General features: G+C 65.2%; 101 protein-coding genes and 4 pseudogenes (1 of these 105 running past the window's edge). 32 read left to right on the plus strand and 73 right to left on the minus strand.

Features of this window, described 5'->3' with window-relative positions:
• The coding region (locus ACPCUW_RS25215) for a hypothetical protein (RefSeq protein ID WP_423427481.1) at positions 1-1,163 on the minus strand (1,163 nt) is incomplete at its 3' end.
• A 91-nt stretch (positions 1,164-1,254) separates the two neighbouring features.
• On the opposite strand from ACPCUW_RS25215, the gene ACPCUW_RS25220 reads away from it, so the two are divergent.
• On the plus strand, positions 1,255-2,553 hold the full coding sequence (locus ACPCUW_RS25220) for a cytochrome P450 (RefSeq protein WP_423427483.1): 1,299 nt from the start codon (positions 1,255-1,257) through the stop codon (positions 2,551-2,553).
• A 100-nt stretch (positions 2,554-2,653) separates the two neighbouring features.
• Here ACPCUW_RS25220 and ACPCUW_RS25225 read toward each other — a convergent pair whose 3' ends face one another.
• The 18 genes from ACPCUW_RS25225 to ACPCUW_RS25310 all read right to left on the minus strand — a co-directional run bounded on the left by ACPCUW_RS25225 (position 2,654) and on the right by ACPCUW_RS25310 (position 20,804).
• On the minus strand, positions 2,654-3,079 hold the full coding sequence (locus tag ACPCUW_RS25225) for a hypothetical protein (protein WP_423427485.1): 426 nt from the start codon (positions 3,077-3,079) through the stop codon (positions 2,654-2,656).
• 21 nt (positions 3,080-3,100) lie between these two features.
• Positions 3,101-4,153 carry a phosphotransferase family protein gene (locus tag ACPCUW_RS25230; RefSeq protein ID WP_423427487.1) on the minus strand — a complete coding sequence of 351 codons (1,053 nt, stop codon included), beginning with the start codon at positions 4,151-4,153 and terminating at the stop codon, positions 3,101-3,103.
• Positions 4,147-4,923 (minus strand): enoyl-CoA hydratase/isomerase family protein, encoded by a 777-nt coding sequence (locus ACPCUW_RS25235; RefSeq protein ID WP_423427489.1) that lies wholly within the window; start codon positions 4,921-4,923, stop codon positions 4,147-4,149. Before ACPCUW_RS25235 ends, ACPCUW_RS25230 begins: the two co-directional genes overlap by 7 nt.
• Positions 4,916-6,043 carry an acyl-CoA dehydrogenase family protein gene (locus ACPCUW_RS25240; protein WP_423427491.1) on the minus strand — a complete coding sequence of 376 codons (1,128 nt, stop codon included), beginning with the start codon at positions 6,041-6,043 and terminating at the stop codon, positions 4,916-4,918. The genes ACPCUW_RS25235 and ACPCUW_RS25240 overlap by 8 nt, the downstream gene beginning before the upstream one ends.
• Positions 6,044-6,054: 11 nt before the next feature.
• The gene (locus tag ACPCUW_RS25245) at positions 6,055-7,266 is read right to left on the minus strand and encodes an FAS1-like dehydratase domain-containing protein (RefSeq protein WP_423427492.1); all 1,212 of its coding nucleotides are present in this window, start codon (positions 7,264-7,266) and stop codon (positions 6,055-6,057) included.
• The gene (locus tag ACPCUW_RS25250) at positions 7,263-8,183 is read right to left on the minus strand and encodes an SDR family oxidoreductase (RefSeq protein ID WP_423427494.1); all 921 of its coding nucleotides are present in this window, start codon (positions 8,181-8,183) and stop codon (positions 7,263-7,265) included. Before ACPCUW_RS25250 ends, ACPCUW_RS25245 begins: the two co-directional genes overlap by 4 nt.
• 76 nt (positions 8,184-8,259) lie before the next feature.
• Positions 8,260-9,462, minus strand: coding sequence for an acyl-CoA dehydrogenase family protein (locus tag ACPCUW_RS25255; protein WP_423427496.1), 1,203 nt, complete (start codon positions 9,460-9,462; stop codon positions 8,260-8,262).
• A gap of 201 nt (positions 9,463-9,663) precedes the next feature.
• Complete coding sequence (locus ACPCUW_RS25260; RefSeq protein WP_423427498.1) at positions 9,664-10,053, minus strand: hypothetical protein; 390 nt, start codon at positions 10,051-10,053, stop codon at positions 9,664-9,666.
• Positions 10,050-11,066: a phosphotransferase family protein gene (locus ACPCUW_RS25265; RefSeq protein ID WP_423427500.1), complete on the minus strand. Its 1,017-nt coding sequence runs from the start codon at positions 11,064-11,066 to the stop codon at positions 10,050-10,052. The genes ACPCUW_RS25260 and ACPCUW_RS25265 overlap by 4 nt, the downstream gene beginning before the upstream one ends.
• Positions 11,067-11,072: 6 nt before the next feature.
• Entirely contained in the window at positions 11,073-12,200 is a 1,128-nt protein-coding gene (locus tag ACPCUW_RS25270; protein ID WP_423427502.1) for a hypothetical protein, read from the minus strand.
• 2 nt (positions 12,201-12,202) lie between these two features.
• The gene (locus tag ACPCUW_RS25275) at positions 12,203-13,810 is read right to left on the minus strand and encodes a class I adenylate-forming enzyme family protein (RefSeq protein WP_423427504.1); all 1,608 of its coding nucleotides are present in this window, start codon (positions 13,808-13,810) and stop codon (positions 12,203-12,205) included.
• Positions 13,807-14,595 carry an enoyl-CoA hydratase/isomerase family protein gene (locus ACPCUW_RS25280; protein WP_423427506.1) on the minus strand — a complete coding sequence of 263 codons (789 nt, stop codon included), beginning with the start codon at positions 14,593-14,595 and terminating at the stop codon, positions 13,807-13,809. The genes ACPCUW_RS25275 and ACPCUW_RS25280 overlap by 4 nt, the downstream gene beginning before the upstream one ends.
• 32 nt (positions 14,596-14,627) lie before the next feature.
• The gene (locus ACPCUW_RS25285; RefSeq protein WP_423427507.1) at positions 14,628-15,842 is read right to left on the minus strand and encodes an acetyl-CoA C-acetyltransferase; all 1,215 of its coding nucleotides are present in this window, start codon (positions 15,840-15,842) and stop codon (positions 14,628-14,630) included.
• Positions 15,835-16,857, minus strand: coding sequence for an acyl-CoA dehydrogenase family protein (locus ACPCUW_RS25290; RefSeq protein WP_423427509.1), 1,023 nt, complete (start codon positions 16,855-16,857; stop codon positions 15,835-15,837). The genes ACPCUW_RS25285 and ACPCUW_RS25290 overlap by 8 nt, the downstream gene beginning before the upstream one ends.
• Before the next feature lie 19 nt (positions 16,858-16,876).
• Entirely contained in the window at positions 16,877-18,010 is a 1,134-nt protein-coding gene (locus ACPCUW_RS25295; protein WP_423427511.1) for an acyl-CoA dehydrogenase family protein, read from the minus strand.
• A gap of 11 nt (positions 18,011-18,021) precedes the next feature.
• Positions 18,022-19,191, minus strand: coding sequence for a CaiB/BaiF CoA transferase family protein (locus ACPCUW_RS25300; RefSeq protein WP_423427513.1), 1,170 nt, complete (start codon positions 19,189-19,191; stop codon positions 18,022-18,024).
• Positions 19,192-19,204: 13 nt separating this feature from the next.
• On the minus strand, positions 19,205-20,410 hold the full coding sequence (locus ACPCUW_RS25305; RefSeq protein ID WP_423427515.1) for a thiolase family protein: 1,206 nt from the start codon (positions 20,408-20,410) through the stop codon (positions 19,205-19,207).
• 1 nt (position 20,411) lies between these two features.
• The gene (locus ACPCUW_RS25310) at positions 20,412-20,804 is read right to left on the minus strand and encodes a Zn-ribbon domain-containing OB-fold protein (RefSeq protein WP_423427516.1); all 393 of its coding nucleotides are present in this window, start codon (positions 20,802-20,804) and stop codon (positions 20,412-20,414) included.
• A 125-nt stretch (positions 20,805-20,929) separates the two neighbouring features.
• On the opposite strand from ACPCUW_RS25310, the gene ACPCUW_RS25315 reads away from it, so the two are divergent.
• From ACPCUW_RS25315 to ACPCUW_RS25330, 4 genes are read left to right on the plus strand one after another with little or no spacing between them, the layout of a single operon-like run.
• The gene (locus tag ACPCUW_RS25315; protein ID WP_423427517.1) at positions 20,930-21,778 is read left to right on the plus strand and encodes a MaoC/PaaZ C-terminal domain-containing protein; all 849 of its coding nucleotides are present in this window, start codon (positions 20,930-20,932) and stop codon (positions 21,776-21,778) included.
• Positions 21,779-21,781: 3 nt separating this feature from the next.
• The gene (locus tag ACPCUW_RS25320; RefSeq protein ID WP_423427518.1) at positions 21,782-22,339 is read left to right on the plus strand and encodes a nuclear transport factor 2 family protein; all 558 of its coding nucleotides are present in this window, start codon (positions 21,782-21,784) and stop codon (positions 22,337-22,339) included.
• Positions 22,336-23,094 carry a histidine phosphatase family protein gene (locus ACPCUW_RS25325; protein ID WP_423427519.1) on the plus strand — a complete coding sequence of 253 codons (759 nt, stop codon included), beginning with the start codon at positions 22,336-22,338 and terminating at the stop codon, positions 23,092-23,094. Before ACPCUW_RS25320 ends, ACPCUW_RS25325 begins: the two co-directional genes overlap by 4 nt.
• An 8-nt stretch (positions 23,095-23,102) precedes the next feature.
• Positions 23,103-23,507, plus strand: coding sequence for a nuclear transport factor 2 family protein (locus ACPCUW_RS25330; RefSeq protein WP_423427520.1), 405 nt, complete (start codon positions 23,103-23,105; stop codon positions 23,505-23,507).
• 66 nt (positions 23,508-23,573) lie between these two features.
• On the opposite strand, the gene ACPCUW_RS25335 is transcribed toward ACPCUW_RS25330, so the two are convergent.
• The 7 genes from ACPCUW_RS25335 to ACPCUW_RS25365 all read right to left on the minus strand — a co-directional run bounded on the left by ACPCUW_RS25335 (position 23,574) and on the right by ACPCUW_RS25365 (position 29,417).
• Positions 23,574-24,557: an NAD(P)H-dependent flavin oxidoreductase gene (locus ACPCUW_RS25335; protein ID WP_423427521.1), complete on the minus strand. Its 984-nt coding sequence runs from the start codon at positions 24,555-24,557 to the stop codon at positions 23,574-23,576.
• Positions 24,558-24,578: 21 nt separating this feature from the next.
• Positions 24,579-24,797: a hypothetical protein gene (locus tag ACPCUW_RS25340; protein WP_423427522.1), complete on the minus strand. Its 219-nt coding sequence runs from the start codon at positions 24,795-24,797 to the stop codon at positions 24,579-24,581.
• Positions 24,794-26,143: an aromatic ring-hydroxylating oxygenase subunit alpha gene (locus ACPCUW_RS25345; RefSeq protein ID WP_423427523.1), complete on the minus strand. Its 1,350-nt coding sequence runs from the start codon at positions 26,141-26,143 to the stop codon at positions 24,794-24,796. Before ACPCUW_RS25345 ends, ACPCUW_RS25340 begins: the two co-directional genes overlap by 4 nt.
• Positions 26,144-26,168: 25 nt before the next feature.
• On the minus strand, positions 26,169-27,215 hold the full coding sequence (locus tag ACPCUW_RS25350) for an alpha-ketoacid dehydrogenase subunit beta (protein ID WP_423427524.1): 1,047 nt from the start codon (positions 27,213-27,215) through the stop codon (positions 26,169-26,171).
• Complete coding sequence (locus ACPCUW_RS25355; protein WP_423427525.1) at positions 27,208-28,236, minus strand: thiamine pyrophosphate-dependent dehydrogenase E1 component subunit alpha; 1,029 nt, start codon at positions 28,234-28,236, stop codon at positions 27,208-27,210. The genes ACPCUW_RS25350 and ACPCUW_RS25355 overlap by 8 nt, the downstream gene beginning before the upstream one ends.
• Positions 28,237-28,333: 97 nt before the next feature.
• Complete coding sequence (locus ACPCUW_RS25360) at positions 28,334-28,777, minus strand: hypothetical protein (protein ID WP_423427526.1); 444 nt, start codon at positions 28,775-28,777, stop codon at positions 28,334-28,336.
• A 58-nt stretch (positions 28,778-28,835) separates the two neighbouring features.
• Positions 28,836-29,417 (minus strand): histidine phosphatase family protein, encoded by a 582-nt coding sequence (locus ACPCUW_RS25365; RefSeq protein WP_423427527.1) that lies wholly within the window; start codon positions 29,415-29,417, stop codon positions 28,836-28,838.
• A 118-nt stretch (positions 29,418-29,535) separates the two neighbouring features.
• Between ACPCUW_RS25365 and ACPCUW_RS25370 the strand changes: the two genes are divergently transcribed.
• The 4 genes from ACPCUW_RS25370 to ACPCUW_RS25385 are packed head-to-tail and all read left to right on the plus strand — an operon-like array spanning position 29,536 to position 33,887.
• Complete coding sequence (locus tag ACPCUW_RS25370) at positions 29,536-30,144, plus strand: hypothetical protein (RefSeq protein WP_423427528.1); 609 nt, start codon at positions 29,536-29,538, stop codon at positions 30,142-30,144.
• 13 nt (positions 30,145-30,157) lie between these two features.
• A complete protein-coding gene (locus tag ACPCUW_RS25375; protein ID WP_423427529.1) occupies positions 30,158-31,591 on the plus strand; it encodes a pyruvate, phosphate dikinase in 1,434 nt (477 codons plus the stop codon).
• Entirely contained in the window at positions 31,588-33,132 is a 1,545-nt protein-coding gene (locus ACPCUW_RS25380) for an AMP-binding protein (RefSeq protein WP_423427530.1), read from the plus strand. Before ACPCUW_RS25375 ends, ACPCUW_RS25380 begins: the two co-directional genes overlap by 4 nt.
• A gap of 23 nt (positions 33,133-33,155) precedes the next feature.
• Positions 33,156-33,887, plus strand: coding sequence for an SDR family NAD(P)-dependent oxidoreductase (locus ACPCUW_RS25385; RefSeq protein WP_423427532.1), 732 nt, complete (start codon positions 33,156-33,158; stop codon positions 33,885-33,887).
• A gap of 97 nt (positions 33,888-33,984) precedes the next feature.
• Here the strand turns inward: ACPCUW_RS25385 and ACPCUW_RS25390 are convergent, their stop codons facing one another.
• Positions 33,985-35,700 carry a PEP-utilizing enzyme gene (locus tag ACPCUW_RS25390; RefSeq protein ID WP_423427533.1) on the minus strand — a complete coding sequence of 572 codons (1,716 nt, stop codon included), beginning with the start codon at positions 35,698-35,700 and terminating at the stop codon, positions 33,985-33,987.
• A gap of 245 nt (positions 35,701-35,945) precedes the next feature.
• Between ACPCUW_RS25390 and ACPCUW_RS25395 the strand changes: the two genes are divergently transcribed.
• Both ACPCUW_RS25395 and ACPCUW_RS25400 read left to right on the plus strand, forming a co-directional pair.
• Positions 35,946-36,461, plus strand: coding sequence for a MarR family winged helix-turn-helix transcriptional regulator (locus tag ACPCUW_RS25395; RefSeq protein ID WP_396931184.1), 516 nt, complete (start codon positions 35,946-35,948; stop codon positions 36,459-36,461).
• Positions 36,462-36,799: 338 nt separating this feature from the next.
• Positions 36,800-37,858 carry a porin PorA family protein gene (locus tag ACPCUW_RS25400; RefSeq protein WP_423427535.1) on the plus strand — a complete coding sequence of 353 codons (1,059 nt, stop codon included), beginning with the start codon at positions 36,800-36,802 and terminating at the stop codon, positions 37,856-37,858.
• Positions 37,859-37,964: 106 nt separating this feature from the next.
• Here the strand turns inward: ACPCUW_RS25400 and ACPCUW_RS25405 are convergent.
• A pseudogene (locus ACPCUW_RS25405) lies at positions 37,965-39,492 on the minus strand (ISL3 family transposase).
• Positions 39,493-39,605: 113 nt separating this feature from the next.
• Positions 39,606-40,184, minus strand: a complete 579-nt coding sequence (locus ACPCUW_RS25410; protein WP_423427536.1) for a TetR/AcrR family transcriptional regulator — start codon at positions 40,182-40,184, stop codon at positions 39,606-39,608.
• Between the two features lie 100 nt (positions 40,185-40,284).
• On the opposite strand from ACPCUW_RS25410, the gene ACPCUW_RS25415 reads away from it, so the two are divergent.
• Positions 40,285-41,301: a hypothetical protein gene (locus ACPCUW_RS25415; RefSeq protein WP_423427538.1), complete on the plus strand. Its 1,017-nt coding sequence runs from the start codon at positions 40,285-40,287 to the stop codon at positions 41,299-41,301.
• Between the two features lie 212 nt (positions 41,302-41,513).
• On the plus strand, positions 41,514-43,118 hold the full coding sequence (locus tag ACPCUW_RS25420; protein ID WP_423427540.1) for a PEP-utilizing enzyme: 1,605 nt from the start codon (positions 41,514-41,516) through the stop codon (positions 43,116-43,118).
• 228 nt (positions 43,119-43,346) lie between these two features.
• Here the strand turns inward: ACPCUW_RS25420 and ACPCUW_RS25425 are convergent, their stop codons facing one another.
• Positions 43,347-45,083 carry a PEP-utilizing enzyme gene (locus ACPCUW_RS25425; RefSeq protein WP_423427541.1) on the minus strand — a complete coding sequence of 579 codons (1,737 nt, stop codon included), beginning with the start codon at positions 45,081-45,083 and terminating at the stop codon, positions 43,347-43,349.
• Positions 45,084-45,174: 91 nt separating this feature from the next.
• Here ACPCUW_RS25425 and ACPCUW_RS25430 point away from each other — a divergent pair, with 91 nt between their 5' ends.
• Entirely contained in the window at positions 45,175-46,011 is an 837-nt protein-coding gene (locus tag ACPCUW_RS25430; protein ID WP_423427543.1) for an SDR family NAD(P)-dependent oxidoreductase, read from the plus strand.
• 78 nt (positions 46,012-46,089) lie between these two features.
• On the opposite strand, the gene ACPCUW_RS25435 is transcribed toward ACPCUW_RS25430, so the two are convergent.
• Both ACPCUW_RS25435 and ACPCUW_RS25440 read right to left on the minus strand, forming a co-directional pair.
• Positions 46,090-47,199, minus strand: a complete 1,110-nt coding sequence (locus ACPCUW_RS25435; RefSeq protein ID WP_423427545.1) for a hypothetical protein — start codon at positions 47,197-47,199, stop codon at positions 46,090-46,092.
• Positions 47,196-48,614 carry a phosphotransferase gene (locus ACPCUW_RS25440; protein WP_423427546.1) on the minus strand — a complete coding sequence of 473 codons (1,419 nt, stop codon included), beginning with the start codon at positions 48,612-48,614 and terminating at the stop codon, positions 47,196-47,198. Before ACPCUW_RS25440 ends, ACPCUW_RS25435 begins: the two co-directional genes overlap by 4 nt.
• A gap of 347 nt (positions 48,615-48,961) precedes the next feature.
• Between ACPCUW_RS25440 and ACPCUW_RS25445 the strand changes: the two genes are divergently transcribed.
• From ACPCUW_RS25445 to ACPCUW_RS25470, 6 genes are all read left to right on the plus strand, one after another.
• Positions 48,962-51,211 (plus strand): nitrate- and nitrite sensing domain-containing protein, encoded by a 2,250-nt coding sequence (locus tag ACPCUW_RS25445; protein WP_423427548.1) that lies wholly within the window; start codon positions 48,962-48,964, stop codon positions 51,209-51,211.
• Positions 51,204-51,644, plus strand: a complete 441-nt coding sequence (locus tag ACPCUW_RS25450; protein ID WP_423427549.1) for a roadblock/LC7 domain-containing protein — start codon at positions 51,204-51,206, stop codon at positions 51,642-51,644. The genes ACPCUW_RS25445 and ACPCUW_RS25450 overlap by 8 nt, the downstream gene beginning before the upstream one ends.
• 86 nt (positions 51,645-51,730) lie before the next feature.
• Entirely contained in the window at positions 51,731-52,012 is a 282-nt protein-coding gene (locus ACPCUW_RS25455; protein ID WP_423427550.1) for a DUF742 domain-containing protein, read from the plus strand.
• 31 nt (positions 52,013-52,043) lie between these two features.
• Positions 52,044-52,589 carry a GTP-binding protein gene (locus tag ACPCUW_RS25460; RefSeq protein ID WP_423427551.1) on the plus strand — a complete coding sequence of 182 codons (546 nt, stop codon included), beginning with the start codon at positions 52,044-52,046 and terminating at the stop codon, positions 52,587-52,589.
• A gap of 45 nt (positions 52,590-52,634) precedes the next feature.
• Complete coding sequence (locus ACPCUW_RS25465) at positions 52,635-53,369, plus strand: histidine phosphatase family protein (RefSeq protein ID WP_423427552.1); 735 nt, start codon at positions 52,635-52,637, stop codon at positions 53,367-53,369.
• A gap of 267 nt (positions 53,370-53,636) precedes the next feature.
• A complete protein-coding gene (locus ACPCUW_RS25470; RefSeq protein WP_423427553.1) occupies positions 53,637-54,239 on the plus strand; it encodes a MarR family winged helix-turn-helix transcriptional regulator in 603 nt (200 codons plus the stop codon).
• A gap of 665 nt (positions 54,240-54,904) precedes the next feature.
• Here the strand turns inward: ACPCUW_RS25470 and ACPCUW_RS25475 are convergent.
• From ACPCUW_RS25475 to ACPCUW_RS25485, 3 genes are all read right to left on the minus strand, one after another.
• The gene (locus tag ACPCUW_RS25475; protein WP_423427554.1) at positions 54,905-55,684 is read right to left on the minus strand and encodes a tyrosine-protein phosphatase; all 780 of its coding nucleotides are present in this window, start codon (positions 55,682-55,684) and stop codon (positions 54,905-54,907) included.
• A gap of 412 nt (positions 55,685-56,096) precedes the next feature.
• On the minus strand, positions 56,097-57,455 hold the full coding sequence (locus ACPCUW_RS25480; RefSeq protein WP_423427555.1) for a cytochrome P450: 1,359 nt from the start codon (positions 57,453-57,455) through the stop codon (positions 56,097-56,099).
• Positions 57,456-57,556: 101 nt separating this feature from the next.
• Entirely contained in the window at positions 57,557-58,153 is a 597-nt protein-coding gene (locus ACPCUW_RS25485) for a TetR/AcrR family transcriptional regulator (protein ID WP_423427556.1), read from the minus strand.
• A gap of 198 nt (positions 58,154-58,351) precedes the next feature.
• On the opposite strand from ACPCUW_RS25485, the pseudogene ACPCUW_RS25490 reads away from it, so the two are divergent.
• Positions 58,352-58,402 (plus strand): annotated as a pseudogene (locus tag ACPCUW_RS25490) (hypothetical protein); the annotation flags it as partial.
• 151 nt (positions 58,403-58,553) lie between these two features.
• Positions 58,554-58,835: pseudogene (locus ACPCUW_RS25495) on the plus strand (thiolase C-terminal domain-containing protein); the annotation flags it as partial.
• A 496-nt stretch (positions 58,836-59,331) separates the two neighbouring features.
• On the opposite strand, the gene ACPCUW_RS25500 reads toward ACPCUW_RS25495, so the two are convergent.
• From ACPCUW_RS25500 to ACPCUW_RS25515, 4 genes are all read right to left on the minus strand, one after another.
• A complete protein-coding gene (locus ACPCUW_RS25500; RefSeq protein WP_423427558.1) occupies positions 59,332-60,282 on the minus strand; it encodes a lactate/malate family dehydrogenase in 951 nt (316 codons plus the stop codon).
• Positions 60,283-60,365: 83 nt separating this feature from the next.
• Positions 60,366-60,938 (minus strand): NADPH-dependent FMN reductase, encoded by a 573-nt coding sequence (locus tag ACPCUW_RS25505; RefSeq protein WP_423427559.1) that lies wholly within the window; start codon positions 60,936-60,938, stop codon positions 60,366-60,368.
• 172 nt (positions 60,939-61,110) lie between these two features.
• Positions 61,111-64,428, minus strand: a complete 3,318-nt coding sequence (locus ACPCUW_RS25510; RefSeq protein ID WP_423427560.1) for a protein kinase domain-containing protein — start codon at positions 64,426-64,428, stop codon at positions 61,111-61,113.
• A gap of 149 nt (positions 64,429-64,577) precedes the next feature.
• Entirely contained in the window at positions 64,578-65,057 is a 480-nt protein-coding gene (locus ACPCUW_RS25515; protein ID WP_423427562.1) for an NAD(P)-binding domain-containing protein, read from the minus strand.
• A 297-nt stretch (positions 65,058-65,354) separates the two neighbouring features.
• Here ACPCUW_RS25515 and ACPCUW_RS25520 point away from each other — a divergent pair, with 297 nt between their 5' ends.
• Positions 65,355-66,041: an SPW repeat protein gene (locus tag ACPCUW_RS25520; RefSeq protein WP_423427564.1), complete on the plus strand. Its 687-nt coding sequence runs from the start codon at positions 65,355-65,357 to the stop codon at positions 66,039-66,041.
• A 176-nt stretch (positions 66,042-66,217) separates the two neighbouring features.
• Here ACPCUW_RS25520 and ACPCUW_RS25525 read toward each other — a convergent pair whose 3' ends face one another.
• The 3 genes and pseudogenes from ACPCUW_RS25525 to ACPCUW_RS25535 form a co-directional block, all read right to left on the minus strand.
• A complete protein-coding gene (locus ACPCUW_RS25525) occupies positions 66,218-68,569 on the minus strand; it encodes a glycoside hydrolase family 65 protein (RefSeq protein ID WP_423427664.1) in 2,352 nt (783 codons plus the stop codon).
• Positions 68,569-69,312 (minus strand): HAD family hydrolase, encoded by a 744-nt coding sequence (locus tag ACPCUW_RS25530; protein ID WP_423427565.1) that lies wholly within the window; start codon positions 69,310-69,312, stop codon positions 68,569-68,571. The genes ACPCUW_RS25525 and ACPCUW_RS25530 overlap by 1 nt, the downstream gene beginning before the upstream one ends.
• A gap of 104 nt (positions 69,313-69,416) precedes the next feature.
• Positions 69,417-70,322 (minus strand): annotated as a pseudogene (locus tag ACPCUW_RS25535) (class I SAM-dependent methyltransferase).
• A 937-nt stretch (positions 70,323-71,259) separates the two neighbouring features.
• Here ACPCUW_RS25535 and ACPCUW_RS25540 point away from each other — a divergent pair.
• Both ACPCUW_RS25540 and ACPCUW_RS25545 read left to right on the plus strand, forming a co-directional pair.
• Positions 71,260-72,258 carry an MBL fold metallo-hydrolase gene (locus ACPCUW_RS25540; protein WP_423427567.1) on the plus strand — a complete coding sequence of 333 codons (999 nt, stop codon included), beginning with the start codon at positions 71,260-71,262 and terminating at the stop codon, positions 72,256-72,258.
• Positions 72,259-72,865: 607 nt separating this feature from the next.
• Complete coding sequence (locus ACPCUW_RS25545; RefSeq protein WP_423427667.1) at positions 72,866-74,050, plus strand: serine hydrolase domain-containing protein; 1,185 nt, start codon at positions 72,866-72,868, stop codon at positions 74,048-74,050.
• Between the two features lie 649 nt (positions 74,051-74,699).
• Here the strand turns inward: ACPCUW_RS25545 and ACPCUW_RS25550 are convergent.
• The 4 genes from ACPCUW_RS25550 to ACPCUW_RS25565 form a co-directional block, all read right to left on the minus strand.
• Complete coding sequence (locus tag ACPCUW_RS25550) at positions 74,700-75,569, minus strand: enoyl-CoA hydratase-related protein (RefSeq protein ID WP_423427568.1); 870 nt, start codon at positions 75,567-75,569, stop codon at positions 74,700-74,702.
• A complete protein-coding gene (locus ACPCUW_RS25555; RefSeq protein ID WP_423427569.1) occupies positions 75,566-77,083 on the minus strand; it encodes a class I adenylate-forming enzyme family protein in 1,518 nt (505 codons plus the stop codon). Before ACPCUW_RS25555 ends, ACPCUW_RS25550 begins: the two co-directional genes overlap by 4 nt.
• A gap of 238 nt (positions 77,084-77,321) precedes the next feature.
• A complete protein-coding gene (locus tag ACPCUW_RS25560; RefSeq protein ID WP_423427570.1) occupies positions 77,322-78,119 on the minus strand; it encodes an enoyl-CoA hydratase-related protein in 798 nt (265 codons plus the stop codon).
• Positions 78,120-78,156: 37 nt separating this feature from the next.
• Positions 78,157-79,110, minus strand: a complete 954-nt coding sequence (locus tag ACPCUW_RS25565; protein ID WP_423427572.1) for a PDR/VanB family oxidoreductase — start codon at positions 79,108-79,110, stop codon at positions 78,157-78,159.
• A 154-nt stretch (positions 79,111-79,264) separates the two neighbouring features.
• Between ACPCUW_RS25565 and ACPCUW_RS25570 the strand changes: the two genes are divergently transcribed.
• From ACPCUW_RS25570 to ACPCUW_RS25580, 3 genes are read left to right on the plus strand one after another with little or no spacing between them, the layout of a single operon-like run.
• Positions 79,265-80,050 carry an SDR family NAD(P)-dependent oxidoreductase gene (locus ACPCUW_RS25570; protein WP_423427573.1) on the plus strand — a complete coding sequence of 262 codons (786 nt, stop codon included), beginning with the start codon at positions 79,265-79,267 and terminating at the stop codon, positions 80,048-80,050.
• A gap of 36 nt (positions 80,051-80,086) precedes the next feature.
• Positions 80,087-80,983: an alpha/beta fold hydrolase gene (locus ACPCUW_RS25575; RefSeq protein WP_423427574.1), complete on the plus strand. Its 897-nt coding sequence runs from the start codon at positions 80,087-80,089 to the stop codon at positions 80,981-80,983.
• 47 nt (positions 80,984-81,030) lie between these two features.
• A complete protein-coding gene (locus tag ACPCUW_RS25580; protein ID WP_423427575.1) occupies positions 81,031-81,693 on the plus strand; it encodes a TetR family transcriptional regulator in 663 nt (220 codons plus the stop codon).
• A 79-nt stretch (positions 81,694-81,772) separates the two neighbouring features.
• On the opposite strand, the gene ACPCUW_RS25585 is transcribed toward ACPCUW_RS25580, so the two are convergent.
• The 16 genes from ACPCUW_RS25585 to ACPCUW_RS25660 form a co-directional block, all read right to left on the minus strand.
• Entirely contained in the window at positions 81,773-83,266 is a 1,494-nt protein-coding gene (locus ACPCUW_RS25585; protein ID WP_423427576.1) for an aldehyde dehydrogenase, read from the minus strand.
• Between the two features lie 13 nt (positions 83,267-83,279).
• On the minus strand, positions 83,280-84,104 hold the full coding sequence (locus ACPCUW_RS25590) for a mycofactocin-coupled SDR family oxidoreductase (RefSeq protein WP_423427577.1): 825 nt from the start codon (positions 84,102-84,104) through the stop codon (positions 83,280-83,282).
• Between the two features lie 324 nt (positions 84,105-84,428).
• On the minus strand, positions 84,429-86,834 hold the full coding sequence (locus ACPCUW_RS25595; RefSeq protein ID WP_423427578.1) for a CaiB/BaiF CoA transferase family protein: 2,406 nt from the start codon (positions 86,832-86,834) through the stop codon (positions 84,429-84,431).
• Positions 86,831-88,300 carry an aldehyde dehydrogenase gene (locus ACPCUW_RS25600; protein ID WP_423427580.1) on the minus strand — a complete coding sequence of 490 codons (1,470 nt, stop codon included), beginning with the start codon at positions 88,298-88,300 and terminating at the stop codon, positions 86,831-86,833. The genes ACPCUW_RS25595 and ACPCUW_RS25600 overlap by 4 nt, the downstream gene beginning before the upstream one ends.
• An 18-nt stretch (positions 88,301-88,318) precedes the next feature.
• Positions 88,319-89,503 carry a thiolase C-terminal domain-containing protein gene (locus tag ACPCUW_RS25605; RefSeq protein ID WP_423427582.1) on the minus strand — a complete coding sequence of 395 codons (1,185 nt, stop codon included), beginning with the start codon at positions 89,501-89,503 and terminating at the stop codon, positions 88,319-88,321.
• On the minus strand, positions 89,500-89,949 hold the full coding sequence (locus tag ACPCUW_RS25610) for a Zn-ribbon domain-containing OB-fold protein (protein WP_423427584.1): 450 nt from the start codon (positions 89,947-89,949) through the stop codon (positions 89,500-89,502). Before ACPCUW_RS25610 ends, ACPCUW_RS25605 begins: the two co-directional genes overlap by 4 nt.
• The gene (locus ACPCUW_RS25615) at positions 89,946-90,260 is read right to left on the minus strand and encodes a hypothetical protein (protein WP_423427585.1); all 315 of its coding nucleotides are present in this window, start codon (positions 90,258-90,260) and stop codon (positions 89,946-89,948) included. The genes ACPCUW_RS25610 and ACPCUW_RS25615 overlap by 4 nt, the downstream gene beginning before the upstream one ends.
• 125 nt (positions 90,261-90,385) lie before the next feature.
• On the minus strand, positions 90,386-91,873 hold the full coding sequence (locus tag ACPCUW_RS25620; RefSeq protein ID WP_423427587.1) for an acetyl-CoA acetyltransferase: 1,488 nt from the start codon (positions 91,871-91,873) through the stop codon (positions 90,386-90,388).
• A complete protein-coding gene (locus tag ACPCUW_RS25625; RefSeq protein WP_423427589.1) occupies positions 91,870-92,907 on the minus strand; it encodes an LLM class F420-dependent oxidoreductase in 1,038 nt (345 codons plus the stop codon). The genes ACPCUW_RS25620 and ACPCUW_RS25625 overlap by 4 nt, the downstream gene beginning before the upstream one ends.
• A gap of 45 nt (positions 92,908-92,952) precedes the next feature.
• Entirely contained in the window at positions 92,953-93,762 is an 810-nt protein-coding gene (locus ACPCUW_RS25630; RefSeq protein WP_423427591.1) for an enoyl-CoA hydratase/isomerase family protein, read from the minus strand.
• 173 nt (positions 93,763-93,935) lie between these two features.
• Complete coding sequence (locus ACPCUW_RS25635) at positions 93,936-94,682, minus strand: SDR family oxidoreductase (RefSeq protein ID WP_423427593.1); 747 nt, start codon at positions 94,680-94,682, stop codon at positions 93,936-93,938.
• The gene (locus tag ACPCUW_RS25640) at positions 94,679-96,220 is read right to left on the minus strand and encodes a class I adenylate-forming enzyme family protein (protein WP_423427594.1); all 1,542 of its coding nucleotides are present in this window, start codon (positions 96,218-96,220) and stop codon (positions 94,679-94,681) included. Before ACPCUW_RS25640 ends, ACPCUW_RS25635 begins: the two co-directional genes overlap by 4 nt.
• 197 nt (positions 96,221-96,417) lie before the next feature.
• A complete protein-coding gene (locus ACPCUW_RS25645) occupies positions 96,418-97,668 on the minus strand; it encodes a CaiB/BaiF CoA transferase family protein (RefSeq protein WP_423427596.1) in 1,251 nt (416 codons plus the stop codon).
• Complete coding sequence (locus tag ACPCUW_RS25650; protein ID WP_423427598.1) at positions 97,665-98,309, minus strand: PaaI family thioesterase; 645 nt, start codon at positions 98,307-98,309, stop codon at positions 97,665-97,667. The genes ACPCUW_RS25645 and ACPCUW_RS25650 overlap by 4 nt, the downstream gene beginning before the upstream one ends.
• On the minus strand, positions 98,306-99,082 hold the full coding sequence (locus tag ACPCUW_RS25655; RefSeq protein ID WP_423427599.1) for an enoyl-CoA hydratase/isomerase family protein: 777 nt from the start codon (positions 99,080-99,082) through the stop codon (positions 98,306-98,308). Before ACPCUW_RS25655 ends, ACPCUW_RS25650 begins: the two co-directional genes overlap by 4 nt.
• Positions 99,083-99,089: 7 nt before the next feature.
• Positions 99,090-100,274, minus strand: coding sequence for an aromatic ring-hydroxylating oxygenase subunit alpha (locus ACPCUW_RS25660; RefSeq protein WP_423427601.1), 1,185 nt, complete (start codon positions 100,272-100,274; stop codon positions 99,090-99,092).
• Positions 100,275-100,361: 87 nt separating this feature from the next.
• On the opposite strand from ACPCUW_RS25660, the gene ACPCUW_RS25665 reads away from it, so the two are divergent.
• Complete coding sequence (locus tag ACPCUW_RS25665) at positions 100,362-101,000, plus strand: TetR/AcrR family transcriptional regulator (RefSeq protein ID WP_423427603.1); 639 nt, start codon at positions 100,362-100,364, stop codon at positions 100,998-101,000.
• Between the two features lie 75 nt (positions 101,001-101,075).
• Here the strand turns inward: ACPCUW_RS25665 and ACPCUW_RS25670 are convergent, their stop codons facing one another.
• The 10 genes from ACPCUW_RS25670 to ACPCUW_RS25715 form a co-directional block, all read right to left on the minus strand.
• Complete coding sequence (locus ACPCUW_RS25670) at positions 101,076-101,741, minus strand: hypothetical protein (RefSeq protein WP_423427604.1); 666 nt, start codon at positions 101,739-101,741, stop codon at positions 101,076-101,078.
• Between the two features lie 58 nt (positions 101,742-101,799).
• A complete protein-coding gene (locus tag ACPCUW_RS25675) occupies positions 101,800-102,756 on the minus strand; it encodes an MlaD family protein (protein ID WP_423427605.1) in 957 nt (318 codons plus the stop codon).
• The gene (locus tag ACPCUW_RS25680) at positions 102,753-103,754 is read right to left on the minus strand and encodes an MlaD family protein (RefSeq protein WP_423427607.1); all 1,002 of its coding nucleotides are present in this window, start codon (positions 103,752-103,754) and stop codon (positions 102,753-102,755) included. The genes ACPCUW_RS25675 and ACPCUW_RS25680 overlap by 4 nt, the downstream gene beginning before the upstream one ends.
• Entirely contained in the window at positions 103,751-104,848 is a 1,098-nt protein-coding gene (locus ACPCUW_RS25685; RefSeq protein WP_423427609.1) for an MlaD family protein, read from the minus strand. Before ACPCUW_RS25685 ends, ACPCUW_RS25680 begins: the two co-directional genes overlap by 4 nt.
• A 1-nt stretch (position 104,849) precedes the next feature.
• Entirely contained in the window at positions 104,850-105,833 is a 984-nt protein-coding gene (locus ACPCUW_RS25690; RefSeq protein ID WP_423427611.1) for an MlaD family protein, read from the minus strand.
• Positions 105,821-106,831 carry an MlaD family protein gene (locus ACPCUW_RS25695; RefSeq protein ID WP_423427613.1) on the minus strand — a complete coding sequence of 337 codons (1,011 nt, stop codon included), beginning with the start codon at positions 106,829-106,831 and terminating at the stop codon, positions 105,821-105,823. Before ACPCUW_RS25695 ends, ACPCUW_RS25690 begins: the two co-directional genes overlap by 13 nt.
• Positions 106,828-107,916, minus strand: a complete 1,089-nt coding sequence (locus ACPCUW_RS25700; protein ID WP_423427615.1) for an Mce family protein — start codon at positions 107,914-107,916, stop codon at positions 106,828-106,830. Before ACPCUW_RS25700 ends, ACPCUW_RS25695 begins: the two co-directional genes overlap by 4 nt.
• A gap of 4 nt (positions 107,917-107,920) precedes the next feature.
• Positions 107,921-108,793, minus strand: a complete 873-nt coding sequence (locus tag ACPCUW_RS25705; protein WP_423427617.1) for an MlaE family ABC transporter permease — start codon at positions 108,791-108,793, stop codon at positions 107,921-107,923.
• A 2-nt stretch (positions 108,794-108,795) separates the two neighbouring features.
• Positions 108,796-109,707 carry an MlaE family ABC transporter permease gene (locus tag ACPCUW_RS25710; RefSeq protein ID WP_423427619.1) on the minus strand — a complete coding sequence of 304 codons (912 nt, stop codon included), beginning with the start codon at positions 109,705-109,707 and terminating at the stop codon, positions 108,796-108,798.
• Positions 109,708-110,351: 644 nt separating this feature from the next.
• Positions 110,352-111,356 (minus strand): ABC transporter ATP-binding protein, encoded by a 1,005-nt coding sequence (locus ACPCUW_RS25715; protein WP_423427621.1) that lies wholly within the window; start codon positions 111,354-111,356, stop codon positions 110,352-110,354.
• 460 nt (positions 111,357-111,816) lie between these two features.
• Here ACPCUW_RS25715 and ACPCUW_RS25720 point away from each other — a divergent pair, with 460 nt between their 5' ends.
• Positions 111,817-112,641 carry a lytic transglycosylase domain-containing protein gene (locus tag ACPCUW_RS25720; protein WP_423427623.1) on the plus strand — a complete coding sequence of 275 codons (825 nt, stop codon included), beginning with the start codon at positions 111,817-111,819 and terminating at the stop codon, positions 112,639-112,641.
• Positions 112,642-112,683: 42 nt separating this feature from the next.
• Here the strand turns inward: ACPCUW_RS25720 and ACPCUW_RS25725 are convergent, their stop codons facing one another.
• Entirely contained in the window at positions 112,684-113,679 is a 996-nt protein-coding gene (locus ACPCUW_RS25725; protein WP_423427625.1) for a GNAT family N-acetyltransferase, read from the minus strand.
• Between the two features lie 141 nt (positions 113,680-113,820).
• Between ACPCUW_RS25725 and ACPCUW_RS25730 the strand changes: the two genes are divergently transcribed.
• Both ACPCUW_RS25730 and ACPCUW_RS25735 read left to right on the plus strand, forming a co-directional pair.
• Positions 113,821-114,990 (plus strand): aromatic ring-hydroxylating oxygenase subunit alpha, encoded by a 1,170-nt coding sequence (locus tag ACPCUW_RS25730; RefSeq protein ID WP_423427627.1) that lies wholly within the window; start codon positions 113,821-113,823, stop codon positions 114,988-114,990.
• A gap of 43 nt (positions 114,991-115,033) precedes the next feature.
• On the plus strand, positions 115,034-115,343 hold the beginning of the coding sequence (locus ACPCUW_RS25735) for an acyl-CoA dehydrogenase family protein (protein ID WP_423427629.1). Its footprint extends 842 nt past the window's final position; 310 of the gene's 1,152 nt are visible here — the first part of the coding sequence; it begins with the start codon at positions 115,034-115,036; its stop codon lies off the right edge, out of view.

A 115,343-nucleotide genomic window follows, 5' to 3' on the forward strand; every position in this document is an offset into this window, starting at 1 on the left:
AAGCCCAGCGGCGCGAATGGACCGTCCAGGAACAACTCCGTCTGCCCGGCGCCGATCCATTCCCGGCCGTCGGGTGCTGTGGTTCGCGTCTGTACCAGGTACTCCTTGCCGATCAGATCCCGCTGCACCGTGCCGTCGTGTTGGGTGTGGTCGAAAGGCTGTGTGCTGACGTCGATTTCGTCCCACTCGACGCTGATTCCCGGACCGTGATAGGTCCGCATCGATCCGCCGTCGCGCCAGGAACCCGCCTGGTACCCGATCGTGGAAGTCACCCACGGAAGACCTGCCGGTTCCACCTCCTGGATCCATTCGCCACCCGCGGAATCGGTCAGCACCACCCGTCCGGAGCGCAGCAGCCGCGTGCCCTCCACCAGCTCGATCTCACAACGCCCCGCGACGAGTTCGTAGACCTCCTTGTCCCACCCCACGGTCAGGCGGCCTTCGAATGGCGTGCCGAAGGTATCGTTCATCGGCACCTGGCGGCCGTGAGCATCCTCGTGGATGGCGTAGAAGCCGGACAGGTCGCCGGAACCGAACAGCGTCCAGAAGCGCATGGCGCGGCCGACGCCTTCCGGCTGCCGGGGCGGCAGCAAATCCGGCGCCGGCGCCAATGGGGCCCGCTCGAAGTACACGCCCCAGGAGTGGTCGCGACTGCCGTACCAGTGTGGCGGACCGACGGAGATTCGGTCGCCGTCGATGTCGATCCATCCCTCCACCGTGCCGGGCTGGGAGTACCGCGACTGATCGGTGGTGGGCCGGCCACGATTGGTGGCGAGGTGGTGCGCCTCGAGGTATGCCGGTGCGCTGCCGTACCAGTTCAGCTCGCACGTCAGACCCGAGTCGTTGGGCGCCAGTTCCAGCCGGATGTGCCGATAGGGTTCGATCACGCTGATCCGATAGGGGCCCACCTCGGTGGCGCAGTTGTCGCGCCATGTTCGGCTGAACCGCACGGTGCGCTGCCGGCCGTTGCGCTGCAGGCCCACGTAACCGCCGATCAGATCGGTGTTGGGCGAGATTCGCAGTCCCTGGAAGCAGAACGTTCGCTCCACCGCCGAGAAGGCCCCGAAATAGTAGCCGTCGTCGAATCCGGTACTGGTGTCCGCGACCACCGACAGTGGCCGGGACGTCTGGTGGACCGGGTATTCGTCATATGGACTGAGCACGGTAGCTCCTCCTGTGCTGGTGGACACATCTGCGGCACCGATATACTCTACACATAGATGTTTTAGTACTCACCTATTTTGAGGAGACACGGTGGCCGAGACAGCGCGGGCCGGAACCTGCCCGGTAGCCACATTCGATGACCTGCTGGCGTTGCGCGAAGACGTGGTCCGCTGTCCGTACGGCGCGTACGAGACCCAACGCACTACCGAACCCGTCGCCTACAGCGAACGCCTCGGTGGTTGGGTGGTCACCCGTCACAACGACATCCTGGCCGTCCTCCGCGATACGGAGAACTTCTCCAACCGCCTGGCCAGCGGGCCCAGTTCCGTGTCGGGACTCGCTCAGCGTGTCGTCGAGGACGACCAGCTGCCCGAACGCACCCGCAAGGCCGCGGCCCGCCGCATGGAGTTGAGCAAGGCGCGCATCCTGCTGTTCTCCGACCCGCCGCTGCACAAACGGCAGCGTTCCCTCGTCAACGCGGGGTTCACCCCCAAACGTGTCGCCGAACTGGACGACTCGGTGGAGGAGCTGACGAACGAGCTGATCGACAACTTTCCCGTCGATGGGCCGGTCGACATCGTGCCCGCGTTCAGCCACCCGATCCCGATGACGATCATCGCGCGCATGCTCGGCGTCCCGATCTCGAAGTTGCGGACCTTCAAAGGCTGGTCCGATGCGTTCACCCGCGGTGTGGGCGCGCTCGACCACGACAACAACGCGGTCATCGATATGTTCGACAAGGTAGACGCGTTCTACGACTACTTCACCGACGAGCTGAACAAGCGCCGGGCCGAGCCTGTCGATGATCTGCTCAGCGATCTGCTCGCAGCCCGGCTGGACGGTGAGGAACCGCTGAGTGAGGCCGAACTGCTCCAGATGCTGGTGCAATTCCTCGTGGCCGGCAACGAGACGACTACCAACCTTCTGACCTCCTGCGTCTGGAAGCTCGCTACCGACCACGAGCTGCAGCAGCAATTGCGCGAGCATCCCGAGCAGATCCCGAACTTCGTCGACGAGGTGCTCCGCCTCGAACCCCCGGTACAAGGAATCTGGCGGGTCACCGAGACCGAGGTCGAGATCGGTGGCGTCACCATTCCGGCGGACAACTTGATCTATCTGGTCACCGGTTCGGCCAATCGTGATCCCGAGGTGTATCACGAGCCGGACGAATTGGATATCGATACGACCCGCGCCCGCCACCTGTCGTTCGGCCGAGGCGAACATGCCTGCCTGGGCATGAACCTCGCCAAGCTCGAGGCGAAGGTCGCACTCGGAGTGCTGCTCGCCCGGTGTCCGGACATCAAGCTGGCCCAATCCGACGACGACCTCGTCTTCCACCGCAGCTTCGTCCTGCACGGAATCGGATCCCTGCTCGTCACGGTGAAATGAACGTCAGGCCGGGAGCCGCCATCATCCCGGCCCGCCGAAACGACGGGAGGGGCGCTGATGATCAGCGCCCCTCCCGTCATTTTCCCTATGTACGAACCGCTCAGCGACGAGGACCTGTATACGCGTCGCGTTCCCAGCTCAGGCGGCCACGCAAGTGACGCTCCACGTAACCGCGCGCCGCCGCGCGCACCGCCGACTCACCCTCGAGATCCGACGCGACCGCTTCGGCCAGCTGCCGCTCCAGCGCCGCGACATCCGCCCGCGCACTGTCGATATCCGGCCATCGCGGTGTGGGTGGCTCACCGACCTGGTGGCCGAGTTCCACCAGAACGGCGCGCAGATCCGCGGCTTCCCGCACCAGTACCGGAAGTTCCTCGCGCAATCGGACGTCGAGCTGGCGCAGCATCTGTGCCGCCGTTCGGCAGAGACTGCCCGCGTAGTCGTCGTCGATCGCTGGTTCTATGTCGTTTTCCAGCGCTCCGATCACGGCTGCGATCAGCGTGTGCGGGTCAGGTGCGGTGCTCATACCCCTCCTCGCTTCTGCATGTCATGCCACCTGTTCGGTGAGGAGATTTCCGGTGTACTCGGCAGCCAGCCGGAGCTCGCTTCGGAATGCCACCTCCGTTGCGGTCCAGACGAACCGGAGCGGCGGGACGGCGTGCCGACGCACGACCCACGCGGCGTGCTGGGTGTACACGTGCTGCAAAAGCGCCATCACCTCGCGGTAATACGCAACCCGTTCGAGCGTCACCGTAGAACCGGTCAGTTCCCCGTAGTACGCCAAGGCTTCGGGCATGCCCCATATCCGACGGTTGTCGACGACGATGTCGGCGACCAACTCCTGGCACTGCGCGAAGTCGAAGGCCGGGTCGCCGATAGCGGCCAGTTCCCAATCGCTCATGGCGACGATCCGGCCGTCTCGCCACACTTCTTCGCCGTGTCCGTTGGTTCCCTTGCAGAACGCCAGGCGGTCCAGATCACGCGGCGCCCGCGCTCGCAACGTCGCGATGGCTTCGGCGGCCGCCACGCTGGGGGCGCCCTGGTAGCGCCGCAACTGGTCGAGCAGTCCGTCGACGACAGTCGCCGCCGCGTCCTGCGGTGACTCCGGCGCGCCCAGTATCCGGTCCAGGCCCACACCGCGCCAATCCACCGCGTGAACCTGCGCGAGCCGGCGAATGTGCTCACGCGCCAAGTCGATTCGCCGGTCCGCGACCTCTGCCGGATCCATGGATAGCTCCGGAAGCCGCCAGTCGCCCTCGATGCTTTCGCGGATGTAGGCGGGCCGCCCGTCCGGCATCCAGGCCGGATCGTTCTCCCACCACAACGCGCGCGCGTGCGGCACGCCGGTGCCGGCCAGGGCCGAATACACCGCGTACTCGGTCTCGAGCGAGGTCGGGATCACGCTGCCGACCTCGTGGTCGCGACGCACCATCAGCGGGTGCTCGCCGGAATCGTCATCGACCAGTACCGACCAGGTCTGCCGAGACACCCCGCGGGACATCGGCCGGACGTCACGCACCGACAGCGAAGCGGAATCGAGGCCCAGAACGTCGGAGCGATGAACCAGCCACTGCCGAACGAACTCGTTGTCTGTCAACATGATCGGAAATCCGGCGTACGTTTCTCGAAGAAGGCTCGTGCGCCTTCCCGGGACTCCTTGGAACGAAACGCCAGCGACTGCCCCATCACCTCCGCCTCGATGGCGTCGGCGAACGACCGCTCGAAGGAGGCGTTGAGCTGCCGTTTGATCACCGACAAGGCGCGTCGGGGACCGTCGGCCAACCGTGTCGCCCACTCCACGGTGGCTTGGTCCAGTTCAGTGTCGGGCACGCAGCGGTTCACCAGGCCCATCTCGCCGGCCTCACGCCCGGAAATCCGGGATGCCAGGAACATGATTTCCTTCGCCCGGCCGAGCCCGACCAGCCGCGGGACGAGCCACGACCCTCCGCCGTCGACCGACAGCCCGCGTTCGGCGAAGATCTCACCGAAAACAGCTGTGTCCGAAGCGATTACCAAGTCAGCGCACAGGGCGAGGTTGGCGCCGTAGCCGACAGCGCCACCCCGCACCTTCGAAATGACCGGCAACGGCAGATCGTGGATCAAGGTGCACAGATGCCCCACCCGGCGCATGAAGGTCACTTCGTCGGGTTCGATGCGCTCGGACAGATCCATCCCGGAACAGAACGACGAGCCGGCACCGGTGAGGACGACGACGCGGCACGCGTCGTCGGCCCCGATGCGCTCCAAGGCGGCGATGCCCTCGTCGACCATCGCCTTGTTGAGCCCGTTCTTCCGCTCCGGACGGTTCCAGGTGACCGTCGCGATCCCCGCGTCGCTGAGCTCGGTGACCACAGCGGGCGTGTCAGCCATTCGCGGCCTCCTCGAGCAGCGTGCTCGCGAAACGAGCGCGATGCGCGGCCGGCGAACCGAACAACGTCTCCAATACCTTCGCGCGTCGAAGGTACAGGTGCGCGTCGTGCTCCCAGGTGAAGCCGATACCGCCGAAGATGTGCAGCGATTCGTCCGCGACCCGGACCGCGGCGTCACCGCAACGCGCTGCGGCCGCGCTGGCCGCGACACCGAGTGCGCGAGCGGCACTCTCGGAAGGAGCGGCCAAGTAGGCGTCGGCCGCGGCGACCGCGACATCGTGACTCGAACGCGCGAGTTCCACCGCCATCAACAGATCCACCAACTGGTGCTTGATCGCCTGGAATTGCCCGATCGGACGATCGAACTGGATACGCTCCTTCGCCCAGGCGACCGCGGCATCATGGCAGTGTTGTGCGATGCCGACCTGTTCGGCCGAGATCAGCACCTGCGTGACATCGAGTGCGGCTTGCAGGTTCACATCGCCCAGCACAGTGGCCGAAGCGTTGTCCAAGGAGACCGATGCCAGGCCTCGAGTCAGATCGAGGCCTGGCATGGCCTCACGCCGGACGGACGGTACCGATGTGGACACCGAGACGACGACATCGGAGTCGCCGTATCGGGCCGGGAACAAGATCACATCGGCATCCGCACCGTCCAGCACGAATTCGGCACGACCGCTGACCGTCACCTCGGCTCCCTCTCCTGGCTGCCCATCGGCAGCGAGCAGGGGTGCCGCGATGTGCGACGAAGGATCGGCCCACGCCACGGTGGCGCAAAGCCCCTCCGAGGCAAGGTGATTCGCCAAGGCCGTGGCTGTCGGCGTACCGGTCAGGTGAAGCAGACTCGCTGCCGCGCCGAGGGACGACAGCGCGGGCACCACGGCCAGCGCACGGGCGAGCTGCTCCAGCACCACCGACAGCTCGGCGATGCCCGCCCCCGCTCCGCCGTCTTCTTCCGGAATCAGCAGACCGGCCAAGCCCATCTGCTCGGTGAGCACTTTCCACAGCCGGACGTCGCGGGCCGGGTTGCCGCGATCGTCGAGAAATTCACGCGGACCCGACGACGCTGCTTCGCGAACCGCCTCGGCCAACGCATCGCGCTCCTGCGCGTCGATGCCCATGATGGTTTCTCCTATTCGGACCGCGCGCGCAGCGCCACCGGCGACGGGTTGTCACGCGTCGGCAGGGCGATGGTCGCGGTACCCGGCATGACGTCGGCACCGCGCTGGTTGCGCGAGAATGTCGTCACCTCGACCACGTGCTCACCGGCCTCGTTCACGGACTTACCGGTCACCTGCCCGCCGAGGGTCACCACGTCGGACAGGTACACGAAACCGCGGTATTGAGCGCTGCAGTCCACCACCCACCCCGCGTCGCCGCACCAGTTGGTCAACAGCTGGATCTGCCAGCACTGCCGTTGGAACCCGACGTCGTATTGGAATGCGACACCCATCGCGTTGGCGGCCGCCTTGTTGTAGTGAACCGCGTAGATGGGTTCGCTCGAACCCATGACCGGGTCGCGGAACGACCACGCAGGATGCAATTGGTAGTCCGACAACGCGGCGGCGTGAGCTTTCAGCCGGGGAATCGGTGTGCCGCCACCGGCGATGAAGGCGACCTCATCGGTGAGACCGATCGGCCCCTTGGTCAGCGGATCGATCGGGTCGCCGACCTCGACGTCCTCCCAGAACCGCCGCTCTGTGCCCCGGGGCTTCTCCGACAGCACCTGCTCCTCGATCGCCTGGATCTGGTTCTCGGTCCACGGATGCGGCAGAACCAATTCCGGCTTGTTCGAGTCCTTGGCCCTCGACTTCGCCGAGCCACGTTCGAAATTGACTACCTGCCAGTTGATTTCGGCGACAAGCTCGTCATTCTGGTTGCGGTAGCTGTTGACGAAATGGTCGGTGACCATCCGACCGGCGAAGTTGCTCGGCCGCGGACCGGTGAATCCGTCATAGCGGCAGGTGGCGGTGATCGTGTCACCCCAGTACACCGGCTTGTGGAAGTGCGCCTGAGTCGCGTTGTGGAAGGCACCCAAACCGGGCCAGCCGAACTGGATTCCGGAGAAACAGCCGATCACGAAGGACGGCGGCGCGACGGGAGCGCCGTAGTCGGATGCGGTGGCCCGCTCGGGGTCGGTCCACAGCGTGTTGATGTCGCCGACGCCGCCGACGAACTTCGTCACGGCGATGCGCGTGGCTTCCTCGTTGTTCACCGAATGGTCGATGCGCAATTCGATGCCGGCGCGCGCTTGCATGGAGGCGACCATCTCATCGGTGATGACGGCTTCGGGCATCTTCGCTTCGGTGGTCTTGTCCACCGACTGCTGTTCGGTCGTCGTCACTTGGCCCCCTTACCCGGGTTGGCGGTCCAGTTGTTTCCGCCGGACGGCACACCGGCGTCGGCAACAGCCTTCTCGAGCGCATCCAGGGTCCACCGGCCCTCTGTCATCAACTTCCAGCCGGAGTCCTTCTGCCACGGCTGGATTCGCTGCACCCGCGATCCGCCGACCAGGAAGACCTCACCGCTGAGGACGCAGTTCGGGGAGAGGAGATAGCCGACGAACGGCGAGACGTTGGCCGGATCGAATCGGTCGAATTCGCCCTCTTTACCGCTGAGCGCATCACCGAAGGCGCCTTCGGTCAGGCGGGTGCGAGCCTGCGGCAGGATCGCGTTGACACGCACACCGTAGCGCTGCAACTCCTTGCTGGCGACCTGGGTGAGCGAGGCGACGCCGGCCTTGGCCGCCGCGTAGTTGGCCTGCCCCGGGTTGCCGAAGACGCCCGATTCGCTGCTGGTGTTGACCACCGAGCCGGATACCTCGTTGCCTGCCTTGCTCTGTTCACGCCAGTAGCGACCCACCTCACGTGTCATCAGGAACGTTCCGCGCAGATTCACCTTCAGGACCAGATCCCAGTCCTCGGGGTCGATATTGACCAGCACGCGGTCGCGCAGAATGCCGGCATTGTTCACCAGCCCGTGAACACCACCGAAGGTGTCGATCGCGGTGGCCACGATGCGCTCGACGCCGGCGGGATCGGCGACGTCGTCGCCGTTCGCCACGGCCTTGCCGCCGGCGGTGGTGATCTCGTCGACCACGTCCTGAGCCGGTCCGGCCGCCGCGCCGCTGCCGTCCTGGGCCCCGCCGAGGTCGTTGACGACCACGTTGGCGCCTTCTTTGGCGAACAAGAGCGCATGCTCACGGCCGATCCCCCGGCCCGCGCCGGTCACAATGATCGTCCTACCGTCCAGATGTCCCATCGAATTCTCTTCCTGTCTTGTGGTTGTCGTATCCCGCCGCGGCGGGTGCGGTATGCGCCGAACGCAACTCCGCGTGTCACACCGCTGCCGGCTTGTCCTTCGGCAATCCGAGCGAGCGTTCGGCGACGGTGTTGCGGTGAATTTCGTCGGTTCCGCCACCGATGCGCATCCCGGGCACACTCAGCACGAACTCGGCCCAGGCGAACGACTGCGGCCGGCCCGAGTCCGCCGCCAGGTTCGGACCGAGCGCGAGGCTCACCAAATCGCTGAGAGCGCGCAGGTTTTCGGTCAATGCCAACTTGCCCAGCGACATCTCCGGCCCCGGGACGCCGCCTGCCTTCACCTTCGCGTCGGCGCGGGCCCGCATCGCCTTGGCGGCGGTCACCCCGGAGTACACCCGCGCGTACGCCTGGACGACGGCCGGATCCTCATGCCTGCCGAGCCCGACGATCCACGCCGCGAGATCGTCCATGCGGAACAGTCCGCTTCCGCCACTGGAGGATCCGCCGATGGCGCCGCGCTCGTGCATCAGCATGGCGATGGCGACCGACCAGCCCTGCCCGACCTCGCCGAGCCGCCAGCCGTCGGGTATCCGCACGTCGGTCAGGAAGACCTCGTTGAAGTCCGCTTCGCCGGTCATTTGACGAAGCGGCCGGACCTCGACGCCCGGCGCGTGCATATCGACAGCGAAAGCGGTCAAATTGCGGTGGCGCGGCCCGTCCGCCGTGCGAGTGAGAATGATGCCGACATCTGCGTAATGGGCACCGGTGGTCCACACCTTCTGACCGGTCAGCCGCCATTCGCCGCCGTCCGAGTCCTGCGTTGCCTTGGTGCGGACTGCCGCCAGATCGGATCCGGCCGCCGGTTCGCTGAACAGCTGGCATCCGATGACGTCCGCGCGACGCAGACCACGCAACCACCGCTGCTTGGCCTCATCCGTCCCGAATTGCGCCAGCGTCGGGGCGACCATGCCGAGACTGACCGACAGCGGTCCCTTGGAAGGGATCGCATACCCGCGCTCGACGGTGGCGAAAGCCTTCTCGTACCGGGTCGGCAATCCCGCGCCGCCGTATTCCACCGGCCCGCTGATCCAGCCGTATCCCGCATCGAACGCCGCCCGCTGATATGCGATCGCTGCGTCGATCTCCTCCTGCGTCGAACCGGAGAAGAGTGCGTAGCGGGATTTACCTTCCCCCGGCTGCACGCGCACGCGATCCGCGGACACGGATTCCAGGAAAACCCGTGCGCCGTCCACGAACTCCTCGAGTGTCGGAGTCACCGGACCACCCACCTTAATAGTCTAGTAGTCGACTTTCTGAGTATAGAGTATTGATCTAGCGAGCACCATGCAACCCCGCTGGCTGGGGTTTCCCAGCAGCTCGAGGTTGCGGCGCCCCAGGCTCGAACGCACCATGTTCCGGGCATGACAAAGCCCGCCCGGCGCCTTCTCTCGAAGTCGCCGGGCGGGCTCCGATGAGAATCAGACGGCGGCGAGCAGCCCGCGGTAGGTGTGACGAACTGGCTCGTCGTCCGGTCGCGCGTGCAGCTGTGCTCGAAGCCGATCCAGGACCTGTACAGCCAGCTCGGCGAGTTCCTCGTAGTGATGCTCGAATGCCACGTAACTCGCGGTCTCCGGCGGGGCCGGTACGACGACCTCGCCGACGTGCTCACCCGCTCGCTCGAGCCATCGCGCGAGTTCGGCCGATCGCGCTGCCAGAGCGAAACCGACGTTGTCCCAATCGATTTGCGCCAGTACCGCTCGGATTTCCGCGAGCCGGGACCGGGCGTGCTCGCTCGTGAGCTCCGGACCGATCGTATCCGCCAATATGGAACGAATTCCGGCGACTACTTCCGACGGACGAGGTCTCATTTCGCACTCCTGTCCACTGTGGCCGCAGCGTCGAGCAGCCCGGTCTCCAGCAGGGCCAGCTTCTCGACCCTGTCGGTGGGCCCCGCGGGACGGTCGGTGGCTCCGTCGCAGAATGCCCGGACGCCGGTCAACGCGATGACCGCGAGCCGGAAGGTCGACATGACCTGCCAGAAATGCAGGCGGTCCGGCTCGACTTCCATGCCGGATTCGGCAGACCAGCGCGCCAGGAAGTCGTGGAGCTCCCAGCGTCCCTCGAGGAAGTGCTCCCGGCGATACACCGAACACGTGTACCAGCCGAGATCGTCGTGCGGGTCGCCGAGGTGGGCCAGTTCCCAGTCCAGCAGCGCCGTTACGCGACCGCCGTCGACGAGCACATTCGCCGGCCGGAAATCCCCGTGCACCAGCCGGCACGGCACCGGCGAGGGAAGATGATCCGCCAACCACGCGATGACCTCGCGAAGGCCCGGATGTGGTTCGAGTTCGACACGATCGAGCTCGGCGATCCAGTGGTCGAGCTCGGCTCGTGCGGGGTCGGCCGGGGCGGTCAGGACTTGCGAAAGGCCCGTCTCGTCGACGTCGAGACAGTGCACTCGCGCGAGCAGCGCGGCCAGCCGCTCGGCGACGTCCAGCCGCGCGGGTTCGCCGATGGCCAAGGGGTCGGTGTCGCGAAGTACACCGCGATGTGCGCGACCGGGCAGCCGGTCCACGACCATGCCACTGCGACCGAGCCGGCGTCCATCGTCGAGCGCGTAGACCCGCGCCACCGGAAGATCGGTTTGCCCCAGCTGACGCAGCAACGCGAATTCCACATCGCGCGGGGTGTCCACGACGCCGGACTCGGGCTCGCGCCGCATCAGCAGCGGCAGTCGGATCGGCCCATGCGGGCCGTCGATCATCGCGTCGAAGGCCCAGTTCTCTTGAGAACTGCCGCCGCCGAGCCGCGCGGGAACGCTCACCTCTCGAACACCGATGTCGGCCAACATATCCAAAAGGGCAGCCTGCAGATCACTCATGACGGATCAGCTCTGCTTCCGGCGTGGCGGCGGCAGCGCCTCTTCGTACCGGCCGTAGCCAGGCAGCACCATGTACTCGATCACTCCGTAGCCGATCTTGCCGTCACATCGCACTTCGACCAGATGGTCCGAACCCGCCTTGGCATAGCGATAGAACGTCTCACGATCGGTGAGATCCCATTCGTCGTGCTCGGCGGTCGAGTCTCCGCGCCAGAAGCCCTGCTTCCACCCGTTCCATCCCTCGTATCCGCCACCGCGAAGATGAGCACGCCCCGGCTTGGCCGTGAGCTCGAGGACGATCCGGTCACCGCCGTAGAGCAGCAGCGTCACGGTGCCACCGACGAGAGTTGGTGCGGCAGCACCCTTTTCCCATTCGAGATCGTGGTCCACGCCGACGATGACCGGCGCTTCCCGATCGGCGCCCGGAGCTCCGACGATCCCCGCCGAGAGGTGCACCGGAAGTCCCGGCTGCGACTCCTGCACGTACAGATGAACCGCGAAATCCGGTAGCTGCAACGGGGCGAACATGAGCATCCGCCACTCCGGACGCTCCCCCGGCGGTTGACCTTCGGCTCGGGGCAGGGGCCGGGTACCCCAGGAGTGGTCGCGCTCGGCCCACCAACGCTGCGGATCGAGCTCGAGCGTCTCACCGTCGGGCGTCCGAATCCAGCCGGTACCGCGGCCGTGCTGCACATAACGAATGGCGTCGTAGGTGGTCCGGGCGCGGCTGATCTGAAAGAACTTACCCTCGAGCAGCGGCTCGAACGTCGCGTCGAAGCCGACATCGAAGCTGAGCCCGGAATCGTTGTCCGACAAGGTGAATCGAAGTTCCTGCAGGGGGCGGCGCACATCGCACGCGAAGGGCCCCACCCGCATCGCATGGCTGTCCGGAAGCAGGGACCGAGACAATCGCAGGTTCGTCTGTCGGCCTGCCCGGGACAGACATGCGAATGCCTCCATGACGTCCTGATTCGGGTACCTGCCCAATCCCAAGGTGAGGACGGTGTCACCGGCCTCGGTGTCCTGGAAACTCACCCAATACCGTTCACGCCACGAGGGATCGCTGGTGTCGACCATCGCGTGCGTGAGCGCGGTCTGATGGGTGAAGTACTCGTCAGCGGCGCTGAGATGCATGCTCATCCTTCCCGCGGCGACTCGAGCAGGGCGGCCTTGATCGCCTTCTTGTTCAGTTTCTCGCCGGCCAGAGTCGGAAGGGCCGTATCGCCGATCCGCCATACCGAGGGCACCTCGAAGTACGCGAGGGTGCCCTTGCAGAAGGCGCGCAACTCGTCCTCATCGACCGGTTCGCCCGGCCGGTAGGTGATCGCTGCCGCGAGCTCTTCGCCCAGGTCCTCGTGTGGCAGTCCGACAACGGCGGCCTCGACCACTGCCGGGTGGCTCAGCAGCACGCGTTCCACGTGCGCGCAGGCGATGTTCTCGCCACCGCGGATCACGATGTCCTTGCTGCGGCCGTCCAAGTACAGATATCCGGCGTCGTCGAGATGACCCAAATCGCCGGTATGCAGCCATCCTTCGGCGTCGACCGTTCCGTCATCGATGCCGAGATAGCCCAGCATGATGGTTGGCGCACGGACGAGCACCTCACCCGAACCCGTCGCATCCGGATCATCGATCCGCAACTCGACCACCGGATACGGGCGCCCGACCGTTCCGGGCCTGGCCTCGAGATCGGCATTACCGGCCACGGTCATGAAGCCGCCAGTCTCGGTCATACCCCAGGTATTGGCCAGCCCCCGCTTTTCGAGCTGCGGCAACTTGGCCGTGAGTCGTTGCAACAACGTCCGCGGCAACGGCGCGCCGCCGAGCGGGAACGACCGCAGGCTCGACAGGTCGTAGGACTCGAACTTCGGATGCTCGAGCACACGAACGGCCATGGTCGGAACGCCGCCCCACGCGCCTACTCGCTCGGTCTCGATCAGCTGCAGGATTTCACCGGCATCGAATCGGCCCGCGGTCAGGACCAATCGGCCGCCGGTGATCAGATTGGTGAGTGCATTCGAGATCCCGCCGATATGAAACAAAGGAGTACAAACCAAGCCGACGGGCTGCGGCGCCTCCGGGTCCAGATTCTGCGGCAATCTCCGTGAACGCGTCAGCAGGTTGTGCTGATTGACGATCACCGAACGGGCCGACAGTGCCACGGCTTTCGGTGCACCCGAGCTACCGGAGGTGAACAGCACTACTGCCGGATCATCGAGATCGATGACCACGGGCTCCAACGGCTCGGTGGCCTGCTCGTCGAACGCTCGCGCCAGTTCGCTGATCCGCACGACACGCGTGCCAGCGCCGATCAGGACGGGCGGGAACAGCTCCGGTGCATCGGTCAGGACCAGAACGGGCGAGGTGATGCCGACACCGTGCTCGAGTTCGTGGCCGCTCCACCACCGGTTCGCATAAACAGGGACCGCACCCAGCCACCATGCCGCCCAGGTCGCCAGAACGAATTCCGGGCAGTTGTAGCATTGGATCAGAACACGATCCCCACGACCCACACCGGCCTGGGCCAGTTGCCTCGCCGCAGCGGGTATGGCCGCTCGGAATGCCGGATGCGAAATCCGGCGTTCGCCCTGCACGATGTAGTCGCGACCGTCCCATTGCCGGGCGGAGCGAAGCATCGCGGGAAGAGAGGCCGGAGACGGTTCGTAGAGAAGTCCCCGATGCCCCGCGTAGACGCCTTCGACAACGTCTTCACCCCAGATCACCGCAGCGTCACCGTCGTTCATGCGCCTGTCCATCGTCCCTCTCGTTTCTCCTTGAATGCTTCGACCGCCTCGACGGCATCCGCGCTGCGATTCGACAGTGCCTCGAGGTAGAAGCTGGTATCGAGCACCTGGTCGGTCGCTCCCGACAGCACCTTGTTCAACGAGCGCTTCGTCAACTGCGTCGCGAGAGGCGGAATATTCGATACCCGCCGGGCCAGCTCGAACGCCGTATCCCGCACACCGTCGGGATCATCGGCCAGATCGGTCACAAGTCCGAGTTCGAACGCCTCCTGGCCGGTGAGGGGCTCTCCCCAGAGAAGTTTGCGTTTGGCCCGTATCAATCCGGCGCTCAACGGCCACGCCACGCAACCGCCGTCACCGGCGACCAGTCCCATGTGCACGTGTGGATCCGACAACCGGACTGTGGGGGTCGCGACGATCGCATCGGAGGTGAATATGAGGCTGGTGGCGACGCCGAAGCTGTGGCCGTGCACCGCCGTAACCAATGGTTTGGGGAAATCGGCGAACGCGCGGAAGAGCCGGCGCCCGTCGTCGACACCGCGGAGGAGAACGTTCAGATCCCGGTGGCCGGCGAGAATCGTCTCCATATCGCCACCTGCCGAGAAATGCTTGCCGGTCGAAGTCCACACCACAGCGCGAACATCCCCGTCTCGGGCGAGGTCGATCAGTACGCCCGGTAGTTCGTTGACCAGTACGTCATCGAAAGCGTTCAACGTCTCGGGGCGACTCAGGCGCAGTTCGGCGATATGGTCGTCGGTGTGGACTTCCACTGCCCGGCGGGTCATGGGTTCTCCTCGCGGTGGATTGGTGGCCGCTGTCAGATTCGCTCGATGATGGTCGCGGTGGCCATACCACCACCGGTACACATCGTGACCAGGCCGGTAGTCAGGTCGCGGCGTTCGAGTTCGTCTATGAGAGTTTGGAAGAGCATCGCTCCGGTAGCACCGATCGGGTGCCCCAGAGCGATGGCTCCTCCATTGACGTTGACCCGATCGGGGTCGAGCGCCAAGTCCTTGATGACCTTCAGCGGCACCGCCGCGAAAGCCTCGTTGATCTCCCACAAATCGATATCCGCCGCCGTCATGCCGGCTTTGGCGAGGCACGCTTCGGCAGCGGGCCCCGGCGCGGTGAGCATGATGACCGGTTCGGCGCCGCGCACCGCCCCGGTGACGATCCGCGCACGCGGGGCCAGTCCGTGTGATCGGGCATACGAATCCGATGCGACGACCACCGCGGCCGCGCCGTCCACCACGCCCGACGAGTTACCGGCATGGTGGACGTGCTGGATCGGTCCGGCGTCGGGGTAGGTGTCGCGGCACATGTCGTCATAGGATCGCCCGTCCGAGCGCGGCTTGGCGCCGGATCGCTCGAACGAGGCGGGCAACTGCGCCAGCGACTCCAGCGTCGTTCCCGGGCGTGGGTGCTCGTCCTGTTCCAGCAGTACCGCACCCGACTCGGAACGAACCGGGACGATGCTGCGGGCGAAACGCCCTTCCTTGATCGCTGTCGCCGCCCGTTCTTGACTCTGTACCGCGAACCGATCGACGGTCTCACGGTCGAACCCTTCGAGGGTGGCGATCAGATCCGCGGCGATCCCCTGGGGAACGAGTGGGTACCGGGCCCGGAGCGCCGCATTGCCCGCGTCGAGTGGCTGGCCGTAGCTGTGCCGCGACATCGACTCGACGCCACCGGCGACGACAACGTCCTGCCACCCGGCAAGGATGCCGGTAGCGGCCGCCATCACCGCCTGCTGGCCACCGCCGCAGAAGCGATTCAGGGTCAAGCCTGGCACGGTGACCGGCCAACCTGCCGTGAGCACCGCTGAACGCGCGATGTCGTTGGCATGGTCGCCGGCGTGCTCACCGTTGCCCATCACCACGTCGTCGACGTCGGCGGCATCGAGTCCGCGTTCGACAAGGGCACGCAGCAGGCCACCGAGTAGTTCCTGCGGGTGCACGTCGTGCAACGCTCCGGACGCCTTGCCCTTTCCACGGGGCGTGCGGACGCCGTCGATGATCCATGCCTCAGACATGTTGTTCCTCCTGTCGTGCTGATTCGCGCCCCGGGGAACCGTTGCCCGGTCCTCCGAGGGCGATCAGTGAGTCGCTGATCGAGCCGGCACGCAGCGCGCCACCGATCTCGTTGTGCAGATCCGCTTGCCCGCCGAGCAGCGGTTCCAGCGTGAGCGCCCGCCGCAGATAGCGATGGAAGTCGTGCTCCCAGGTGAATCCCATGCCACCGAGCAATTGCTGGCATACCGCTCGCGCCGTCTTCGAGAACCGGACCGCCGCGGCCTTCGCCAGCGCGGCGCTCTCGTATCCACCGTCTTCCCAGGCGGCATCGGTGGAAAGCTGAGCAACCTCACGCCACAGATGAACATCGGCGAGTTGATGCTTGACCGCCTGAAACGCTCCGAGCGCCTGCCCGAATTGGCGGCGACCGCGGACGTGGTCGACGGTCATCGTCTCCATCGCGGTGGCCACCGCAACCAGCTCATAGGCCAATGCTCGCCGGCCCGCGGCGACCATCTCGGACCACAGCTGCGCCGGATCCGAGCCCAGTTCCGCTGTGCCGAGAACAGAATCCGCGAGTGCCGTTCCGGCGACGCGGCCCCACCCCGCGGTGGGATCCAGCGGGTCCCCGTCGATGACAGCGGCGGCTTCGATGACAGCGAAGATCGTCGCGCCGTCCGGATCGACGCACGGCACCAGCACCGGCCCCGAATTCGCTTGCGCGACACCGTCATAATGCACCGTGCACGCACCGTCGTACCGGCCAGGTGGCCGATGCCCGCCCAGCGCCGGCAACACGACGCCGGTGCTGCTCGCCGCCGCACCGGCGGTGGCGAGCAGCACCCGGTCCAGTGCGGAACCCGGAGTGAGCAGTTCGCCGCACAGCGGGAACAGAGCGGCTACCGCGACCTGCGGTTCGTCATCGAGCAGATCATTCCAGCCGAAACCGGACAACACTTCGGCGATGCCGGCCGGGTTGGCCGTCAACGCCTGTCGCAGGCTGTCGACCACTTGGGCGACGTCGGCGGCGTCCATTTCCTCAGCTCCTCAGCAGTCAGCGTGGCAGACCGAGCAACCGCTCGGCAATGATGTTTCGTTGGATCTCGGCTGCTCCGCCGTAGATGGAGGAGGCCCGGCTGTACAGGTAGTCGTTTCGCCACGCCTCGGCCGACGCGCTGCCACCGAAAACGATGTCGCTGTCGAGGCCGGCGAGTGCCGCGTCGAACAGAAACTTCTCAGCAGTCGACATCGCGAGCTTGTCCAGAGACGTGGTCGCACCGACGGGCCTCCCGTCCGACAGGGCCGCAACGGTGCGTCGCGACAGCAGGCGAAGCGCCGTGAGCAGTTCGAACGCCTCACCGACCACGCCGTCGTCGACTACCGCCGGTTCTCTCGTCGCCAGCTCGGTCAACCGGGAACGCAGCCAGATCTGTCGCTGCCAGGCCGCCGCGCCCCGCTCGCCGGCCAGGACGTACATGGCCACGGCCCAGCCGCCGTCGACCGATCCCAGCAGCCGATCCTCGGGGATCAAGACATCGTCGAAATACAGCGAACAGAATTCGTCGTCGCCATTCATACTCCGCAACGGGCTCACCTGGATCCCAGGGGTGTCCATGTCGAGCAGGAACGCGGAGATGCCACGGTGTGCCGATTCGACGGGTCCCGTGCGGGCGAGCAGCACACATCGATCGGCGAACTGCGCCCAGCTGGTCCAGATCTTCTCGCCGGAGACGCGCCAACCGCCCTCGGCCGCAACGGCTTTGAGCCGCAGCGAAGCGAGATCGCTTCCCGCGCCGGGCTCGGAGAAACCCTGACACCAGGTTTCGTCTCCGCGCAACAGACGCGGAAGGACCTCGGCGGCGAATTCCGGACGAGCGAATTCTGCCACGGCCGGGCCCAGGACCTCTTGAGTGGCGAACGAGAACGGGGGCGGATATCCCGCCGCCGCCAGTTCTTCGCTCACGATGCTCCGCAGGATCGGACGACCGCCCAGACCACCGATCGACTCCGGCCAGCCCAGCCGAATCCAGCCCGCGTCGTAGAGCATGCGCTGCAGGAGCCGCAATCGCTCAAAAATCGCGGTGACCTCACCTCCGGTTTCACGGAATTGCTCCAGCTCGGCCTGGTGGGAAACCAGCCACGACCGGAACCCCTCCCGCGCCTCGGCCACGGTCGAGGGAACAGCCATCGTCTGAACGGTCACAGGGCAACCACCCTTTCTTCGCCACCGGCCCCCACCGCAGCCGGTTCCGCCAGCGCGATTTCGGGGAGAGAGACTTTCCAGTCGGCGAGCACCGTCGCGGTGTCCTCGCCGGGCAGACGCGGTGGCGTCGGCACGTCGGCCGGCGTGCGGCTGAACCGCGGAGCCGGCGCGGGCTGAGAGACTCCACCGACGTCGACGAATCCCGCTCGCTCACGGGTGTGTTCGGCGTCGGCGACCTCCCACGGCGCCAGCACCGGTGAGACGCAGGCATCCAGGTCGGCGAACACCGCGGTCCATTCCTCGCGGCTGCGAGTTGCGAAGACCTGACCGAAGCGGGCCCGCAGTTCGGGCCACCGGGTTCGATCCATCTGAGCGGGCAGATCGGGCTCCGCGTCGAGTCCGAGGCCGACCAGCAGCTGCTGATAGAACCGGCGCTCCAAAGCCCCCACGGCCATATGCCCACCGTCGGAGGTGGCGTAGGTGTCATAGAAAGGCGCGCCGCTGTCGAGCAGATTGGTGCCACGGTTCTCCGACCAGTTGCCTTCCGCACGCACGCCGTGCACGAATGCGGTGAGCAGCGCCGCACCGTCGACCATAGCCGCGTCGACGACTTGGCCCTTCCCCGACAGTTCGCGTTCGTACAAGGCCGCCAGTACTCCGACCGCGAGCAGCATTCCGCCGCCGCCGAAATCGCCGACCAGATTCAACGGCGGCAGTGGCCGTTCGCCGGCGCGCCCGATCGGATCCAACGCTCCGGCAACCGCGATGTAGTTGATGTCGTGACCTGCTCGAGCCGACATCGGCCCCTCTTGCCCATACCCCGTCATCCGGGCATACACCAGGCCGTGGTTGAGTGCGAACAAATCGTCCGGCCCCAGGCCGAGCCGTTCCATCACGCCCGGCCGGAAACCTTCCACCAGGACGTCGGCTCGCGCCGCGAGTGCCCGCACCAACTCCACGCCCTCGGGAGATTTCAGATCCGCGACAACGGAACGACGACCGCGGGAAAGAGGCGACTTCGGCCGTCTCACTTCGCGATCCGGGCGGGGCGCGCGGTCCACAGTGACCACATCCGCACCCAGATCGGCGAAGATCATGCACCCGAACGGGGCCGGCGCCGCGCTGGCGATCTCCAGTACCCGAACACCTTGTAGCGGGCCTGCCATCAGTGCACCGTCCTCACCGGTTCGCCGGGGCTTCCAGAATGTGCACTGCACACGCCGATGCCAGCCCGATCACGTGGGTCAGCCCCACCTTTGCGCCCTCGATCTGCCGATCCCCGGCCTCTCCGCGCAGATGAGTCGCGACCTCGTAGAGGTTGGCGATGCCGGTCGCACCGATCGGATGCCCCTTCGACAGCAGACCGCCGGACACGTTGACGGGAATCCTGCCGTCGCGCATCGGGGCACCGGAGTCGATGAACTCGCCGGCGGCGCCGGGCTCGCACAGCCGCAGATTGTCGTAGTGGATGAGTTCGGCGGTGGCGAAGCAGTCGTGCAGCTCGACCAGGTCGAGATCGGCCGGGCCTATGCCGGCGTCCTCGTACGCCTGGTCGGCCGCGATGCGCGTCAGCGTATTGACGTCGGGCTGTACCTGGCCCGCTTCGGTCCACGGATCGGACGTCATCACCGAGGCCGACACCTTGACCGCGCGCCTGCGCACATCGGGATCGAGCGTCGCGAGTTTGGAGTCGGAGACCAGAACGACCGCCGCCGCCCCGTCACCGGTCGGGCAACACATCGGCAGGGTGTTCGGGTAACTGATGACCTCGGCGCCCATCACCTCTTCGAGGGAGAACTCCTTCTGATACTGCGCAAGGGGGTTCAGCGTCGAGTGCAGGTGGTTCTTCACCGCGACCTTGGCGAACTGCTCGGCAGTAACGCCGTTCGCGAGCGCGTATTCGGTGCCGGCCTGAGCGAACACTCCAGGCATCAAACCGGTCCCCAGCAATCCCTCGGTCTTCACTACCGCGCCGTACCGGCCCTTCGGCGTATAGACCTTGCGGTCACCGGCCTTCTTCGCGGCGCCGCCGAGCATGCCCATCTTGCCCATCTTCTCGACACCGACTGCCAGGGCGATGTCGCATTCGCCCGACTTGATGCCCATCATCGCCACGCGGACCGCGGTCGCGCCGGTCGCACATGCGTTGACCACGTTGTAGACCGGGATCCCGGTCTGGCCGATCTGTTTCTGCAACCGCTGACCGTTGTGCGAATTCGCCTCGTACACATTGCCCAACGCCAGCAGGCCGACGTTGGCCATCGACTGACCGGAGTCGGCGAGCGCGTCCAACGTCGCGGTGGCGGCCAAATCCAGCAGATCTTGGTCGGGAAACCGACCGAACTTCGTCATCGACGTTCCGATGATCCAGACGTTCTCGCTCAACTCATGCTCCGATCGGTTCGTATCCGAATGCGACCGCCACGGTTCCGTCGTCGTCGGCACCGACGTCGAAGGTCACCAGCCGCACCTTGGTCTCGGGTGCGATGGAGTCGGGATCGGTGACTCCACGGAGGTTCGCCTTCACCGCGCCGCCGCCGTCGAGTTCGACCACCACCGAGGTGAACGGGCCGGATTTCGCGCCGCGTTGCACGATCGTGTAGGCACGTACCACCCCTTCGTTCGACAGTCGGCGCCGAGTGAACGACGTCGTCGAGCACTTCGCGCAGGCGTTTCGCCGGTCGAAATACAGCGCCCCACACTGCACGCACTCGTGCGCCACCAGGTGCGGGTCATCACCCAGCACCAGGTAGTCGACAGCGGGAATGGTCTGCGACATCGAAACCTCCGACCGGTTCGTGGCAACCCTTAAGGTCGCGTTCAAAATGCTAGAGTACTAGAGTATTTACATCGCGACAATCTACCGGCGCTACATCGCGCCTTGTCAACCACCGAGGAGGCACAGTGGCCGAGTCAGCGCCCTTCGATCCCAGCGCCGTGGGAGCACGATCAACGCCCAAACACGTCTCATGGACGGCCCGAGACTGCATGCTCTACGCCCTGGGCGTGGGAGCGGGGGTGGACGATCTGGCCTTCACCACCAACAACACCAAGGGCGTGACCCAACGCATGGTTCCGACCATGCCGGTGACGCTGGGTGTCGATTTCAGCGTGCTCAAACGTGCCGGGAAGTTCGACTGGGCCAACCTGCTGCACGCCGAGCAGCGTGTCGAGATCCTCGCCGATATCCCGGTCGAAGGTGAGGCCGACGCGGTCACCGAGATCACCGAGATGTGGGACAAGGGCAAGGCCGCACTGATCGTCGCCCGGACTACCGGCACCTCCTCCGGTGGCACCCCGCTGTGGCGCAGCTCCGCCGGACTGTTCATCAAGGGGGTCGGCGGCTGGGGCGGCGAGCGCGGTCCGAGGGCCAAACCGGAAGTCGACGAGATACCGGCCGGCACCGCGAAGACGATCACCTACGAAACACGCCCCGAGCAGGCTCTCATCTACCGACTCTCCGGCGACTACAACCCGCTGCATTCCGACCCCGCCTTCGCGGCCAGAGCAGGCATGGATCGCCCGATTCTGCACGGCCTGTGCACCTTCGGCTTCGCCGGTCGAGCGGTACTCGAGGTCGCCGGCGACGGTGCATCGCTGGCCTCGATGTCGGCTCGCTTCGCCGGTCCAGTCTGGCCCGGCGACCGCCTCGATGTCGATCTCTGGACGTCCGACCAGCAAACCGTGCGCTTCGCCGTCCGCGGCCGTGAAGGTAAACAGGTGCTGACCGATGGCGTAGCGAAAGTACGGTGAGTCATGACGACTCGCACCCCAGGCTGGCAGTTGCTTCTCGATCGGATCGCCGCGGAAACCGATCCCGCCTGCAAGGCGAATCTGGAAATCGTCGCGCGCCACGTCGTCGAAGAAGTCGCGGGAAATCTTCCGGCCCTCATGGCCACGCTGGTTCCGGAGCCCCAGTACACCGTCTGGGGCGCTTCGGACAGTGTCGGCCCATCCGGCTACGACGCGGTGGTCGGTTGGTATGAGCGTCTGCAGCAGGCCGGGCGCAACCGCTTGGACTACCTCATCCATCGAGTGGTGGCCGATCGGCACTGCGTGGTGACCGAGGGAGACTTCCAGTACGCGATCGCCGGTCGCGATCTCGGCACCGTGGCCTCGACCGAAGCCGGCGAAGACATTTCGCCCGACGACTACTACCTGGTCAGCCATCGAGCAACAGTGCTGTGGCCGATCGACGACTCCGGGCTCATCAAGGGTGAGCACATCTATTCGGGAGAACGCCATCGGGTCGTCCGTCGCCTGGCCGACGGCGAACTTCCCCATCTGGGACCGATCGAAAGGGAACGCCGATGACGTCGACGCCGGACCTGACACCACTGCCGGACTCGGTATCGATCGCCGAATCCGCAGAGCCCGACGAGTTGACGCCTACCCGCTACGCAATGGAACGTGGACTGCTCGTCATCGGTGAGCGCACCGAACTCATCCTGGTCCGACATGGCCAGCAGGTGCGGACCCACACCGAGGCGTACCGGCCGGGTGGGCCCGGGCTGTCGGAATTAGGGCAGATTCAAGCCCGGCTCACCGGCGAGTACCTGGCGGACGTCGCGGCCGACACGCCAATCACAGCGGTCTATTGCAGCGATCTCAACCGGGCCGTCGAAACCGCCGCCATCGTCGCCGCGGCAGCCGCGCCCGGGCTCGAGCCGATGCCGGACACAGCGCTGCGCGAAGTGGACATGTACAGCCGCGATCGGGGCGGCGCGGATGTCTCACTCGATATCCAGGATCGGGCCGGCGAGGAGTTTCGGCGAACGCTGCGCTGGGATGCGTTCCCCAATACCGAAACGAGCGACGATTTTCGGCGGCGCATCCATCAGGCCTTGACGACCATCGCCGAACGCCACCCGAATGAGCGTGTTCTGGTGGTGAGCCATGCGGGAGCGATCAGCTCCTTTGTCGCAGGGCTCGTCGGCGCCGACCCCGACATGTTCTACTTCGCCGGCCACGCGTCGGTGAACCGGGTGTACTACGGGGACGATCGATTCGTCCCGCACTCACTGAACGAAACCGGCCACCTTCGTGTCCGTGCTGCGCTGACATTCTAGGAGAATTCATGACGACAATCGGCGAGTTGCCCGCCCCGATCGCCAGGTTCCTCGAGGCGATCAACAACCGCGATGCCGAGGCGGCAGGGCGATACTGCACCGACGACGTCTCCTATCACCTTTTGATGCCGCTTCCCCCGGTGGTCGGGCGACCTGCCGTAATCGCCGCCCTCGGGTCGGCGATCACCGAGGCGGAACGGGTGCAGTGGGATGTGGTGACCGTGCTGTCCACAGACGACACCGCCTTCGTCGAACGCATCGATCGCTTCTGGTTCAACGGCAACGAGGCGGCGATCGAGTGCACGGGCGTTTTCGAATTGCGCGACGGCAGAATTGCCGCGATACGTGACTATGCCGACAAGGACACCTGGCACGATCGAAAGCGTTCGGCGCTGAACCCGAGCTCCGAGTAAAAAAGGCCTCGGGACACCGTGTGCGGTGTCCCGAGGTCTTATTCGTGGCGCGAAGTTTCCATGCCGTCAACCGCGCTGGCGCATGTCGGTCAGACGCTTATCGATGATCGCCTCGGCATCGGCGACGATGCTCTCGACAACCTCCCGGCAAGGCAGCACCTCGTCGATCAATCCCTGCGTCTGGCCCGCCCACCACAAGCCTCCGTCCATGTCGCCGTTGCCGAGCACCTCACGCCGCCCACGCTCTCCCGAAGCGAGGTGCGCCACGTCCTCGAAGGTCGCACCGACCTGACGGGAAATTTCCGCGATTTCTTCCGACACGGCATTGCGAGCAACGCGCGCGGTATTGCGGAATTCGCGGAAAACCAGTTTCGTCGACCGCTCGTCGTTCGCGACGATCTGTCGTTTCACATTCTCGTGAACCGGAGCCTCGGTCGTCGCGACGAAACGGGTCCCCATATTGATCGCATCGGCGCCGAGTGCCAAGGCCGCAACCAATCCGGCACCGTCGGCGAAACCACCCGAGGCGATGATCGGAAGGCTCAGCTTACGGGCTGCCGCGTTCACCAGCACCAAGCTCGGAACGTCGTCCTCACCGGGGTGACCTGCGCATTCGAAGCCGTCGATGCTGATCGCATCCACGCCGAGCCGCTCCGCCTTGAGTGCGTGCCGGACCGCCACAGCCTTGTGCACGACCTTGACTCCGGCGGCTTTGAAGGCCGGCAGGTGGGGTTCCGGATTGGCGCCGGCGGTCTCGACGATCTTGACCCCGCCCTCGATGATCGCGTCGCGGTACTCGTCGTACGGAACCGGGTTCACCGTCGGCAGGATCGTCAAGTTCACACCGAACGGCTTATCGGTCAGAGAGCGAACCTTCGCGATTTCTTTCGCCAGGTCGGCAGGCGTGGGCTGGGTCAAAGCGGTCAGAAATCCCAGGGCGCCCGCTTCGGCCACGGCCGCGATGAGTTCGGCTTTGCCGACGGCGGTCATCCCGCCACAGACGATCGGGTGTTCGACCCCGAACTCCTCGGTGAAACGCGTCTTCAGCACGCGGTCGTTCTCCTCTTCTGCTCAGTGCGACGCCGGATCGACGACGAGTCGATGCGCGTGGCGTGGGGACATGATCCAGCCGCACAGATGTTTGTCGGCTTCGAATCGAGCGCCGTCCAGCCAACGACCGTTCGCGGCGAAGTAGCCGATTTCCCCGTCGCCGCGGGTCACCTTCACTCGCTCCTCCGCCTCGTCGCGCTCGTAGAGGTCCTTGGTGTAGGGATGGACGATTCCGTTCATTTCTCCGCCGTTTCGATGTAGCGGTCCATCAGCCGGTGCATCCATTTCAGGTTGTTCTCCTGGTAGGACGCGAAAGTCACCGTCTTCTTCCGGGCGCTTTCCAAGCCCTGCTGGACCTTCTCCATGTTGCCGCAGTCCTGGTCCAGAACGTTGCCGAGGATCCCGAGGGGAGAGCTGCTGAACGGGGTGTCGGCGTCGAGGGCTATTTCACGCGCGGGCGCGGGCCGCTCGCCGACCACCGGAGCGATCATGAAGACCTCCATGATGCAACTGCGGTGGTCATCTCCGTTGGGCCGGAATCGGTAGACGATCTTGTGTACGCCTCCCCACGGCATCAGGTTGGGAAAGACCGTGTAGGTGAAGTTGTCGACCAGCTCCGCGTCCGACCACTCCTCCACCTGCTCACCGATCAGTGCGCGCCACTTCTCGCGGGTCGTCCGCACGACATAGTCCCGGGCCGTCTCACCGCGCTCGGGTGTGATCGGAAGTTGCTCGTCGACACGGACATCCATTGTCGACCGCAGCATCTCCTCCGTGCTGGGATCCCACGGCATCATGGGTCCCACCACCTCGGAGGGGGTGATGAAGCGGGCGAAATTCTCGTAGACGTCCACTTGACAGGCCCCGAAGGCGGCGTAGGGCACGGTCTGCGGGTGGGTGGCCGGCGCGTGCCAGCACTCCATGAACGCCTCCTGCGCCACCTTCCAATTCGCGCGGATGACCTTCGAGACGTGGGTCTCGACATACCGGTCGTGGCCGTACCACAACGAAAACTGCTCGGTGAATTCGCCGAGATAGCTCTCGAGCGGCTCCGCGTCCGGATCCGGATTGATGAAGACGAAACCCGCCCAGACCCCGACACTGCACTGCGGCAGCTTGAAGTTTTCCGGATCGACGTGCTCGAACTCCCACGGCGCGGGAATGCGCTTCAAATCGCCTTCGAGGGTCCAGGCGATGCCGTGGAACGGGCAACGAATCTCGCTGCATCGTCCCGCGTACTCCTTCAGTGCCCGGCCGCGGTGCAGGCAGGCATTCGGATAGGCCCGAATCGAGTCGGGCGCCGTGCGAATGACGATGTACGACGAACCCGCGATCTCGTAGACGATGTGGTCCCCGACCTCCGGAATGTGCTCCTCCCGGCACGCGAATTGCCACACCCGGCTCCAGAGCTGCTTCTTCTCGGTTTCATGCCATTCGCGCGAGATATACCGATCGATAGAAGCCTCGTGAAAATCGAAACTTCCCGGCGACTGACGGAGGAGATGCTTGGGTACCGGCCGGCTGTCCAGCGCAAGCACATCCTGATACGTGATGCGGCGATCGCCGACATCGAGCCGTTCGCCCACTATGACCTCCTGATTTCACACGGTTTCAACGTTCGACGGGCCGAACGCCCGCAGCACTTTGCAATCCCAGCAGGCCTCGCACTTTGGCGACGACGCGGTCGACTGTCGGGTATCCGGACAACGACTTGGAGAACGGCACCGGCGTGTACGCCGCGCCGACGCGCACCGCGGGTGCGAGCAGCTCGTTGAACAACCTCTCGTTCAGCCTCGCCGCGATTTCGGCGCCAGGGCCGACGAACTCGGTCGCCTCGTGTACGACGACAGCTCGACGGGTGCGTTCGACCGATTCCTCGACGGTGGCGAAATCGAGCGGCACCAGCGTGCGCAGGTCGATGACCTCGGCCTCAACTCCCGACTGGGCGAGCGCTTCGGCGGCCTGCATGCAGACCGAGACCTGCGTGCCGTAGGTGATGAGGCTGACATCCGAACCGGGGCGGAGAATCCTCGCCTTACCCAACGGCACCCGGTGTATCCCTGCGGGCACGGGTTCCTTCACGCTGTACAACAGCCCTGAATGCTGAATCAGCAGACTCGGGTCGGGCGATTCCAGCGCCGTCGTGATCAGTCCCTTGGCGTCCGACGGCGTCGACGGATACAGCACATTGATGCCGGGCGTATGCATGAACCAGGCTTCCAGCGACTGCGCGTGCTGGGCGCCGAAATGGCTGCTGCCGATGGTCGTCGTCACCGTGATCGGCGCGGGTGTCGTTCCTCCGGTCATGTACCGGAACTTGGCGGCGTGATTGAGGATTTGGTCCATCGCCAGGGTGATGAAGTCGAAGAACATGATCTCCGCGATCGGCCGGTATCCACCGAGCGCCAGTCCCACCGCCGCCCCGGCAATGGCCTGCTCCGAGATCGGGGTGGAGCGAACCCGCAGCTCACCGAATTTGGTGGACAGCCCCTTGCTGGTCTTGAACACCCCGCCGATCGGGTCAGCGACGTCTTCGCCGAGCACCACGATCTTGTCGTTGTTCTCCATGGCCAGATGGAATGCGGAATTCAGTGCCGCAGCCATGGTCATCGTCGGAGCAGCCTCCTCGCGGACTGCGTCGGTCGTGGCGTCAGTCATTGTGCAGGCTCCTCACCCAGGTGTCATCGGCGAAAACATCGGTGTAGATATCGGACGGGGCCGGCAATTCGCAGCCCGCCGCGTAATCGAAGGCGTCGTCGACCGTCAATCGGGCCTGCTTTTCGATGTCGTCGACCTGCTGCTCGTTCAGGCGCCCTTGCTCGAGCAGCCACCGCCGGAACGCCGGCGCGGGATCGCGCTCCATCGCCGCTTTCAATTCGTCCGCCGGAACGTAGCTGTAGTCGGCGGTGCCGGTGTGACCGGTCAACCGGTAATGGATGAATTCCAGGAAGATCGGTCCCTCGCCGGCCCGCACTCGCGCCACCGCACGACGTAGTGCGTCCAGCGCCGCGAGCGGGTCGAAACCATCCACCTTCTCCGCGGGGATGGAATAGGCGCCCGCACGCTCCGCGAGGTTGGTGTTCGCCGCATACTTTGCCAACGGGGTGTGCTCGCCCCATTGGTTGTTCTGGCACACGAAGACCAACGGAAGCTGCCACAGCCCGGCGAAGTTCATCGCTTCGTGCCAGGCGCCGATCGATGTGGCGCCGTCGCCAAAGGTCACCACGGTCGCGGTGTGATCATCGTCGAGCTGTGCGGCCATCGCCAAGCCGACAGCGATCGGGAGCCCGGAGCCGACGATGCCCGTCGTGGCGGTGAACCCGATCGCCGGGTCCTGCAGATGCATCGGACCGCCCTTGCCTCGCGACAACCCCGCCCGGCGGCCGTACAACTCCGCCATGATCGACCGCAGCGACGCGCCCTTCGCCAGCGCGTCGCCCAGGTTCCGATACGTGGAGACCAGCCGGTCTCGCGGGGTGAGCACCTCGCCCAGCGCCGCGCATACCGCCTCCATCCCACGAATCGGGTAGAACGCGGCCTGCAACCGCCCCGCCTTGGACTCGGCCACCGACTTCTGGTCGGCCAGCGCCGTGGTACACATCAACCGATACATCCGGCTCAAAGCCTCGGCATCCGGGATCTCCCCCGCGGATGTCTTCGCCCCAACAGCACTGGTCATGCGTCGGCCTCCTCTCGTGTCGTGGCCGGCACGAATTCACGAGCGGCCGATGCCGAACAAGGTTCGGAATCGCCGACGCCGGCGACATCGAAGTCGGTCATGAGGTGTGAACATCCTCTCGGGGTAGGGCATCGGCGGCCGCAATGGCCAGATGAAGCGTGTCGTTGAGACAGATGACGCTTCGCACGCCGGTGCGACTGATACGGAAGCGGGTGAGCGAACCGGACTCGGGCACTGGCACAACTCCGAGGTCGACGTCGTAGATCTCCGCCGCGAGCTCCCGCACCGCCTGTGGGCTGGACACGGCGAGCACTCGTCCACCGGCATGGGCTGCGATCAGGTCGTTCAGGTGGCTCGTCGGTGCGGCTACCGGCTCTGCGTCCACGAGACGCCGCAGCGCCGGCAGGAAGCCGAGCGAGCGATCCGGAAGATAGGCCGCGGTCCACGGTAGGTCGCCGAGGCGTGCGGCAAGGGCTTCGATCATCGCGTGCGGATCCAGCCCGCGACTGTCGGCGCCGTGGCTCAGCACCACCAACTCCATAGCGACTCCTTAGGACTGTCACGCACCGGTGACGTGACACTTTTACTCTATTACTGGACTATTTGCGTGTCGAGGGCTGGAGTCGCGGAATCTCGTTCAGGCTCAGCACCCGCCAACCCTCGGAAGCGTGCTCGTACCGATGCAGGGACGCATATCCCGGCTCCATGACCCGAATCCGCTCCGGAACCCCCAAGACCTGACATGTCCACGCGTTGATCACCCCGCCGTGGCATACGGCCAGGACTCGCCGATCGGTACGACCTTCGGCCATCCGGCTGACCACATCGGAGACGCGCGCATGAAATTCCGCGCTGGTGAGTCCCCACGGTGACAGATCACCGGCGAAATAGTGCGCCCAGACGTCCGCTTCGCCGTTGTCGTAGTGGACATAGGGGGCGCCATGATCGAATTCGACGAGGCCGTCGTCGAGGACGACGGGCAACCCGAGCCGATCGGCGACGATGTCCGCCGTCTCACGCGCTCGAAGCTGGGGCGAACTGTAGATGACATCGAACGCTTCATGCGCCAAGTAGGGCAATGCCGCGGACGCCTGCGCCACCCCGCCACTCGACAAGCCCGGATCCCTAGGATCAGCGCCGTCGCGGACAGGTTCGCCGTGGCGCATCAGGACCAGGTGCATGCCAGCTCACTCCCTCGGTGGACATGTGATCGACCTCTCAGCTAAGCTCGAATTAGTCTATCACTAGATGATCGGACGTTAGATCAAGTTACGACGACAGAGAGAACAGGGGAATTCCGTGGCTCACGAGTTCGCCATCCTGCAAGCGGCACGTCTGAAAGGACGGCTGTCCCCCGCCCTCGCTGCCGACTCCTGCGGCATCGACGCCGACACCGCATTGTCGGAATTCGACACGCTTCGCGACGCCGGATACGTCAAGGGAGAGCCGAGCGTGCGCCTGACCCCGGAAGGCCGCGAGCGGCTCGCAGCGCTCGTCGCCGCCGAGCGCACCGGCGTAGACCAGGCCGAACTGGCCGCCCTGTACGAGGAGTTCGATCACCACAACACCGACCTCAAGCAGGTCATCAACGCCTGGCAACTCAAGGCGGGCGCACCGAACGACCACAGCGACAGCGCGTACGATCGGTCCGTCATCGAGCGGCTCGTCAGCCTGCACGCCGGATTCGCGCCCCTTGTCAGCCGGATCGCGGCGGTCGCCCCGAGGTTGGCGGCCTATTCGCGCCGGTTCGAGCATGCTGTGGAGCAGATCGAGACCGGCGACATCAGCTTCATCGCTCGCCCGATAGCAGACAGCTATCACACCGTGTGGTTCGAATTCCACGAGGAGCTCATCGGCCTGCTCGGCCTGACTCGCGCGGAAGAAGCGGCCGCGGGCCGCGCCGTCTAGGAGGAACTTGTTCATGAGTCTGATCTGGCTGGGAGATACCCCCGACCTCGACCCGACGCTCGTCGGTGGAAAGGCCCGCAGCATCAACCGGATGCGTGCCCTCGGAATGCCGGTTCCCCCGGCGTTCGTGCTGTCCACGGAATTTTGCGCCGCGGTGAACGACAACAGCGGCCGACTGACCGAGACGGCGTTGAGCTGTCTGCGAGAGGGACTGTCCCGACTCGAAACCACACTCGAACGCCGACTCGGTGGCTCGGACCGCCCGCTGCTCGTCGCGGTTCGTTCCGGCGGCGCCCGGAGTATGCCGGGAATGATGGATACCGTGCTCAATCTGGGCATGAACGACTCCGTCGAGGCGCGTCTGGCGGAGATCACCGGGGATTCGGCGTTCGCGGCTGACACCCACCGTCGCTTCCGCGAGCAGTTCGAGCGCGTCGTCGGCGCCCAAGCCACCGGTGATCCCTGGAAGGACCTGGTACTGGCCGCGGAGGCCGTCTTCGCCTCGTGGAATTCACCGCGCGCACGCGCCTATCGCAGCCACCACCAGATCAGCCACGACGGTGGCACGGCGGTCACGGTCCAGGCCATGGTTTTCGGCAATTTCGACGACAAGTCCGGCACCGGCGTTCTCTTCACTCGCAATCCACTGAGCGGAGATCCGGAACCCTACGGCGAGTGGCTTGCGCGCGGGCAGGGCGAAGACGTGGTGTCCGGGCGCTTCAACGCCATGCATCTCGATGAGCTCGAAGTGCGGATGCCGCAGGTACACACCCAGCTGCTCGATCTGGCTCGCACACTGGAAAAGCACGGCGGAGACGCGCAGGACATCGAATTCACTGTGGAGGCCGGTCGACTGTGGCTGCTGCAGACGCGGGCGGCCAAGCGGTCCCCGCAGGCCGCGGTCCGTATCGCGGTGCAGCTGGCCGACGAGGGCATCATCGAACGACACGAAGCGGTCCAGTTGGTCACCGATGCTCAGATCGCCGCGGCGACCGCACCGCACGTGGATCCGGTCGCTCGGGAGAAGGCGACCGTGCTTGCCTCCGGGGTTCCGGCGTGTCCGGGCGTCGCGACCGGCCGCGTGGTGGGCAGCTGTGAGGAGGCCGAAGATCTGTCCGATGCCGGGGTGCCGGTCATCCTGGCCAGACCGACGACCGATCCCGATGATGTCGGTGGCATGGTGGTTTCCGTCGCGATCGTCACCGAGATCGGCGGATCGACGAGCCATGCCGCGGTAGTCAGCCGGGAGCTGGGCACGCCCTGTGTGGTCGGGTGCGGACAGGGCGTCATGGAGGCACTGATCGGCAAGACCGTGACCGTTGACGGGACGAACGGCGAGGTGCTCGAGGGTGAGCTACCGCGCGCCGACGGACACGGTGACGAGCATGAATCGGCCGCCCGCTTACGCGAATGGTCGCAAGCCCACGCGGTTCAGGTGGCGCCGTGACCTTCGCGGCCCGAATCGCTGAACAGCGGCCGAACGAGACAGCCCTGCGAGACCGCGACCAGGCATTGACCTGGCAGCAAGTCGACCAGCGGCTGCGCCCGGCCGTCAACGCGCTGCTGGCAACCGACCTCGGCCCGGCCCGGCGGGTGGCGATCATCGCCGCGAACTCGGCCGATACGCTGCTCGCCTATGTGGCGTGCACATTGGCCGGCGTCTCGGCGGTCGCCGTCAATTCACATCTCACCGCCGCCGAAGCCGCCTACATCCTGACCGACTCCGAATCACGCGTCGTGCTCTGCGACACCGGGACTGCACAGGTTGCGGTCGAAGCGGCCCGGTTGGCAGGTATCGAAAGCGTCGTCGCATGGGGCGACGGACCCTTACCACCGGGGGTGATGGGGTGGCACGAGTGCTGTCGCGACCAGGACGAGCCACGCACCGACATCGAACCGCGGCGGACCCTCGTGTACACCTCCGGAACAACCGGCCGGCCCAAGGGTGTCGAGCTGCCGCCCACCTCGTGGGTCGGCGGTGAGGACATCGATGTCCACCTCGAACGACTCGCTCAGAATCGGATGGTCGACTACGGACGTCACCTCGTCGTCGGACCGATGTATCACTCGGGTCCGCTCACGTCGACACGGCTGTTCGCCGGCGGTGTGCCCGTCACGGTGCTCGGTAAGTTCGACGCGGACCGGCTGCTGGACGTGATCGAGCACGATCGCATCGGCTCCTCGATCATGGTGCCGACACATTTCCAGCGCCTGCTGGCGCTACCGGAATCGAGGCGTGCGGCCGCGGACATCTCGTCGTTGCAGTACGTCCTGCAGGTGGGCGCGAAATGTCCCGCTCCGGTCAAGCAGGCGATGATCGACTGGTTCGGGCCGATCGTGTGGGAGAGCTACGGCGCCAGTGAGGTCGGGACCACCTGCATGATCAGCGCGGCCGAATGGCTGGAACGACCGGGCTCCGTGGGCCGGGCGATTCCGCCGTTCGAAGCGTTCGTCAAGGATGACAACGGCGAGCCCGCGCCACCCGGCACCGAAGGACCACTCTGGTTCCGCGACACGACCGGCAACGGCATCACCTATATCACCGGAACCCGGAGCGGCGCGGAATTCACCCTCGGCGAAGTCGGCCGCATGGACGACGTGGGGTATGTCTGGATCACCGACCGCCACACCGACATGGTGGTTTCGGGCGGAGTCAATATCTATCCCGCCGAGGTCGAGCAGGCCCTGATCCAGCATCCGGCGATCGCCGACATCGCCTGCTTCGGCCTGCCCGACCACGATTTCGGTGAAATTCTCGTCGCGCTGGTCGTGCCCACCGACAGCACGCGGCCACCGACCCACACCGAAATCGACCAGTACGCACGAAAGATGCTGGCCGGCTACAAGATTCCGAAACGGGTCTATGCGATCGATGCACTACCGCGAACACCTGTCGGCAAGCTCGACAAGAGAACCATGCGATCGCTGCCGTCCAGCGACACAGCCGATCTCGTCCTCCTGGACAAGGAAGTGAGTGCAACACAATGACTTTCGACGCTCCCGTAGCCGTTGTGACCGGCGCCGGTCGCGGCATAGGTGCCGCAATTTCACGACGACTCGCTAAGGACGGTTTCCGAGTCGTCGCCGTCGATCGCGATGGTGCGGCCGCAGTACACATCGCCCGCGAGATCGACGGAATTCCAGCACCGTTGGACATCACCGACAGTTCGGCCGCCGCCGAGTTGTCGGCGTCCCTCCCTCGCGTGGATGCGTTGATCAACAATGCCGGAATCTTCCCGCCCGCGCCGATCGCTTCCGTGTCGGTCGACGAATTCCGGAAAGTGATGGATGTCAACGTCATCGGAACGCTGGTGATGACCCAGGCATTCCTCCCGCAACTGACATCTGCCTCGCCCGCGGCGGTCGTCAACATCGCGTCGATCGCCGCCAAGGCGGTGACGCCGGGTACCGCCGCCTACTCCCCCTCCAAGGCGGCGGTGGTATCGCTCACGAAGTTGTGCGCGGTCGAATTGGCGGACCGAGGGATTCGGGTGAATGCCATCGCACCGGGGGGCGTTGCGACGGAGGGCACCGCAGGGGTCTCCGCTGACGAGGAGCGGGAGGCACGTTTCAATGCGCTCGTCCCACTCGGTCGTCGCGCACGACCGGAGGACATCGCTGACGCCGTCCCCTTCTTTCTGAGCGACGACGCACGCTACATCACCGGACAGATTTTGTATGTGGACGGTGGGTTGACCGAAGCGACCATCAATTTCCTTCGGGCGGCTCAGTCCGCGGGCTGAGCAGAGCTACTCCACGCGATCGCGAAAATGCATGTGCAGTAACGAAACCGGCTCGAACATGGGTAGTGTTCGAGCCGGTTTCGTTTGTCCGGCAAGCTCAGGCAGACCGGGCGGCGTCGGCCCGCTCCAGCACCTTGACGAGATTTTTCGCGCCATCGACGAGAATTCGGTCGCCCTCACCGATAGCCCGAGTCCCGTTCTCGGTGCCGATCACGTATGGAATGCCGAGTTCACGAGCGACGACCGCACCATGGCTGGCCGAGCCACCGATGTCGATCACCAAGGCCTCGGACAAAGCCATCAAAGGCGCCCAGCTGGGATCGGTGAACCGGCAGACGAGGATATCGCCGGGGTCGAGATCCACTTCCTGTTCGGGATCGGTGACGACGCGAGCGCGGCCCTCGACGGTGCCGCCGCCCCCGGCGGCGCCGGTCACCTCCGTCACGGTGCGACCACCCAGTTCCGCTTCGATCGTGATCGGTTCGGGCATGCCATGGAACGCGAGAGGCAAGACCATCGACTTGTATTCGACCCGCGTCGCCCGCCGCACATCGACGATCTCCTGGGGATTGGCGAGCGTTCCCGCAGCGAGTTCCTGGCATTCCTCGATAGTGAAGAAGAAGATGTCGTCGACCTGCTGCAATGCGCCGAGCGCGACTTGCTGCGCCCCGAATTCACGTGCAGCCCAACGGCACTCATCGATGGCCATCAGATACGCAGCCTTACCTACCTGCAAGGTGCGCACGATATTGCGCATCCGGCGCAGCAGCCACCGCATCGCCGGCCGCTTCGCCGCGGGCGTGGCCGCGAGCAGCCGTTTCTCCGCCTCAGCGCCGGCCGCCTGCGCGCGGGCAGCCCGATCCGCGGGCCGTTCCCGCTGTGCCGTGGCAGCGGCCAATGCACGAATCGGCGCAGGGTTCTCCCGCCACACAGTCGTGAAGGCGTTGCCTTCGTTCGGACCGTGATATCCCCACGCCCGCAGGAATTCGCCCTCGGTGAGCTCGCCCCGCCCCAAGCGCCAGAGATCGTCTGCCATGCGCGTCTCGTTCACGTCGCCCACGCCGGAGAGCAACTCCACCGCCAATCCGGAGTCGCCGGCCTGCTCCGCAGCCCCGGTCACAGCACTCTGGCCGCCTTGGAACATGAAGCGAATAACGCAGTGCTGGGAGAAGATCTTGACGAAGTCCTCGCGTGCCGCCACCAACCGATCAATTGGTGGGATCTCGGACCATTGCGCTGAAGACCCGGATTCGTACACCGTACCCAGCCACTTCGCATACATCTCGTCGTGCATGCGGCGCAGGCGCTTACCGGTACGCAGCAGCGTGATCGGCGCCTTGAACATGAGCACCGGCACGCGCCGGAGAGTGCCGTCGAACTTCGGGGCATCCGCCCGCACACTGCCCATCAGATCGCGTTCGAAGTCGTCCCCGTCCACTCCCGGCAGGGCGGACATGATCTTCTTGATCGCATCCACGTTGAGGGCCTGCCGCCCGTAGAAGCACGACAGCCCTCGATCGTTGACATCCGGCGAGACCAGCACCTTTTTCTTCGGTACGACGCCGAATGCCGACATCGAGTACAACCAGCCCAGCTCGGCCGACCCCTCCCAGACGCTCCAGCACATCGGGGTCATCACATCGGGACATGCTTCGCCGAGATTGGTGCTGGTCCAGTACCGATCCGGCTCAGAGGTGCCACGAATCGGGTCAGTGACGCTAGTGGACACGAACGTTCTCCTTGCTCCGGTGCGGCGCGTCTTCGGCAGGGCTGCGCATTCCTGGCAACCGCAGCGACGTATGGCGCGCGACACGACTAGGTCTGCTTGTGATGGACAGCACAATTACACTCTATTAATAGACTATTTTGCAATAGACAACACCGGGTTTCCGGACGTAACTACTCGGCTCGGCGTCGCGGCGCCGTCGAACCACCTCCGTTACCCATCCGGTTAGGTCGAATGCACGAGTGTGACGGGTCCACAAGACAGTCGTGTAGACGACCAAATAACTTTGCTAGTAGACTTTTAGTGGTCCTGCCGAATCAGAGGAGGCCAGCGTGACGCGAACACAGAGGATGCCCGACACCGCATCCGATCCGGTCGATTGGGCCCGGCACTACTGGGAACAGCAGCGATTGGACGGCGATGAGCAGAGGTTCCTCGCATTGACTTCACTGCTGCGCTATCAGCGGATCGTCACCGACGCCGTCGACACCGAACTTCGATCGCACGGCCTCAACATGACCGACTACCTGTTGCTCATGACGCTGCAGTTGTCGGAAACCGGCACACGCTTGATCTCCAGCTTGGCGCGCAACCTTCTGGTGCATGCCACGACGGCGACGCTGGCGACCGACCGGCTGGAGCAGCGAGGGATGCTACGGCGCAGCCCGCACCCCACCGACCGTCGCGCAACCTGCGTCACCATCAGCAAACACGGCCGCGAAATCGTCGAGAACGCAACACGTGGACTGACAACGATCGACTTCGGAATGCAGGGCAGCAGCACCGAGGACATCAACCGCCTGCGCGAAGTACTCACCGCCATGCGGCATTCACTGGGCGACGCATAGGTTCCACCAAGGCGGAACTGGCCGGAACAAGCAGGGACGCGGGCATCGCCCGCGTCCCTGCTTGTTTTCTGCACCCCTCGAAAACGCCCTCACCAGGAACTCCCGACGCAGGACCACAACCAACAGATTCGGTCGAATCCAAAATAATCTATCCATCAATAGTCGAGAATGCTATAAAGTGACTCAGGTCATACGACCTGTCCGGCGCTCATGGAGCAGCGGTCTGGCTATCTACGCCGTCCGCTGGCGTCGCGGCTGATCACTTACACAGAATCACCGGCCATACCCGACGCATACCCGAAGCGTGCGGGGGTCGGCTCGACATGAGGGAGTCAACGATGACCGTCCGAAAGTCCGCAGTGGTGTGGCTTGCGCTGGGGGTCGTGCTGATAGCAGCCGCAGCGATCATCAGATTCGTCGCGCTGCCGGCCTTGACGAAGCTTCCTGCCGATCTCGATCAATCGCAGAAGTACGAGGGCACGATGCAGACGATCGACCCGAAAGCGTTCGCCGCTAACGATCTTGCACACCTGCTGACTCCGGAAATGCCGATCACAGCCGATCGCTCGCTCAAGGTCGATACGGTGAGCGGCGATACGGCAATCGTCACGAGCAAAGCCTTGCTGAGTCTGCCTGACGGGTCGACGCAACCGGACGTGCACACCTACGCGGTGAGCCGGGTCGACTACTCGCCGGTCGCGATCAGCGAGACGCAGGAGAAGTCTTTGGTACCCAACAACGACCAGTCGTCCTTCGAAGCCCACAAGGGCCTGGCGTTCAGCTGGCCCATGGATCCGCCGAAGGACGGCACCGCGCTCTACGACCCGGTCACCCGCACCGCGCAACCGGCAACGTTCCAGAACGAAAGCACCCTCGAAGGCCGCGACGTCTACAACTACAAGATCGATGCGGCCGGACCTATTGCCAGCCCCTCCGTTCTCAGCCAGTTCAAGGACTTCCCCAAGCAGTTGCCGAAAGCCGCGGTCGCCGGCCTGCTGCAGGCGGGGATCGTTCCCGAGCAGTCCCGGGCCACACTCACCGCGGCGCTGCCGGCCATGCCCGACCTTGTCACCATCGGTTTCGGTAGCACCAACCTGATCAACGCCGCCGTCGACAGCCAGTTCGGGGCGCCGTTGAAGGTGAACCAGACACAGGGAATGTATGTGACCGTGCCGGTCGACGGGAAGGACGTCCCCACGATCCCGTTGTCGATCGTGAAGCTGCACACCGCCGATTCGGCGGTCACCGACACCGCCCACACCCTGTCGAAGAACGCCACCATGCTGTCTCTGCTCGGCGTGTGGCTGCCGATCGTCCTCCTGGTCGTCGGTATCGTCCTCGCCGCGGTGGCGGTGCTACGCTGGCGCAAGCCTGCGCCGGCCGCGGCGACTCGGTAAAACTCTCGAACAATCACTCGGATCGATCAGACCCGGCTCGGCAAAGTACTCGCTGAGCCGGGTCTGTCGACTGTTCGGCTCTGGCTCACTTTCGGTGGTGGCCGGGCTATGCCAGCAGGATGCGGTGTCGGAGTAGCTGAAAACTGGCCCTGCCATACATTTGTCGCTTGATCAGCTTGGTTTTCGTGTTGACGCACTCGATCGGACCGTTGCTGAAAGGCACGGTCAGGCCAGCGATCGCTGCGTCGTGGTCTTGGTCGAGACCGCGTAGAAACGGACCGAGTTCGGTCAGCCCGGCCTCGCGGCCCTGCTTCATCCAGGCGTCTAGCTCGTTGCCGCGGCGTTCGGTCAGGATCGCAGCGAACTCAGCGACCAGCCGGGCAAGGTCGGTCATCTCGGGGCAAGCAGCGACGAGCTCCTCCAAGTGAGTTCGGCGTCCAACAGGAAGATCGGTGGGCCGGCTCATGATCCATGAGGTCAGCCGCCGTGGGGAGGGAGTGATGCGGTCGCTCTCGGCGCGGCCCTGGTTGAGGTATTTGTGCAGCAGGTTCGCCGCTGCCGGTGTAGCCGAGAGTTGTGATCTCGTGGAACAGGTGCGGGACCGGAACACCGGGCTGCTCGATGCGGCGGCGGCGCAGATGGTCGCGATAGGGGTCGACCAGGCAGGCCCGGTAGTATGGTGGGCGGCGCAATTGATCTGGTTCGGGTGCGCGGGCATAGCGTTTCACCGTGTTCAACGCCAGGCCGAGGCGGCGGGCGCAGTCCGGCAATCCGACGCCCTGATTCAGCAGGTCGTGCACCGCATGCCAGCGTTCCAGCGTGGTGGTCTCGCGGGTGAGGGTCTGTCGTTTCGGGCCGGCCGCGGCCCAGCATCGGCCATGGGCGGCGACGACCTCTCGCACCGATCGGGCCAGACCGTGCCAGAGGTGCCAGCGATCGCTGACCTGCAGTGCACCGGGTCGCGCGCGGCGGATCGCTTCGGCGTAGGTGGCCGATCCGTCGCGGACGACGACCTCGACGTCAGGATGGCCGCGAAGCCATTTTTCGAGGGTTTCAGATTTGCGGTCGGCCAGGACGTCAATTCGTTCATGAGTCACGGCATCGATAACCGCTGTGCCGTAACGGTTTCGGCGTCGCAGGGCGAAGTCGTCCACGCTGATCACCCGGGGAACCGGGCGGCGCGGCAGCGGGATCGCCAGTAGCACCCGCACCGCGGTGTGTCGGGAGAGTCGAACCGGCAACGCGGCCAGCACGCGGACCGCAGCCCGACCGGCCAGTTCCTTCACGATCGCCCGCACCTGACCAGTCAGCCGGGTCGTTCGCCGTTGGTAGCGTTCGAGCAGCCCAGGAACCTGTTCACGAAAGGTCCTGCAGCACTGCGGCGTCGGGCAAACCAGCCGACGCACCCGCACCCACACGACCACCAAGCGGCCGTCGACCGGCAGATCCGCCACGGTCCGGTGATGGTAGCTGTGGACCTTCGACGACTCCGCCCCGCACCGCGAGCACACCGCCGGGACCAGCGCCGTCCTGGCCCGCACCACGACCCGTGGGCCCTCATCGACAACATCGTCCACGATCAGCGTCGACAAACCCGAGAACACCAGCCCCACAGCAACATTCGCCACACACACCAAGGCATCGTGCCGTCACGGTGTATCGACTACCACCGAAAGTGAGCCAGAGCCGACTGTTCGATGAACCGTTGCGCCGCCAAAGAGCGATTCGCCGCCACACAGACGCTGCCTTAAGTTCTCTTGTTTGCCTGCAACACCGGCGGGATGACGAAGTCCGCAAACCAGTCCGCCGGATCGCCCGGATACATCTCCGGCAGCGCAACAAGACAGAAGTTGCTGGACATGAACCACCGGATGATTCGGCTGTCGTCCAGATCTTCCTTCAGCTCGCCTCGCTCTCTCCCCAGCCGCAGAATCGGCTCCCAATACTCCTGCTGAGTAGCGAGCAGATCCTCATCGTTGGATACGAGAAACGAAGTGATCTGCTCACTGTCGCGACTCAGTTCAACAGAGAGGAAACCGTCCTCCCGGATGAGTTGGGCACCGGATACCAGCGATGCGAGAATCAGGTCTTGTACCTCCCCTTCAACCGGCAGTCGTTGCCGGCGAAGCTGGTTCACCGCACGCACCTCTCGGAGAATCACCTCTTTGACCAGGTCCTGTTTGCGACCGAAGTAGCGGTACACGTTCGGCCGTGCGATGCCGACACGCGCGGCGATGGTGTCCATCCGCGTGGAACCGATTCCGGCCCTGAGGAACTCGTTCTTAGCGACCGCGACGATGTGATCGCGGGTAGACATATCGACCATAGACAGATCCTCGCTCTATCGATTGTTCATCTCTAGACATAACTGCCGCAGAGTGGTTACCATCACATTACAAAATCAAGTTTTGTCATAGGAGGCAAGCATGGCGACGAGCTGGAAGCTCGGAGACTTCGCTACCCGACCGGTCGTAGGTGCTTTCGAGACCGACCCGGACGAGATGGACCTGCTCGCAGCGAAACATGGTCTCGGACTGCAGAAGTCGTGGCTGTATGGGTTCTTCCGCGATGGCGAAGGACTGACCTACTGCATGGAGCGCAACTTCGTCGGTTCCCTCACCTCAGGGTTGTTCGTCATGACTCAAGACGGCAATCTGGAGAACGAGCTGAACGTCCACCCCGACTCGGGTCGCAGTGCCCGCGGTGAACTCAAGCGAGTGCTGACCGGCAAAACCCGGCGTTGGCACGAGCCTGTGTTCCAGCGCCTCCCCCAAGGCTGCTTTCCGGAAGGTGAGCAGCCGATGGATCTCGAGTTCAGTCAGGATCGGCTCGTCTACAGCGAGGGCGACATTCTCGACATGGAGGGAGAATCGGCCGGCCTCGGTATGCAATTCTTCATTCCCTCGCTCGAGCGGCCCCTGCTGTACACCAGCACCTGCTTCTGGATGACCGGAACGTTCCAGGGCAAGGAAGTGTCGGGTCCAATCTGGTTCGACAACTCCTTCTGGAAGCACGGAGTCGAGTGGAAAGAATACGGATACTTTCTGGACTACCAGATCATGTGGCATGTCTTCTGCAACAAGTTCGACGATGGTTCGTACGAGTGGGGCCACCTGGTGTCCGGCCGCAACGGCTTCTCGCCCGGCGTCGTCATCCAGAGTTCCGGGGAGGTGGAGCTCACCTCGGACACCGATGCATGGTTCGACCTGGACGACGATAGGTGGCCGGTCGAAGCGACGTTCAAGGTGGGCGACGCTACCTACCGGATGGACGGCCCCAAGAACGGCCGCATGACACAGTTTTCCGAGTCACGATGGGCCGGATACCGGGCCCAGCTCGGCAAGTCCCGGCGCGACGGAGACACTCGCACGCTTGTCGACGGCCTGACCTGGAACGAAGGGTTCCCCGTCGACCGGGTCGGCCCTGACGGCAAGCCGGCCTGACACTGATCAACAAGTGACTGGTCGCGCCCGCATCTCGGCAATTCAGGGCGCGACCGGTTACATCTCGTCCGCGGTGCACCAACCCCAATACTGCGCTCCTTCGATCACATCGGGCGCGGCCCACTCGGGCGCGAGGTGGATGGCTGTCTGCGGCCATGCTCACCCCTCCTGGCACCCATATCCGACTCAGACAGATCGAAGGGATTCTCCGAATGTCAGTGCTGACTCCAGCGACACCCACGCTGTTCGACCCGGTGCACGTCACCTCCGAGCCCGACCGGTTCTGGACCCTCGCCAATACCGGCGAGGTCACCCCGGGAATTCTCGCGGCCCTGGACTGGAGTGTTTGGGACAATTTCGAGCTCGCGGTGCGCCGCGCCTGGTGCGACCTCGGGATCATGCGCCCTCGCGACGTCTATCTTCCCGACGATCCGAATTTGCGCCAGACCTCACCGTTCTACGGGCGGCACGCGCTCAATGTCGACTACGTTCGAAACTTCATGGGATCTGTGCCCGGAGCCTCACCGAATGACTTCGAGCGCGATATCTGCGGGACGGTGCGCAGCGGAATGCCGGACGAAAAGGGCAGTTATCGTCGAGTGCCGGCCATGCTTCGGAAACTGCCGGGAACCTACCGCCGCACGAACCGCGACTTGCAGCAGCTTCACGACGAAACCCTCGTGTGGTGGCGAGCAGAGGTGCTGCACGGCAATGGCTCGAGTGACCCGCTATCGGATTTGCGAGCGGCCGGAGAGCGCTTCCGCGAGACGATGAGCTTGCACATCAGGGTGCGCACATTTCTGCAAGGTGTCCAAGGTGCCCTGGTCGGGCAGGCGGAGACGGCGGGACGACCAGATCTCGCGCTCGCGTTGTTCGCCGGGTTCGGCGAAGTGGCCGAAGCTGCTCTGGCCGAAGATATCTGGGCGTTGGGCGCGGGGAAAATCGACATGCCCGAATTCATCGAACGTCACGGGTTCTACGGCCCGAACGAAGGGATGGTGTGGACCTGCTCATGGCGCGAAGATCAGCAACCGCTTCACAATCTCCTTCGCTCGATGTCCGGTCGTGGCTCCGATGGCGGCGCCGCGCGAAGCAAGGCGGCGTTCGCGGCTCGTGAGCAGGCCGAGCGGGACCTCATGGCCGAGATGTCGCCGATCAAGCGGAGATTGACGCGTTTCCTGCTCGACCAGGCGGCCACGCAAGTGCGTAACCTCGAACTCGGCAAGGCGAGCTACCACATCGCGCTCGACGGCTGCCGGGCCGCAGCGCGCCGCGTCGGAAGCGATCTGGAGCGTCGCGGAGTGCTGACCTCTGCCGAAGACGTCTTCTTTCTCACGATCGACGAACTCACCGCTACCCCCGACAATGTGCGGGAACTCGTCGCATTCCGGCGGCAGCGCCGAAAGGAATACCAGGCCGTCCAACTCCCGATGACTTTTTACGGTGTGCCCGAGCCAGTGCAGACCACGGGGAGCGACGACGGTGTTCGAGAACTGATCGGCATCGCAGCCAGCAACGGTGTCGCAGAGGGACGTGCACGAATTATCGGATCCGCCGAGGAGGACGAAGACCTGTTCGTCGAAGGCGACATACTGGTTTGCTACAGCACGAACCCGAGCTGGACACCGTTGTTCACCCTCGTCGACGCCGTTGTCATCGACATTGGGAGTACCGCCAGCCACGGCGCCATCGTCGCCCGAGAGCTGGGCATTCCGTGTGTCATCAATACCGGTAACGGTTCGCAGGTCATCCACAACGGAGATACGATCCGCGTCGACGGCACTCGGGGCATCGTCACAATTCTCGAACGAGTCTGAGAGACGGGCCTCGGTGCCTCAGCCTGACCCATGCGAAGATCACCATCCCGGGCACCGAAGTCCGCCGGCAAACGTAACCACCGCATCCTTCGCGGTAGCCTGCGGTGCAGCCGAAAGTTTCGACTACGCAATACAAGTCGTAAGGCTGGGCCCAACACGGTGCCTCTCGTTCGCGAGGATGAGAGGCACCGTGCCGCAGAGAGCTTCAGTTCTTCCGCTCTTACACGATCAGTGCACCGTGACTGTTCCGGCCCCACCGTCGACCGTCAGACGGGTCCCGGTTCGGATGCGCTTGGTCGCGTCCTTCACTCCTAGAACACACGGAATGCCCAGCTCTCGGCTGACGATCGCGGCATGGCTCATTACCGCGCCGACATTCACAACCACAGCTTCCGCGGACGTGAACAACGGTGTCCAACCAGGATCGGTCAACGGGGCTACCAAAACCTCCCCTGGCTCGAGGTCGACTGCCTCCTCCGGGTCGAGGATGACTCGCGCAATGCCCGTGGTGACTCCGGCGCAGGCGGGGAGACCGCTCAACACCTCGCCGCTCATCGCGACATCGACAACCGGGTCCTTTCGACGGACCCACGTGGTAACCGGCGGCACCTTACCCGTTTCGATGATGAATGGCGGCTCGAGCTCGGACAGTTCGTCGAACCACGCCCAGCGTTCCGCTATCAGATCGCCGAACCCGCCCGGATTCGCGATCAGTGCGTCGAGTTCGTCTTCGCGGAACATCATGATGTCGTCCGGTCGGCGGAAATGTCCCTGTGCGGCATATCTGCGGCCGAGTTCGACCATGGGAAGCCGCCCCTCGTGCAGCACCCGCACGGTGTTGGTCTTGCTCTGCTCACGGGCCGGAGAGTAGACGGCCACAGACCGCAGCGCGGCCTCGATTCTGACCAGTTCCGGGGTGCCCGCAAGGTGTTCGCACAACTGAGCCAGCGCCTCCTCACGCTCGGCACGCAACCGACGTGCCTGCTCCGCCGGACTCTTCTCGGGGGGCTGCAACCGCATTCGGTCGATCATGCCCAACGGGATGGCAGGAAACGACTCCCACGTTTTCGCGTTCGCTTCCCACTCCTGCGTCGAGCGGGAGCCGAAGCGGTACAAGAGGTCATCGAACCCGGCGACGAATTCGGCGACCTCGGGGTCGGCAGATCCTCGCAGCCGTCGTTCCAGGTCGCTTGGGCCGGCTTCGAACTCCGCTCGGACGGCCGCCGATTCTCGAGCCATACGCCCCAATTGCCACATGACTTCGTTCGGAGCGGCTGATGCCACGTTCCCGAGCCCGCTCATCAGCGTTACCGAAAGACTCGGCTCTCCCAACGGCGCAAGAGCCTCTTCGAGCGCTCCGGTGACCACCGAACCCTCGTACACCATGCGCAGATGCGTGCGCAGCAAGGGCGGATAGATTTCGCGAAGCACGTGGCGCTGCCGCTCCAGTAATTCTGCGTCCGTCATCGCTGCCAGATCAGGGCGCTCCGCTCGCAGCTTCTCCGCCAGCAGCCGGTGCTCCTCGAGGTCCGGACGTTCGGTCTCCGACATCACGCGGCCGATGGTGTCGACAATGCGGTGGGTGTATTCCGGCTTGTCATCGTCCGGATGAGGCACGTAGGCCGGTGCCTTGGTGTCGCCGAGGTAGGTGCGATCCATGAGATCGGGTGTCGCGCCGGGCATTCGCGCACCGAATGTCCGCATATTCGACAGGTTCAGGTAGACGTATCCGTGCACCAGTCCCTGGATGTCGAGAGTGTCGGGCCGAAATTCGTCCAGGTCGAACGCACCGAACTCCGCCAGCGCTTGCTTCCACTCGCGCTCGTTCGGCGGTCCACCGATCATCGTCCAGAACAGAGGCGTGGCGACGGTGCCCGCCACCTCCGCGACGTTGGCGCGTGTATAGACCGGCCAGCGCGTGCTGAGCTCGTTGTCGACCACCCACGGCTTCGTGATGTCCACCATGACGCAGCGCTCCTCTTCATCTTCGATGCCGCTTGCGGTTGACGGTACCAGATAACACAACTATTGATAGTTAGAGTTCTTAGGAGGGAACATGGACGATCCGTTTCGGTTGGACGGCAAGACGGTGCTGGTTACAGGTGGAACGAAAGGTATCGGACTCGCGACTGCTCAGCTCATGCAGCAACGCGGCGCGGACGTGGTGATCTGCGGACGAACGGAGGACACCGGCACAGCCGTTGCGGAGCAGAACGGCCTCACTTTCTACCGCGCCGATGTCACCGACGAGAACGACGTCCGCGCCCTGGTCGACGCCTGCGATACACGCCACGGCGGGATTCAGGTATTGGTGAACAACGCGGGCCCGACCGATCTGCTGCACACGCGAGACGTTGACGGGCCGATCGGCACCGTTACCCCCGGCGCCTGGCGACAACTGATCGATCGCACTCTCACCTCGTGCTTTCTCACGACCCACTACGCCCTCGAGCCGATGGTCCGAGCCGGCTCCGGAGCGATCGTCAACATATCGTCCATCGCGGCCGCGCAGGCCATGCCCGGCTTCGACGTGTACGCCGCGGGCAAGGCCGGACTCGAGGCTATGACTCGATCGGTAGCGATCGGCTACGGACACCTCGGTATTCGATGCAACGCGATCCGGGTCGGCACCATTGCCGTCGATCACGGGGACGGCAATCGGCAACTGCTTCCTTCCGCCGATACCGCTCCCGATGCGTGGCGCCGAGCCGAGCCGCCGGCTGCCGGCAGTGCTGCCGACGTCGCGAACGCCGCGCTGTTCCTCTCCGCGCCCGCCGGCGCATATGTAACCGGCGTGGTGCTACCGGTCGACGGCGGGCTCGGCGCCCGTTCGCTGATGCCGTGGCAGACACCCCGCCCACAACGCGGCGAACAAACCGCCACAGCCCGCTGAGTGATGCGCCGTAGCATCCGCAGATGCTACGGCGCTGTCCAGCTATTCGCTTCGGCTGTTCACTACGGCGCCGGCAGGCTATTCCAGGCCGTAATGCGGCAATGCGCCGCGGGTCATCACGGTGCAGTATCCCGTGGTTCGCACACCGTCTACACGCACCCGGGCGAACTGCTCGCGATGTCCGCTCGGGGTCGGTTTTCCGCTCAGTAGAACTCGCTCCGGTGGAAGTAGGTCGTACACGTCGTGTTCCGCGACATCGCCGCGCGGGACACCCAGCCCCCTGCCGTCGTCGAATCCTCCGTCATACCCGGTTCCCGCGTAGGCCCACGGCTCGAGAAGCGGAACGGCCTCGATGTCGAACGATCGCCCGTCATCACACACGACGTGCAGGAAGACAGATTCGTACACCCGGGCGCCGCTGATGAAGTGTGGCGTCAGGTCCGCCCGAATCACCGTAGCGTGGGTGCCGTCCGAGCTGATGACCTCGCCGTCGAGGTAGGTTACGCGTCCGGCCGCGTCCTCCCTTCGCGATAGACAGATCGAAGTGTCCTCGGTGGCGCAGTAGAGAACGGCGTGCAGCATCGGCGCCGCTCGGCCCGCCGCAGGGTCCGCGACGGACCGATCCATTCCGCCGACGCCAGGCCGTACACCCCAGGAGTGGTCTCGAACGCCCCACCAATCACGGACGTCGATATGTTCCTCGCCGACGCGAAGCCAGCCGTTCCAGCGTCCGATCTGGTTGTAACGAGTTATTTCCTGCGTGATTCGACCTGTACTGGCGTCGAGGTAGTGCTCCTCGGTATACGGGTCGAACGAGGAGCTGTAGACCAAGTCCGCCGACAGCGGCGTCGTCGCACCCGACCACCGGACTCGCAGCCGGCGGTAGGGTTCGAGAACTTCGACGGTCAGATCGGCGACGGCGGTCGTTTCGAGATCTGCGGCGAGTGGCCGGGACCACCTGGCGTTGTGCTGGCGACGGCCAGTTTGGACGGAGCCGTATCCATCGCAGACGTGCATATTCTTGTAGAACGCCATGCCGGAGAGGAACCCTGCCTGGCCTTGCGGGTCCACGCCCGCGAACCAATATCTGTCGTAGAAGCGATGATCGGAAGTGGCGGCGAACCGAAACGGCCACGGCGCCTGATGCATCAGCGATTCATCCAGTGAATGCAACGCCCGGGTACTCACAGTCGCACCTCGAATGCGTTCTCCACACCACTGAGCAGAAACCTGGGTGCGTGCAGCAAACCTAGAACACCGTCCAGCAACGTGCGCGGCTGAGAGACGAGTCGTCCGAGCCCGCGGTAGGCGCCGACGAATCTCCACGCGTCGTGCCACACGCTGTAGAAGCGCAACCGGTCTTCGTCGGGCACCTCTCCACCCGCTTCTCGATAGACGCGAAGGAAGTCGGCCCACGGTTGTACGCGCGTGACGTGGGGACGAACGTAGGCAAGGTCTTGTGCGGCATCGCCGACGCGGGCACGCTCCCAATCCAGCAATGCCGTCAACGCCCCTTCGCGGACAAGAATGTTGTGGAAACCGGGATCGCCGTGCAGCAAGACGGGCCTGGGCACCGTAGCGGGTGCATGCGTTCTGAGCCAGGCGAAAAGCAGGTCCTGCAGCGACCGGACCACCAAGCCACCGGCCGGGTCAGCGGCGGCGACCAGCCGTTCCTGCTCATCAATGGCCGCGAGCACCTCGGCTCGCGTCGACATCGGCGGGATCGGAGTACCCGGCAAACCGTCGAGCTCGATGGTATGCAGCTTCGCCAGCGCCCGGGCCAACTCCTCGGCCGCACCCGGGCCTGTGCCCTCGTCCGGACCGAAGACGTCACCGAGATTGCCGCCCTCCGCACGACGCGAGGCGAAGAACGGGCCGCCGAGAGCATTCGTCTGAGGTTCGATCCACAACGGCTCGGCGACCGCCACTCCGCGTTTCCAGACGAAGCGCAGGACGTCGTACTCCCCCGCTAGAGTGTGGGAGTCGCGTCCCGGGGTGATCTGGCGTAACACGATCTGCTCGCGCTCACCGCCTGGGCGGCGCAGACTCACCGCGGTCGTGGTTTTGGAGAATCCACCCGACAATTCGGCGACCGACTCCACCGAAATCGGCTCCTCGGTCTTCGCGTGCAGATACTTCTCGACCTGCTCGACACTCAAGCCGGATGAGGTCTGCTTGCCGAGCCAATTCATCACGGTCGCTTCGGTTTTCAGTCGTTCGACAGGTCCTGAGGAACCCAGTTCCGGAAGTTCCGTGCGCGCCAGGAGGCGCAGAACGCGCACCACCACGTCATCCGCCACGAGATCTCCCGCTGCCAGCGCTTCCGCAGCTTCGGCGACGGTTCGGTACGGATCACGGCGAGGGTCCAGATCGGCCCACGGCGCTACGGCTGCCATCACCTCCGCCACCTCGTCGCAGGCGTCCGCGCGACGAGCGGGCAGCAAATCGGTCAGCACCGCGCGGTGAAACAGCGCGTCCGCGACCTCGAGAACATGCGACTGCTGAGCCCGGTCGGATTGCGCGCCTTCGAGTTCGAGCACCAGAGCTCGATGGACACCGGTCACAGTCGCCGTAGCGTCGACGGCTTCGATCTGCGCGAGCACGGCACCTCCTCGTCATTATAAGATCGCTACGCACTTTAGTCTAGACATATACTATCTATCAACAATACATATCGAGCCGGGGTCTCGCCCCTGACACAGGTTCCCCCGGTCGCCGGGAGCGCCGATCGAGCAGCCGGACCGAAACACTCTATTAAAAAATAGTCAATCTATAGACAAATCACATCGGTGGATCTACCGTCTTCCGGCATGAGAACTACGCCGCAGGAAAGCGGTGTCGACCGGGGCGTAAGCGCATGATCGGGATATCGAGACGCAGCGGTGCCCGCAGCCGGTTCCGTCCACACGGGATCCGCGCCCGGGTGTTGGCCATCGCACTCGTTCCGTGCATGGCGTTGGTAGTCACCGGCGGAGTTACGGTCACGCGTCTTGCCGCGGACGCCCATGCGGCGAAGAAGTGGTCGGAATATTTGGGCCGCCAGATGGACCTGGCAGCACACCTCGCGACCGCCGCGCAGAACGAACGCGCCGCCAGCCTGCTGGCATTGGCCGGCGACCGGGGCGCGGCGACAGACCTGGCTCGCCAGCGCGCAGACATCGATCGCGTGTTTTCCGAGCTGAACCTGGTCGCTCGCGAGATGAATACTCTCAATCCCGACGCGGTGTCGAAGTCGACACCGGCCTTTACCGCAGTCGCCACCCAGCTGCCGCAAATTCGGGCCGCCGTCGACACCGGGCGAACCGACACCACGGCGGTGGACGACTACTTCGCCACCATCACCGGCATCGTCGTCCTCGGACTGCAGGGCTCGGCGCGGCACACACCCGACGCAGTCGCAGCGGCCGAGCAGATGACGACCGCGCATCTGGTCCAGGTGGCAGATCTGCATTCGCGAGCAGTGGCGACAGCGATGTCGGCGTTGGCCGCCGGCGCCCCGACTTCCGCCGACCGACATCGCGTCGGCCAATTCACGGGCGCGTACCGCCAGCAGCTCGAAGGCTCGGTCACGAGCCTCACCGACGACGGCCGAGCCGCATATCGCGCTCTCACCGACAGCCCGCAATGGCGCACCTCGGTCACCGGGGAAGACCAATTCGCCAGCGACGGCACACTCAACATCCCCGCACACGAGTGGCGCGACGCAGAAGCCGCCGTGGGCTCGCAACTGGTCGCGCTGTTTCACGACCATGGTCGATATGCGACACAACTCGCAGTAGATGCCGCTTCCCGCCTCCTCACACAGACTCTGCTGACCACCGCGGCGATAACCGTTGTCGCGGCGGTAGCCTTCGCCTGCGCTCTTCTCCTGGCCAACCGGCTCATCAGGCGGCTCAGCTCGCTGCGATCGCGAAGTTTGGAGCTTGCGAACGAGCAACTTCCCTCGATCCTGCGCCGGATCCACGGCGGAGAAGAGGTCGACCTGGATCTGGAGACCACCACATTGGATGCCGGTGACGATGAGATCGGCTCGGTTGCGTACGCTTTCGGTGTCGCACAGCGAGCCGCAGTGGACGCCGCAGCAGCGGAGGCCCGCACCCGGGACGGTTTCAACAAAGTGTTCCTCGACATCGCGCACCGCAGCCAGACGGTGGTCCGCAGGCAGCTGGACATCCTCGATCTCGCAGAAGGCAAACAGGACGACCCCGAGCATCTCGAATTGCTGTTTCGCTTGGACCATCTCGCGACCCGAGCCCGGCGGAATGCCGAAAACCTCTTGATCCTCGGTGGCGCGCAACCCGGTCGACGTTGGCATGACCCTGTCCCGTTGGAAGATATCGTTCGTAGCGCGGTATCCGAGACCGAAGATTTCGCCCGCGTCACCACCGTTCGCCTGCCAGCGGTCCATGTACTCGGCGGCGCCGTCGCCGACCTGATTCACCTACTTGCAGAACTCATCGACAACGCAGCGACATTCTCCCCGCCGCAATCCCTGGTCACCGTCCGCGGGAGCACCGTCGGTAACGGTGTCGCGGTCGAGGTCGAGGACCAGGGCCTGGGAATCCGCGCCGAGGAGAGGGACCGCCTGAACGAGCTGTTGCGCAACCCTCCGGAATTCCAGGAGATGGCATTGGCGGGGCGCCGGCATCTGGGTTTGTTCGTGGTCGGCCGGCTGGCCGCGCGGCACAACATCATGGTCACCCTGCATGAATCGGCATACGGTGGAACGACCGCCGTCGCCCTGATCCGCTCCGAACTCCTGCAAGCGGAATCCCACAGCGAAGTGCCGGCCTCGAGACCTCGAATCCCCATGGACCCCCCACCAGTTCCCAGACCCGAGGCCCACCGCACATCCGGCGTGCTCGCGAGTGCTCCGCCGTCCCTGGCCCCCGCCGTCGACGTCATACAACGAATCGAAAGAGAACCCGGCGAGGCGTCGGCGCACTCGCTCGACGTGAGCTCGCCCCGTGTGCCCCTTCCGGGTCGGCCTCAATTGCCCCGCCGACGCCGGCAGACCCACTTGGCACCTCAGCTGCGGCTGGATGAGCAGGCCGCACCACCTTCGAATCGCACCGCCGAGCGCCGACGGGATGCCGCGGTGGTGAGAGGGGCGATGGCCTCTTTCCAACAAGGCACGCAACAGGCACGACGCACGACATCCGCCCAGCCACAGAGGATTCGGAGGATCGACAATGAATGACAAGGCAGCGCTGCAGTCCGCGAAACCCGCGCTCGATTGGCTTCTCGACTCACTCCTCGACCGATTACCCGAAGCTGAGCACGCACTGGTGCTGTCGGCTGATGGGCTTGCCATGGCGTCCTCTCGCGGTCTTGTAACGGAAAACGCGGAGCATCTCGCGGCGATGGCCTCAGCACTGCACAGTTTGGGCCGTGGCGTCGGCGCGCGTTTCGAGAAGGGAAACCTGCAACAGACCGTGATCGAACTGGAGGGAGGCTATCTCGTCGTCACCGAAGCCGGCTTCGGAGCGTGTCTGGCGCTGCTGGCATCGATCGACGCCGACCTCGGAATGGTCGCCTACGAACTCAATGTCATGGTCGGCCAGGTGCACGATCATATGTCGGCTGACGCGCGATCTTTCCCTGGCGTCACGACAGCGCCCTTTCCGCGGTGAGTGGCGACGATCTGTGGTCTGCGGACCACGATCCAGGACCGTTGGTGCGGGCGTTCGCGGTGACCCGCGGCCGAGCGGGAAGAAATGTGCACGGTTTGGACATGCTCACGCTCGTGATCGCCGTCCGGCCGGAGACCGATCTGCCCGCACCCGACCGCGAATACGCCGAGATAGTGCGATTGTGCCAAGGCAAACCGTTGTCGATCGCCGAAATCGCCGCCTATCTCAAACTGCTGCTCGCGGTCGTGAAAGTACTCGTAAGTGATTTGATCACCTCCGGCCACGTCATAGTCAGGACACCGCCACCGCGCGGAACGGCCGATCCCTTTCTCCTCCAGGCGGTGCTCGACGGTGTTCGCAAACTCTGAAAGCCGCGACTTTTTCGGCGCTTTCGAAACCATGAAGGTGTTGGTCGCGGGGGGCTTCGCGGTCGGCAAAACGACCTTCGTCGGATCGGTGAGCGAGATTGCACCTTTGCGCACCGAAGAGCGATTGTCGGCACTGGGCTCCAGCATCGATGACCTCAGCGGTGTGGAATCGAAGACCACGACTACCGTGGCGCTGGACTTCGGCCGTATCACGATCGACAACAGAGCAGTGCTGTACCTGTTCGGCACCCCTGGTCAGGACCGATTCTGGTTCATGTGGCAAGAGCTTTCGGTCGGCGCGATCGGCGCGATTGTGGTAGTCGACACCCGCCGGATCGACGACAGTTTCGCAGCGGTCGATTTCTTCGAGTCCCGATCGATACCCTTCATCATCGCTGTCAACTGCTTTGACGACGCCGATATCTACTTCGACGACGAGGTACGTACCGCTCTGGACCTACCGGCCGGCGTTCCGATCGTCATGTGCGACGCACGGGAACGCACCTCGAGCAAACAGGTTCTCGTCTGCCTGCTCGAATATCTGCTCGCCGCGGCTCATGCCCCTCAGCACAGTTGACCAAGCCCGATTACTCCTCCGCCCTCAACGAGGTGTCACGTCACCATGCATTTGTCCGCACTCGCCCGCACAGTGTCGTTGGCTTTGGCCGCCACCGTATTGACCGCTTGCGCCGCATCGTCCCAAGACACGACGCATTCGACAACAGCTCGAGCCGGCGATGACCGTGCCATTACCATCACGTTCGTCCGTCACGGTGAATCAGCCGGCAATGCTTCCGGGCTGATAGATACGTCCACGCCCGGACCGGACCTCACCGATCTAGGTCGAGCTCAGGCCCGAGCCGCCGCCGCCACGTTTGCCGATCAGGGCGTCGACGGCGTTTTCGCTTCGACCATGATCCGAACCCAGGAGACCGCCGAATATATCGCCCAGTCGGTCCACAAGCCGGTACGTGTACTCGCCGGCCTCCGCGAAATCGAGGCTGGGCAATACGAACACCAACCGGAAGCGACCGCGCAGAGCACCTACTTCCGAGCGCCTATCGCATGGCTGGACGGCCGAAGAAGCGAGCGGATCCCCGGTTCTATCGACGGCAATGAGTTCGACCGCCGCTTCGACGAAGCAATTCAGGACATTTACGACAGCGGAGACCGCCACCCCATCGCCGTCGCCCACGGTGGGTCGATCATGATTTGGACACTCATGAACGTGAAGAACCCTCAGAGCGACCTCCTGAAAACGCATCCCCTGGGCAATACCGGTCATATCAGTGTCAGCGGCAATCCCCGTGACGGATGGGAGTTGCTGGACTGGGACGGGGTCGCTGTTCCCCACTGAGAACAAGTCGGCCCCACCCTCACCTCCGTTCCTCGTCGGCTGATACTTCTGCGGCACAACAGATCCCACCCATCATCCGGTTGCTACCGATCTGCTGGGACTTGTCCGTCGGGCCATTCAAGGCCGACGCCGCGGCTCGACGTCACAGAAATCAAGCGGACGCAGTGCGCCTGCGGTCGGCAAACGACATGTGCGACCGCTAGACTATTCACTTTACGAATACCGACGACGCAGGCGTCCGATCACCAACCGACCATAGGGACTCTCATGGCCACTGCGCAGCAGAACAAGACTGCAACGCCCGACACCACCGATCCCGTGAGTTGGGCACATCACTACTGGCAGGAGCAGGGACTGGAGGGCGACGAACAGCGGTTTCTCGCGCTGTCTTCGCTGCTGCGCTACCAGCGCCTGGTGATCGACCCGGTCGAGGCGCAACTGCGCAAACAGCGTCTCAACCTCACCGACTACCTGCTACTGATGACTCTTCAGTTGAGCGACAACGGCACACGACTGATCAGCAACCTCGCACGTAGCCTGATGATCCACGCCACGACGGCGACTCTGGCGACGGACCGGCTCCAAAAGCGGCGGTTGATCAGCCGGAAGCCGCATCCGACCGATCGACGTGCCACCTGTGTGACGATCACTCCGACGGGTCGCAAACTCGTCCTGAAGGCCAACAACAGCCTGACCGAAATCGGCTTCGGATTGGGAAATGCATCGTCCGAAGACGTAAGCCGTCTCCTCGAACTCCTGGCCGACCTCCGCGCCTCCGCCGGCGACATCCCGCCCGCACCGCAGCAGAATGGCAAACAGCGGTCCCGGGCCAAGTCGAACGCCGACGTGCCCGACAGCGAATCTGCCTGATTCGAGGACAGTCGAGGTCAACCAGCTCAAATCCGGTGAAGCTGTCGCTCGGCACGTGCATCCGGGACGAGCTTTCCCGCGTCCACCAGCGTCTCGAATGCGTGGCGCTTGTTGGCACACGAGTCCAAGCGGCAGGAACGGTGTAGCTGCATAACCCTGTGCGCAGCACCGACATCGCAGGGTTCGAGAGGGATCTCATGCCCGAGCCCGAGATGCTCCTGCCTCGCTGGGCTGTGCTCGACAACCATCGTCGAGCCGCACCCCGCCGACGTGTCGACGGGGCGACGCACTCGCGTGTCGGCCCGGAGCCAGGTAACGAACAGGGCTATCAGAGTGATATCGGCGCCGATTGCCAAAGAAAGGACGAACAGCGACTGGGCGCTCACCGGCGCCCCTGTGGTCCACGCAAAGCTCTCGCTACACAACTGTTTTCGGCGTGTGGGCCCATGGGTAATGCCCCAATCAGAACGGTACATAAGTCTATTTTGCGATAGTCTATCAGTAGACTATCGCGCTTAGAGAGCCGCGCCGCCGTGGGATTCACCACACAGGAAGCTAAGGGCGCTCGCGCCACGTCGATGCACGAGCGCTTACGGGGCGTCGACATGCGGTGTGGTGCACAGGAACCGGAATCCGCGCCCGCCACCACACACCGAATCGGCGCTCTACTGGGCGCGTACCAAGCGACTGCGCAGGATTCGCAGTTCGCGATCTGTCAGCCCGAGCCCGATCTCGAGGTAGCCGTCCATATCGCCGTACAGCTTCTCGACCTCCGCTAACGCGGTATCGAGATATCTCGTATCGCAACGAAACGCAGGTTCGTATGCCGGCGCCCGGCCGGGGCCGACGTTCTCGAGTATCGAATCGAGTGTCGCCTTGCGACTGTTCACGGCGTACTCGTCGGTGAGGAGATAGTCGACAATCGTCGCGCCTGGCTCGACACCGGCGATGTGGTGGATGAGAATAGTCGCCCAACCCGTGCGGTCCTTACCCGCCGAGCAATGAAACAACTGCGGCCCCTCGATCGAGGCGATAGCGCTCAGCAGATCAGCAAACCCACGTCGACACCGCGGGTCGCTCACGAAGGTACGGTAGTTCTCGAGCATCGCGGCGTACGTCTCGTCCGCATCGGACAGGGCCGCGACCTCTTCCTGAGGGATTCCTGGTACCGGATGATGGTGCCAAGCCGCGCCGGCCACCGGCGTGTTGGGATGGGCGGCGATCTCATGCTCCTCCCTCAGATCGTGAATCGCCTCGAGCCCCAGCCCCTCGAGAACGGTGAGATCCTGTGGCGACACCTCGATCCGGTTGGAACGATATAAGACTCCGCGGCGAAGGCTGCCTTCGGCGGCGGGATAGCCCGCCCCTTCCCCTGCGACATCGCGCAGGTTGTCGAGAGTCGCAAGCCGGGGCAGCACAGAAGCTGTGGCAGGTCGTGAGTTCATCGACCATCCCGTCGACCAGCAGTTGTTCGGACACACACAGTGAGCTCCCTCCGATTCAAGGACACGATGCGCACACGAGCAGCGCATGAACAAGCAAGCGGCTCTGTAAGGCACCGTCGAACGCTCGGCAGGACTGGGTTAGACCCGATTTGCACACGACACGCGCCGACCGACGCATGCAGCAACCAGTTAGCTGAAATATATACTATCTATCACTAGACATTTACGCCACCGGATCCGGAGCCCCAGCCAGTTCGGCACACCGGCGGTCAGCAGTAGCTGTCCGACGGGCTGACAGGGACTGAATCTGCCACTGGACCGAGTCGGAGTGGCAGTTTCAAAGATGGAACCGGTTTACCGGAATCCCTGGCACACAAGGCAAGACGGCTGAAAACGTAGTCCGAAAAGACGGTCATCGCGATGAAGCCGCCGGTTTCTCCGAGACCGCTGATGTCGAGGACACAGGCCCTCGAGCTTCGACTTTCCGGAACCGAAGCGTAATGGCTGCCGGTCCGTGCAGCACGAAACTAGGGTGGCGTGGATGGTCTGCAACCCCGCCGATCTCGAAGTCGGTCAGGCGGTCCAGCAGCACATTCAGTGCAATCCTGGTCTCGCTACGTGCGAGGTTTGCGCCAAGACATGTGTGCTCGCCATGCCCGAACGCGAGATGACCGGTCGCCCGTCCACGGTTCAAGTCAACGTTGTCGGGATCGGGGAACCGGTCAGCATCGTGATTGCCTGCTCCCCAAGCAAGATAGAGGTTTTCGCCGGCGCTGACACTCTGACCGCCGACTGTCACATCACGAGTCGCGGTGCGGAAGAGTCCTTGGATCGGAGAGTGCAATCTCAGCACCTCCTCGATCAGAGCAGGTATCAATCCGCGGTCGGCAGTGACCGATGCCCGCAGGTCCGGGGCGACGACCAGGCGGAGGATGCTCGACCCCAACAGGTTCGTAGTGGTCTCGTTCCCGCCGACAAGGAAGACAACCAGCATCTGAAGACATTCGTCGGTGGTCAGCGGCTGATCGTCCTCGAAGCGAGCCTCGACCAGGCCTGTTAGAAGGTCATCGCAGGGGTGCGATCGACGCAGCTCCAACTGCTCGGTGAAGTAGGAGTAGAAGTCATCGACGGACTGGAACAGCTGAACGATCTGGCTAGTCGGAAGCTCGAGTGACCCCACGCCCTTGGTGAAAGCGTCTGACCATTCCTTGAACTCGGCCATCCGAGATGGCGGAACTCCGAGTATTTTCGCAATAACCGTCATCGGCAGCGGCAGCGTGAATTCGCGGATGAAGTCGACCTCGCCGCGGTCGATCCAGTTATCGATCAGCTTATGGGTCAAGCGGGCAATATCGTCCTCCATCTCGAGGACGCGGCCGCGAGCGAAAGCTGATTGCACAAGCCGACGCTGCCGCTTGTGATGTGGCGGGTCGCAGTTGAGCAGCGCTGGCGAGGCGCTGAGGTCGAGACGGCGTCGAGCCTGGGCCTTGGTGGTTTCGCTGTACGAGTCGTCTTCGATAACCCGGTGGGCGAGCGCCGTCACCGAACTGTTGCCGCTGGCGCTGCGACTCGAGAAGGTTTCGGAATCGCCGGCGACTGCCTTGATGTCGGCATGCCTGGTCAGCACCCATGCCCGGAGCCGCTCGTCCCACGCAACCGGGGCCTTCTCTCGGAGCTGGTTATAGGCACCGAACGGGCACCTAACCTGCCTCTCCTCCAGCGCCACCAGCTTTTCGAAATCGGTGCCGGTCGTCGATGGTGATGTCGTCATCGCATTTCCTTTTGCTTGAAGATATTCAAGTGACAACGGATTGAACTGAACTCATGCCGAGCATCAGGCTTCCTCTTTCGCCCAGCAGTTCCGGCCGACGATTACGGGGCATGCGGCCTCGGGTCCACATCAAACTTCATCCGAATCGGGGGGACGATGAAGCGTTCGACCCACTCCCGCAGGTCGGGGCCGACCAGATCAGGCTGAGTCACGACCAGAAATTGGCTCGTCAGAAACCATTTGATAATTCGGTAGTCGTCCAACACTGGGTCGATGACGCACTCCCGCCGTGCTTGCGCAATCACGGGCGTCCAGTACTCCGCTTCGACGGCGACCAGATCGGTATCGTGAGCAACCAGCTGTCCGACCCCCTTCATCTCGGGTCCCGCGATGGCGATCACCGAGTGCGCAGCGCGGGCCTGATGCGCACCGAGCACGAGCGACTCCACGATCAGCTCCTCCCCTGTCCGAACACGCTTCAGAGCGCGTCGGCGCTGGTCATGGATCCTGCGAATCTCTGCCAGGACCGCCTCTCGAAGCAGATCGGCTTTGCTGTCGAAGTATCGGTACAGATGCGGGCGCGCGATCCCGGCGCGGTCCGCGATGTCGTGGAGGCGTAGGGCATCGCCTCCGCCGTCCCGCAGTGCCTCCTGGGCTGCGTGCAGGATCTGCTCTCGCACTGTTCGGCCTTTGGTCACATCAAGACGGTACATCTTGCGCCCAAAAGTACCAATATGAATCTATAGTTGATTCATAGAGTATTGCGCCGGTGCACTTGCTCCTCGTGAGAGCCATGCAGCGGGACGACACAACTGGCCCGACCGTCACCAACCCAATCCGCAGGAGGCCCTGGCATCACCGCCACTGTCCTGCACAGACTTGCCGAACAGGAACTGATCGACTACCGCGCACCGGTCGCCGAATACGGGCCCGAGTTCGGCACCAACGGCAAAAAGAACATCACTGTCACCGACGTGCTCACCCACCGCGCGGGTCTGTCGCGTGTCAGCTCGATCGCCCACACTGTCGATCCCGCGACCGAATTGTTTCTGATGCTGGACGGCTCCGCGCGGATTCTGCTGGCGAGACGTACATTTCATACACATGGCAGAAACCGGCCTGTGCGCGGATGGCGAACAATCGACACTGATCGCCTCGAAGGCCACCGAGCGCGGCGGACGACTACCGATCAACACCGACGGAGGCATCCTTCCCAACGGCGCTGCGGTCACAGCGACCGGCCTCCGCCAAATCCACGAGAACGTTCTGCAACTCCGGGGAGCCGCAGGCCGCCGGCAGGTGCCCGGAACACCCCCGGTGGCATTCAGCCATGTCGGCGGCGCTCCCGGAGTCAGCGCGTGCACCGTACTGACCCGATAGATCGAGGAGATATCCGTGAGCCACGTTACCGACGCCGAACACAATACTTTCGAACCCGCCCGAAACGAATGACATCCGCCATCGACCAACGTCGGACTCCCCTTCTCACACGCGTTTGGCCCGCAGCATCCAGCGCTATCGCCACTTCAGCGATCGTCCCCGGCAAACACGCAAGGCGCCAGCCCCGTACTCCTATAACGAGACGACGAGATCATTCGACTCGCCGGGATCTGGCTCCCCTTCGGTGAGCCGCCTGAAGAGGAGATATTCACCCGCTCCGGCATGACCAAGCAGATGTACCGCGAACGGCTGGAAAAGGAGCTCGCCACAATGTGAGCGGAACGACCCGCACACGAGTCCGTTCACGCGGCAGCGTGAACATCACACCCACCCTTGTGGGAAACCGGACAAGCTCAATTCGCCTTCGCCGAAACCGTCAGTGAGCCCGCTCAATACGCGTACGCGTAGCGAGCCGCGGATATCACCGCGCTGCTTGTCAGCTATTACCCGTAGCCGGAGTGATCGTGGCCGTCGCCTGTCGCAGGGTCTGGACGCTGCGCTCGAGCGCGGCCTGTTCGCTCTCGGTCATGGCCGGTCGGTGGGTGTTCAGCACTCCGCTCTCGCCGATCGTCGACAGTAGCGACAACGTCACCTGGTAGTCCGGATGGTAGGCACCCACCGTGAACAATGCTTGTTCGTCCCTCAGTACCGCTTCGGCCAAGCGTGCCACTACGGCGCCGATCCCGTACTGGCTCGCACCGATGCCCTCGATGATGGTGATGTTCGCGTACCGGATTTCGGACTCGATCCGCTCACGCACCTGATCGATGTCATCACCCCGGTGGGTCAGGATGTCGAGGACCGGCACACCGGCCACAGCTGCCGAGGACCACAGCAGTACCTCGCTGGTGCCGTGTTCGCCGACGACCATGGCTTGCACGTCGGCCGGACGTACCTGTAGTCGCCGTCCGAGGTGTACCCGGAAGCGCAGACTGTCGAGCACGGTGCCGGTCGAGAACACCCGGCCGTGTCCTGCCAGGGCGCGCGTCAGATCCGCCAACGGGTCGGGTGGGTCGGTAACCACCATGATCGTGGCGTCGGGTGCGACCGCGACCAGTTCAGGGCCCAGCTCGCGATAGACCGCGGCGTTGTGATCGAGCAGCCGTAGCCGGCCCGCTGTGTCGCTCCGGTCGGTGGCGCCACCGGCGGCCTCGTTGACACCGGCCGTGATGATCAGCAACGCGGCATCGGCCAGGTCGGCGACCTCGCCCGCCCGTACGTCCGCGGGCGGCAACAGTGGCAGTCCGTAGTCCGTATCCAGCGCCACCCCCTCAGCGCGGCTGCGATTGCGGTCGACGAGCACGATCTCGCGAGCACATCCGCGTGCCAGCAGCGCCAGAGTCGCCGCCGACCCGACGCCTCCCACACCGATCACACCAACCTTCACCGAACCTCCTCGGCTACTAAGCCCGACGCGGCAACGTCCTCGTGATCGTCGTATCGGCGACTCGAAAGGCCGGAGGACGGTTGTCAGCGGCTGCGGGGAAGGACGGTGAGCACCCGCTCGATGTGGTCACGGAACTCGCGCATGTAGCCGCGCAGGAACTGTCCGGTCGGCTCATCCGACACGGAGCCGTCCTCGCCGTAGATCTCCGCCTTGAAGGTGATGTATGCCTCCGGCGCTGTCATCTGTCGCGCGTTGACGAAGCTCAGCACCGCGCGCAAACTCTGCTGCGCCAGCGCAGTGCCGATCGAGCCCGGGGAGGCGCCGATGACCGCGGCCGGCATATGATCGAACGAGTTCTGTCCCCACGGTCGAGACGCCCAGTCGATCGCGTTTTTCAAACCGCCCGGGATCGACCGGTTGAACTCCGGCGTGACGAACAAGACCGCGTCCACCGCGCCGAGCGCCTCTTTCAACGCCCGCCCCTCGGGCGGGTAGTCCGCGTCATAGTCCTGGCTGTAGAGCGGGAGATCCCTGATCGGGATCTCGACAAAAGCAAGGCCATCCGGGGCGAGGCGGATCAACGCTCGCGCGAGTATCCGGTTGATCGACGTGGAGGACAGACTTCCAATGATGTAGCCGACCCTGTATTCGTTCAAAGGTGCCCCTTTCCGGCGAGAAACAGCCATCCATCATCGGCATCCGGCGCCGACCGTTGAAGAGACGATCATTGAAGATCAGCGTCGATCACCCGGAATCACCAACCACCCTAATTACTCACCACTGTATAGAAACGCCGCTCGACTGAGAGGCTGGTCTGCCGCACGGGTTTCAGGGGCGTTCAGCGCCCTCCTCCGCGGCGACCCAGGCCGCGATCTGTGCCCGGGAGGTGAAGCCGAGTTTGGTCAAAATATGTTCGACGTGTCCATCGACGGTGCGTGGAGATATCACGAGTCGGGCGGCTATTGCTTTATTGGTCAGGCCCTGAGCGACCAACTTCGCAATCTGACGCTCACGTCCGGTCAGAACGCCGGCATCCGGGGCGGATGTGACCGGCTGGGGCTGTTCGCCGAGTGCGTAGGACACGGCGGCATCGAGGTCCAGTGCCCGACCCTTGGCGCGGGCCGTCTCGAAGGCTCGCGTTCCGAGCGCTCGGCGGCAGGTCCGCTCGCATTCCTCGTGGTAGCCGCGCAGATGTGCGTAGAAGACGGAGACACTACCCATCGACTGCCCCCGCCCGTCGGCGGCCCCCATGAGTGTCGCGGCGCGCACTGCATTACCCTCGGCGCCGGCGATCCAGGCCAGGGTCTCCAGGGATATCGTGACAGTGAGGGGGTCGTGAATCTGCCGGGTCAGGCGTAGGCCTTCTTCCAGCAGCCGCACGGCACGGTCGCGGTGTCCTTGGCGCCAAACGGCCACCGCGGTGGCCCAGAGCGTGTACGCGCGGTATACGACCTCGCCATGGGACTCGGTCAGTTCCAGTACGCGGTCGTAACATGCGAGTTCCTTTGTAGCGTCTCCGAGATGACCATATGTGAGGCCGAGCAGGTGCAGGGCGCCGACCTGCGCCGTACGCTCCTGTACCGCTTGGAATGCCTCCAGAGCGGCCTCTAGGCTCTCCCGCGCTCGGGATGGATCGCCGCTGCACAGCGCCAGCAGTCCGTCGGCGTAGGCGATCCACCCCCTCGCGGTCGGGTCGGGCGCTTGTGCCGTCAGTGAGCGGCCCTTGACGACCGCGGCGCTTCCGGCGGCGAGGTCGCCCTGCAGCGAGGCCACTGCGGTAACTGCGTACAGTCCCGCGGCCCGTAACACGATGGGTTGGCCGTGCGACCTGGCCAAGAAGCGAACGAGCCAATATCGTCCCTCGTCGAGCATGCCGCGCGAAACTCCGTAGGGAAGCAGGGCCACAGCAATCTGCAAGCCGATCGTGGTCTTTTCATCACGATTACCACCGTCGGTCAGGCAGAATCGCATGGCTGCGCGGAGGTTGGGCTGCTCGCGGTCGAGGCGGGCAATCCAGTCGAGCTGGCGGGGGCTGATCCATTCGGACTCCGCCCGCCGAGCCAACGCTGCGTACCAGCTGGCGTGTCTCCGCGCCAGTTCGGGGTATTCGCCGGTCGGCGCAAGTTTTTCGTGTCCGTAGACGCGCAGGGTTTCGAGCATTCGAAAGCGGACAGTGGAGTTTGTTTGTTCGCGGATCAGAATGGACTTGTCGACCAGCGCGGTGATCAGGTCGAGTAGATCATCCGGCCCTGCGTCGACCCGGCACAACTGTTCGGCGGCATCGAGTTCGAAGCTGCCGGCGAAGATCGACAGACGGGCCCATAGCTGTTGTTCCGCCGGGCTGCACAGGTCGTAGCTCCAGTCGATACACCAGCGCAGCGTTTGTTGCCTCGTCGGTGTGCCGCGGGCGGCGTGAGTAAGCAGCGCGTACCGGTCGTCCAGCCGTTGCAGGAGTTGTTCGGGCGACATGACCCGTAACCGCACCGCCGCCAGCTCGATCGCCAGCGGCAGGCCGTCGAGTCGTCGGCAAATCTGCGCCACCGTAGTGGCGTTGTCCGCGGTAAGTTCGAAACCCGGCACCGCGGCCGCGGCCCGGTCGGCGAACAACGTCAGCGCCTCATAGTTCGCTGCGCTCTTCTGGGAGAGTTCACGCCCGGGTTCGGGAACGGCCAACGGCGGGACCAGTAGCACCGCTTCCCCGCGAATGGCGAGCGCCTCGCGACTGGTGGCGAGGATCCGCAGATCGGGGCAGGTGCGCAACAAAGTCTGGGCCAGTTCGGCCGCACCATCGATCACCCGCTCGCAGTTATCCAGCACCAGCAACGCCTTCCGTGTCGCGAAGTGCTCGATCAGCAGATCTGAAGGCGTGTGGCCTGCTTCGTCCCGTAGCCCCAGCGCAGCCTCAACCACATCTGCTACGAGTGCGTCGTCACCTGACTCGCCCAGTTCGGCCAGCCACAGCCCGTCGGTGAACCCCCGCCTCAGCTTCGCGGCGGCGTGCAGGGCCAGCCGGGTTTTGCCGACCCCGCCGATGCCGGTCAAGGTGACCAGCCGCGACGCGGCGAGCAAGCTCTTCACCTTGGCGAGTTCGATTCGGCGGCCGACGAAACTGGTCAGCTGCTGCGGTAAATTCCCCGCCGCCCCGGATGTCCGTGCCGCGGGCCGGCCCGATCCCAGCTGGGAGGGAAAGGGGGTTGACGGCGCCGACGGTGCGTGTTCGCCCGCCGGATGGTCCGGAACAGGGTCGGGTGGCACGGTGATCTTGTCGCCGGGGAACCTGGGGCGGGCTTGCAGGCGGCGCAGCGTGTTGCCGAGTTCGGTGGCGGACTGCCGCTGTCGGGGGTCGCGGGACATCGCTTGCTCCACGACAGCCCACACCTCGGCGTCGATGCCGTGCTTGCGCAGGTCCGGCACCGGCTGACTCGTGATCCTCAGGAATTGCGCGACAACGGCTTCGCCGCTGTGCCGCTCGAACGCCGCATGCCCGGTCAAGGCCGCGAACAAGGTGGCTCCAAGCCCGTACACGTCCGACGCCGGGCTCGGCGGATCCCCGCTGAGGACCTCCGGGGCGGTGAACGCCGGCGACCCGGTTATGGTGCCGGTGGCGGTCTGGAACCCGCCAGGGATGTGCGCGATCCCGAAGTCGGTCAACTCAGGTTCGCCGTCGTCGGTGAACAGTATGTTCGCCGGCGTCATATCCCGATGTACGATCCCGAGCCGGTGCACCGCGGCCAGCGCCCCAGCCATCTTCACCCCGAGCTGCAGCGTCTGCTCCACGCTCAGCGGGCCATCGCGTCGAATCCTGGCCTCCAGAGAACCTCGCGGAAAATACGGCATCACCAGAAAAAGACGCCCCGACTCGGTAGCACCCACCTGCAACACAGGGACGATGTTGGGCTGCCCCGTCAGCCGCCCCATAGCCTGCTGCTCGCGAAAGAACCGCTCCCGGTTGTCTGCGTCGAAGTCAGCGGTCAGTACCTTGACCGCAACCGTACGATCCAGCGCCGTCTCGGTGCAGCGGTAAACGACACCGAACCCGCCGCGGCCGATTACATGGGCATCGCCGAATCCGGCGCTCGCCAACTCGGCCTCGATCAACGGACCCGCAGCCGCCCGCTGGGTCCTGAGCGGATCAACCTCACCCATCGAATTGCCTATGCCCGCCTTACCCGCCGCCGGGGGCGATGCCCTTGCCGAAGAATCCAAGCCCCCGAAACACGCCGAGTGTGCACCACGACCGCAATACGTGAATCAAGGATAGTTTGCCCCACCGCCACCAGCGCACACATGGAAAATCACTCCGTTGAGCCTCGGGAAACGCTCTCGACGACTCGGTCGGCCGTTTCGCCGGCGATGTGGTGGATTGCAGCTCGAGCGACACCGGTGACCAGGGCGTGAACAAGACCACCGTCGAGTGAACACAAATCAGCGCTTGAATGGCTGGATTCACCGGCCGACGCGCAACGGGCCAGTTGCTTTGACGAGGGCCAGTATGCACCGCGGCGGCACAATTTTCGGACCGGTGAATCTTCGCTGACATGACCGTTTCGGGCGTAGCGAGAGGCGAAAGTTTCGAAGTTCACCGGATTGGTGATGTCGACGACGATGCGGCCGCTCAACTGGTTCCCACGTTGGGCAAGGACATCGTCAACGGCTGGATATGGGACAGCTAAGACCACCACAGTGCCAGTGACCGGCTGCTCCAGATCGCCGGTTCCGAGCCGCTGGGCGTTGTGGCCCGCCCTGGTGACCAGGTCAGCGATCGCGGTGCCCATGCTTCCAGCCTCTGCGCACCCTTTCGGCGGCATCGGGGATTCGGCATCGGCCGCGAGGACGGCAACTTAGATGGTGGATTCTTCATCGAACCGAAAGCCTTTGGGATGCATATCGATCCGTTCGAAAATTGATCCTGTCGGACCGACAACGTCGATATCGCGAGTTGGAACCGATGATCGAGGGATGATTGCGCCAACCACGTCACCGAGAGTTAGCTGATACTCATGAGAAATTCCACGTGGGTGGGGTGGGCAGCTCTGGTGGTGGGAATCGGCGCAGTGGTGGCATCACTCACAGTGGGTTCCACTCGCGTCGGGGAGGGACTCACGTTCGGATTCGGGGCGTTCATTGCGTTCTTCGGGCTATTGTCGTTGCCGGCACGGAACCGGACCCCCGACCATTGGGGCCTGTTCGCGACAGGCTTCGCGATGTTCCTGCTGCCCTGGCTCGGTGACGGCTTCGTCGAGGATCGTGGCGCGGCATGGACAGCGTGGGTAGCGGGTTTTCTCGCCATGGCACTGGGAGGCGTGGCCTGGACGCGGGATAATCCGCCCACAGCGTCCGGCATCCGTGACTACAGCACCGGCCCGACCGAGCGCAGTGCCCTCAGTTACTGGATAAGCCGGGCAGCATTGGTGGTAGGACTTGTCACGGTTCTGCTCACCACGCTCGTGCACCCCTCGGCGGTGGCAACCGCTGTCATGATCGGGCTGGGTGGGCTCACCGCGATCACGGCGTTGTGGTCGCTGCTCGCCGGCGATCCCACCCGGGATTACCTGGCTATGGCCGTCGCTGGATTTGCATTGTTTCTCGCGCCGTGGGTGGGTGGCTTCACCAGCGGAGGCGCCGCATGGACGGCCTGGATATCGGGCTGTCTGACAACCGTCCTCGGTATCGCCGGCTATCTGCGCGGTGAATCCCTCAATTTCAGCCGAACGGTCGCCAGGGACGCAGAGGCGCGCTACCGCGAGCGATTCCGCTGACTCTCCCATGCAGCGCGTTTGCCGAGTCACAGCCCGAATCAGAAGTGGCCGGGGCCCGTCAACGCGCCAGAGCCAGCCCCGGCGAAATGCTCGGCCATCGGCCTCACATTGCGGGTCGAACAATACATCGCCCGGAATCGCGATTTGTTCGCGCCATTCCGGCGGAATCACCACGATCAGGCGGTGTCGCTGCGCGGGTTCGGTTCTCGGCCGGATGGCTGGTTCGGGCGGGGTACCGAGATCGGTGGCGGGATGGGGTGGGTGACGGTGTCCCCGCGAGCGAGGGTGAACGACGCGCGGTGGTGTTCGAGGGTAAGCGGCCGGCCGTCGAGGAGCTCATATCGAGCTTGGCTCTGGGTGATCTCGATGTGGAGCGCGCGGTGACGGTAGTGCAGCCGGAAAGCGAGCCGCGACAGTTGGGTGGGCAGGCGCGGTGCGAAGCAGAGTGTGCCGGTGTCGTGACGCAGTCCGCCGAATCCGGCGATCAACGCGGTCCAGGAACCGGCCAGGGCGGCGATGTGCAGGCCGTCGCGGGTGTTGTGTTGTAGGTCCGCCAGATCCAACAGCGCGGTCTCGCGCAGGTAGTCATAGGCCAGATCGGTGTGCCCGGTTTCGGCGGCGATGACCGCCTGGCATGGCGCGGACAGGGAGGAGTCGCGGACGGTGAGCGCTTCGTAGTAGGCGAAGTTGCGTGCCTTGTCCTCATCGCTGAACGCCGCACCGCACAGATACATCGCGAGGACGAGATCGGCTTGTTTGACGACCTGTTTGCGGTAGAGGTCGAAGTACGGGAAGTGCAGCATCAGTGGATATCGGTCCGGGCCGGTGGTGTCGAACGGCCATACAGCCTGGCGGGTGAAACCGGCGGCCTGCTGGTGAACCTTCAGATCGTCGTCATAGGGCACAGCCATGGCCTCGGCGGCGGCCCGCCACCGCTCGCGTTCGGCGTCGTCCACGCCGAGGCGTTTCGCGACCTGGACGTGTCGTCCGGCGACGTCGGCGGCAGCGCGCAGGTTCGCCTGAGCCATGAGGTTGGTGTAGACGTTGTCGTCGGCGATGGCGCTGTATTCGTCGGGCCCGGTGACCCCATCGATGTGGAAACGACCGTCGAGCCCGTGGTAACCCAGCGACTCCCACAGTCGGGCAGTCTCGACCAAAAGTTCGGCGCCGACGCCGCGTTCGAACTCGGAGTCGGCCGCGACGCGGACATAGCGGACGACCGCATCGGCGATAGCGGCATTGAGATGGAAGGCCGCGACGCCCGCCGGCCAGTACCCGGAGCACTCCGCACCGGCGATCGTGCGCCACGCGAACGCGGCACCACGCAGACCGAGTTGGGCGGCGCGGGCGCGGGCCTCGGGGAGCGTACTGTGCCGCCAGCGCAGCACATCTTGCGCCGCGCGCGGGGTGGTGTGGGTGACCAGAGGCAGCACGAAAGTCTCGGTGTCCCAGAAGCTGTGGCCGTCGTATCCGGGGCCGGTGAGCCCCTTGGCAGGCACGCCGCGTTCCTCGGCGCGGGCACCGGCCTGCAGCACGTGGAACAGCCCGAACCGCACCGCCTGCTGCAACTGTGGATCACCATCGACCTCGACATCGGTCCGCGACCAGAACTCATCCAGAAAGCCGCGCTGATCCTCGACCAGTCCGGACCATCCACTGTCCTGGGCAGCCGCCAACGCCGCATCGACCTGATCGCGGACAGCCGGCAGCGAACGATGCCCCGACCAGCCGTAGGCCACGGTCTTGTCCACACGCACGCGTTGCCCGGCAGCCAGCACGCAGGTCAGGGTGAAACGCGCCAGGTCCGGATCCGATTCGACAGACGTGGCGGCATGCACGGGTGCGTGGATGTGGTGGTAGGCAGCCACTCCGACGCGCAGTCCACTGACGCGGGTGTGGTGGATCAGACATAGGTGGCTACCGTGCGCGTGGTCCTCCTCGGCCACCAAGGGCGCCTCCAGCGCTGCCTCCACCCGGGGATCACCGCTGGTCGCGGGCACGGGTTCGTTGGCGACCAGTTCGGACTGGACCACCACCCGAGCCGGCCCGTCGACGGGTTCGACCTCGAAACGAATGGCGCCGACCGCTCGCTGGGTCAGCGAGACCAGCCGGGTGGTGCGGATACGAACCCGCCTCCCCGCCGGCGAGGTCCAGTCCGCCTCGCGCGACAACAGCCCGCTGCGCAGATCCAGGATTCGCTGGTGTGCGTGCAGGCGCCCATAACGCAGATCGAACGGTTCGTCGTCGACCAGCAGCCGGATGATCTTGCCGTTGGTGACGTTCACGATCGCCTGATCCGATTCCGGATAGCCGTATCCGCCTTCGGCATACGGCAGCGGACGCAACTCGTAGTAGCCGTTGAGGTAGCTGCCGGGCACACCGTGCGGTTCGCCTTCGTCGAGATTTCCGCGCCAGCCGAGGTGCCCGTTGGACAAAGCGAACACCGATTCACTCTGTGCCAGCACATCCAGCTGCAGCCGAGTCTCCCGTACTCGCCACGGTTCGCACACATAGGCCGGATCTGTGATCACGCCGAAGCCTCCAGCAACTGGCTCAACTCGGTCACCACGACGTCGGCGCCATGAGCACGCAACGCCTCGGCCTGGTCCGCCCGGTCGATGCCGACGACGAAGCCGAACCCGCCCGAGCGCCCGGCGTCCATGCCTGCCAACGCGTCTTCGAAGACGGCCGCGTCGGCCGCCCGCACACCCAACGCCCGGGCTGCGGCCAGGTAGGTGCCCGGTTGCGGCTTACCGTCCAGATGATCTCGGGCAGCGACGATTCCGTCGATGCGCACCTCGAACAGGTCGGCTATCCCGGCTGCCGACAATATCTGCGCGCAATGCACACTCGAGGAGACCACCGCGCGATGCAGACCCGCCGCGCGGACCGCCCGCACGAACCGCACCGACTCCGGGTAGACATGCACACCATCCTCGGCCAGCAGGCACAGGAAAATCGCATCCTTGCGCGCGGCCAGCACATGCACGGTTCGCGCGTCCGGCCGATCGCCGGGCCCACCGTCGGCCAATGTGATCCCGCGGGACGCCAGGAAAGAGCGCACACCGTCCTCACGGGGACGGCCGTCGACGTAGGCGTCGTAATCAGCGACCGCATCGAAGGGTCGCTGCGGTTCGATCTGCTGCGCGAGCAGTGGATCGAAGGCTTGCTTCCACGCCGCGGCGTGCACGGTCGCGGTACGAGTGAGCACTCCATCAAGATCGAACAGGCACGCGGTAATCGTCGACGGCAACGAAATCCGATCCGGCATCGGGGCCTCCGGCCTCTTCGAGCGCGACCGTCGGCGGGCGCCGGCGCACAATTGGAGCCTACGACGCACGGTTCCAGGCACTCAATCGAGTTTCGCGGGCAGGATCAATGTGGCGAGGGTTGCTTTGCGCCGAGTTTGGTGCAGCTGAACTGCACCACATCGAGGTGTCCGCGGCCGAAGTTGGCGGCGGACTCGGTCAAATAGCTGCTGTAGGCATCGTAGGTGTGTTGCCCAGCGAGTTCGATCGCCCGGTCACGGTGCTCCTGCAGAGAGACCGCCCAGCTGTCCAGAGTGGTGGTGTAGTGGGACCCCAGTTCCTGAACGCGGGCGAGGGTGAACCCGGCGCCCTGCGCGCACTCGGTGATTCCCCTGGGGTTGTCGCTGGTTGATCGCGGGAGCCGGCCGGCCGGGAAGACGGTGCCGCGCAGGAACGCCACGTCGGTATCGGTCACCGGGCCGGATTCCCGGTGCGCTTGCGCCGCGTGCGGGTCATGGGCGACGACGGTTTGCACCAGCAGCACCCCGTCGTCGGGCATGACCCGGTAGGCGAAGTCGAAGAAGTCCGGGTATCGCTGTGGGGGCATGTGTTCAAGTGCGCCGATGCAGACGATGCGGTCTACGGGGCGGTCGAATTGTTGCCAGCCTTGCCGTCGCACACCGCCGTAGGGACAGCCGCGGACGAGCCGGTCGACGAGGCGGTCTCGTACGTACCGGTGCTGGTTGCGGTGCGGCGTCAGCCCGATCGCGTCGACACCTTAGGTGTCCATGGCGCGCAGCATCGTCGAACCCCAGCCGCAGCCGACATCGAGCAAGGTCATCCCCGGTCTCAGATCGCATTTGGACAGCGCGAGGTCGATCTTGGCGGACTGGGCCTGTTCCAGGGTGTCATCCGGGCGAGTCCAGTATGCGCAACTGTAGGTGCGAGTCCGGTCGAGGAACAGCGCAAAGAACTCGTCGGGTAGCTGGTCACGTGACGGTATTCGGCGATCGGAGGGGGCGTAACCGGTCATCGTGCGGGTCTTCCTTGCAGGCAGGCCGAATCGTATCGGTGCCCTCCCGCCGCAAAGCTGAAGTCGAACCGCCCTCACAACGCGAGTGACTGCGAGTCATCGATCGGCGGCTGGGGGTGCCCTGGGTCGGGTGGCATCCGGATCCGAGACTACAGATCTCACAGGTGCGCCAAACGGCCCGTGAGCGACATTTAACCAGGCAGTAACTGTAGCGCTCGTCAGCGAGACACCGGTCTGAGACGAGCACTCAACGCGGGCCTGCCGGAGGTAAACGTGGGGAAGGCCGAATTCTCGACTCATCAACCGGAGAGCCTGATCAGATACGGCGGATCGGGCGCGTCAGGGGGTCGCAATCGCCCGCCCCGCACCGATCACGGTCTGGGTCGCGGCCGTTCCGACCGTAGGGCTTGCGCCGCCATTGACCTGGCCGGTCCACGAAGCCCACCGAAAGCGATTCCGCGAATCGGCGCGCGTGGTTCCGCGGCTGCCTGGGGCGAGTCCCCGGCGGAAGTGTCGGTTGCTTGGTTGGCCGGGCGCACGTTACATATCGATCTCGACAAGGTGCTGCCGTTTTCCGGTGGGTGCAGCGGTCTCTGGTTTTGGAGCGTGCGGTAGCGGCGATCCCCGGTGTGGTTTCGACGCTGGAGCCGCGCCCGGTGCCGCGGCCGGAACCGTTATCGCAGGCAGGCAGGCGGTGGCTCGGGCACATCGGTCGAGACCCGTGTCGAGGCCACGTTGGCTGGATACAAGAAGCTGATCGCGTGGGCCAGGGTGTCAGCGCGAGGGTCGAACTACGTGCATACATACCTGTCTCTCGCTCCAGTGGAGGTCGTGACCCGAATCTTGACGGGCAGCAGGCAGGGTCTCGCCGGATCGACGGCGGGTCCGGCGGGGCCGCTGAATTTGGTTGCTTTGCCTAAGGAATATGGTGCATTGCATGGAGAACACGGCATCTGTCGGCGATGGCATCTTTCAGATCCAGGTTCCGATTACGGATAACCCCTTGGGGCACACCCTGGTGTACGCCCTGGAGTCGCCGGGCGGTCTTGTTTTGATCGATGCCGGCTGGTACGACGACAACGCGTGGAGCGGTCTCACCTCCGGGCTAAAAGCCATCGGTCATTCGGTAGCGGATGTCGAAGGCGTCGTGCTCACCCACTTTCATCCGGATCACACGGGTCTGTGCGGTCGTGTCCGGGAAGCCTCGGGTGCATGGATCGCGATGCACGAAGCCGATCATGATCTGTTCGCCCAGATGTCGGCCGACCGGGACGAAGACTGGATGGCCGCCGAGAAGGAGAACATGGCCCGAGCGGGCGCTGCCCCGGTCGATCAGGATGCGTTCGTGGCCGCGGCGAGCCAGGAGGTTCACGTAAGTCACGAGTCGTCTCCCGATCGCGTGCTCGTCGACGATGAACACATCGCGCTGACCGGCCGCACTCTTCGAGTGGTCTACACCCCGGGCCATACCCCGGGGCACGTGTGCTTCTATCTCGAGGATTCCGACGTGATGTTCACCGGTGACCACGTTCTGCAGAAGACGACTCCGCACGTTGGGAATTTCATCTATCCGCTCGAGGAACGCGATGCCTTGGCCGAATTCATCGACTCGCTGCGACGAGTGGAATCGATGAATGTCACCCGGGGCCTCGGCGCTCACGGGCTTCCTATCGACGACGTCGCGGGCCGCGCCGCAGGATTGGTCGAGCACCATGAACAGCGGCTGGAGCATCTGTACGGCAATTTCGGTGATGATCGAATCACGGTGTGGCAGGTCGCCGAACGCATGAAGTGGTACAAGCCTTGGGCGGAACTGTCACCCATGGGCAAGCACATGGCGCTGTCGGAGGCGGCGGCACATCTGCGACACCTGGTCGCTCGCGACCTGGTCGTCCAGGTGCCGGGCTCTGAACCGGCTCGCTTTGCCCGAAAGTAAGGGCCGGCACATACATCAGCTTCGCCCGTGGTGTGGCTCATTGCGGCGCTTGACCGAATAATGTGTTCCCTTCGCACCCGAGGATAGTCATCTGCAGCGTGGTTCCCTAGGCAAGGTCGATGGCCATTGCGCATCCCGGCGCACATGCAGGCCGACACATTCGGCGGGCAGCGTGGTGGCGGCGCCGAGTGTCTTATCGAAGCGCAGGTTTGTGAGGGTGATTCTGCCGTTGGGGTGGACGGCCTCGGTGCTCCATCGGTAGCCGTTGCTGACAGCGCACGCTGTATTCACAGTGCGCTGGATACCCTCACAGCGTCCGCCGGCGCTCGGCGACCAGCAGTGGCCACGTCGGGGCCCGAAAAAAATAGGTATACACCTAGGTACTTTTACCCGCGCGGGAACGCCGGATGCGAAAGAGGATGGCGAAGACAAAGCAAGCAACATCACGCGAGTCGGCGTGTGTCGAGCCGCTTCACAGAACGTACGGATGATCAGCGACATCGGCTAGCGGAAGAGGTGACATCACGACGACGGCATCTGAGGTGATCAACAAGTGGTAGAATCGCTTTCTTCTCGTCCCGGCGATCCTCGCCGGTCCGGCATCGCCGTGCACGGCACCTGGGATCCGGATTACGCTGACGCGATCGCCGCATTCGGGCGCCTGTTCTCGGCCGGACGCGGTGGTGGCGCACTCGCCGTCTACCACCGCGGCCGGCCCGTGGTCGATGTCTGGACCGGAACCGCCGATCCCAACCGGGGCATACCCTGGCAACGCAACACCGCCGCCCTGTCGTATTCGACATCCAAAGGCATCACCGCCACCGTGCTGCACAGACTTGCTGACCAGGGACTGATCGACTACCGCGCACCGGTCGCCGAATACTGGCCCGAATTCGGCACCAACGGCAAGAAGGACATCACCGTCGCCGACGTGCTCACCCACCGCGCTGGTCTGTCGCACGTCAGCCCGATCGCCCGGACTGTCGACGAGTTGGTGGATCACCACCTGATGGAAGAACGGATCGCGGCCGCCGCACCCGACCGATGGCGCGGGATACCCGCATATCACGCGATCTCCTTCGGATGGCTCGCCGCCGGCATCGCCCGCGCGGTGACCGGCAAGGGCATGGGCGAGCTGTACCGCACCGAACTGGCGGACCCGCTGCAGATCCATGGCCTACACCTCGGCACGCCGCCGCCGTCGGAAAACATCGCCACCGCGGCCTCGCACGGATCACCAATCCCTTTCGGCATCCCCTATGCCGCGCACGTCCTGCCTATCGTCAAACGCATCCCAGCACCGGGTACCGGATTCATCCGCGCCATCCACACCCACGGGATCGAGCGGCTGACCAGTGGAGCCGATCCGGCGATCCTGCTGGGCGAAAGCCCCGCCGCCAACGGCGTATTCACCGCGCGCGCCATCGCTGCGGTCTACAACGCCATCGCCACTGACACCCAGTTTCTGTCGCGGTCACGAGTGCGGCAGATATCACGCGTACAGACTTGGCTACCGGACCGAAACCTGCTTCTTCCCATGGGCTGGCGACTCGGCTACCACTCCATCCCCGCCCCCGGCGCGCCGCGCGGCTTCGGACACATCGGACTCGCCGGATCAGGAGGGTGGACCGACCCCAACACCGGCCTGTCCGTCGGACTCGTCCACAACTGGCTCCCAGAAGCAGGCCGTTTACCACGCGACCAATTCATACTCCCACGCCTGCTCGGCACCATAGTCCGCGCCAGCGAAACCCCACACACAACCCTGCCGAACTTTCGCAAAATCTCCTGAATGGCACGGAATAGTCACCGGAAGCCAGCGAATAAGGCCACCTTCCCGGGCACAGTCGATGCGGGCCCGCACGGCGCGAATAAAGTTGCGTCAGCTCCGCCGGCCGGGTCGGTGCGCGCCCGGACATCGCCCGCCTACGCACCACACCCGTTCAGCGTGCGTGCTGCTCGACGGCGGAACAGACTACGGCTCTTCAGCAGCGGAACATCAGCCGGATAAGCACAGCACTTGAGTTCGATGCGACATTCCGGCGGTGACAGGGGAGCCGCGTGGACGTGCTCGCCTGAAGGGGGATGCCGGAAGCAAAGGGATTCCGCCATGCTCCATCGTCCATCCGATGCCGAGCCCCCGAGCCGCTACGTGTTAGTACATCGACAAGATCATGTGTCCACTGCGTTGAACGACACGACGAGAACGCGCAGCTATTGCACGTATATCGCACGATGACAGGCAGCGCTGATAAAGAACGTCGCTGACCAGCATAAACAGAGTGGTCCCAGCTGGTTTCGATCCAGCGACCTCTCACGTGAGAGGCGCGAAGTCGCAGAGTCCCTCGGACTGACGCAGATGGGACATTCGTTCACGTCTACGGAGCGCGTGAGGCATCAACCCGCGGCTCCGGTGCTGGACTCGCCGAACTCGCTCCGGGTCAGCGGGGCAGAAAGTCGAACAAGTCAGGCAAACCACCCGAGATCCGATCCGGAAACTGCGGAACCCGCTTGGCCAGAAAGGATTCCACGCCCTCTCGCACATCATCGGATACGCCGCGCAGGTAGATCGCCGTCGATTCGGCCCGGTGCGCTGTCTCGGGGCTGTCGGCACCGAGCATGCGCCACATCAGCTGGCGGGTCAGCGCGACCGAGACCGGGGCGGTGCCCGAGACCAGTTCCCGAGCCAGCTCGATCGCACGGTCCAGTACCCGGTCGGCAGACACCAGTTCACGAACCAGACCGGAGTCGAGCGCCTGTCGCGCACTCACCATGCGACCGTTCAAAGTCCATTCCAATGCGGTGGAGATGCCGACGACGCGAGGCAAGAACCAGGTCGAGCATGCTTCGGGAACCAGCCCGCGGCGGGTGAACACGAAGCCGAATTTCGCTGTGTCCGAGGCGATTCTGATGTCGGCGGGCAGGGTCATGGTTACGCCGACACCGGCAGCGGGCCCGTTGATCGCGGCGATCACCGGCTTGAGCGAACGGTAGATTCGCAGTGTGACCCGGCCCCCCTGGTCGGCGGGCGCGCCCCCGGTGTCCGGATCGTCGCCCAGCACGAAGGTGTCACCTCCGGCGGCCAGGTCGGCTCCGGCGCAGAATGCACGCCCGGTGCCGGTGAGTACGACCGCGCGGATCGTATCGTCGGCGTCGGTTTCGTCGAATGCGGCGATGATGCGCTCGCACATCGCATCGGTGAACGCGTTGAGCCGGTCCGGGCGATGCAAGCGCACGATCGCGATGTCGCCGCGCCGCTCGGTCAGGACCGGATTGTCGTCGACGGTCACCGTTTCGGTGTTCACACTCATCGCACCTTCTCGAATCGCTCTGCGACATCGCGGTATTCGTCGCGGATCGCGGTTTTGGACAGTTTGCCGCTGGGCAGGCGCGGCAGAGGCTCATCCCGGATTATCACGTAGCGCGGCACTTTGTAGTCGGCCACCAGGGCGTCGCAGTGCGCGACGATGGCGGCGGCGTCGACATCGCCGCTGATGGTGACGATGGCCGCGGGGGTCTCGCCGAATCGCTCGTCCGTCGCGGCGATCACGGCCACTTCCTCGACTCCGTCCAGATCCGCGATGACGCGCTCGATCTCGACAGGAGAAATATTGATGCCGCCGGTGATGATCAGATCCTTCATCCGATCGACGAATTTCACCCGACCTTGTTCGTCTCGGGCGCCGAGGTCGCCGCTGTGCAGCCAGCCGTCGCGCAGCGCCTGCGCGGTGGTCTCCGGGTCGTTCCAATAGCCGGGGGTGACGCCCGGCCCGCGAACGACGATCTCGCCCTCCTCCTCCGGTTCGGCTTCGGTGCCATCTGGACGAACCACCTTCAACTCGGTGAAAATCGAGCCGGTCCCACAGCTTTCGGGGTGACTGAAGGCCTCGTCACGGGTGGTCGCGGTCGCGACGCCGCCCGCCTCGGTCATGCCGTAGATCTGCCGCAGGGCCACGCCCTTGTCCGCCCAAGCCTGCAGCAGCGCCGGCGCGACCGCCGCCCCGCCGACGATGGCGGTGCGCAGCGACGACAGGTCGGTATCGGCGAATTTCGCACTGCGAGCAATGGATTCCCAGATCAGCGGCACGCCGAACAGAGCGTTGACCTGGTGTCGTCCGATGAGCCCGACCGCGCGTCCCGGCCGGAACTCCTTTTCCACGACGAGCGTGTTGCCCAGGACCACAGACATCAGCAGGCCCCAGACCAGGCCCGGGGTGAACACCAGCGGAAGCAACAGGAGCGAGGTGCACCCGGGCCGGAAGCCTTCCTCGGTAAGAGTGGCCTCGAAGACGATGCTCAGCAGTGTCCGGTTGGTGCAGATGACGCCCTTCGACAGCCCGGTGGAACCGCTGGTGAACAGCAGCGCGACGGGCTCGTCCGGCTCGACGTCGATGCGGAAATCGTCGCGTTCACCAGATCGCAGCGCGGTGAAGTCGTCGAAGGACAGCGACCGGAAATCACCGCCCAGCGTCCGCGTCTGCTCTATCCGTTCGGCGAACTCGACCGGTGCGATCGTCAGTACGGCGCCGGAGTCGTCGAGTACCTTGCGCAACTCGGCCGCGGTGAGCCGCGGGTTGAGCGGCACCAGCACCGCCCCAGCCTTCAGTACGCCGAGCGCGAGTACCGGCCAGGTGAGCGAGTTCGGCCCCAGCACGCCGACCCGCTCGCCCGGCTGGATTCCCGATTCGGTGATGCGGCGCGCCACCCGGCTCGACCAGTCCTGCAGCTCGCGGTAGGTGAGCGTCTCGTCCTCGACGATCAGGGCGGGCCGGCCCGGTGTGGTGTCGGCCCACCAGTACAGGGCGGAGGCGATTGTCGCAGCCATTGTGGTCCTTCTCGTTGTGAAATGGCCTCGGGCTCAGTGGTTCCGGAGCGCTACTCCGGGTGACTCACGAGCCGGGACGGCCGGCGATCCGGCGTCGGAATTCTGGATGATTCGCGATGGGCACCGGATACGACGCGGGGTGCTCGCCGCCGTCTCGTCCGGTGGTGTGACCCACACTACATATGTTTACATATTACGTCAATCGATATTTGTCATATGTTTCACGAGCAGTCTACCGCTACCGCCCGCTCCAGTTCGGCTTCCGTTTCGCCGCGAAGGCACGCGGCCCCTCCTTGGCATCGCCGCTGCTCATCACCACCCGGGTAGCGGCGCGGCTGAGTTTCCAATCCCCCTCGGCCCAGCCGTTGTGCGCCATGGCACTTTCGTGCATGACGCGTTTGCTCTCCTGCACCGCCACCGGCGCATTGGCGGCGACGACCTCGGCCAGCTCGAGCGCGGCAGCGAGGGCGCCGCCGGCCGGAGCGACGGCATTGACGAGGCCCAGTTCGAATGCCCGCGCTGCCGAGATCGGCCGGCCGGTCAGCGCGATCTCGGCCGCGACCTTCGGCGGCACCTGCCGGTGCATGCGCAGAACCCCGCCGGCCGCGGCGATGAGTCCGCGAGTCACTTCGGGCAGCCCCAGCGACGCGGTTTCGTCGATGACGGCCAGGTCCGCCGACAATACGATTTCGGTGCCACCCCCGAGCGCGAAACCGTTGACCGCGGCGATCACGGGTTTGGGAATCCAGTGGCGCACGATGCCGGCGAAATCCCATTCTCGATGTTCCGGGTCGTAGACGTTGTTTCCGGCTGCCAGTTCCTTGAGATCGGCTCCGGCACAGAACGCCCGGCCGGCGCCGGTGACGACCACGACCCGGACCTGCGGGTCGCCGGCCGCGCTCTCCAGCGCCGCTCCGGCCGCCGCGGAAAGATCCGAGTTGACGGCGTTGAGCGCGTCGGGGCGATTCAAGGTCACCACCGCGATGTGGCCGTTCACTTCGTAGCGTGCGGCAGGTTCCGGCTGGGGCACGGTCATCTCCTGACGTGGGGATTCGGTAGTGGCGGAATAGTTTTCAGAGATCGAGAATGAGCCTGGGTGTCCGGCTTCGAGAGACGCAGATCATCATCGCGTCATCGGCGGCTTGCTCGTCCTCGGAGAGAACGGAATCGCGATGGTCGGGCCGTCCGCCGAGCACCGCGACCTCGCAAGTCCCGCAGGTTCCTTCGCGGCAGGAGAACTCGGCGTCGACGCCGGAGCGTTCGAGCGCGTCGAGTACGGATTCATCGGCACCGACCGTGATCACCGAGCCGGTGCGCGCCAGCTCGACCTCGAACGAGTCGGACACCGCATTCGGATCCGCCGCCTTCGGCGCGAACCGTTCCACATGCAAGGTGAGGTGATCTCGTGCGGCACAGGCGGTTTCCACCGCCCGCAGCAGCGGCTCCGGCCCGCAGCAGTACACCGCCGCGCCCGCGCCCAGGCCGTCGAGCGCGGCCTCGAGGTCGAGCAGGCCGGATTCGTCTTGCGGGCGCACGTCGACCCGATCCGGATGCGCTGCGGCCAGGTCGTCGGCGAAGGCCATACTCGTGCGTGTGCGGCCGCCGTACAGCAGCCGCCACGGCAGCCCGCGGGCGTCGATCGAGCGCAGCATCGGCAGCAACGGTGTGATGCCGATACCGCCGGCGATGAACAGGTAGGACTCGGCCGCGGACAGCCGGAAAGCGTTGCGCGGACCCGCGATCGTGATCAGGTCGCCGACCTCGAGCTTGTCGTGCACATAGGCCGAGCCGCCGCGACCGTCCGGCTCCAGCAGGACGGCGACCATCAACGATCCCCGATCGGACGGATCACCGCACAACGAATACTGCCGGGTCATGTCGCCGAGGACGAGGTCGATATGGGCACCGGGTTCCCACGTGGGCACCGGGCCACCGTCCGGGTCGGCCAGCGTCACCGTGACGACCCCGACGGCCGCCACTTCCTTGCCGATCACCCGCATCCCGCGGGGCGCCCGATCTTCGCTCATCGAACCGATCCGTTCACTACAGCCATTCGCTAAATCTTAAGCTATTAGTTTTACAGTACGCAATACCCAGCTAGATGGCCACTTGCTTCTCGCCAGATACCCGTATAAAACCTATAGGCGATAGGACAGCGAGAACCCGACGGGAGAGCAGCACATGGACACGGCAGACCATCGCGGCGGATCGGTTCTCGACCTCTTCCGGCTCACCGACCGCGTCGCGGTGGTCACCGGGGCCGGCACCGGACTCGGAGCGGGTTTCGCGCGTGCGCTGGCCGAGGCGGGTGCGGATGTCGTCGTCGCCGCCAGGAGGCGTGACAAGCTCGAGAACGTCGCGGAAAGTGTTGCGGCACTGGGCAGGCGGTGCCTGGTGGTGCCGACCGACGTGACCGACCCCGACCAGTGCGACGCCTTGGCCCGGGCTGCGATCGACGCATTCGGCCGGGTGGACATCTTGGTCAACAATGCCGGGGTCACCCATGCCGCACCGGCGACCCGCGAAGATCCCGACGATTACCGAAGGGTCGTGGAGGTCAACCTGTTCGGCGCGTACTGGGCCGCTCGCTCCTGCGCCCGGGTCATGCTCCCCGGATCGAGCATCGTGAACGTCGCGAGCATGCTCGGCCTGATCAAATCGGTGCTGCCGCAGGCCGCCTACGCCTCCAGCAAAGCCGGGGTGATAGGACTCACCCGCGATCTGTCCCACCAGTGGTCGGGACGCAAAGGCATCCGCGTCAACGCCATAGCCCCCGGTTTCGTCGACACCGACATGATCGGCGAGATGGCCGACGACACGCTGTCGGAATTTCTGCGGGACTGCTCGCTCGGGCGCACGGCCACCCAACGCGAGATCGACGCGGCCGTTGTCTTCCTGGCCGGCCCCGCGTCGGGCTACATCACGGGGTCGACGCTCGCCGTCGACGGCGGAACATCCGGACACTGAACCATTCGCGCATCGCGACCGAGGAGCCCGACACCTATGACAGCTTCCGCCACCGTCGTCCGACTGCCCGGCGACGGCGTCACCCTCGTCGCCGACCACTGGCGCGCCGACGGCGACGCGCCGGGCACCGTGGTTCTGCTGCACGGCGGCGGGCAGACCAGGCATTCGTGGCAGCGCACCGGGGCCAGGCTGGCCGAAAACGGCTGGCATGCAGTGGCAGTCGACGCCCGGGGACACGGCGACAGCGACTGGGCGGCCGACGGCGATTACGCGATCACCGCGCATGCACGGGACGTGGTCGCGGTGGCGGGCGCACTCGCCGGGCCGGTCGTGCTGGTCGGCGCGTCGATGGGCGGGCTGGCCGCGCTCGTGGCGCAAGGCGAGCATCCCCGGTTGGCCCGCGCCTTGGTGCTGGTCGATATCACGCCGAAGTCCGAACCGGCCGGTGTCGACCGGATCACCGCCTTCATGCGCGACGGGCTGGCCGGATTCGACTCACTCGACGCGGCCGCGGACGCGGTCGCCGCCTACAACCCACACCGGCGCCGGCCGCCTCGCCCGGACGGTCTGCGCAAGAATTTGCGGCTGCGTGACAACCGCTGGTACTGGCACTGGGATCCGCGCATCCTCAGTGATCGCGACAACGGCCCCGACCGCGCCGGCGTGCGCGAGCAGCGCGCCCGGGCGGCAGCGCGCCGTATCTCGGTGCCCACGTTGCTGCTTCGCGGCGATCGGTCCGATGTGGTCGGCGACGACGGCGTCCGCGATCTGCTGGCGTTGATTCCCGGCGCGCGCCACATCGACGTGGCCGGCGCCGGCCATATGGTCGGCGGGGACGACAACGACGTCCTGACCGGCGGTCTGCTCGAATTTCTCGCCGACGCGGTGGCGCACCCCCGGCCCCGCTCGGGCACCGGCTACCATCAAATTTAAAGGCGCTAGGTAACTGACCTGGTGCGCCCCCGAGTGGAAAGCCGCAGATGCCCCGACCGTCGCAACCGTTGATCAGCCGCTCCGCCGTGATCGCGGCGTCCATCGAGATCATCGATTCGGAGGGTCTCGATGCGTTCAGCCTGCCAAAGCTCGCCAAATACATCGGCGTGAGCGCGCCCTCGCTGTACCACCATTTCGCCGACCGATCGGCGATCCTGTCGGCGGTCGCGCGCCACATCGCCGGTGCGGGCTCGATTCCGCGTCGCAAACCCGGGCCGGATTGGCCGGAATTCTTCGTCCAGCTCGCGCTGAACTTCCGCCGGTCGATTCTGCGTCACCCCAATGCCGCGCCGATTCTGCTGCAGTACCTGCCACGCGATCTGCTCATCGGCACCTACGAGGAGACGGCTCGATTCCTCGAGGCCTCCGGTGTTCCGACGCACCTGCACGTGCAGATCCTCGACGGGATGGAACGACTGGCACTGGGGGCGGCCCTCACCGACGCGGTGCGCGGCGCCAGTACGCGCACCACCATCTTCCCCCACGTGGACCCCGAATCGCAGCCGGTGCTGGCGCGGGCGCTGGCGCAGAACACGCTGACCTCCAAGGGCCTGTACGAGGAGATGGTGCGCAGTTTCCTCTACGGCGTGATGCGCAACGAGAACACCGCGGTGACCCAGGACTCGGAAACCTCCTCGGTGTCTGCTTAGGGCCACCCACCCGCTCACCGGAGCCCGGTCGGTAGACCGACCGGGCTCCGTATTGCGCTGTGGCCGAAGCGTATTCGAGCTATTGCTGCGGGGCCGGCATGTGCACGGTCTTGGTCTCGAAGAATTCCTCGAGTCCCTCGACGCCGCCTTCGCGGCCCATTCCCGACTGCTTGTATCCACCGAAGGGCAGCGTGAAGTCGATGACCGAACCGTTCACACTGACCGTTCCGGTCCGAATCCGTTGCGCGAGTGCGTAACCGCGGTCCATGTCCTCGGTGTAGACAGCGCCCGACAGGCCGTAGATCGAGTCGTTGGCGATCGCGACCGCGTCGTCCTCGTCTTCGTAGGTGATCACCGAGATCACCGGGCCGAACACCTCCTCCTGGGCGATGCGCATATCGTTGCGCACCCCGTCGAGCAGCGTCGGGGCGACGAAGTATCCCTGGGTGACGCCCTCGGGTGCGCCTCCTCCGACCACGATGTGGGCGCCGTCGGCGACCGCGGAATCGATGTAGCCCTGTACCCGGTCGCGGTGGCGCGCGCCGGCGAGCGGACCGAGGAAGTTCTGCGGCTCCCACGGATTTCCCATAGGCAGTGCCCCATATGCCGCAGCCAGCGCCGCGACCACCTCATCGTGACGCTGCCGGGACACCAGCACGCGGGTCAGCGCGATACATGCCTGCCCCGACTGCATACATCCGCCCATCGGCAAAGACTGCAGCACGTGATTCAGGTCCGCGTCGTCGAGCACGATCGCGGCGGATTTGCCGCCCAATTCCAGTGAGACCCGGGCGATCCGGTCGCCCGCCAGCGCCGCGATCCGGCGACCGGCCGCCGTGGAACCGGTAAAGGTGATGTGGTCGACGCGGGGGTCGGTGACCAGTTTCTCGGAGACCTCACGATCCGCCACGAGCACGCTGACCACGCCTGCAGGCAACAAGCCCTCGTCGACCAGTTCGGCGATCACGTCCGCGAAAACCGACGGCGACAACGGTGCGTCGGGGGCGGCCTTGAGGACCACCGAACATCCGGCGGCAAGGGCCGGGGCAACCTTGAAGGCGATGGTGCCGATGGGCCCGTTCCACGGGATGATCGCGGCGACCACACCGGTGGGCTCGCGCAGAATTCGGGATACGCCGCCGTCGGCGCGCACCCGGTCCTCGCGTTGGTCGAACCGGCGCGCCTCGGCGGCCACCGCGTGGAACAGTCCCGCGCTCATCTGCTGGGTCGGCCCGCTGACGCTCACCGGGACCCCGACCTCGAGCACCCCGATGGTGGTCAATTCCTCGATCCGTTGTTCGAGACGGGTACCGATCTCGTCGATCACGTCGGCCCGCTCGGCCATGGTCTTCGCCGACCAGACGCCGGAATCGAAACTGCGCCGGGCCGTTTCGACCGCACGCGCGACATCGTCGGCGGTGGCGCTGCGAATCCGAGCGGCGCGTTGCTCACTCCACGGGTCGATCAGATCGATCCATTCGGCACCGGACGAGTCGACCCAGCGCCCTCCGATGAAGACCCGTTCCCGGTCGGCGACCGTCGGCGCGGCGACGGCGGTGTCGGTGGTGGTCATCGACGTTCCTTTCTCAGCGGTTGTTGTAGCCGGCATCGACGGGCAAGGTGACGCCGGTGATGTATCGGGCCTCGTCGGAGGCGAGGAATACCAGCGCGTTGCTGACGTCGACGGCCTCGATCAGCTCGACCGGCATCGGGTTCTTGTAGGCCTCGTCGTTCATGACCTCGGGATGGGCATTCACGAAGGCGCCGTACTCGGCATTGGCCACCATCGGCGTGTTCACGCCGGTCGGGTGAATCGTGTTCACCCGGATGGAGTGCTTGGCCAGCTGCTTGGAGTACAGCCGCATCAGCCCGACGACGCCGTGCTTGGCGGCCGAGTAACCGGCCTGTCCCGGAAAGGTGTTGAGTCCTATGCTGGTCAGCCCGGCCGCGGAGCTGGTGATCGTGATCGAGCCGCCCTCGCCGCGCTCGATCATCGGCGCGACGGCCACCTCGAGGGTGTGCCACACCCCGGTGAGCATGGTGTCGACGGCGTCGTGCCACGCCTGTGGTTCGATGCCCTGGTCGATCACCGGCATGATGCCCGCGTTCGCGACGACGACGTCGACGAATCCGAACTGTTCGACGCCGGCGTCGTAAGCACGCTGGACGTCCTCGCGGTTGCGGACGTCGCCGATCGAGGTGACGATGTGCCCGCCGGTCTCTTTCACCAGACGAGTCGTCTCCGCGAGGTCCTCCTCGGTGGCCATCGGATAGAACACCGAGTCGATCTGCGCGCAGATGTCCATGCCGACGATCGCGGCGCCCTCCTGCGCCAGCCGCACCGCGTGCGAGCGGCCCTGCCCGCGCGCGACACCGGTGATGAAAGCGACCTTGCCTTCGAGACGTCTCATGGAATTCCTTCTCTCACTGCATTTTCCGACCGCCGATTGATGTCGGCGGGGACGCCTGCGGGCGCCGGGATGCGCCCTCGCGTACCGAATCGCTCTGGCTGCGGCTCGTCTACCGAGTGGAGAGCCTGTGAATGGCGTCACATGACAGTAGCGCCGAATGAGTTGATAGTCAACAACGGACGTTTTTTGTCATATATATCGCCAGCACGTCTACCGCCGCTGCCACAAGGCTGTGAACAGCACGAATGCGCCGACAGTTCGGTAATCCGTCAGCGCATTCGCGAGCATTTCAGCCCGAAGTAAATCTATCCCAGATAGTTTTATTCAGCCTCGTACCGGTGCCGTCTCCAGGTCTCCGGACGGCAATTGCAGCACTCCCTCACTCACCAGCTCGTCGATCTCGGCCGGCCCCAGCCCGAGCAACTCCGAGCAGATCTCGCGAGTCTGTTGCCCCGGCAGCGGGGCGGGCCGCATCGGCGGATCGGCGATCTCGCCGAAATCAGCCGCACGAGCGGTCGCGGGCAGGCCCGCAGCGAGCAACTCGTGCTCGACAAGCGTGTAGGTCGCGCGGGCCGTGAGCTGGGGATCGGTGAGCAATTGCGGTAAGCGCAGCATCGGCCCGGCCGGTATCCCCGCCGCCTGCAGGGTCGCTGCCGCCTCGTGCGGATCGCGCTCGCCGAGCCACTCGGCCAGGAGCGCGTCGCACGATTCGCGAGCGCGAACCCGCTGCGCGGCAGTGGCGAACCGCTCGTCGTGTTCCAGATCGCGGCGCCCGAGGACCTCACACAACCGCCGCCAGTCCTCGTCGTCGCGAACAGTGACCGCACACCATTCGTCGTCCCCCGCGCATGCGTACACGCCGCCGGGCGCCCGGTGCGGATCCGCATTGCCGGGCGCGGTCACCGATCCCGGACGCAGGCTCTCCTCCACGAGCTGGGTCCCCAACTGGACGAGCGCGGTATCCGCCTGCGCCACTCGGATATCGGCGCCCCGGCCGGTCCTCGCGCGGGCGATCAGCGCCGCCAGCACCGCACTGGCGGTGATGTGCGCGGCGATATGGTCGGGGTAGACGGTCTGCCCGTCGCAGAGCAGTTCTTCGTTGCCGGGATAACGCCACAGTGCCGACACTCCGCACGACGCGCGAACCAGCGGGCCGTAACCCAGCCGGGTGCGCCACGGTCCGGTCGCGCCGAATGCGCTGGATTCCGACACGACGATGCCGGGGTTGATGTCGGCGAGACTGTCATAGGACAGGCCCATGGCCGCGAGTGTGCCGGGTTTGAAGTTGGCAAGGACCACATCCGCATCGGACACCAGCCGGCGAAACAGTTCCACACCCTGCGGGTTGCGCAGGTCGAGGCCGAGGCTGCGCTTGTTGCGATGTCCCCATGCGACCGAAGCCGCAAGGGCCGCACCGCGTTTCGATTGGCGCAGACCGTCCGGAAAGTTCGCGTTCTCGATTTTGATCACGTCGGCGCCGTAGTCGGCGAACTGCCTGCTGAGCTCCGCACCGAATACGATCACGCCGAGGTCGAGGACCCGGAGTCCGGCGAGTGGGGCGCCCGACGGATCGACGGTGCCCACCACCGTGGTCCCACCACGTGGCCGCACGAGGTCGTCGTGTTCGCCGGGTCGCGGCGCTCGCACGCGGATTCCGGCCCGGTGCCCGTCGATGGTGACATAACCCGAGGGCGCCTTCGCTCGCACCCCCGGCACAATCTCCGTCTCGATCAATGCGCCGGATTCCTGGAAATGCGGGGTGGCCAACACCTCGGCCAGGGTGTGCACGCCACCGACGGGCACGCCCCGGCGAGCGCCCTCAGCCACCAGTTCCGCCTGCGTGCAGGTAGCGAACAGGGCACCGATCAACGGGTGCAACGTGCCCGCCGCAGCGAAGCGGGCGGGAATGGTGTCATATTTCGGGTCAGCGAATTCCGCTGGTGCCCCCAGCCATTCGAACATTGCCCGCCACTGGCGCTTGGCCAGCAGACAGATCCGGACGTGTCCGTCCTTGCAGGCGAAGACGGGATAGAAGTCGGCGGCGTTCGGGCGGCCGCGCGGGAAGTCCTCCGAGCGCCCGGCCGCCGCGGAACCCTGAGTGCCGAAGCCGGGATCGAAGCCGTGCACAACCGCTTCGAACGCCGAGAGATCGACGGTCTCACCGCGACCGGTCTCCAGTCGGAGCCGGTAGGCCAACAGGGTCGCCCACACCGCGTGGGCACCCACGGTCTCCTCCACCAGGCCCGCGGGTGGCAGCAGCGGTTCGGCGCCGGGGGCACCGGAACGCGACAGCACACCGGACATCGCGTACAGGACCTCTTCGGTGGCCGACCACCCCGAGTAGGGGCCGGTCCGGCCGAACGGGCTGATCGACATCCATACCAGACCCGGTGCGACAGAACGCATATCGGCCGCGTCGATCCCCCTCTCGGCCAGGAACCCCGGCGGCGTCGATTCGACGACGATATCGGCATCGCGGGCCAGCTCCCGGAAGCGATCGATGCCCGCGGGCGTGGCAAAGTCGATCGTGATGCCGAGTTTGTTGGCGTTGCGCAATGCGAACGCGATACTCGTACCCGCGACTGTGGGCCCCTCCGAACGCGAGCGCGCTCCGCCCGCAGGTTCGACGCGGATCACCTCCGCACCCAGGTCGGCCAGGTAGCGGCCGCATGATTCCCCGAGCCCGTCGGTGAGGTCGAGAACGCGAATTCCGGCCAGCGGCAGAGTCATCGCCGGCCTCCTGTGGTCGACGCCGGACCGCCGAAGTACACCGATTTCGTGCGCAGATACGGCGCGAGCCCCTCCGGCCCCAGCTCCCGCCCCAGACCGGAGGATTTCACCCCACCGAACGGGGCTGCCAGGTCCAGCAGATAGTGATTGACGCCGAATGTTCCGCTCTCGATCCGGTCGGCGATCGCCAGACCGCGTTCCTCGTCGGTGGTCCACACCGTGCCGCCGAGGCCGTAGGCGGAGTCGTTGGCGAGGGCGATCGCGTTCTGCTCGGTGTCGAACGGCGTGATGGTCAGGACGGGACCGAAGATCTCCTCCTGCGCGATGCGCGCGTTGTTGTCGACGCCGTCGAACACCGTCGGTTCCACAAACCAGCCCACCGGCTGATCGTCCGGAGTGCCGCCGCCGGTGGTGATCCGGTAGCCGTCCGCGCGCCCGGACTCGATATAACCGAGCACCCGGTCGCGTTGTGCGGCACTGACCAGCGGCCCGATCTGGGTAGTCTTGTCCAGCGGGTCACCGATGCGCAGCGCACGGACGGTTTCGGTGACCGCCTCGACCACGTCGGTGTAGCGCGAACGCGGGGCCAGAATGCGGGTACTGGCGTGGCAGGTCTGGCCGTTGTTCACCAGCGAGACCTCGAGCAGTTTCGCCGCGAATTCCGTCAGGTCGGCGTCGTCGGTCACGATCGCCGCCGATTTTCCGCCGAGTTCGAGTGTCACCGGACGCAGCAATCGCCCGCACACCTCGCCGATGGCCCGGCCTGCCGGTGTGGAGCCGGTGAAGGCGACCTTGTCCACGCCCGGATGTTCGACCAGGTACGCCCCCGCCTCCCGCCCCGCGGGCACGATGTTCACCACACCGGCGGGCAAGCCCGCCTCCTCGGCGGTCTCGGCGAATACGTAAGCGTCCAAGGCGGTTTCGGGTGCGGGCTTGAGGACAACGGTGCATCCCGCGGCGAGCGCGGGCGCCAATTTCATCGCCGCCAGCGACTGCGGGTAGTTCCACGGCGTGATGGCCGCGACCACCCCGACCGGCTCGCGCCGTACCACCGTGCTGCCCCCGAACGCGCTGGGGCGCACCTCGTCTCGTTCCGCATCGCGAATCAGGCGGGCGTAGTACTCGACCATCAGCGCCGGGGCATAGCCGTTGACGTTGATCGACGTCGCGATCGGCATGCCGTTCTCCCGGCTGGCCAGCACAGCGGTCTGCTTGGCCCGCGCTTTCAGCGCCGCCGCGAAACGATCGAGATGGTCGGCCCGCGCGGCGTGGTCGAGGGAACGCCAGGAGTCCAGTGCCCGGCGGGCCGCGGCTACGGCCGCGTCGATATCGGCCGGTGCCGCGAGCGCGGCCGTTGCGAGCACCTTCTCGGTCGCGGCCTCGATCACCTCGACCGTCGCGCCAGTCGCCGGTGCCGCCCACTGCCCGTCGACGAACAGGCTGGTTCGATCCTGGTTGGTGTCCATAGTCCGTCCTCGGATAGGTCAGAGGGTGTCTTCGTGCCCGAACAGCGTCGAGCTGACCAGCGGCGCCATCGGGCCGCCGATGAACAGCGAAATCCGCGCGCCCGGTACCGGATTGGTGGAGGTGCCGCGGATCTGACGTACCGCCTCCACCGCCAGGCCCATGCCGTTGACGAAGGAGTCGGCGATATTGCCGCCGCTGGTGTTGACCGGAAGCTTCCCGATCCCGGCGGTCAGGTTGTCGACGGTGAGGATCTCCCCCGCTGCCGGACCGGCGGGCGCGAACCCGTGATCGATCAGCGCGGCGACCGCGGGGCCGCTGAAATTCTCGTAGACCTGCACCACGTCGACGTCGTCGTGGGTCACACCGGCGGCCGCCCACAGCCGGTCGGCAACGCCGGGCCGTCCGGGACGGCCTGCGAAACCCGCACTGGTGTAGAGGTCGTCGTTGTCGATGATCGCCGAGTAGCCGCCGGGCGCGCCCTGCGCCCCCGCCAGCACATAGGCGGCATCAGGCCGCATCGAGCGAGCGCGTTCGCCGGATACCAGCACCAGGGCGACCGCTCCGTCGCTCTCGCGTGAGCAGTCGAACAGATGGAACGGCTCGGTGATCAGGCGGGAGGATTCGTAGGTCGCCTCGTCCAGTGGTTTGCCGTACCCGGCCGCGGTGGGATTGTTCTGCGCGTGCCGATAGGCCGCCAGCACCAGCGCGCGCATCGCCTCGCGTGGCACGCCGTCGTGTTCGAGCAATCGCTGGGTGCGCAGGGCACAGACCTGAGCCGGCGAACCGACACCGTGGGCGAGGTAATGCGGTCCGTAGAAGTACTTCGCGTAGCCCAGGCGGCCCGTGTCCTCCTGCGCCATCGAGCGGTAGACGACCACTGTCTCGGCCTGGCCGGTGGCGATCGCGACCGCGGCGTTGTTGATCGCCGCGGCGACCGTACCGCCGCCACCGCCCCACATCATGTTCGACCACCGCACGTCGCGGACCCCGAGCGCGCCGCCGAGCGTAGCGCCGTCGTGCCCGCCGCCGGCGTAGGAGACGAATCCGTCGAGCTCATGCGGCGAGACACCGGCATCGGCGCAGGCCGCGACGATGGCTTCCAGGGTCATCCGCAACTCACCGTGCGGAGCCTCACCGCGCTTGTAGTGCAACTCCGCCGCACCGACCACCGCGGCGGCGCCGCGCAGCATTCTCGCGCTCATGCTCGCGCTCCTTCCAGGTCGGCTCGGCGCCACCGCAGCAGGGGCCATTTCGCCCCCGGATCGAGTTCGATCCGGCCGACCACCGGGTCGCCGATGCGCACGGTGTCGGTCTCCTCGTCGACGAGAAGTCCCAGGACCCTTCGGTTTCCGGCGCCGGGCAGTTCCACCAGGACCGTCACGTACGGCACCCGGTCGGCCAGTTCGGTGATGAAGGGGTAGTGGCTGCGAGCCCAGCTGTAGACGGTGCCGACCGGCTCGACCTGCTCCCAGTCCGGATCGAAACTGTGGCAGGAGGCGCAGATCCATTGCGGGCCCCAGATCCATTCGCCACAGTGCCGGCAATGCTGCAATCGCAGCTCGCCGGCGATAAGACCGTCCCAGTAGGGCCGATCCAGTCCGTCGTCGGCGGGGCCCCACGGCAGTTCCAGCTCCGGTGTCTCGCTCATGCCGATTCTCCGGCCACAGGGAAGTTCTCCAATGCCGCGGCTTTCCAGGCACCGTCGTGCAGTTCCCAGATCGAACGCAAGCCGATGGTGCCCTCCGGGGTGTCGTAGACGGTTTCCCCGATCTGCTTGTCGCCATCGGCGCGTACATCGCGGATCCGGAATCGGTGTACCTCTCCGCGCGGGACGGTGACACCGTCGAACACCGCGGGCAGATTCTCTTGCACCATATCGGCCAGGGCGGCCTTGAAATCACCCTGGGCTACGGCACCGACATGACGTTCGTACAGTTCACGAAAGTCCTGATCAGGCATTGGAAATCTCCTAGCTCCCCTGATGCGACGCGAGGCGTCACGATGACTTTTACCTTAAGGCTTTAGGTTTATGCGGTCAATGCGCGACCCCCGCCGGAACGGATCCGTCCCCGGTCGCCGAGGTTTCAGTCGCCGTCGAATCGAAGGTCGCCGTCGGCACCGATCTCTACGACCGCCCCGGCCACTTCGGCACTCACGAGATGCTCGACATCCGCCGGCCGGCGGGTGGAGGCCAGCGTGCGCCCACCGTCGGGAGTCCGCGCCGCGACGAATCCGGCCTCGGGATTGCCGGCGCGGTCGTAAACGACGGTCCACGCCTCGACCGCGGCAGGCCCGGCATAGCCCGGGTGCGCCCGTACCGTCGGCTCACGGTCGACACGCTCCTGCACATCGACTCGCCGGAACCCCGCGCGCGGCGGCTCGCTGCTGTAGACGCCGAATGCGTGTTTGGTCAGGTAACCGCCGTTCGCCGTGAGCAATCCGAAGCTGCCCGGTGCACGACGCAACCGGGTCGCGAGCGTGGCGATGGCATGGGTGCTGTAGTTGTTCCACGGCCCGCCCGCGAACGTCAGTCCTCCGGTGACGGTCAGCGGCCGGGCAGCATCGTCGGCCGGCAGACCGAGTTCACGCGCCGCCACCTGCACAGCGGAGGGAAAGCACGAATACACGTCGATGTGAGCGAGATCGTCCACGCCGATTCCGGCCAGCTCCAGCACGCGCGCCCCCGCGTGCCGGATCGCCGGCGAGCGGTCCAGGGCGCCGCGTTCGGCGATGTCGTAGGTGTCGTGCGCCTCAGTTCCGGCGTGTGGGAAGATCCAGTTCTCTCGCGGAATCCCCAGTCGGGCAGCCACTTCCACCGAACACAGCAGCAGTGCCGCACCCTGCTCGACCATGTTGTTGGAGTTCATCAGCTTCGTATACGGCGAGGCGATCCACCGGTTGGCGGCGCTGGGCGTGACGATCTCCGCGGCGGTATGCACGCGTGGGGTCCAGGCATGCGGATTGTTCGCGGCGACCTCGCTGAAACGCGACCACAGCGCACCGATCGCCGCACGGTGCTCCCCCACCGAGCGCCCGGCGGATAATCGCAACGCCTGCTCGAACAGCGGGTAGATGTAGGCGGGGCGGTCGAGTCCGGCCCGCTTCTCGGCATCCGAACGCATCGGCACCTCGGGCACCAGCATCGGCGCCGCGGCCACCGTGTCGTCCTGCACGGTCCAGTCCGGCCGAATTCCCTGCGCGCGCAGCTTCATTCGAGTGCGCCAGGATTCCGCGCCGCCGACCAGGACCACATCGCAGCGGCCGGCGGCGATATCCTGCGCGGCCTGGTTGACCAGTACCTGTGGCGTGCTGCCACCGCTACCGGTGTAGCCGGTGTGGCGCGGTGTGGCGCCGATTCGTTCGCCGACCAGCGCGCCGGGATCACGGTAGCGCCACGACAGCATGCCGACGATCCGCACGGAGTCGACAAGTTCCAGCAGGCGCGCGGTGCCGGCCTCGGTCGCGGCGCGCGAGGCGGCGTAGACGATCAGGTCGACGGGTTCACATCCGCCCTCGCGTTCGTTGATCTGACCGCCACCGACCAGGACCGGAGTGCGTGGGTCCACGTTCATGAGCGCACCGCCTCGAGGATTCGCTCCCGGGATTCGGGTTTCGGCCACCCGCCCAGGATGATGGTGGTCAAACAGGTTGGCTTCCAACGATTCACGATGTCCTCACAGATCTTGTCGACCGGTCCGACGAGGGCCACGTCTTCCACCATCGCCGTCGGCACCGCCTGTGCGGCCAGATCGGCCCGGCCGCCGAGATAGAGACGCTGAATTTCGGCGCAGACCTCACCCCAGCCCATGCGGGCGAATACGTCGTTGTGGAAGTTCGCGCTCTGCGCGCCCATCCCGCCCGCGTAGAGCGCGACCACCGGTTTGAGCCGGGCCGCCGCGCGATCCACGTCGTCGCCCTCCGACAGCCAGCACACGTTGGCGATCTCGAAGTCCCCGGCCGCGCGGCGGGCACCCTCGCGTGCGAACCCCTCGGCGAGGGCGGTGCGATAGAACTCGTCGGACTTCGGGGAGAACCACAGCGGTGTCCAGCCGTCTGCGATCTCGGCGGCCAGCGCGACATTCTTCGGCCCCTCCGCGCCGAGATAGACGGGAATGTCGCGGCGCAGCGGATGCACGATGGACTTCAGCGGCTTACCCAGCCCGGTGCCGCCGTGGTACGGCAGTTGATAGTGCTTGCCCGCGAAGGTTACCGGCTCCGTCCGCTCCCACACCGCCCGCATGATCGCGATGTATTCGCGAGTCCGTTCCAGCGGCCGGGGGTAGGGACGGCCGTACCATCCTTCGACCACCTGCGGACCGGAGGCGCCGATACCGAGGATCAGCCGTCCGCCGCTGAGATGGTCGATGGTCTGCGCGGCCATCGCCAACGCTGTCGGGGTGCGCGCCGAGATCTGGCATACCGATGTTCCCAGGGCGATCCGGCCGGTCTTGGCGCCCCACCAGGCCAGCGGGGTGAGCGCATCCGAGCCGTAGGACTCCGCGGTCCAGAAGCTGTCGACACCGAGTGCCTCGGCCTCGGCGATGGTCTGTTCCATCCGCCGGGGCGGTTGCGCTCCCCAGTATCCGGCCATCACGCCGACCTTCACCGCAGGTACCCGTCGTTCGATACTGTCGTCAAAGCTGTTGTCCTGTCAGTGGTTCCGATAGACGGGGGCGCGCTTGTCGAGGAAGGACCGCACCGCCTCGCGATGGTCGCGGGTCGTGGCGGCCAGAATCTGCGTCCGGTTCTCCAGGTCGATCGCGGCGCGCAGGCTCGGCGTCTCGAGGTTGGACCACATGACCTCTTTGGTCATCCAGACCCCGAACGGGCTGTTGCCGGCGATCGCCTCCGCGGTGTCCAGTGCGGCGTCCAGGAGCCGGTCGGCCGGCTCCGCCGAGGACACCAGGCCGATCCGCTCGGCCTCATCGGCGGTGACCGACCGACCGGTGAGCAGGATCTGTGCGGCCCTGGCGAATCCGATCATCCGTGGCAGCAGCCAGCTGACCCCGATATCGCAGTTGGACAGCCCCCGGTTGATGAACGAGGCGTGCAGCGCGGCTTCGGCGGCGATGATCCGGATATCGGCCATGAGTGCCAGCGCCATACCGCCGCCCGCCGCCGCCCCGTTGATCGCCGCGATCACCGGGGCCCGCACACCGCGAAACGCCTCGACCAATCCGGCGATGTGCTGCTGCACGCGCAATCCCGCTTGCGCCCGTCCCTCGTCCTCGGCCGCACCGGGCGGCGCGCCGTATCCGCGCAGATCGAGGCCGGCACAGAAGGCTCGGCCGTTGCCGGTGAGGACGATAGCCCGGACTTCCGAGTCGTGGCGCGCCTCGGCCAGCACCCGGTGCAGCGCCTCGATGAGTTCGGCGTTCATCGCGTTGAGCGCCTCCGGCCGGTTCATCCGGATCAGCAGGATGCCGGGCCGGGGATACTCGGTCTGGATCACATCGGACATGTGTCTGACTTCCTCGAATCGTCGGCGGACGGTCACGCAGAAAGCGCTGCCACCCTATATAAAGCTAACGCCTTTAGATTAATAACACAAGGTAGAGACGCAATCGGAAGGCGGCTGAAGATATTGATGCCGGGCGGCGGGGGCGGCTGGCGACCGCCCGCGCCCGGTGCGGCTCAGATCCCGACCGGTCCCCCGAGCCAGACGCCGATCTCCTCGCCGGAGACGTGCCGACCCGCATCGCTGACCAGAAACGACACCGTGTCGGCGATCGATTCGGCCGGTATCCGCGGCCAGTGTCGGGCCAGCGTCCGCGCCGCATCCGTTCCGCCCGAGTCGATGATGTCCGTCTCGACGAAACCGGGCATGACCGCGTTGACCGTCACGCCGCGCCGGGCGAGTTCCTGCGCCATCACGCGTGTCATTCCGGCCAGTCCGGCCTTGGCCGCCGCGTAGGCGCTCATCCCCGGCGAGGGGCGTCGTCCGCCGGACGGGCTGCTGACGAACACGACTCTGCCCCAGCCTTTTTCGTACATCGCGGGCAGGGCGGCATGGGTGCAGTAGAACGCGCCGCTGAGATTCACGCCGATCACACGATCCCAGTGCTGGGGCGAGAGCTGCCGGGCCGAACCGAACAGGTTCATCCCGGCGTTGTTGATCAACACGGTCGGTGCGCCGAATTCGGCGGTGGCCTGTTCGATCAGGTCGGTCGCCCGATCGGCGTCGGACACGTCGGCGCGGATGGCAGCGGCCCTGCCGCCGGCGTCGGCGATTTCCCCGACCACCTGCCGCGCCGGTTCGTCGCTCGCGGAATAGTTGACCACCACGGCCATTCCGTCGGCGGCCAGGCGGCGTGCGATCGCCGCCCCGATTCCCCGGCCGCCGCCGGTGACCACCGCGACGCGCGTCGCCTCGGCGCTCATGCGGTAGCGGGGGTCGCGCGGACGGCGATGGCGTGGGTGGGCGCTTCGGGAAACCGCTGCCGCAACAGCGGTTTGGCCATCTTGCCGGAGAACGTCCGGGGCAGCGGCTCGTCCAGCGCCACAGCGTGTTTGGGGCGCTTGAACTTCGCCAGATTCGCAGCCGCGAGAAGCTCGATCTCGGCCACCACTTCGGCGGCCGGACGATCGCTGTGGAACACGACCATCGGCACCTCGCCCCAGCGGTCGTCCTTGACGCCGATCACCGCCAGATCCGCGACGCCGTCGATAACGTGCAACACCCGTTCGATCTCGGCGGGATAGACATTCAGGCCACCGGAGATCAGCATGTCCTTGCTGCGGTCGACGATCTTGAGGAATCCGCTCTCGTCCTGCAAGCCGAGATCGCCGGTGCGCAACCAGCCGTCCACGAGCGTCGCGGCGGTGGCCTCCGGCTTGTGCCAGTACTCGCGCATCACGTGCTCACCGCGAACCAGGATCTCGCCCACCTCCCCGGGAGGCGTGTCCGCACTCGGGTCGCCGATCGTGATCTGCGTACCCACCAGCGCCAGTCCGGCGTAGCCGGGACGAGCGGACGCGTCGGCGTAGTTCAACGTCGAGACCATGCCCGACGCCTCGGTCAGCCCGTACACCTGCGTGAGCGGAATGCCCCGTGCGCAATAGAAATCCACGAGATCCACACCCACCGGCGCGCCGCCGGTTCCGGCGAAGGTGAACTTCGCCAGTTTGCGCGCGCCGAAGTCGGGCAGGGTCGTCATCCGCTCCCAGATCACCGGCACCACCGTCGTCGCGGTGATCTGTTCGCGCTCGAGGGTGTCCAGGGCGATCTGCGGATCGTATTCACGCAACAGCACCATCGTCGCCCCGGGGACCACGACCAACTGCATGAAGATCGACAGCACCGATCCGGTGTAGACCAGCGGCGCGGCGCACAACACCCGGTCGCGCGCGCTGAAACCGTGGCTGACGGTCTGCGCGATGCCCGGAGCCATCGCATTGCGGTGGGTCACCACCGCACCCTTCTGCACACCGGTGGTACCCGAGGTGTAGCAGATGAAGGCCGCGTCATCGCCGGCGATATCCACTCGCGGCGCGACACCGGGGTCGATCAGGGTGTCGTACCGACGATGCGCACTGCCGCCGATCGCGAAGATGTCGAGCGGAATCTGTTCGGCGGCAACCTCCAGCAACGGGGCGAACTCGTCTTCGATGACCACCACCCGCGGCCCGGAATCGACCACCATCGGCGCCAATTCCCTTGCGGTGAGCCGGAAATTGAGCGGCACGCTGATGGCGCCGATCTTCAGGGTGGCCAGGATGACGTGCGCCAGCTCGGGCCGATTGAGCATCATGACCGCGACGCGATCACCCTTGCCGACGCCACGCGCCACCAGGCCGCGGGCGAGCGCATCGGTCACCGCATCGAGTTCGGCCCACGTCTCGGCGTGATCACCGAAGACGATCGCCTGCTGATCGGGGCGGGTCTTACCCCAATAGCGCGTCAGATCCGCCAGATTCATTCGAGTACCTCCTCGTTCGCCGACCGTTCGGCCGCGAGCACCAGCGGATGTGACCGCCCTCACTGCGTGTCGTCAAACCTAACAGCTTTAGATTTTTCGCGCAATATCTCGGCAAGCCCCCGAAATCGCCTACAGCAGGCATGAAAACGACACCCACACAATGGGTTTCGTGTGAGTGTCGTTTGCTCCAGCGAGATTCATTCCACCTTTTCGACGGTCCTCGCATACAGATGGCGATCGGCTACCGCAGCGATGCGCGCGTCGTCGTATCCGGCGATGTCCCGCAGCACCCGCGCGGTGTCCGCCCCGGCCCGCGGCGGCAGTGCGGGAGCGAATTTCTCCCCGGCCACCCGTACCGGACTCACCAGGAATTCGAGTTCTCCCACCCCGGGGTAGTCGACCCGATAGGTAGTGTCCCTGGCCCGGAAATGTGGATCGTCGAACATCTCGGCCACGGTGTTGACCGGTCCGCCGGCGATACCGTGCGCGAGGAACAAGTCCATCCATTCCTGGCGAGTGCGCTGGGCGAAGATCTGCCGCAGCTCTCGCCACACGTGCTCCGCGCGCTGCGGCGCCTCCTCGTCGGCGGCGGTCAGGTCGATATCGGCCAGATCCTCGCGACCGACCGCCACGAGGAAGTTGCACCAGAATTTCTCCACGTGCGAGCCGAACAGCACGGCCTTGCCGTCCTCGGTCCGATACGCCTCGAGTCGTGGCCAGTCCGGCAGTCGCCCGTCGGGCAACCACGTCGGACGCGGGATCGATCGGTCCCGGTTCAATTCCGCGTCGCCCAGATCCGGCATCCATGCCGCGGCCACGTCGATCCCGGAGACCTCGACCCGGCCGCCGGTGCCGGTCACGTTCGCACGATGGAGCGCCGCCAGCAATCCCATGGCCCCGTACGCACCGAGGGCGTACATCGCGATCGGCGGGCTGGTGGAGCCCGCGATCCCGTCCACCGGCGGCTCGTCCGGAGTGGTGACCTCGCGCAGCCCGGCATAGGCATCGAAAACCGGGCCGCCGGTGCCGAGCCCCTGATACGGGCCGTCGGTGCCCATCCCGGAGACGGTGCACAGCACGATCTTCGGGTTCATCTCCCGTAAGCGATCGAATCCGAGGTCGAGCCAATCCAGGTAACCACCGCGCATTCCCTCGATCACCGCATCGCACGAGCGCGCGAGATCGAGGAACGCCTGCTTCCCCTCTGCCGAGCGCAGATCGAGTGCGACCGACTTCTTCCCGCGATTCCACCGCAGATGCATGAAGGCCGGCCCGTCCGGATCGCCGACGGCGCGACTACCGCCGACGCGTACCGGGTCACCGAGCGGTCCGGACTCGACCTTGATCACTTCGGCGCCGAGGTCGGCAAGATGCCCGCCGAGCGAGGCAGGCGCGAGCTGCGCGACTTCCAGAATGCGCACACCGTTCAGCAACGAGAATCCACTCATTCGCCGGCCCCTTCCAGTTCCTTCGAAAGATTATGCGTCTGTTCGGGTTTCAATTCGATCCACAAACCCTCGGCCTTCGCGACGAGCACCGCTTCGTGATGCAACGTCCCACGCAAGAACCGTTTGCGCCCCTGCTGCCCGACCAGTCGCGCGGTGACGGTGAGTTCGGTGTGCAACGGTGCCGGTGCCCGGAAGTCGACCTGCAGCCGGGCCGTTCGCGCCCACGGGCGGCGATGATTGGCCAGCCGCGCCAGGATCTCGTCGAAGATCAACGGCGCGACACCGCCGTTCATCGCGTAGCGTCCCGAGTGGAAGCGGCCGACCGTCACCCGGCCGATCGCGGTGGTCTCGGTGATCCGATCCAGGTGCACCGGCGGTGCCAGCGCCTGGCCGTGGCCGGCCGATTCCCAGCGCTTGCCCGCGATCTGTTCGTCCTCGTCAACCTCGAAACCGGCTAGGGTCGTGGCGATCTCACGTAGGCGCGCTGCGGCGTCGGCGGCGGCTCTCGGTGTCGGCCGGCTACGGGTGACCGCCTCCTGGGCCGCGCGCAACGCGTCGATGAGCCGGGTGAACTCGTCGTCGGTGACGACCGTCGGGGCGAACGGATCGTCCCAGGTCGGTTGCCAGATATTCGGATTCACGAGGCACCTCCCGGGGCGGGCGCCGGCTCGTGGCCGAAGAATGCCGAGAACATATCGGTGATCGACCGTTGTCCGAGTGTCGCTCGAACGACCGCGTTCTCGCGTTCATAGCGCTCGCGCAAGCCGTGCCCCGGACCATCGAGCAGCAGTTGCTTGATATGGCGCAGCCCGTCCGGCGGTTGTGCCGCAATCTGTTGCGCGATCCGTACCGCTTCCCCGGCTACGTCGGGCGTATAGCGCGTGAGCAGACCCATCTCGTAGGCCTCGTCTCCCGGGACAGCTCGTGCCGTCATCAGCAGATCTCGCGTGCGGGCACCGCCGATGAGGGTGTCGAGCAGCCAGCTCAGGTTCACCCCGCCGTACCTGGCCGCGCTCACCGCCATCGTGGTCCGCGGGCCGCCGACCCGCAGATCGGAGCACGCGGCGTACATCGTCCCCGCCCCATACGCCAGACCGTCGACAGCGGCCACGGTCGGCTTCGGGTAGCGCAGGTAGCGCCAGAACATGTCCTCCCGCTCGGCGGTGGACTGCGCCAGCGCCTGCGGCGTCATCGCGTCGAGTTCCTTCAGGTCGTAACCCGCGCAGAATGCCCGGCCACCCGCACCGCTCACGATCACCGCCCGGATCGAGTCGTCGGTGGCGGCCTCGGTGAGCGCGGTATCCACCTGCCGCTGCAGTGCTATCGACAGCGCGTTGTGGGTGTGCGGCCGGTCGAGGGTCAGCCTGAGCACACCGGGCGCCGGGCGGTCGCGGCGCAGTTCGTCGGCAACCATCGCCGTGCTATCGCGCCACGACCGGCGCAGCGGCGCGCTCGGCGTCGAGCGCGGCGACATCGTCGGCGACCATCTTGTGAAAAACCTGACCCGGCAGTTCGTTTCGTCCGTAGATCAGCTCGTCGACCTGTCCGTGTGCCGCGTTCGCGGTGATCGTCTTCGTGACGAACCAGTCCTCGGCGTGCAGCGTCTCCATCAGCAGATCCCAGTTCTTCTGCAGGATCCGCTCCTCCCGCGGCGTCTGCGGCTTTGCGGGCGACAGCAGCCGGATGGTGCAGTAGCTGACATTCGGATCCTGGGCATCGGGGACGATCGTCCAGATCTCGAAGTGATTGGGCTCGGTGACCAGCATGGTGCCCGGATAGATCGTGTAATTCGCCAGCGAATAGTCGCGGACGTCGAAGGCGTCCGGATCGGCGTCACGCACCTCGGTGATGGACTTGCGCGCCACCACCAATCGCCAGGAGCGGCCGACGGGATCGAAGGCGGTGATATTGCCCTCGAGATAGTTGCAGACCGTCTTGGTGTGCAACTGGCACAGATGGTAGGAGTCCTGGACTCCGTCGACCGCGATCTTCCAGTTCATATCCAGCCGCCAGGTCTCCTTGCGCACCTGGTAGGACGCCCCCATGCCGGTATCGGCGACCTCGGCATCGTGCTTGTCACCCAGAATCGCGGCGATATCCAGTTCGGCGCCGGCGGTGGGCACGACCCAGACAAGCCCGTGGCGCACCTCGCACGGAAATTCGACCAGCCCGTACTCGCCGCGATCCATACCGTCGAACCCCTCGGCGTGCGGCATACCGCGCAGCGATCCGTCCTTGCCGTAGGCCCAGTTGTGATACGGGCAGGCGAAGACGCGCTTACATCCGGACTCGGCGAATTCGACGCGGGACCCACGGTGCCGGCAGACGTTGGCGAAGGCCTTGACGCTGCCGTCGTTCTGCCGGACCACCAGCAACGGTGTGCCGATCAGATCGGTGGTCAGGAAATCGCCCGCCTTCGCCAGCTCGTCGACGTGCGCCACGATGTGCGGAAAACGGCGCACCACATCGCGCTCCTTGGCCGCGAGGTCAGGATCATCGAAGACCGAAAACGAAATGCGCAGAAGCTCTTCCGCGTAATCGGTGGTGTTGTTGTCCACGTGGGCGATGAGCCTCCGCGTGAGCCTGATCTTCTCGTCGCGATCCATACCCCGAGGGTGGCACACGATACAATCATTGTCTAGTGTCTTATCTAAAGGTTTTCGATTCTTCGAGAACTTGGTACGGTGCTTCCCGTGACTGGACGCGGCACGGACATCGAGCGCCCGGCCGATACTCGATCGGCCATCCTGGCCGCGGCGGAATCCTGTTTCGCCCGCTTGGGCATCGCGGGCACCACCATCGAGGATGTGGCGAAGGCCGCGTCGAGTTCCCGCGCCACGGTGTACCGCTATTTCGCCGATCGCGACGCCCTGGTGACCGAATCGGTGGTCCGCCGAGCCCGCGCCAACATGGATTCCGCGCGTGCATTCATCGCCCGCCACCCGACCATCGAAGCCAGCATCGTCGAGGGCATCTGTGCGGATGTCCGGCGCGGCCGCCGCGACCCTATGGTGCATCGACTGGTCTCTCCGGCGGAGATGGTGCTCGCGGCGAGATTGCTCACCGAATCCGGACGAGCCGTGGACCTGACCTACGAATTGTGGGAGCCCGTTCTCGCCGAGGCCCGGGCCGCCGGCACGCTGCGAGCCGATCTCGACATCCGCTTGCTGTGCGAATGGATATCGGAATTGGAGATCTACTACATCAGTCGCGGATCGACCGCGGACGCCGAAGACCTCGACCACATACGTGGGAAACTGCGCACTTTCCTGCTTCCCGCGCTACTGCCCGACCGGCCGAAATCCCATCCGCGGCCGACCATTACGACGTAGCGCCTTCACCCGTTTTCGACAGGTGAAGGCGCCGCGACGCCGGAGTCCGGTCGGCGCGCCGGACCCGGTTGTTCATCATCGTGGAGCGTTCGCACCGCTCAGTGCGGACCCGACACCGCCGATATCGGTGATGGTCCAGTTGTGGTGGCTGTCCAGGCTGAGCTGATAGGTCGCCGTGGATTGGATCCCTTCCGGCGCCTGACTGTTCTTGGTCAGCACGCTGACGAAACAATCCACGGCGTAGATGCCGTTGTTGGTCGAACGCACCTTGGCGGCAACGGGTTTCGCCGTCGACACCCACTGCAGCGGGGTGATGATCTGCTCCATCGAGCCTGCGGCCTGGGTCAGCCGGTTCGACAGTTCCGGGCTGGTGCCCTTGGTCAGACGGGTCCGCCACGCGGCCAGATCCTGGAAGTTCATCTCCGCCGCCGCGGTCGCGTAGTCGAGCGCGATCTGTTCGGCGTGGGCGGTGTCGGCGCGTTCGGCCCGGGCGGCGGCGATCTGATCGGATTTGTCGCTCAGCTGCCAACCGAGTAGTGCGACCGCGACGGCGAGCACGAGGACCAGCGCCCCGACGGCGAGGGTCTTCAGCTTGATCGACGACTCTCCGGTCCGGCGTCCTCGGCGCAGGATCGAGGACAGCGGGGCGGAGTGCCGGCCGCCGGCTCGCTCCGCCTCGGCGGACGTAGTCGCGGTGTCGGTGAGCTCGGGATCGGTCAGTACCGAGGGGGAATTGGTCATGATGGCCTTCTTCGAACGCTGATGGTCACTGAGTGCGGGGTCGGCGCAGGTTCAGGGGCTACCTCCCCGCTGGTCGGATATGCACGGTGACGGCGTCACCCGACTCGGTGGAGGCGAGCGCGTTGTCGAGGAACCGTCCCAGGTCGACGGTCGACATCGCCGCGGCACCGGCACGGACGCCGGGCAGCAGGTCGACGCCCAGGGTGTGCAGATCGCCGGAACTCTTGTCCAGGAACGACTGCAGCGCGTCGAGCAGTGGCGCCGCACCGTCCTCGATACTCGTCAGCGGTCCGAAGGAGGCGGCGAAGTACACACCGCCGAGCACATCGGTGAATCCTGATCCGAACTCGGCCAGCTTCGGTGTCGCACCGGCCAGGTCACCGGGGATGGTGTCGGTGCTCATCAGCAGCGGCTGCAGCGCCGTGAGCAATTGGGTCAGATCGCCCGATCGCTGGGTCAGTGTCTTCGCGAGTAGTTCACCGGCCCGCGACAAGTCGTTCAGGACCCAGGGGTCCTCCGGAAGCGCGACGTCCACAGTCTCGAATATCTCCCGAATACGTTCGGGCTCGACTTGTTCGAGCATCCGGGTCAGGCGGGCCGACAATTCCTGGAAGGTGGTCGGCACCACGACGTGCGCGGTGGGAACCTTCGCGCCGTCCCCGAGGTAGGGACCCCGCTCGGTGGTCGGTTGCACGGCCAGATACGCCTCGCCCAGCGCCGATAAATTGTCCACCCGGAATCGGCTGTCCACCGGAATGCGATAGCCGTCGTCGTAGTTCCAGGAGATCTCGGCGTGGTCCGCCGAGGGCGTCACCGCAGTGACATGCCCGATGGCGACGCCACGCAGCAGCACCCGCGAACCGACCACGAGCCCATTGGTGTCCGGCACGGACATGCCGGCGGTCCGGATATGTCGAAACGCGCCGGTTTCCAACCCGATGTGGTCCAGATACACGAACGAGGACGCGGCGATGACCGCCATTCCCGCGACCGATGCGACGGTTTTCAGATTCATTTCACTGCCCCCAGCATGCGCAGCAGATTTTCGACATCAGCCACGATCCGGTCGCCGTGATCGGTATCGATGGAGCGGATGTTCACCGACGGGTCCTGCACGAACGGCAACAGGGTCGTGCGCAGGAACTCCGACAGCTTCGCGGTATCCGCCGGAGCGCGATCCCAGATGTCGCGCCCGATGCCGCCGGTTTCGGCCAGCGAATCGAACAGCGGTACCAACCACAATCCGCCCTCGTACACGCTCCCGACCGAGGGAAGGATCTGGCTGATGTAGGAGACGATGCTCACGGCGGTCCGCCGCCAATAGTGTTCGGTCTCTGGCCCGAACAGTGTGGCCAAGGTTTGTCCTTTGGCATCGATCGCACCGCCGGTGTCGCGGAAACCGTTGAGCATGCGATCGATTTCGTTGGTATCGCCGGCCAGATCCCGCATATCGCCAGCGACCACCGAAGCCAATCGCTGCACGTCGTGAGGCTGCGGCATGACGGTGTTGATACCGGTCATGGCATCCTCGATCTTCTGGATACTGCCGCCGTTGACGAAATAGGCGAGCACCGCCATGGTGTCCTCCAGCTGCGGCGGTGAACTCGTGTGGCCGACGGTCACGGTCGCGCCCGGCCGCAGATACGGGCCTTGGACGACCGGTCCGTGGTCGAGCGCGATATAGGTGTCCCCCAGCAGCGTGTTCTGCCGGATTACCGCGCGCACGTCGGCGGGCACCTTGGTCCCGTCCTTGACGTGAGTGCTGACTTTCACGAATTTCCCTGATGCGGTGAGATTTTCGACCTCACCGACCCGAAGCCCGTCCATCATCACATCGGCCCCGGTCGGCAAATTCATCGTGCTGACGAACTGGAGGTCGAGTTGGTAGCCTGCGCCGACGCCGCCCCGGACCGAGGGCAGGTCGTCCGGTCCGACCGAACAGGCGGTGGTGGCCAGCAAACTGCAGCCGAGCGCCGCGGCGGCGACAGTCTTCCATCGTGTGGTCGTCTTCATCGCTGACCTTTCGCGAGCACCATGTCCAACAGGCCCGCGATCGGTACCTCCACGTGGCCCTGGTCGGCCGAGCAGCTTCCGGGCGCGGCCTGGTTCGCCGCCGCGCACAACTCGGGAGCGGCAGGCGAATCGAGCTGCACCGTGGGCGCGCGGTAGGCGATCGACATCCCGCCGTCGTTCGCCGCCTGTTGCCGCAGCATCGCCGCCACCGGCGGAATCGAATCGAGGAGGCTCGCAATATCTTTGGAGCGACTCGCAGCCAGGTGGATGACGTCGGCGACCGGACCCTGCAGCAGCGGCCAGAGGTCCCCGCCGTAGTTGGTCTGAATGTCGTGGAGCACGTTCACCAGCCAGCCGACGCCCACGCAGACGTCGACCACACCGGGCCACAAGTCGATGCCGGCATTCACCACTTCCGGCATCTGGTCCAGGATCGATCGGATCGCCGGCCACCGTTGCAGCGCGTCGTCGGTGAGTGGCGCCATGTTCTGGATAATGGCGCCGATATCGGCGGTCAACCGGTCCGGGCTCGCCGCCGCCGCGGAGGCGTGCAGCATCATGGTCCGCGCATTCTCACCCTGGCCGCGCAGTGCCTGTTCGAACCCGGCGACGGCCTTCTCGAAACTCTCCTTGCTGTCGTTCGGACTCAGCGCGTCGATGAAATCCGCGGCCGATCCGGCGATTTCGGAGATGCTCTTCGGCGTGAAACTGTGATCTTCGGGAATGCATTGTCCCGCAGTCAGTTCCGGACCGGACCGGTAGTTGCCGACCAGTTCCACGCTGCGGTCGGCGAGAATCGACTTGGACCGCGTCACCGCCCGCACATCGGCAGGAAACCGGCGGCCGCCGTCGAGCGAGAACGTCACCTCGACGTGGTCGCCCGCCGGCCGGATCCGGTCCACTCGCCCTACCTGCAAACCCATCTGGGTTATCGGATTCCCGGGGTAGAGCCCGACCGCGTCCGGCATCTGTGCGCAAAATCCCGATTGCGATTGCGGGCCGTCGGGTTCGACGACGGTGAAGCCGACGCCGCCGATCAGTGCCAGCGATACGACCGCACCGGTGCCGATCAGATATTTCCTGTTCACCTTCATCTCAGCACGTCCGCCCAGGGAGAGGAATACAGACATTCGAGGCCAGAATCGTGCCTCCGGAAACCGTCGCGAGCCCCTGCGGCGTGAGCCAGGCCTCGAGTTGTGCGCGCAGGCCCTGTAACTTGTCGATCGCGGGACCCATTGTGGTGTCCAGACTTTCGATCGACTTCTTCACCTGATCGACCACGGCGCGAACCTGATCCTTGTGATCGAGATAGAACTTCATCTCCGGCTGCACCCGCATCAGCACATCGCCGAGCAGGCTGTAGGCCTCGTTGAATCCGACGTGCGCGTTGTCGTAGGTGGATACGACGACATCGATCTGGCGAATGAGATCGAAGACGAAGTCGCGGTTGGCGTCGAACGACTTCAGATATTCCGAGGCCAGTCCGGTGATCTGCTCGACCTGGCTGCGCTGACGATCCATCACCGCGGCGATGCTGTTCATCCCGGAGATCAGTGAACCGACCGAGGTCGAATTGTGTTGCAACGCTTGGGCGACCTGGTCGATATTCGCGTCCACAGTGGTGCCGTCGACCTTGTCGGTCACGTGCGGCGCCGCCTGCAACACATCGCCGATCGAATAGGGCACGGTGACGTGATCGGCGGGAAGCACGCGCGACCCGAGGGGAGCGCGGCCGAGCGGAACGATGGTGACCGCGTATCCGCCTACGGGGGTCAGCATCCGGACCTCGACATGGGAGTCGTCGCCGATGAAGGTGTCGTCGGAGACCTGCGCCTCTACCAGGACCGTGTCCGGGCGGAAGGACACCTTGGTGACCTTGCCGACGGTGATGCCGGCGACTCGCACCTCCTGGCCTGTGGTCAGGGCCGCGGCGTCGGTGGTCTCGAATGCCACGGTGCGCTGTCCGACCGGGTGGGTGTAGAAGAGTGTGGTCGCACCGAGGGCGACGACCGCGGTCACGACGACGACCGTCCCCAGCAGGGTTTCACTCGCCACGATCCGGCGCATTACTTGGCGCATACCACGACCTCGCTCCCGTTCAGCAAAACCTTGACCTCCGTGGGCAATTGGGCAACGCCGTGTGTACAGTTCATCGCGGTCGGCGCTGCCGAGACCTGCGGCAGTTGCAGGCCGGCGAAGGCCACGGGCAACAGTCGCAGCGCGTCGGCCGCCTGCGGCAGCGAGACGAAGGCGTGGGTCAGCAACTTGTCGACATCGACGTCGCGAGAGAAACCCAGTTCGGTGATCAGCTGGTGGACCGGGGTAAGGAATTCCGGTCCGAACTTCGCCGTTTTCGGGAATTCACTCAGCACCGTCATAGCCTTCGCGATGGGAAAGCTCAGTGATCGCATGAACTCGATGACCTGTGGTGATTTGCCGCCCATCGAATCCGAAATCCGCGACAGATTGGCGACCAGCGCGGAGATGACCTGTTCCCGGTCGTGCGCCAGATCGGCTAGCTTCTGCACACTGTCGAGCATGGGTGCGAGGCCGGAGCCGTCGCCCTGCAGCACAGTGATGGCGTTCTGCATGAAGGTGTTGATCTCGTCGGTGCTCATCGTGCTCAGCACCGGCTGCAGACCGTTGAACAGTTGCGTGATGTCGAACGAGGGCCGGGTGCGGTCGGTGCCCAGATGTCCTACCGGGCGGCCCGGCTGCTCCGGTTCCTCGAGGTCGACGTATCGAATGCCGGTGAGGTTCTGGTACTTCACGGCCAGGACCGTATTGTCCAGCAATCGATACGGTGCTTCCAGCGAAAAGGTCACCTCGGCGATGCTCGCCCCGTTCTTGCGGGTGAGATCGATCGCCGAAACCTTTCCTACCCGGACACCTTTGGTCCGTATGTCGCCGTTGACGTGTAGCCCGGAGACATCGGTGAATTCGGCGGAGTAGCTGCGCGTATCACCGTGTACCGGGTTCTTGATCGCGCTGAGGATGATCGAGAACAGCACCACCGCCAGCACTGCGGCGACGCCGAGCTTTCCGAGTGTGACGAACAGTTTCGTGCGCGGACTCATCGATGTCCCTCCCCCACCGGTGTCGTCGGAATCCCGGTGAGCGCCAGAGGCGTGGCGAACATCGGCAGATCGTCGACGACGATGCGCAGGTTGAGCGTCTTCTTGCCGATACGGTCGCTGAACGCGGCGTTATACCGGTCGATCAGTGCCGACAGCTTGTCGGGCACCGTCCCGCCGCCGAGGATCTGCGGCACGGTATCGGTCATCGCCTGCACGAGCTGGGTGACGGGCGTCAACTCCGTGCCGTGGGAGGCCAGCAGATGTCCGGCCTTGCCGAACAAACTGTTCGCTGCCAATCCGAGTCCGGCGTCGGTCTTGTCCATGAACGCGTCGTCCACGCCGAACGAACCGTCCGGGCGCTGGTTGTATGGGCTGTCGTAGACGTTGTAGAGCGCGTCGATCGCTTGTGTTCCGAAAGCCGGCAGCACTTCGAGGATGTCGTCGGCTCGGCGCATCAGTTCGGTCGGCAGCGCGCGCTGCGTGGCCGCTACCCGGTCGGCGAAGACGATGCCCGATTGGATCAGCGGAGTCAGGCCGTCGGTGTAGCGCACCACCTTGTTCAGCGTGGTGACCATCGACTGGGTCAGGGTGCCGTCGATCGCCAGCGATCCCTTCTCCAGCATCGTCGACATGGTGAAGTCGCCGGTGGGCATCTTGTTCAGCGTGCTGCCGTTCACCAAACGGTTTCCTTCGGGACGCGAGATGAGATCGACCGCGGTGATGCCGAAGTAGTTCTGCGGCCGGAAATCGAGATCGAAGGCGTCGGTGAGACCGGCCGAAACATCCGGGCGCAGTCGCACACTCATCCGCACGGTGCCGGGGTCGGACTTCTCCAGACGGGTGATCTCGCCGATCTCCGCGCCGTGCAGGATGACCTTCGTGCCGGTGCCGACACCCGGCCCGACATACGGCACCTCGATATTCAGCGCCAGGCCCGCCGGCTTGTGCAGACGCGGATAGACCCACAAGGCGATCACGAGCACAACGGCGATCACCAGCGCGACCGCGGCGGCCGCCATCTCGACCATGTGCTTCTGGTGCCGGTCGGTGCCGCGCAGGAAATCCTGGTTGCGTGTCTTGGCCATCACCCTATCCTTTGAAAACCAGTAGCGGGGACAGTCCCCAGATCGCCACTGTCATCGCGAAATTCAGCACGACGATCGCCACCAGACTGGCGCGGATCGCCCGTCCCGATGCGGCACCGACGCCCGCGGGGCCGCCGGTGGCGAAATAGCCGTAGTAGCAATGGATCAGCGTCACCACGGCACAGAAGGTCACAGCCTTGATCACCGACGCCGTCAGATCCGGCCAGCTGAGGAACTGTGCGAAATAGTGGTCGTAGGTGCCGGGCGGCTGATGGTGGAAAACCTTGACGATGACCCCACCGGTGAAGAAGGCGATCACCAGCGCCATGAGATAGCCAGGCAGCACGACGAGCATCCCGCCGACCAGCCGCGTGCCGACGACGAACGGAATCGCACGCAGGCCCATCGATTCGGTGGCATCGATTTCCTCCGAGATGCGCATGGCTCCGATCTCGGCGGTCATGCGGCATCCCGCCTGGGCGGCGAATCCGATACCGGTGATGATCGGCGCGATCACACGAATATTGCCGAACGAGCCGATGATTCCGGTCAGCGCACCGAATCCGAGCAGATTCAACGCCATGAACGCCTCGATCGCGACGACGGCGCCGACAGCGACGCCCAGAAAGAACATCAGGCTCACGACGCCGCCGTCCACGATCAGCGAACCGCTGCCCCACGCCATATTGTTCATCGTCTTCACGGTCTGTTTCCGATAGTGACGGATCGTCACCGGAAGCAGATACAGGGTTTTCGTGACGAAAAGCGCGACCTGGCCGATTTCGCCGACGAATTCGCGCACGCCCCGAACGAGTGCGCGGATCGGGCGGGCGGCGAATGCGGGCCGGAGAGAAAAGGATTGCGAAGGTGTACTCATGATCACGCCAATCGGGCCGGGAAGAACATCATCTGCAACTGGCTGATGAGCAGATTCGTCATGAAGATGCAGAACACGCTCAGCACGACCGAGGCGTTGACGGCATTCGCCACACCCTTCGGGCCGCCCTTGGCCTCCAGGCCGCGCAAGCTCGCGATCAATACCACGATGGCGGCGAAGACGAGCGCCTTCAGTACCGAGAACGCCAAGTCGGTGGGCGTGGCGAAGGCACCGAAGGACTGCCAGAAGCTACCCGGTACAACATGATTGACATTTGCCGAGATGATCAGGCCGGCGAAGACGCCCGCGGCGATGATGATGATGCACAACACCGGCGCGATCGCGATCATCGCCAGGAAACGCGGCATCACCAGCCGCTCGACCGGGTCCACGCCCATGACGCGCATCGCGTCGATCTCCTCGCGAATCGCGCGGGCGCCGAGATCGGAGGCGATCGCCGAGGCCGCCGCACCACTCATCAACAGCCCGGCCGCCATCGGCGCGCCCTGTCCTACGACGCCGAGTCCACTCGCCGCACCCGCCAGCGAATTCGCACCGACCTGGTTCATGATTCCGCCGACCTGAACCGACACCTCGGCCCCGATCGGAATCGCCATGAGCAGTGCCGGCAGGGCGGTCACCTTCAGCAGCAACCACATCTGTTCGACGAGTTCGTATACCGGCATACGCAGGCGAACGGTGTCGACCACCGAGTACCGCACTACCGCTGCGGTCAGGTGTGCGGACCGGCCCAGCGTCGCCAGGCTGTCCAGCGGCGCGCGCCGCAGGTGGGCCAGTACCCGGCGACCACGCGAGAGCACAGCCGACGGTGGTGACCCGGCCCGGTGGCTCGGCATCGGGCCGCTCGGGCCGGGTAATGCATGGGCGATCAACGGTGCCTGCGTAATACTCATCGGTGGCACCTCCCTCCGTGGATATCGGCGCATGCGACAACTGCGCCGGTTGTTGCCGGGTTATCGATGGATGACGTACGAGAGCCTTTTCCCTTCCGGTGAACGACAATCACCGAAGACGAAATCGACTATCGCTCAAAGTTTCGCGCGCCGATTGCCATTCGTGAGTCCGCGAAACGAATGCGCATCACTCGGCGAACGCCGGTGCGCCGACGACGGCAAAGCACGATTCCGCATACGAGATGCCGAGTAGCGGGGCGTCGCGAAAGTTCCTGCGCGGTCCCGTGTCGGACGATGTGGAGATCTGCGCGTTCCGTTCTCTCCCGCATCCGCCGGTGCCGTGACCGCCATCAGTTCGGGGACCGGAAAAGAGATCGCAGCATTCCAGATCGGTTCGGCGACATTGCCTTCGAGCGTCATTGTTCGATACTCCGATTCACGAGACCGCATTCGCCGCTGATGGCGGGCAGTGGAGCCACGCACGAAATCCGGAAATGAAATCGGATCACCCCGTTGTGACCCGCATCTCCGGACAGTGCACCACGTGTTGTGGCTCACAGCAAACATACTGCGTTTTACGCGTTACGTCAATCGTAATTTGTAAAACAGCTCGGTTTACGTTTGCCATCCCCACAACAGCCCGATCACCGACCAGGAGCCGAGAGGGACGGCCGATCCGCGAAACTCGCCTCGACAGCCGCCCGCGCCGCGGCCGGAAGCGTGGGCAGCAACTCGCGAACGCGGGCCTGCCGCCGCGCTACCGCTCGGCGCTCCGGCATTCCGGGCGTGGCTGCCATCTGCGCGACGATTCCTTCGATCTCGTCCACCCCGCCGATGTGATGCCCGGCGTCGGCCAACGCTTGCTCGCGCACGATCTGCGCCTCGTCCTTCTCCTCCGACATGCCGATCGGGCCGACCATGCGGCCGTTCAGAAATTGCCGGACCACCGGTTCGTCGGAGGTGAGCAGCACCTCCCGTGGACCGAACATGACCAGGTCGCGCCGGAACAGCATGCCGATATTATCCGGCACGGTCCGCGCGAGATTGATGTTGTGCGTGACGATCAGGAAGGTCGCGTCGATCTGGGCGTTGATATCGAGGAACAGCTGGCTGATGTAGGTGGTGCGCACCGGATCGAGCCCGGAGTCCGGCTCGTCGACGAGGATGACCTCGGGATCGAGAACCAGTGCTCGCGCCAGCCCCGCGCGCTTGCGCATACCTCCGGAGATTTCACCCGGGAGCTTGTCCTCCGCACCGAGCAGGCCCGTCATCTCCAACTTCTCCATGACGATGCGCCGAATCTCCGACTCCCCCTTGCGGGTGTGCTCGCGCAACGGGAACGCCACGTTGTCGAACAGGTTCATCGAGCCGAACAAGGCGCCGTCCTGGAACAGCACGCCGAACAACTTCCGGATCTCGTAGAGCCGAGAGGTCGAACAGGTGGTGATATCGGTGCCGTCGACATAGATCGATCCACACTCGGGACGAAGCAGGCCGATCAGCGATTTCAGGAATACCGATTTGCCGGTACCGGAAGGGCCCAGCAGAACGCTGACCTCGCCGGCCGGCAGCGTTAATGTCACGTCTCGCCAAATAGTCTGGGAACCAAAGCTTTTGGTGATTCCGACAGTGCTGACTTCGACACCCATACCTACTCCTGAGCAGAAACCGGCGCGAGAGCGGCACCGGTGGCCAACCACAGACAGTTCCAGCTGTGATACACAGAACGTACTTCGTCCAACGTTAGACGGATCACAATTTCTGTGCAAGGATAGCTGTTGCACCTCATTCGACGAGGCGTTTCACCACAGCGGAGGGGGCACCGCGTCCCGGGCGGCTCGACCGCTCGTCGCGGTGGCGAACAGCGAAATCCGCGAATCCAGGAGTTGCCCGATGCGGTCACATCGTCGCGCGCAATCGAGAAGTACGGATCGAAACCTACGGGGACGCAACCCGGCACTACTGTCGGCAATCGCGGTCACCGGAATGCTCGTCGCGGCATCCTCGGCCGCCGGCGGGGAACCCGCATCCCAACGACCCGGCCACACCGGCCACACCTCCGAAAGCATTGCAGCACAGCATATTCCGTCGGAGTCCGCGAGCGGACCGATGCTGGTGCCGGCCACCGTCGCCGCCTTTCGCCCCCACGCCGCGCCCCCGGCACCGCTGGAAGCGTCGGCGACCACGAGGCCATTGCCGCCGACGCCCGAACTCCCTCGGGGCGCAGCCGGGGGAATCCCGGAACCGGTGCTGGCGGCCTACCGCAATGCCGAGCTGATACTCGCTCGGTCGCAGCCGAGCTGCGGTCTCACCTGGAATCTCCTGGCCGGTATCGGCCGGATCGAATCCGGCCACGCCCGTTCCGGCGATGTCGACGCCCAAGGCCGAACCAACTCCCCGATACTCGGTCCAGCACTGGACGGAACGCTTCCGGGGAACGAAATCATCAGAAGCCGCAGCGGTTACGTGCGGGCCGTCGGCCCTATGCAGTTCTTGCCGAGTACGTGGCAACGCTGGGCCAGTGACGGTAACGGCGACGGAATCGCCGATCCCGATAACGTCTACGACGCGGCACTGGCGGCCGGGAGGTACCTGTGCGCGGGCGGCGCCGACCTACGTGATCCGGGACAGAGCATGCGGGCCGTGCTGCGCTACAACCACTCGATGTCCTACGCCTCGACTGTGCTCACCTGGTCACAGATCTATGCCGGCGAGGCCTGGTCCGCTCCTGAACTCGTTGGGCCGCAGCCGGATACTTCCCCCGACCCCATGCCCACCGGCGATGCGGCCCATCCGGCGAATGACGAACCCGGCACCGCTCCACTTCCCGGGGACGCACCCTCCACACCGACACCCACGCCGGCACCGATGATCTACATCCCGGGGCTTCCCCCGATTCCGTGCGGGATCTTCTGCCCGCCCCCGCGACAGTAGTGACGCGACGCCGCCGCCTCGAAGATCGCCGGCGGAGAGCTGTCATCGGGCCGGAAAGGCAGGGACATCACGCCACTGGCCGATCTGGTAGCAGGCGTGCGCCTCCTCCTGTTCGAAGGACAACAGCCGCAGCAGACGGACCGCGCCGTGATCGTCGGGGTCGATACGCATCAGCACCAATTGCGCTCCCGCCGTGCTCAATTCGTCCAGCGCGCGGGTGAGCAGCGCCTCGCCGAGACCGCCACCACGAATTTCCGGCACGACGATCAGGGCCCGCACCCATGCCGCCCGCAATTCCAGATGCCGAATCGGGCGCGGATCGAACCAGACCAGGCCTGCCGGGCGCGCACACCCCGCCGACGCGAGCAGCATCCGGCCGCTACGCTCCGCGAATTCGGAACGGAATCGGTCGAACTGAGCTGCGGTCAGCCCTTGCCGCGCCAGCACCTCACCGGCCGCCGCGACGACCGTGTCGTCGGTGAGGTCGACCGGCCCGTCCACGGTCACACCGCCGGGGAGTGCGACCGGCTCCATGGGTACCGCGAACGGTCCGGCCAGATGCCGCAGCATCGTCCACTGCCGGGCGACCGGCGCGATATCGAATCGCCGCGTCAGCCGTTCGGAGGCGGGATGGCTGCCGTAGGCCCAGCATCGCAGCGCCGTCGCTCCCCGATTACACCAGCCGTCGGGCCCATCGACGTCCAGGCCCAGCTCCTCGACCAGCAGCGTCGTCACCCCGCGCGAGCGGTAGTCGGGATGAACCGTGTAGGCGACCGTGCCCTGACCGTCCGCGTCGATCGTCAGGTTCAGATAGGCCACCATCACCATCGGCGCATCCGGGCGCGCGCTCAGGTCTCGGCGCGCCCTGATCGGCAGATGCCAGACCGACCGCACCTCGTCCGAGACGGCCGCCACGGCGCGCGGCGGGACCACCGAGAAGCCGGCTTCCTCGTCGTAGCGCGCCGCGGCCTCGACCAGCGCCGTGACCTCGTCGCGGTCCTGTTCGCCGAGCCGCCGACACCAGGTGTAGTCGATCATCGTCCCGCCCTTCTTCGCTGCGCCGGTTTACACGTAAATCTACATGGGTTAGATTTAAGATGCTATATCGACAGCTCAGGACCATATCCGGAGTGCTCGGGTTCATACCCGAGCCAAGCTGCAGAACATTGGAGATATGCCATGACCGAGGTCGGGGCCCCCCGTGAAGAACGAATCCGTCGCGCACTGACCCATCTGCGCAACGACACCACCGACGAGTTCGGCCACGTCACCTGGTTCGAGCCGACGGAGTTCACCGATCCCGGCGTCGCCCAGCGCGAGCGCGATCTCATCTTCGGCCGGGTACCGTCGATCGTCGCGCACGGCTCCGAGATCCCCCGCGCGGGCGACTTCTTCACGCTGCAGATGCCCCGCAACAACATCATCGTGGTGCGCCAGCGCGATGGCGGCGTGAAGGCATTGGTCAACCTCTGCCGGCATCGTGGAGCACTGCTGGAGAAGGAGGAGAAGGGCCGGTGCCGGCTGTTCTCGTGCCCGTATCACCGCTGGTCCTACGACATGGACGGCAGCCTGCGAACCATCACCCGCGACAACACCTTCGGCGAGCCGGAACGCGCGACACTGGGCCTGATCGAGCTACCGACCGAGGAACGCCACGGCTTCATCTGGGTGGTCGACGACGCCGACGCCGAGATCGACGTCGCCTCCTGGCTGGGTCCGGAAATGGATGCCGTGCTCGCCTCCTACGACCTGCAATCGAAGGTGTGCGTCCAAGGCGAGGGCTTCGACGAGCCGGTCAACTGGAAGATCATGCAGGACGCCTTCCTCGACGGCTATCACATCCAGTACGCGCATCCCAACACCGCTGCCAAGCACATCCATACCAATGTGATGGCGTTCGACGATTTCGGCCGGCATTGCCGGTTCATCGCGCCGCGTAAATCGATCGACCGCTGGATCGAGGAGGATCCCGGTGACCGCAGTCTGGCCGGTGACATCACCGAAACCCATTTTCTGCTGCCCAACAGCACCCTGCTGCGCCAGCCCGACCATTTCCAGTTGCTGACCTTCCGCCCCCATCCGTCCGATCCGCAGCGCAGTCGCATGGAAATGCGGCTGATCGTCCCGCCGGTCGAGCAGACCGAGTTGAGCGAGGAGAAGTGGACGCGACTGTGGGACAAGAACTGGCAGATCCTGCTCGATGTGCTGCACGCGGAGGACTTTCCCCTGCTGCGGGATTCGCAGCGCGGGATGACCAGTGCCAGTGCGGGACGGATGGTGCTGGGGCAGAACGAAGTCGCTAATCAAGTCTTCCGTCGCGAGACGCAGAAGCTGCTGACGCAGAAATGACCACAGCGTCGGGACACGGCTGTCCCGGCACAGGAGGATTGCAGTGAAAACAGATCTCTTCGAGTCCGATCACGAACTCTTCGGCCGGACCGTGCGCGGATTCGTGGAACGCCACGTCATCCACAAGATGGAGAAGTGGGACGGGGACCGGCTCATCGACCGCGACACCTGGCGCGCGGCCGGGCAACAGGGTTTGCTCGGATTGTCGGTGCCCGAGCAGTATGGCGGGCCCGGCGAAACGGACTACCGCTTCCGCGTGGTGATCCAGACCGAGATCGCACGAGTGGGAGCCTCGGCGCTCCAGTCCGGGTTCTCCACCAACGACGACATTGTCCTGAATTATCTACTGCGGC

It is taken from the genome of Nocardia sp. AB354 (assembly GCF_049538315.1).
Classification (GTDB): domain Bacteria; phylum Actinomycetota; class Actinomycetes; order Mycobacteriales; family Mycobacteriaceae; genus Nocardia; species Nocardia nova.

What these genes read in the sequence shown, in the direction of transcription:
- ACPCUW_RS25225 (WP_423427485.1), bottom strand. Translation starts at nt 3,079, where the DNA reads ATGAGCACCGCACCTGACCCGCACACGCTGATCGCAGCCGTGATCGGA.
- ACPCUW_RS25230 (WP_423427487.1), bottom strand. Translation starts at nt 4,153, where the DNA reads ATGTTGACAGACAACGAGTTCGTTCGGCAGTGGCTGGTTCATCGCTCC.
- ACPCUW_RS25235 (WP_423427489.1), bottom strand. Translation starts at nt 4,923, where the DNA reads ATGGCTGACACGCCCGCTGTGGTCACCGAGCTCAGCGACGCGGGGATC.
- ACPCUW_RS25240 (WP_423427491.1), bottom strand. Translation starts at nt 6,043, where the DNA reads ATGGGCATCGACGCGCAGGAGCGCGATGCGTTGGCCGAGGCGGTTCGC.
- ACPCUW_RS25250 (WP_423427494.1), bottom strand. Translation starts at nt 8,183, where the DNA reads ATGGGACATCTGGACGGTAGGACGATCATTGTGACCGGCGCGGGCCGG.
- ACPCUW_RS25260 (WP_423427498.1), bottom strand. Translation starts at nt 10,053, where the DNA reads ATGAGACCTCGTCCGTCGGAAGTAGTCGCCGGAATTCGTTCCATATTG.
- ACPCUW_RS25265 (WP_423427500.1), bottom strand. Translation starts at nt 11,066, where the DNA reads ATGAGTGATCTGCAGGCTGCCCTTTTGGATATGTTGGCCGACATCGGT.
- ACPCUW_RS25270 (WP_423427502.1), bottom strand. Translation starts at nt 12,200, where the DNA reads ATGCATCTCAGCGCCGCTGACGAGTACTTCACCCATCAGACCGCGCTC.
- ACPCUW_RS25275 (WP_423427504.1), bottom strand. Translation starts at nt 13,810, where the DNA reads ATGAACGACGGTGACGCTGCGGTGATCTGGGGTGAAGACGTTGTCGAA.
- ACPCUW_RS25280 (WP_423427506.1), bottom strand. Translation starts at nt 14,595, where the DNA reads ATGACCCGCCGGGCAGTGGAAGTCCACACCGACGACCATATCGCCGAA.
- ACPCUW_RS25285 (WP_423427507.1), bottom strand. Translation starts at nt 15,842, where the DNA reads ATGTCTGAGGCATGGATCATCGACGGCGTCCGCACGCCCCGTGGAAAG.
- ACPCUW_RS25290 (WP_423427509.1), bottom strand. Translation starts at nt 16,857, where the DNA reads ATGGACGCCGCCGACGTCGCCCAAGTGGTCGACAGCCTGCGACAGGCG.
- ACPCUW_RS25295 (WP_423427511.1), bottom strand. Translation starts at nt 18,010, where the DNA reads ATGGCTGTTCCCTCGACCGTGGCCGAGGCGCGGGAGGGGTTCCGGTCG.
- ACPCUW_RS25300 (WP_423427513.1), bottom strand. Translation starts at nt 19,191, where the DNA reads ATGGCAGGCCCGCTACAAGGTGTTCGGGTACTGGAGATCGCCAGCGCG.
- ACPCUW_RS25310 (WP_423427516.1), bottom strand. Translation starts at nt 20,804, where the DNA reads ATGTCGCAGACCATTCCCGCTGTCGACTACCTGGTGCTGGGTGATGAC.
- ACPCUW_RS25320 (WP_423427518.1), top strand. Translation starts at nt 21,782, where the DNA reads ATGACGACTCGCACCCCAGGCTGGCAGTTGCTTCTCGATCGGATCGCC.
- ACPCUW_RS25325 (WP_423427519.1), top strand. Translation starts at nt 22,336, where the DNA reads ATGACGTCGACGCCGGACCTGACACCACTGCCGGACTCGGTATCGATC.
- ACPCUW_RS25330 (WP_423427520.1), top strand. Translation starts at nt 23,103, where the DNA reads ATGACGACAATCGGCGAGTTGCCCGCCCCGATCGCCAGGTTCCTCGAG.
- ACPCUW_RS25340 (WP_423427522.1), bottom strand. Translation starts at nt 24,797, where the DNA reads ATGAACGGAATCGTCCATCCCTACACCAAGGACCTCTACGAGCGCGAC.
- ACPCUW_RS25350 (WP_423427524.1), bottom strand. Translation starts at nt 27,215, where the DNA reads ATGACTGACGCCACGACCGACGCAGTCCGCGAGGAGGCTGCTCCGACG.
- ACPCUW_RS25355 (WP_423427525.1), bottom strand. Translation starts at nt 28,236, where the DNA reads ATGACCAGTGCTGTTGGGGCGAAGACATCCGCGGGGGAGATCCCGGAT.
- ACPCUW_RS25360 (WP_423427526.1), bottom strand. Translation starts at nt 28,777, where the DNA reads ATGGAGTTGGTGGTGCTGAGCCACGGCGCCGACAGTCGCGGGCTGGAT.
- ACPCUW_RS25365 (WP_423427527.1), bottom strand. Translation starts at nt 29,417, where the DNA reads ATGCACCTGGTCCTGATGCGCCACGGCGAACCTGTCCGCGACGGCGCT.
- ACPCUW_RS25375 (WP_423427529.1), top strand. Translation starts at nt 30,158, where the DNA reads ATGAGTCTGATCTGGCTGGGAGATACCCCCGACCTCGACCCGACGCTC.
- ACPCUW_RS25400 (WP_423427535.1), top strand. Translation starts at nt 36,800, where the DNA reads ATGACCGTCCGAAAGTCCGCAGTGGTGTGGCTTGCGCTGGGGGTCGTG.
- ACPCUW_RS25410 (WP_423427536.1), bottom strand. Translation starts at nt 40,184, where the DNA reads ATGGTCGATATGTCTACCCGCGATCACATCGTCGCGGTCGCTAAGAAC.
- ACPCUW_RS25415 (WP_423427538.1), top strand. Translation starts at nt 40,285, where the DNA reads ATGGCGACGAGCTGGAAGCTCGGAGACTTCGCTACCCGACCGGTCGTA.
- ACPCUW_RS25420 (WP_423427540.1), top strand. Translation starts at nt 41,514, where the DNA reads ATGTCAGTGCTGACTCCAGCGACACCCACGCTGTTCGACCCGGTGCAC.
- ACPCUW_RS25425 (WP_423427541.1), bottom strand. Translation starts at nt 45,083, where the DNA reads ATGGTGGACATCACGAAGCCGTGGGTGGTCGACAACGAGCTCAGCACG.
- ACPCUW_RS25430 (WP_423427543.1), top strand. Translation starts at nt 45,175, where the DNA reads ATGGACGATCCGTTTCGGTTGGACGGCAAGACGGTGCTGGTTACAGGT.
- ACPCUW_RS25445 (WP_423427548.1), top strand. Translation starts at nt 48,962, where the DNA reads ATGGCGTTGGTAGTCACCGGCGGAGTTACGGTCACGCGTCTTGCCGCG.
- ACPCUW_RS25450 (WP_423427549.1), top strand. Translation starts at nt 51,204, where the DNA reads ATGAATGACAAGGCAGCGCTGCAGTCCGCGAAACCCGCGCTCGATTGG.
- ACPCUW_RS25460 (WP_423427551.1), top strand. Translation starts at nt 52,044, where the DNA reads ATGAAGGTGTTGGTCGCGGGGGGCTTCGCGGTCGGCAAAACGACCTTC.
- ACPCUW_RS25465 (WP_423427552.1), top strand. Translation starts at nt 52,635, where the DNA reads ATGCATTTGTCCGCACTCGCCCGCACAGTGTCGTTGGCTTTGGCCGCC.
- ACPCUW_RS25470 (WP_423427553.1), top strand. Translation starts at nt 53,637, where the DNA reads ATGGCCACTGCGCAGCAGAACAAGACTGCAACGCCCGACACCACCGAT.
- ACPCUW_RS25475 (WP_423427554.1), bottom strand. Translation starts at nt 55,684, where the DNA reads ATGAACTCACGACCTGCCACAGCTTCTGTGCTGCCCCGGCTTGCGACT.
- ACPCUW_RS25480 (WP_423427555.1), bottom strand. Translation starts at nt 57,455, where the DNA reads ATGACGACATCACCATCGACGACCGGCACCGATTTCGAAAAGCTGGTG.
- ACPCUW_RS25510 (WP_423427560.1), bottom strand. Translation starts at nt 64,428, where the DNA reads ATGGGTGAGGTTGATCCGCTCAGGACCCAGCGGGCGGCTGCGGGTCCG.
- ACPCUW_RS25515 (WP_423427562.1), bottom strand. Translation starts at nt 65,057, where the DNA reads ATGGGCACCGCGATCGCTGACCTGGTCACCAGGGCGGGCCACAACGCC.
- ACPCUW_RS25530 (WP_423427565.1), bottom strand. Translation starts at nt 69,312, where the DNA reads ATGCCGGATCGGATTTCGTTGCCGTCGACGATTACCGCGTGCCTGTTC.
- ACPCUW_RS25540 (WP_423427567.1), top strand. Translation starts at nt 71,260, where the DNA reads ATGGAGAACACGGCATCTGTCGGCGATGGCATCTTTCAGATCCAGGTT.
- ACPCUW_RS25550 (WP_423427568.1), bottom strand. Translation starts at nt 75,569, where the DNA reads ATGAGTGTGAACACCGAAACGGTGACCGTCGACGACAATCCGGTCCTG.
- ACPCUW_RS25555 (WP_423427569.1), bottom strand. Translation starts at nt 77,083, where the DNA reads ATGGCTGCGACAATCGCCTCCGCCCTGTACTGGTGGGCCGACACCACA.
- ACPCUW_RS25560 (WP_423427570.1), bottom strand. Translation starts at nt 78,119, where the DNA reads ATGACCGTGCCCCAGCCGGAACCTGCCGCACGCTACGAAGTGAACGGC.
- ACPCUW_RS25565 (WP_423427572.1), bottom strand. Translation starts at nt 79,110, where the DNA reads ATGAGCGAAGATCGGGCGCCCCGCGGGATGCGGGTGATCGGCAAGGAA.
- ACPCUW_RS25570 (WP_423427573.1), top strand. Translation starts at nt 79,265, where the DNA reads ATGGACACGGCAGACCATCGCGGCGGATCGGTTCTCGACCTCTTCCGG.
- ACPCUW_RS25575 (WP_423427574.1), top strand. Translation starts at nt 80,087, where the DNA reads ATGACAGCTTCCGCCACCGTCGTCCGACTGCCCGGCGACGGCGTCACC.
- ACPCUW_RS25580 (WP_423427575.1), top strand. Translation starts at nt 81,031, where the DNA reads ATGCCCCGACCGTCGCAACCGTTGATCAGCCGCTCCGCCGTGATCGCG.
- ACPCUW_RS25585 (WP_423427576.1), bottom strand. Translation starts at nt 83,266, where the DNA reads ATGACCACCACCGACACCGCCGTCGCCGCGCCGACGGTCGCCGACCGG.
- ACPCUW_RS25590 (WP_423427577.1), bottom strand. Translation starts at nt 84,104, where the DNA reads ATGAGACGTCTCGAAGGCAAGGTCGCTTTCATCACCGGTGTCGCGCGC.
- ACPCUW_RS25595 (WP_423427578.1), bottom strand. Translation starts at nt 86,834, where the DNA reads ATGACTCTGCCGCTGGCCGGAATTCGCGTTCTCGACCTCACCGACGGG.
- ACPCUW_RS25600 (WP_423427580.1), bottom strand. Translation starts at nt 88,300, where the DNA reads ATGGACACCAACCAGGATCGAACCAGCCTGTTCGTCGACGGGCAGTGG.
- ACPCUW_RS25605 (WP_423427582.1), bottom strand. Translation starts at nt 89,503, where the DNA reads ATGAGCGCGAGAATGCTGCGCGGCGCCGCCGCGGTGGTCGGTGCGGCG.
- ACPCUW_RS25610 (WP_423427584.1), bottom strand. Translation starts at nt 89,949, where the DNA reads ATGAGCGAGACACCGGAGCTGGAACTGCCGTGGGGCCCCGCCGACGAC.
- ACPCUW_RS25615 (WP_423427585.1), bottom strand. Translation starts at nt 90,260, where the DNA reads ATGCCTGATCAGGACTTTCGTGAACTGTACGAACGTCATGTCGGTGCC.
- ACPCUW_RS25620 (WP_423427587.1), bottom strand. Translation starts at nt 91,873, where the DNA reads ATGAACGTGGACCCACGCACTCCGGTCCTGGTCGGTGGCGGTCAGATC.
- ACPCUW_RS25630 (WP_423427591.1), bottom strand. Translation starts at nt 93,762, where the DNA reads ATGTCCGATGTGATCCAGACCGAGTATCCCCGGCCCGGCATCCTGCTG.
- ACPCUW_RS25635 (WP_423427593.1), bottom strand. Translation starts at nt 94,682, where the DNA reads ATGAGCGCCGAGGCGACGCGCGTCGCGGTGGTCACCGGCGGCGGCCGG.
- ACPCUW_RS25640 (WP_423427594.1), bottom strand. Translation starts at nt 96,220, where the DNA reads ATGAATCTGGCGGATCTGACGCGCTATTGGGGTAAGACCCGCCCCGAT.
- ACPCUW_RS25645 (WP_423427596.1), bottom strand. Translation starts at nt 97,668, where the DNA reads ATGAGTGGATTCTCGTTGCTGAACGGTGTGCGCATTCTGGAAGTCGCG.
- ACPCUW_RS25655 (WP_423427599.1), bottom strand. Translation starts at nt 99,082, where the DNA reads ATGGTTGCCGACGAACTGCGCCGCGACCGCCCGGCGCCCGGTGTGCTC.
- ACPCUW_RS25660 (WP_423427601.1), bottom strand. Translation starts at nt 100,274, where the DNA reads ATGGATCGCGACGAGAAGATCAGGCTCACGCGGAGGCTCATCGCCCAC.
- ACPCUW_RS25670 (WP_423427604.1), bottom strand. Translation starts at nt 101,741, where the DNA reads ATGACCAATTCCCCCTCGGTACTGACCGATCCCGAGCTCACCGACACC.
- ACPCUW_RS25675 (WP_423427605.1), bottom strand. Translation starts at nt 102,756, where the DNA reads ATGAATCTGAAAACCGTCGCATCGGTCGCGGGAATGGCGGTCATCGCC.
- ACPCUW_RS25680 (WP_423427607.1), bottom strand. Translation starts at nt 103,754, where the DNA reads ATGAAGACGACCACACGATGGAAGACTGTCGCCGCCGCGGCGCTCGGC.
- ACPCUW_RS25685 (WP_423427609.1), bottom strand. Translation starts at nt 104,848, where the DNA reads ATGAAGGTGAACAGGAAATATCTGATCGGCACCGGTGCGGTCGTATCG.
- ACPCUW_RS25690 (WP_423427611.1), bottom strand. Translation starts at nt 105,833, where the DNA reads ATGCGCCAAGTAATGCGCCGGATCGTGGCGAGTGAAACCCTGCTGGGG.
- ACPCUW_RS25695 (WP_423427613.1), bottom strand. Translation starts at nt 106,831, where the DNA reads ATGAGTCCGCGCACGAAACTGTTCGTCACACTCGGAAAGCTCGGCGTC.
- ACPCUW_RS25700 (WP_423427615.1), bottom strand. Translation starts at nt 107,916, where the DNA reads ATGGCCAAGACACGCAACCAGGATTTCCTGCGCGGCACCGACCGGCAC.
- ACPCUW_RS25705 (WP_423427617.1), bottom strand. Translation starts at nt 108,793, where the DNA reads ATGAGTACACCTTCGCAATCCTTTTCTCTCCGGCCCGCATTCGCCGCC.
- ACPCUW_RS25710 (WP_423427619.1), bottom strand. Translation starts at nt 109,707, where the DNA reads ATGAGTATTACGCAGGCACCGTTGATCGCCCATGCATTACCCGGCCCG.
- ACPCUW_RS25715 (WP_423427621.1), bottom strand. Translation starts at nt 111,356, where the DNA reads ATGGGTGTCGAAGTCAGCACTGTCGGAATCACCAAAAGCTTTGGTTCC.
- ACPCUW_RS25720 (WP_423427623.1), top strand. Translation starts at nt 111,817, where the DNA reads ATGCTGGTGCCGGCCACCGTCGCCGCCTTTCGCCCCCACGCCGCGCCC.
- ACPCUW_RS25725 (WP_423427625.1), bottom strand. Translation starts at nt 113,679, where the DNA reads ATGATCGACTACACCTGGTGTCGGCGGCTCGGCGAACAGGACCGCGAC.
- ACPCUW_RS25730 (WP_423427627.1), top strand. Translation starts at nt 113,821, where the DNA reads ATGACCGAGGTCGGGGCCCCCCGTGAAGAACGAATCCGTCGCGCACTG.